The sequence below is a fragment of the Burkholderia sp. IT-111MI5 genome, from assembly GCF_949752865.1.
GTDB lineage: Bacteria > Pseudomonadota > Gammaproteobacteria > Burkholderiales > Burkholderiaceae > Burkholderia > Burkholderia pyrrocinia_C.
Genome location: NZ_CATKIF010000011.1, coordinates 1 through 115343, shown reverse-complemented (window position 1 = coordinate 115343; position 115343 = coordinate 1). Strand labels below are relative to the sequence as shown.

Annotated in this window: 92 protein-coding genes and 1 pseudogene (1 of these 93 running past the window's edge); 51 read left to right on the top strand and 42 right to left on the bottom strand. The window is 67.8% G+C overall.

From position 1 onward, the window contains the following. The 4 genes in view from ACM6JT_RS08710 to ACM6JT_RS08695 are tightly spaced (at most 38 nt apart) and all read right to left on the bottom strand, a layout consistent with a single transcriptional unit that may run on beyond the window. Positions 1-4116: the 5' portion of a molybdopterin-dependent oxidoreductase gene (locus ACM6JT_RS08710; protein ID WP_414856286.1), read on the bottom strand. It extends 72 nt beyond the left edge of the window; 4116 of the gene's 4188 nt are visible here — the first part of the coding sequence; the start codon lies at positions 4114-4116; the stop codon falls past the left edge of the window. Positions 4117-4132: 16 nt separating this feature from the next. After that, positions 4133-4477 carry a nitrite reductase small subunit NirD gene (nirD, locus tag ACM6JT_RS08705; protein WP_034180211.1) on the bottom strand — a complete coding sequence of 115 codons (345 nt, stop codon included), beginning with the start codon at positions 4475-4477 and terminating at the stop codon, positions 4133-4135. A gap of 38 nt (positions 4478-4515) precedes the next feature. Next, the gene (gene nirB, locus ACM6JT_RS08700; protein ID WP_414856285.1) at positions 4516-7107 is read right to left on the bottom strand and encodes a nitrite reductase large subunit NirB; all 2592 of its coding nucleotides are present in this window, start codon (positions 7105-7107) and stop codon (positions 4516-4518) included. 21 nt (positions 7108-7128) lie between these two features. After that, positions 7129-8454 carry an MFS transporter gene (locus ACM6JT_RS08695; RefSeq protein WP_414856284.1) on the bottom strand — a complete coding sequence of 442 codons (1326 nt, stop codon included), beginning with the start codon at positions 8452-8454 and terminating at the stop codon, positions 7129-7131. 643 nt (positions 8455-9097) lie between these two features. On the opposite strand from ACM6JT_RS08695, the gene cobA reads away from it, so the two are divergent. The 6 genes from cobA (at position 9098) to ACM6JT_RS08665 (ending at position 14264) form a co-directional block, all read left to right on the top strand. Then, a complete protein-coding gene (gene cobA / locus ACM6JT_RS08690; protein WP_414856283.1) occupies positions 9098-9859 on the top strand; it encodes a uroporphyrinogen-III C-methyltransferase in 762 nt (253 codons plus the stop codon). Between the two features lie 165 nt (positions 9860-10024). After that, positions 10025-10621, top strand: coding sequence for an ANTAR domain-containing response regulator (locus ACM6JT_RS08685; RefSeq protein ID WP_034180215.1), 597 nt, complete (start codon positions 10025-10027; stop codon positions 10619-10621). A 5-nt stretch (positions 10622-10626) separates the two neighbouring features. Further along, on the top strand, positions 10627-11679 hold the full coding sequence (locus ACM6JT_RS08680; RefSeq protein WP_414856282.1) for a CmpA/NrtA family ABC transporter substrate-binding protein: 1053 nt from the start codon (positions 10627-10629) through the stop codon (positions 11677-11679). A 126-nt stretch (positions 11680-11805) separates the two neighbouring features. Next, entirely contained in the window at positions 11806-12405 is a 600-nt protein-coding gene (locus ACM6JT_RS08675; protein WP_414856281.1) for a uracil-DNA glycosylase family protein, read from the top strand. Between the two features lie 92 nt (positions 12406-12497). Further along, entirely contained in the window at positions 12498-13439 is a 942-nt protein-coding gene (locus ACM6JT_RS08670) for a helix-turn-helix transcriptional regulator (protein WP_034180217.1), read from the top strand. 126 nt (positions 13440-13565) lie between these two features. Beyond that, on the top strand, positions 13566-14264 hold the full coding sequence (locus ACM6JT_RS08665; protein ID WP_034180218.1) for a fumarylacetoacetate hydrolase family protein: 699 nt from the start codon (positions 13566-13568) through the stop codon (positions 14262-14264). A gap of 105 nt (positions 14265-14369) precedes the next feature. Here ACM6JT_RS08665 and ACM6JT_RS08660 read toward each other — a convergent pair whose 3' ends face one another. Continuing rightward, entirely contained in the window at positions 14370-14915 is a 546-nt protein-coding gene (locus ACM6JT_RS08660; RefSeq protein ID WP_034180219.1) for a DUF4303 domain-containing protein, read from the bottom strand. Between the two features lie 124 nt (positions 14916-15039). Beyond that, positions 15040-16251, bottom strand: a complete 1212-nt coding sequence (locus tag ACM6JT_RS08655) for an MFS transporter (protein ID WP_131948898.1) — start codon at positions 16249-16251, stop codon at positions 15040-15042. A 247-nt stretch (positions 16252-16498) separates the two neighbouring features. Here ACM6JT_RS08655 and ACM6JT_RS08650 point away from each other — a divergent pair, with 247 nt between their 5' ends. Beyond that, a complete protein-coding gene (locus ACM6JT_RS08650) occupies positions 16499-16711 on the top strand; it encodes a hypothetical protein (RefSeq protein WP_059855597.1) in 213 nt (70 codons plus the stop codon). A 229-nt stretch (positions 16712-16940) separates the two neighbouring features. Here the strand turns inward: ACM6JT_RS08650 and ACM6JT_RS08645 are convergent, their stop codons facing one another. From ACM6JT_RS08645 to ACM6JT_RS08635, 3 genes are all read right to left on the bottom strand, one after another. Then, on the bottom strand, positions 16941-17423 hold the full coding sequence (locus tag ACM6JT_RS08645) for a hypothetical protein (protein WP_059475359.1): 483 nt from the start codon (positions 17421-17423) through the stop codon (positions 16941-16943). A gap of 344 nt (positions 17424-17767) precedes the next feature. Next, entirely contained in the window at positions 17768-19321 is a 1554-nt protein-coding gene (locus ACM6JT_RS08640) for a trypsin-like peptidase domain-containing protein (protein ID WP_175747779.1), read from the bottom strand. A gap of 215 nt (positions 19322-19536) precedes the next feature. Continuing rightward, on the bottom strand, positions 19537-21009 hold the full coding sequence (locus ACM6JT_RS08635; protein WP_034180225.1) for a PLP-dependent aminotransferase family protein: 1473 nt from the start codon (positions 21007-21009) through the stop codon (positions 19537-19539). Between the two features lie 167 nt (positions 21010-21176). On the opposite strand from ACM6JT_RS08635, the gene ACM6JT_RS08630 reads away from it, so the two are divergent. Then, positions 21177-22379 (top strand): GNAT family N-acetyltransferase, encoded by a 1203-nt coding sequence (locus ACM6JT_RS08630; RefSeq protein ID WP_414856280.1) that lies wholly within the window; start codon positions 21177-21179, stop codon positions 22377-22379. A 24-nt stretch (positions 22380-22403) separates the two neighbouring features. Here the strand turns inward: ACM6JT_RS08630 and ACM6JT_RS08625 are convergent, their stop codons facing one another. Then, on the bottom strand, positions 22404-22889 hold the full coding sequence (locus ACM6JT_RS08625; RefSeq protein ID WP_105392412.1) for a DUF3331 domain-containing protein: 486 nt from the start codon (positions 22887-22889) through the stop codon (positions 22404-22406). A gap of 232 nt (positions 22890-23121) precedes the next feature. Here ACM6JT_RS08625 and ACM6JT_RS08620 point away from each other — a divergent pair, with 232 nt between their 5' ends. From ACM6JT_RS08620 to ACM6JT_RS08600, 5 genes are all read left to right on the top strand, one after another. Continuing rightward, the gene (locus tag ACM6JT_RS08620; protein WP_414856279.1) at positions 23122-23859 is read left to right on the top strand and encodes a GNAT family N-acetyltransferase; all 738 of its coding nucleotides are present in this window, start codon (positions 23122-23124) and stop codon (positions 23857-23859) included. A gap of 345 nt (positions 23860-24204) precedes the next feature. After that, entirely contained in the window at positions 24205-25269 is a 1065-nt protein-coding gene (locus tag ACM6JT_RS08615) for a 2,3-butanediol dehydrogenase (RefSeq protein WP_414856728.1), read from the top strand. A 444-nt stretch (positions 25270-25713) separates the two neighbouring features. Continuing rightward, positions 25714-27651 (top strand): ATP-binding protein, encoded by a 1938-nt coding sequence (locus tag ACM6JT_RS08610; protein WP_414856277.1) that lies wholly within the window; start codon positions 25714-25716, stop codon positions 27649-27651. Positions 27652-27793: 142 nt separating this feature from the next. Then, complete coding sequence (locus ACM6JT_RS08605) at positions 27794-28450, top strand: VC0807 family protein (RefSeq protein WP_414856276.1); 657 nt, start codon at positions 27794-27796, stop codon at positions 28448-28450. A gap of 89 nt (positions 28451-28539) precedes the next feature. Next, on the top strand, positions 28540-29406 hold the full coding sequence (locus tag ACM6JT_RS08600; RefSeq protein ID WP_414856275.1) for a lysostaphin resistance A-like protein: 867 nt from the start codon (positions 28540-28542) through the stop codon (positions 29404-29406). 36 nt (positions 29407-29442) lie between these two features. Here the strand turns inward: ACM6JT_RS08600 and ACM6JT_RS08595 are convergent, their stop codons facing one another. The 5 genes from ACM6JT_RS08595 to ACM6JT_RS08575 form a co-directional block, all read right to left on the bottom strand. Next, entirely contained in the window at positions 29443-30423 is a 981-nt protein-coding gene (locus tag ACM6JT_RS08595; RefSeq protein ID WP_414856274.1) for an aldo/keto reductase, read from the bottom strand. 192 nt (positions 30424-30615) lie between these two features. Continuing rightward, positions 30616-31287, bottom strand: coding sequence for a MarC family protein (locus ACM6JT_RS08590; protein WP_034180232.1), 672 nt, complete (start codon positions 31285-31287; stop codon positions 30616-30618). A 127-nt stretch (positions 31288-31414) separates the two neighbouring features. Continuing rightward, entirely contained in the window at positions 31415-32215 is an 801-nt protein-coding gene (locus ACM6JT_RS08585) for an enoyl-CoA hydratase-related protein (RefSeq protein ID WP_414856273.1), read from the bottom strand. A 38-nt stretch (positions 32216-32253) separates the two neighbouring features. Then, positions 32254-33576, bottom strand: a complete 1323-nt coding sequence (paaK, locus tag ACM6JT_RS08580) for a phenylacetate--CoA ligase PaaK (RefSeq protein ID WP_105392383.1) — start codon at positions 33574-33576, stop codon at positions 32254-32256. A 69-nt stretch (positions 33577-33645) separates the two neighbouring features. Beyond that, positions 33646-35202 (bottom strand): 3-hydroxyacyl-CoA dehydrogenase, encoded by a 1557-nt coding sequence (locus ACM6JT_RS08575; RefSeq protein WP_414856272.1) that lies wholly within the window; start codon positions 35200-35202, stop codon positions 33646-33648. 550 nt (positions 35203-35752) lie between these two features. On the opposite strand from ACM6JT_RS08575, the gene ACM6JT_RS08570 reads away from it, so the two are divergent. Continuing rightward, positions 35753-36841, top strand: a complete 1089-nt coding sequence (locus ACM6JT_RS08570) for a calcium:proton antiporter (protein WP_414856271.1) — start codon at positions 35753-35755, stop codon at positions 36839-36841. Positions 36842-37068: 227 nt separating this feature from the next. Here ACM6JT_RS08570 and ACM6JT_RS08565 read toward each other — a convergent pair whose 3' ends face one another. Both ACM6JT_RS08565 and ACM6JT_RS08560 read right to left on the bottom strand, forming a co-directional pair. After that, positions 37069-37977, bottom strand: a complete 909-nt coding sequence (locus tag ACM6JT_RS08565; RefSeq protein ID WP_034180237.1) for a LysR substrate-binding domain-containing protein — start codon at positions 37975-37977, stop codon at positions 37069-37071. Between the two features lie 101 nt (positions 37978-38078). Continuing rightward, entirely contained in the window at positions 38079-39047 is a 969-nt protein-coding gene (locus tag ACM6JT_RS08560; RefSeq protein WP_034180238.1) for a LysR family transcriptional regulator, read from the bottom strand. 366 nt (positions 39048-39413) lie between these two features. Here ACM6JT_RS08560 and ACM6JT_RS08555 point away from each other — a divergent pair, with 366 nt between their 5' ends. The 4 genes from ACM6JT_RS08555 (at position 39414) to ACM6JT_RS08540 (ending at position 43743) form a co-directional block, all read left to right on the top strand. Beyond that, on the top strand, positions 39414-40586 hold the full coding sequence (locus ACM6JT_RS08555; protein ID WP_414856270.1) for an HPP family protein: 1173 nt from the start codon (positions 39414-39416) through the stop codon (positions 40584-40586). A gap of 97 nt (positions 40587-40683) precedes the next feature. Further along, positions 40684-41097 (top strand): MarR family winged helix-turn-helix transcriptional regulator, encoded by a 414-nt coding sequence (locus ACM6JT_RS08550; protein ID WP_034180240.1) that lies wholly within the window; start codon positions 40684-40686, stop codon positions 41095-41097. A gap of 21 nt (positions 41098-41118) precedes the next feature. Then, positions 41119-42906 carry a chloride channel protein gene (locus ACM6JT_RS08545; RefSeq protein WP_131948874.1) on the top strand — a complete coding sequence of 596 codons (1788 nt, stop codon included), beginning with the start codon at positions 41119-41121 and terminating at the stop codon, positions 42904-42906. A 501-nt stretch (positions 42907-43407) separates the two neighbouring features. Beyond that, positions 43408-43743: a hypothetical protein gene (locus ACM6JT_RS08540; protein WP_174418674.1), complete on the top strand. Its 336-nt coding sequence runs from the start codon at positions 43408-43410 to the stop codon at positions 43741-43743. A gap of 92 nt (positions 43744-43835) precedes the next feature. Here ACM6JT_RS08540 and ACM6JT_RS08535 read toward each other — a convergent pair whose 3' ends face one another. Beyond that, on the bottom strand, positions 43836-44156 hold the full coding sequence (locus tag ACM6JT_RS08535) for a pyrimidine/purine nucleoside phosphorylase (RefSeq protein WP_006478890.1): 321 nt from the start codon (positions 44154-44156) through the stop codon (positions 43836-43838). A 205-nt stretch (positions 44157-44361) separates the two neighbouring features. Beyond that, entirely contained in the window at positions 44362-45264 is a 903-nt protein-coding gene (locus tag ACM6JT_RS08530; protein WP_034180242.1) for a LysR substrate-binding domain-containing protein, read from the bottom strand. Positions 45265-45446: 182 nt separating this feature from the next. On the opposite strand from ACM6JT_RS08530, the gene ACM6JT_RS08525 reads away from it, so the two are divergent. The 3 genes from ACM6JT_RS08525 to ACM6JT_RS08515 all read left to right on the top strand — a co-directional run bounded on the left by ACM6JT_RS08525 (position 45447) and on the right by ACM6JT_RS08515 (position 48769). After that, positions 45447-46631: a M20 aminoacylase family protein gene (locus tag ACM6JT_RS08525; protein WP_128841371.1), complete on the top strand. Its 1185-nt coding sequence runs from the start codon at positions 45447-45449 to the stop codon at positions 46629-46631. A 43-nt stretch (positions 46632-46674) separates the two neighbouring features. Continuing rightward, complete coding sequence (locus tag ACM6JT_RS08520) at positions 46675-47994, top strand: MFS transporter (protein ID WP_414856269.1); 1320 nt, start codon at positions 46675-46677, stop codon at positions 47992-47994. A gap of 232 nt (positions 47995-48226) precedes the next feature. Beyond that, entirely contained in the window at positions 48227-48769 is a 543-nt protein-coding gene (locus tag ACM6JT_RS08515; protein ID WP_217587646.1) for a cysteine hydrolase family protein, read from the top strand. A gap of 77 nt (positions 48770-48846) precedes the next feature. Here the strand turns inward: ACM6JT_RS08515 and ACM6JT_RS08510 are convergent, their stop codons facing one another. The 6 genes from ACM6JT_RS08510 to ACM6JT_RS08485 form a co-directional block, all read right to left on the bottom strand. Next, the gene (locus ACM6JT_RS08510; protein ID WP_034180246.1) at positions 48847-49950 is read right to left on the bottom strand and encodes a porin; all 1104 of its coding nucleotides are present in this window, start codon (positions 49948-49950) and stop codon (positions 48847-48849) included. A 63-nt stretch (positions 49951-50013) separates the two neighbouring features. After that, complete coding sequence (locus tag ACM6JT_RS08505) at positions 50014-50433, bottom strand: DoxX family protein (RefSeq protein ID WP_034180247.1); 420 nt, start codon at positions 50431-50433, stop codon at positions 50014-50016. Positions 50434-50624: 191 nt separating this feature from the next. Beyond that, positions 50625-51902 (bottom strand): c-type cytochrome, encoded by a 1278-nt coding sequence (locus ACM6JT_RS08500; protein WP_414856268.1) that lies wholly within the window; start codon positions 51900-51902, stop codon positions 50625-50627. A 2-nt stretch (positions 51903-51904) separates the two neighbouring features. Beyond that, on the bottom strand, positions 51905-53524 hold the full coding sequence (locus ACM6JT_RS08495; RefSeq protein WP_414856267.1) for a GMC family oxidoreductase: 1620 nt from the start codon (positions 53522-53524) through the stop codon (positions 51905-51907). Then, complete coding sequence (locus tag ACM6JT_RS08490; protein ID WP_175747632.1) at positions 53524-54030, bottom strand: sugar dehydrogenase complex small subunit; 507 nt, start codon at positions 54028-54030, stop codon at positions 53524-53526. Before ACM6JT_RS08490 ends, ACM6JT_RS08495 begins: the two co-directional genes overlap by 1 nt. Before the next feature lie 336 nt (positions 54031-54366). Then, positions 54367-55584, bottom strand: a complete 1218-nt coding sequence (locus tag ACM6JT_RS08485; RefSeq protein ID WP_081938400.1) for an RNA-guided endonuclease InsQ/TnpB family protein — start codon at positions 55582-55584, stop codon at positions 54367-54369. 61 nt (positions 55585-55645) lie between these two features. On the opposite strand from ACM6JT_RS08485, the gene ACM6JT_RS08480 reads away from it, so the two are divergent. The 3 genes from ACM6JT_RS08480 (at position 55646) to ACM6JT_RS08470 (ending at position 64872) form a co-directional block, all read left to right on the top strand. Continuing rightward, on the top strand, positions 55646-61681 hold the full coding sequence (locus ACM6JT_RS08480) for an alpha-2-macroglobulin family protein (RefSeq protein ID WP_414856266.1): 6036 nt from the start codon (positions 55646-55648) through the stop codon (positions 61679-61681). Between the two features lie 7 nt (positions 61682-61688). Then, positions 61689-63920: a penicillin-binding protein 1C gene (pbpC, locus tag ACM6JT_RS08475; RefSeq protein ID WP_414856265.1), complete on the top strand. Its 2232-nt coding sequence runs from the start codon at positions 61689-61691 to the stop codon at positions 63918-63920. Positions 63921-64179: 259 nt separating this feature from the next. Beyond that, on the top strand, positions 64180-64872 hold the full coding sequence (locus ACM6JT_RS08470; protein ID WP_414856264.1) for a hypothetical protein: 693 nt from the start codon (positions 64180-64182) through the stop codon (positions 64870-64872). Positions 64873-64901: 29 nt separating this feature from the next. Here ACM6JT_RS08470 and ACM6JT_RS08465 read toward each other — a convergent pair whose 3' ends face one another. Together ACM6JT_RS08465 and ACM6JT_RS08460 are read right to left on the bottom strand one after the other, a co-directional pair. After that, complete coding sequence (locus ACM6JT_RS08465; protein ID WP_105392392.1) at positions 64902-65423, bottom strand: GNAT family N-acetyltransferase; 522 nt, start codon at positions 65421-65423, stop codon at positions 64902-64904. Between the two features lie 92 nt (positions 65424-65515). Then, positions 65516-66763 carry a multidrug effflux MFS transporter gene (locus ACM6JT_RS08460; RefSeq protein WP_105392393.1) on the bottom strand — a complete coding sequence of 416 codons (1248 nt, stop codon included), beginning with the start codon at positions 66761-66763 and terminating at the stop codon, positions 65516-65518. 375 nt (positions 66764-67138) lie between these two features. Here ACM6JT_RS08460 and ACM6JT_RS08455 point away from each other — a divergent pair, with 375 nt between their 5' ends. Next, the gene (locus tag ACM6JT_RS08455; RefSeq protein WP_407972216.1) at positions 67139-68014 is read left to right on the top strand and encodes an urea carboxylase-associated family protein; all 876 of its coding nucleotides are present in this window, start codon (positions 67139-67141) and stop codon (positions 68012-68014) included. Between the two features lie 61 nt (positions 68015-68075). Then, complete coding sequence (locus ACM6JT_RS08450; RefSeq protein WP_407972215.1) at positions 68076-68750, top strand: GntR family transcriptional regulator; 675 nt, start codon at positions 68076-68078, stop codon at positions 68748-68750. 67 nt (positions 68751-68817) lie between these two features. Here ACM6JT_RS08450 and ACM6JT_RS08445 read toward each other — a convergent pair whose 3' ends face one another. From ACM6JT_RS08445 to ACM6JT_RS08425, 5 genes are all read right to left on the bottom strand, one after another. After that, the gene (locus ACM6JT_RS08445; RefSeq protein ID WP_414856263.1) at positions 68818-69216 is read right to left on the bottom strand and encodes an ectoine synthase; all 399 of its coding nucleotides are present in this window, start codon (positions 69214-69216) and stop codon (positions 68818-68820) included. 61 nt (positions 69217-69277) lie between these two features. After that, positions 69278-70618 carry an amidase family protein gene (locus ACM6JT_RS08440; protein WP_414856262.1) on the bottom strand — a complete coding sequence of 447 codons (1341 nt, stop codon included), beginning with the start codon at positions 70616-70618 and terminating at the stop codon, positions 69278-69280. A gap of 30 nt (positions 70619-70648) precedes the next feature. Then, complete coding sequence (locus ACM6JT_RS08435; protein ID WP_414856261.1) at positions 70649-72151, bottom strand: amino acid ABC transporter permease/ATP-binding protein; 1503 nt, start codon at positions 72149-72151, stop codon at positions 70649-70651. A 102-nt stretch (positions 72152-72253) separates the two neighbouring features. Further along, positions 72254-73096 (bottom strand): ABC transporter substrate-binding protein, encoded by an 843-nt coding sequence (locus ACM6JT_RS08430; protein WP_414856260.1) that lies wholly within the window; start codon positions 73094-73096, stop codon positions 72254-72256. A 428-nt stretch (positions 73097-73524) separates the two neighbouring features. Continuing rightward, positions 73525-74421, bottom strand: a complete 897-nt coding sequence (locus ACM6JT_RS08425; RefSeq protein ID WP_414856259.1) for a glutamate/aspartate ABC transporter substrate-binding protein — start codon at positions 74419-74421, stop codon at positions 73525-73527. Positions 74422-74845: 424 nt separating this feature from the next. Here ACM6JT_RS08425 and ACM6JT_RS08420 point away from each other — a divergent pair, with 424 nt between their 5' ends. The 3 genes from ACM6JT_RS08420 (at position 74846) to ACM6JT_RS08410 (ending at position 80784) form a co-directional block, all read left to right on the top strand. Beyond that, the gene (locus tag ACM6JT_RS08420; protein WP_414856258.1) at positions 74846-76498 is read left to right on the top strand and encodes a S8 family peptidase; all 1653 of its coding nucleotides are present in this window, start codon (positions 74846-74848) and stop codon (positions 76496-76498) included. A gap of 703 nt (positions 76499-77201) precedes the next feature. Further along, complete coding sequence (gene mgtA, locus ACM6JT_RS08415) at positions 77202-79964, top strand: magnesium-translocating P-type ATPase (protein WP_414856257.1); 2763 nt, start codon at positions 77202-77204, stop codon at positions 79962-79964. Between the two features lie 76 nt (positions 79965-80040). Further along, complete coding sequence (locus tag ACM6JT_RS08410) at positions 80041-80784, top strand: transporter (protein ID WP_407972209.1); 744 nt, start codon at positions 80041-80043, stop codon at positions 80782-80784. A 66-nt stretch (positions 80785-80850) separates the two neighbouring features. Here ACM6JT_RS08410 and ACM6JT_RS08405 read toward each other — a convergent pair whose 3' ends face one another. After that, positions 80851-81135, bottom strand: coding sequence for a transcriptional regulator (locus ACM6JT_RS08405; protein WP_175747617.1), 285 nt, complete (start codon positions 81133-81135; stop codon positions 80851-80853). A 77-nt stretch (positions 81136-81212) separates the two neighbouring features. Further along, on the bottom strand, positions 81213-82088 hold the full coding sequence (locus ACM6JT_RS08400; protein WP_414856256.1) for a LysR family transcriptional regulator: 876 nt from the start codon (positions 82086-82088) through the stop codon (positions 81213-81215). A gap of 51 nt (positions 82089-82139) precedes the next feature. Between ACM6JT_RS08400 and ACM6JT_RS08395 the strand changes: the two genes are divergently transcribed. From ACM6JT_RS08395 to ACM6JT_RS08370, 6 genes are all read left to right on the top strand, one after another. Then, positions 82140-82418: a hypothetical protein gene (locus ACM6JT_RS08395; RefSeq protein ID WP_414856255.1), complete on the top strand. Its 279-nt coding sequence runs from the start codon at positions 82140-82142 to the stop codon at positions 82416-82418. A 231-nt stretch (positions 82419-82649) separates the two neighbouring features. Then, complete coding sequence (locus tag ACM6JT_RS08390) at positions 82650-83732, top strand: serine hydrolase (RefSeq protein ID WP_414856254.1); 1083 nt, start codon at positions 82650-82652, stop codon at positions 83730-83732. 46 nt (positions 83733-83778) lie between these two features. Next, complete coding sequence (locus ACM6JT_RS08385; RefSeq protein WP_034180261.1) at positions 83779-84015, top strand: hypothetical protein; 237 nt, start codon at positions 83779-83781, stop codon at positions 84013-84015. A gap of 73 nt (positions 84016-84088) precedes the next feature. Then, positions 84089-84544 (top strand): MarR family winged helix-turn-helix transcriptional regulator, encoded by a 456-nt coding sequence (locus ACM6JT_RS08380; RefSeq protein ID WP_051983655.1) that lies wholly within the window; start codon positions 84089-84091, stop codon positions 84542-84544. A 67-nt stretch (positions 84545-84611) separates the two neighbouring features. Continuing rightward, positions 84612-85175 (top strand): isochorismatase family protein, encoded by a 564-nt coding sequence (locus ACM6JT_RS08375; RefSeq protein WP_034180262.1) that lies wholly within the window; start codon positions 84612-84614, stop codon positions 85173-85175. Beyond that, positions 85172-86626: a DHA2 family efflux MFS transporter permease subunit gene (locus ACM6JT_RS08370; protein ID WP_414856253.1), complete on the top strand. Its 1455-nt coding sequence runs from the start codon at positions 85172-85174 to the stop codon at positions 86624-86626. The genes ACM6JT_RS08375 and ACM6JT_RS08370 overlap by 4 nt, the downstream gene beginning before the upstream one ends. A gap of 140 nt (positions 86627-86766) precedes the next feature. Here the strand turns inward: ACM6JT_RS08370 and ACM6JT_RS08365 are convergent, their stop codons facing one another. Then, positions 86767-88485, bottom strand: a complete 1719-nt coding sequence (locus tag ACM6JT_RS08365; protein WP_414856252.1) for a SulP family inorganic anion transporter — start codon at positions 88483-88485, stop codon at positions 86767-86769. 480 nt (positions 88486-88965) lie between these two features. Between ACM6JT_RS08365 and ACM6JT_RS08360 the strand changes: the two genes are divergently transcribed. After that, positions 88966-90207, top strand: coding sequence for a mechanosensitive ion channel family protein (locus ACM6JT_RS08360; protein WP_034180265.1), 1242 nt, complete (start codon positions 88966-88968; stop codon positions 90205-90207). Between the two features lie 55 nt (positions 90208-90262). On the opposite strand, the gene ACM6JT_RS08355 is transcribed toward ACM6JT_RS08360, so the two are convergent. Beyond that, a complete protein-coding gene (locus ACM6JT_RS08355) occupies positions 90263-91684 on the bottom strand; it encodes a PLP-dependent aminotransferase family protein (protein ID WP_414856251.1) in 1422 nt (473 codons plus the stop codon). Positions 91685-91839: 155 nt separating this feature from the next. Here ACM6JT_RS08355 and ACM6JT_RS08350 point away from each other — a divergent pair, with 155 nt between their 5' ends. Together ACM6JT_RS08350 and ACM6JT_RS08345 are read left to right on the top strand one after the other, a co-directional pair. Continuing rightward, the gene (locus tag ACM6JT_RS08350; RefSeq protein ID WP_243566598.1) at positions 91840-94164 is read left to right on the top strand and encodes an FdhF/YdeP family oxidoreductase; all 2325 of its coding nucleotides are present in this window, start codon (positions 91840-91842) and stop codon (positions 94162-94164) included. Between the two features lie 12 nt (positions 94165-94176). Next, positions 94177-95097 (top strand): bestrophin family protein, encoded by a 921-nt coding sequence (locus tag ACM6JT_RS08345; RefSeq protein WP_034180268.1) that lies wholly within the window; start codon positions 94177-94179, stop codon positions 95095-95097. Between the two features lie 22 nt (positions 95098-95119). On the opposite strand, the gene ACM6JT_RS08340 is transcribed toward ACM6JT_RS08345, so the two are convergent. Then, positions 95120-97168, bottom strand: a complete 2049-nt coding sequence (locus ACM6JT_RS08340; protein ID WP_414856250.1) for an FUSC family protein — start codon at positions 97166-97168, stop codon at positions 95120-95122. Positions 97169-97314: 146 nt separating this feature from the next. Here ACM6JT_RS08340 and ACM6JT_RS08335 point away from each other — a divergent pair, with 146 nt between their 5' ends. From ACM6JT_RS08335 to ACM6JT_RS08315, 5 genes and pseudogenes are all read left to right on the top strand, one after another. Next, complete coding sequence (locus tag ACM6JT_RS08335; RefSeq protein ID WP_034180270.1) at positions 97315-98217, top strand: LysR family transcriptional regulator; 903 nt, start codon at positions 97315-97317, stop codon at positions 98215-98217. Positions 98218-98592: 375 nt separating this feature from the next. Next, positions 98593-100152, top strand: a complete 1560-nt coding sequence (locus ACM6JT_RS08330; protein WP_217587669.1) for a DHA2 family efflux MFS transporter permease subunit — start codon at positions 98593-98595, stop codon at positions 100150-100152. A 161-nt stretch (positions 100153-100313) separates the two neighbouring features. Next, positions 100314-100580 (top strand): annotated as a pseudogene (locus tag ACM6JT_RS08325) (hypothetical protein); the annotation flags it as partial. 248 nt (positions 100581-100828) lie between these two features. Beyond that, entirely contained in the window at positions 100829-101161 is a 333-nt protein-coding gene (locus ACM6JT_RS08320) for a sugar ABC transporter ATPase (RefSeq protein WP_034180272.1), read from the top strand. 131 nt (positions 101162-101292) lie between these two features. Beyond that, positions 101293-102882 carry an ABC transporter substrate-binding protein gene (locus tag ACM6JT_RS08315; protein WP_034180273.1) on the top strand — a complete coding sequence of 530 codons (1590 nt, stop codon included), beginning with the start codon at positions 101293-101295 and terminating at the stop codon, positions 102880-102882. 218 nt (positions 102883-103100) lie between these two features. Here the strand turns inward: ACM6JT_RS08315 and ACM6JT_RS08310 are convergent, their stop codons facing one another. The 5 genes from ACM6JT_RS08310 to ACM6JT_RS08290 form a co-directional block, all read right to left on the bottom strand. Further along, on the bottom strand, positions 103101-104408 hold the full coding sequence (locus ACM6JT_RS08310) for an Nramp family divalent metal transporter (RefSeq protein ID WP_414856249.1): 1308 nt from the start codon (positions 104406-104408) through the stop codon (positions 103101-103103). Positions 104409-104504: 96 nt separating this feature from the next. Further along, positions 104505-105698, bottom strand: a complete 1194-nt coding sequence (locus ACM6JT_RS08305; protein WP_414856727.1) for an oxalate decarboxylase family bicupin — start codon at positions 105696-105698, stop codon at positions 104505-104507. Between the two features lie 202 nt (positions 105699-105900). Next, positions 105901-106155: a hypothetical protein gene (locus ACM6JT_RS08300; protein ID WP_414856248.1), complete on the bottom strand. Its 255-nt coding sequence runs from the start codon at positions 106153-106155 to the stop codon at positions 105901-105903. Positions 106156-106183: 28 nt separating this feature from the next. Further along, entirely contained in the window at positions 106184-107518 is a 1335-nt protein-coding gene (locus tag ACM6JT_RS08295; protein WP_131949502.1) for a type II toxin-antitoxin system HipA family toxin, read from the bottom strand. A gap of 3 nt (positions 107519-107521) precedes the next feature. After that, positions 107522-107770, bottom strand: coding sequence for a helix-turn-helix domain-containing protein (locus ACM6JT_RS08290; protein ID WP_111020062.1), 249 nt, complete (start codon positions 107768-107770; stop codon positions 107522-107524). Positions 107771-108024: 254 nt separating this feature from the next. Between ACM6JT_RS08290 and sapR the strand changes: the two genes are divergently transcribed. The 8 genes from sapR (at position 108025) to ACM6JT_RS08250 (ending at position 115289) form a co-directional block, all read left to right on the top strand. Then, positions 108025-108900 carry a sap1 transcriptional regulator SapR gene (sapR, locus tag ACM6JT_RS08285; protein ID WP_131949501.1) on the top strand — a complete coding sequence of 292 codons (876 nt, stop codon included), beginning with the start codon at positions 108025-108027 and terminating at the stop codon, positions 108898-108900. Positions 108901-108927: 27 nt separating this feature from the next. Further along, positions 108928-109491: a D-alanyl-D-alanine dipeptidase gene (gene ddpX / locus ACM6JT_RS08280; RefSeq protein ID WP_034180278.1), complete on the top strand. Its 564-nt coding sequence runs from the start codon at positions 108928-108930 to the stop codon at positions 109489-109491. A 61-nt stretch (positions 109492-109552) separates the two neighbouring features. After that, complete coding sequence (locus ACM6JT_RS08275; protein WP_414856247.1) at positions 109553-111154, top strand: ABC transporter substrate-binding protein; 1602 nt, start codon at positions 109553-109555, stop codon at positions 111152-111154. A gap of 10 nt (positions 111155-111164) precedes the next feature. Further along, positions 111165-112235, top strand: coding sequence for an ABC transporter permease (locus tag ACM6JT_RS08270; protein ID WP_034180280.1), 1071 nt, complete (start codon positions 111165-111167; stop codon positions 112233-112235). Between the two features lie 66 nt (positions 112236-112301). Then, the gene (gene nikC / locus ACM6JT_RS08265) at positions 112302-113216 is read left to right on the top strand and encodes a nickel transporter permease (RefSeq protein WP_105392515.1); all 915 of its coding nucleotides are present in this window, start codon (positions 112302-112304) and stop codon (positions 113214-113216) included. Position 113217: 1 nt separating this feature from the next. Next, positions 113218-114132 (top strand): ABC transporter ATP-binding protein, encoded by a 915-nt coding sequence (locus ACM6JT_RS08260; RefSeq protein WP_034180282.1) that lies wholly within the window; start codon positions 113218-113220, stop codon positions 114130-114132. Continuing rightward, the gene (locus tag ACM6JT_RS08255) at positions 114129-114905 is read left to right on the top strand and encodes an ABC transporter ATP-binding protein (protein WP_131949497.1); all 777 of its coding nucleotides are present in this window, start codon (positions 114129-114131) and stop codon (positions 114903-114905) included. Before ACM6JT_RS08260 ends, ACM6JT_RS08255 begins: the two co-directional genes overlap by 4 nt. A gap of 129 nt (positions 114906-115034) precedes the next feature. Beyond that, positions 115035-115289, top strand: coding sequence for a GlsB/YeaQ/YmgE family stress response membrane protein (locus ACM6JT_RS08250; protein ID WP_034180284.1), 255 nt, complete (start codon positions 115035-115037; stop codon positions 115287-115289). The last annotated feature ends 54 nt before the right edge of the window (positions 115290-115343 follow it).

Here is a 115343-nt window from a genome sequence, read left to right as displayed (position 1 = left end):
CATCCCGCCGTGCTCGGCGACGACCGCCTTCAGCGCCGTATCGACGTCCTTCGCCATCCGCGACGCGTCGCCGCACACGTAGAAGTGCGCGCCTTCCTCCAGCCATGCGAACAGTTCGGCGCCCTGCTCGCGCATCCGGTCCTGCACGTAGATCTTGTCTGCCTGATCGCGCGAGAACGCGAGATCGAGCCGCGTCAGGAAGCCGCTGTCGTGCATCGCGCCCAGCTCGTCGCCGTAGTAGAAGTCGGTCTGCGCGTGCTGCTCGCCGAAGAACAGCCAGTTGCGTCCGCGCGCGCCGCGCGCCTGCCGCTCGTGCAGGAAGCCGCGGAACGGCGCGACGCCGGTGCCCGGGCCGACCATCACGATCGGCACGTCGCCGTTCACCGGCGGCCGGAAATGCGCGGACTTCTGTACGAACACGGGCACGCGGCCGTCGTCCGCGCGATCGGCGAGGAACGTCGACGCGACGCCTTTGCGCGCGCGCCGGCCGTTGTGATAACGCACGGCCGACACGGTCAGGTGAATCTCGCCCTGGTGCGCGCTCGGGCTCGATGCGATCGAATACAGGCGCGGCTGCAGCCGCTTCAGCATCCCGACCAGCTCGGTGCCCGACAGCTCGACCGGAAACTCGTGCAGCACGTCCGCAAGCTGTTGCCCCCACAACCATTGCTTCAGGTCGCCCTTGCGATCGTCGCCGAGCAGCGACTTCAGCGCGCCGTTCGCGCTGCGCGACGCGATGAACGCGAGCGTGTCCGGATGCGGGCGCGTGATGTCGAAGTGGCGCGCGAGCGCATCGCCGAGCCGCATGTCGCCGACGCCCGCCACCGACACGGGCGCGTCGGCCTTCAGCGCGATGACGGACAGCAACTCGTCGACCAGCTCAGGGCAGTTGGTCGGCCACACGCCGAGCGCGTCGCCGGTTTCGTATTCGAGGTTCGCGCCTTCGGTCGACAGCGACACATAACGCGTGTCCTTCGCGGCGCCCGGACGGTTCAACCGCAGGTTCGCGACGAGCTTCGACGGCGCCGGATGCGCCTTCGACGGCAGCAGCCCCGACGGGCTCATGCCGCCGGACGGCACCGCGTGCAGCGCGGCATCGGCCTCCTTGATCCGCGCGACGACGCGTTCGAGCCACTGGTCCGCATCGTTCTGGAATTCAACGTCGCAATCGACGCGCGCGCACAGGCGCGCCGCGCCGAGTTCCGCGAGCCGCGCATCGAGCCGGCGGCCGTGGCCGCAGAACTGGTCGTAGTTGCGATCGCCGAACGCGAGCACCGCGAAGTGCACGCCGTCGAGGCGCGCGGCGCTGCCGGCCTGCAGCGCGTCCCAGAATTCGCTGCCGTTGTCGGGCGCATCGCCGTCGCCGAACGTGCTCGTCATCAGCAGCACGTATTGCGCGCCCGCGAGCGACGCGACCGGATAGTCGGACATGCACGCGGTGCGGATCTCGAAGCCCGCGTTCATCAGCTGCGTCGCGTAATCCTCGGTCAGCGATTCGATGTTGCCGGTCTGCGATGCCCACAGCAGCACGACCTTCGGGCGCGTGCGCACGATCCGCACGCCGCCGGTTGCAGCGGCATCGGCCGGCAGTGCCGGTGCAGCGGCAACCGGCGAACTCGCGGGCAGCGAACGGCTGAACAGGCCCGCGAGCATCCCGTCGAGCCAGAACCGCACCGGCGGCGTGAGCGGCGCACCGGCCGGCAGCACCGGCACGCCGCCCTCGCGCCGGCCGGCGCTCGCCTTCAACCCGCTGACGAGGCCGGCCACGTACAGACGCTCGGTGTCGGTCAACGGCGGCGGCGCGAGGTCGGTCACGCCGAGCGCGGCCGCGAAAGTGTCGATGTCTGCCATGTCGGATTCCTGTGAAGCAGTGGCCTGCACCATCGTCGAAGCGGGCCGTGCGTCGTCGGCGCACGCGTCGGGTTGTGCCGTCTCGTCGTCGGCGGACGCGAACGCGTCGGTCTCGACGCGCCGCAGCGCGACCGCGCAATATTTCAGTTCGGGTTGCTGCGATTCGGCATCGATTGCGTCGTTCGTCACCGCGTTGATGCACAGGTCGTCGCCGTACACGTCGTTCCAGTGCATCGGTGCGAAGCAGTTGCCGCGCCGCACGCGCTCGGTCACGACGGCCGGCAGCACCGCGCGGCCGCGCGCCGAGCGGATCTCGACGCTGTCCTTCGCGGCGATGCCGAGCGCGCTCGCATCGTCCGGATGAAGCTCGACGAACGGGCGCGGGTTCAGCTTGTTCAGCATCGCGACCTTGCCCGTCTTCGTCATCGTGTGCCATTGATGCTGCAGCCGCCCGGTGTTCAGCACGATCGGGAACGTGTCGTCGGGCAGCTCGGCCGGATCGACGTGCGGCCGCGCGAAAAAGCGCGCCTTGCCCGACGAAGTCGGAAACGCGAGATGCGGCGCATCGCTCCCGTCGGACGTCGCGCGCAGCGCCTGGCTCACGCCGTCGTTCAGATAGCGGATCGGGTGCCGCTCGCGCGCGGTGCCCGGCGCGACCGGCCACTGCACCGGGCCGTCGCGCAGCGCCGCGTGGCTCGCGCCGCGCAGGTCGTAGCCCGTCGCCGGATTCGAGAAACGGACGATCTCGTCGAACACGTCGGCCGCCGACGCATAGTCGAACGCGTCGCCGAAGCCCATCGCGCGCGCGACTTCCGCGACGATGCGCCAGTCGGGCAGCGCGTCGCCGGGCGGCGCGACCGCGGCGCGCATCAGCGTCATGTTGCGTTCGGAGTTGATCATCACGCCGTCGCCCTCGGCCCACAGCGCACCGGGCAGCAGGATGTCCGCGTAGCGGTTGGTCTCGGTGTCGAGGAACGCGTCCTGCGCGATCACGAGCTCCGCGGCCTGCAGCCCGGCGATCACGTTCTGCCGGTTCGGCACGGTCGCGACCGGATTCGTGCAGACGATCCAGCACGCCTTGATGTCGCCGGCCGCCATCCGCGAGAACAAATCGACGGTGCCCTGGCCGGTTTCCTTGCGCAGCGTGCCGGCCGGCACGCGCCACAGGTTCTCGACGAAGCGCCGGTCGTCGTCGGACAGCACCGAGCGCTGGCCCGGCAGCCCCGGCCCCATGTAGCCCATCTCGCGCCCACCCATCGCGTTCGGCTGCCCGGTCAGCGAGAACGGCCCGCTGCCGGGGCGGCAGATGCGGCCGGTCGCGAGATGCAGGTTGCAGATCGCGTTGGTGTTCCACACGCCGTGCGTGCTCTGGTTGAGCCCCATCGTCCAGCAGCTCATCCACTCCTGCGCGTCGCCGATCCATTGCGCGGCCGTGCGCAGGTCGGCTTCCGCGAGCCCGGTGATTTCCGCGACGCGCTCGGGCGTGTAGTCGGCAAGGAATGCGGGCATCGCGTCCCAGCCTTCGGTGTATGCGTCGATGAACGCGGCGTCGGTGCGGCCATTCGCATGCAGCAGATGCAGCAACCCGTTCGTCAGCGCGAGATCGGTGCCCGGCCGGATCTGCAGGAACAGGTCGGCCTTGTCGGCCGTGCCGGTGCGGCGCGGATCGACGACGATCAGCTTCGCGCCGGCCTTCACGCGATCCATCATCCGCAGGAACAGGATCGGATGGCAGTCGGCCATGTTCGCGCCGATCACGAAGAACAGGTTCGCGCGATCGAAATCCTGGTACGACCCGGGCGGGCCGTCCGCGCCGAGCGACTGCTTGTAGCCGGTGCTCGCGCTCGCCATGCAGAGGCGCGAGTTCGACTCGATGTTGTTGGTGCCGACGAAACCCTTCGCGAGCTTGTTGACGAGGTATTGCGCCTCGATCGACATCTGCCCCGACACATAGAACGACAGCGCGTCGGGGCCATGCGCATCGAGCACCGCGCGCAGGCGGCGCGCGGTCTCGGCGATCGCGTCGCGTGCCGGCAGCGGCACGAGATCGTCCTCGCGCGCGCGGCGCACGAACGCGCGGTCGAGCCGCCCGGAGCGGCGCAGCGCGACGTGCGCCGACGAACCCTTCGTGCACAGCCGCCCGAAGTTGGTCGGATGGTCGGAGTCGCCGGACACCTTGACGACCTCGCCATCCTCGACGTGCAGCACCATCCCGCAGCCGACGCCGCAGTACGGGCACACGCTCTTGACAGGGGTGGCGGTCATGCGCGCTCCGGGGCGGTCAGGCCGCGATCCACACGTATCCGTCCTCGACCCGCGACGGATACGCGCTCACCGACTGCTCGGGCGCTTCGAGGCATTCGCCGGTGCGCAGGTCGAAATGCTGCTTGTACAGCGGCGACGCGACGACGACGCGCTCGCCGAGGCTGCCGATCAGCCCGCGCGACATCACGGCCGCCTGCGACACGGGATCGACGTTGTCGATCGCGAACACGCCGCCGTCGGCGTGCGCGACGTGAAACACCGCGACCTGCTCGCCGTTGACGAGTGCGCACACGCCGGTGTTCGGCACGATGTCGTCGAGCGGGCACACGCGGGTCCAGGACAACGGAAGACGATCGTTCATGATGGGCTCCTTGGAAAAGACGCTGGTGTCGGTCAGGGTCAGACGGTTGCGGATTCGGTCACGGCCTGCGTCGCGCCTTCGACAACGACCGGAATCGTCACGGGCTTGCCGCGCACGCGCTCGTCGGGCGTCGCGGGGCGAATCTGGCCGCGGGTCTCGACGAACGCGATGTTCGCGTCCGGCGCATCGCTGTTCACGAAGTGGCGGAAGCGCTTGCGCGTGTCGGGATCGGTCACGGCCTTCTTCCATTCGCATTCGTAGGTGTCGACCACGTGCTGCATGTCGGCTTCGAGTTCGGCCGCAATCCCGAGCTTGTCGTGCACGACCACGTCGGCCAGGTAGTCGAGCCCGCCTTCGAGGTTGTCGCGCCATACGCTCGTGCGTTGCAGGCGGTCGGCCGTGCGCACGTAGAACATCAGGAAGCGGTCGATGTAGCGCATCAGCGTGGCGCGATCGAGGTCGGACGCGAGCAGTTCCGCGTGGCGCGGCTTCATCCCGCCGTTGCCGCACACGTACAGGTTCCAGCCCTTCTCGGTCGCGATGATGCCGACGTCCTTGCCCTGCGCTTCCGCGCACTCGCGCGTGCAGCCCGACACGCCGAACTTGATCTTGTGCGGCGCGCGCAGGCCCTTGTAGCGATTCTCGAGGTCGATCGCGAGGCCGACCGAATCGTCGACGCCGTAGCGGCACCACGTCGAGCCGACGCACGACTTCACGGTGCGCAGCGCCTTGCCGTACGCATGCCCCGATTCGAAGCCGGCCGCGATCAGCTCTTCCCAGATCGACGGCAGCTGCTCGACGCGCGCACCGAACAGGTCGACGCGCTGGCCGCCGGTGATCTTCGTATAGAGCCCGTACTTCTGCGCGACCTGGCCGACCGCGATCAGCCCTTCCGGCGTGACCTCGCCGCCCGGCATGCGCGGCACGACCGAGTACGTGCCGTCGCGCTGGATGTTCGCGAGGTAGTAGTCGTTCGAATCCTGCAGCCCCGCGTGTTCCTTCTTCAGCACGAACTCGTTGAAGCACGACGCGAGGATGCCCGCGACGGCCGGCTTGCACACGTCGCAGCCGAGCCCGCGGCCGTGCTTCGCGAGCAGTTCGTCGAACGTCGTGATGCCTTCGACGCGGACCAGGTGGAACAGCTCCTGGCGCGAATGCGGGAAGTGCTCGCAGATATGGTTGTTGACCGCGAGGCCCTGCTTCTTCATCTCGGCCTTCATGATCTGCGTGACGAGCGGCACGCAGCCGCCGCACGACGTGCCGGCGCCCGTGCACGACTTCAGCGCGCCGAGGCTGGTCGCGCCGTCGGCGACCGCCGTGCAGATCTGCGACTTCGACACGTTGTTGCACGAGCAGATCTGGGCGCCGTCCGGCAGCGCGTCGACGCCGATCGCCGGCTTCGCCGCGCCGTCCGACGACGGCAGGATCAGGAATTCGGGCGATTCGGGCAGCTCGATGCGGTTCAGCATCATCTGCAGCAGCGTGCCGTATTCGGCCGCGTCGCCGACCATCACCGCACCGTGCAGAAACTTGCCGCAGTCGGACACCACGAGCTTCTTGTAGACCTGCCGGCGCTCGTCCGCGTACTGGTAGGTGCGGCTGCCGGCCGTCGTGCCGTGCGCGTCGCCGATGCTCGCGACGTCGACGCCCATCAGCTTCAGCTTCGTGCTCATGTCGGCGCCGGCGAACGCGGGTGCGTCGTTCGCGTCGCTGCCCAGCTGCTTCGCGACCACGCGCGCCATGTCGTAGCCGGGGGCAACGAGGCCGTACACCATGCCGTTCCACGCCGCGCATTCGCCGATCGCGTAGATATCGGCGTCGCTGGTGCGGCATGCGTCGTCGATCGCGACACCGCCGCGCGGGCCGATGTCGAGCCCGCATGCCCGCGCCAGCTCGTCGCGCGCGCGGATGCCGGCCGAAAACACGATCATGTCGGCATCGAGGTGCGTGCCGTCGGCGAACGCCATCCGGTGCGTGCCTTCCTCGCCGTCGACGATCTCGAGCGTGTTCTTGCCCGTATGCACGGTCACGCCGAGCGCCTCGATCTTCGCGCGCAGCATCCGGCCGCCGCCGTCGTCGACCTGCACGGCCATCAGGCGCGGCGCAAATTCGACGACGTGCGTGTCGAGCCCCATGTCGCGCAGCGCCTTCGCGCATTCGAGGCCGAGCAGCCCGCCGCCGACCACGACGCCGCGCTTCGCGTGCGTGCCGCACGCCTGCATCGCTTCGAGATCCTCGATCGTCCGGTACACGAAGCAGCCGGCGCGATCATGCCCCGGCATCGGCGGCACGAACGGGCGCGAGCCCGTCGCGAGCACCAGCTTGTCGTACGCGAGCGTTTCGCCCGATACGAGCGTGACCGTATGCGCAGCGCGGTCGATCGATGCGACGCGTGCGTTCAGGCGCAGGTCGAACTGCGGATGACGCTCGAAGAAACCGGGTTCGACGAGCGACAGGTCGTCCGCCGACTTGCCCGCGAAGAATTCGGACAGGTGCACGCGATCGTAGGCCGGGCGCGGCTCCTCGCCGAGCACGGTGACCTGCAGCGCGCCCGTCGTGCCCGCTTCCGCCGCGACGCATTCGAGCAGCTTGTGGCCGACCATGCCGTGGCCGATGACGATGAGTTTCATGATGACGTTTCCTTCGGTCGATCAGTTCGCGACGCTGCCCGCGGCCAGCGCGCGGTCGCGCAGCTCGGCCTCGCGTGCCTTGTGTTCTTCGCTGAAGCGCACGGCCATCGCGCACAGCGCGGTCGCGGTGACGGCCAGGCCCAGCAGGCTCAGCGTGTGCTGCACGTCGCCGACGCCCTTCAGCAGGAAGCTCGCGGCGACCGCGCCGACGTTGCCGCCCGCGCCGACGATCCCCGCGACGCCGCCGAGCGCCTTGCGGTCGATGAACGGCACCAGCGCGTAGGTCGCGCCGCAGGCCATGTGCGTGAACAGGCCGAAGGTCAGCATCGCGAAGAGCGCGATACCGACGCCTTGCGCATGCGAGAACCAGATCAGCCCGAGCCCTTCGCCGATGATCAGCGCGCACAGCAGCGTCGCGCGCACGTCGAGGCTGCGGCGCGCGGCGATCTTGTCGGACAGCCAGCCGCCGAGCGCGCGGGCGAACAGCGCGAGCAGCCCGAACATGCCGACCGCGAAACCCGCGTCCTTCAGCGACAGGCTGAAGTGATCGACGTAGTACAGCGCGGCGATGTTGTGGATGAACACCTCGACGCCGAAGCACGCGCCGTACGTGACGAACAGCATCCACACGCGATAGTTGCCGCACGCGGCGACGAAGCTCGCCCAGCCGCCCTTCTTGCCGCTGTCGATCGTCACGCCTTCCTTGCGCAGCGCGACGAAATCGCCTTGCGGGCAATCCTGCGTGAAGCGCCAGTACGCCCAGGCCATCACGAGCATCGCGACGCCCGGCACGACCAGCGCGATGCGCCACGACGAGCTTTCGCCGAAACCGAGCATCAGGCCGGCGGCGACCAGCAGCGGCATCAGCGCCTGCGTCGCACCCGCGCCCGCATTGCCCCAGCCGGCCGTCGTCGCGTTCGCGGTGCCGACCACGTTCGGCGCGAACATCACCGACGTGTGGTACTGCGTGATCACGAAGCCCGCGCCGATCGCGCCGATGCCGAGCCGGCAGATCAGGAACGTCAGGTAGTCATGCGCGAACGGCACGGCGAACACGGGAATCGCGCCGAGCAGCAGCAGGCCGGCATAGATGCGGCGCGGGCCGAAGCGGTCGCACAGCGGGCCGACGAGCAGCCGCACGGCGATCGTCGCGGCCACCGCGGCGATGTTGATGTTGGCGACCTGCGCCGCCGTCAGATGAAATTCGCGTGCGATGAGCGGCATCAGCGGCGCGCATGCGAACCACGCGAAGAAGCACACGAAAAACGCCATCCACGTCAGGTGGAACGCGCGCATCGGCGCGGTGCGGAGGCTGAAGAGATCGATACGGGTAGCTTTGTCGGTCATGTCATCCGCCAAACGAAAAACGGCGTCCTGCGCACCCGGTCTCGTCGAGACCCGATGCGTAGGACGCCGTTGCCCATGAAGCCCGTTGCCGGGCGCGTATGTATTCGGTACTGCGGACGAATCGCCATTGACGCGTCCGAACCAGCTTACGCAAACGCCGTGCCATGTCGGCCCGAATCGCGCCGGCATCCCCGCTGCACAAGGCTCGCCGGCCAGCGCGCACCGCGATCCGGCACGCGGCGCACGATGCGCCGCGATGCAGCGAGGCACAGATGTGGTGCGCTGCAGCACTGTCGCCGTGCGACATTGCGGTGCGCGCTGACGGGGCACGATGCACGCCGATGCGGCATCGCGCCTCTCCGCGCGCTGCGCCCGCATTCATGCACGCGGTCGTCGCGCCACGCTCCCGCCGTGCATCGCGCCGGTTGGCCCGGATATTGCTGAACGTCATGCATCACACCGGCAACGGCGCCGGTGGGCAGTTCCCGCAAACCATGCCCGTCATTCACGGCGGGCCCGTCAGGACAACGGCGTCCCTCCCGTGCGCGGCACGGCCGGATGCCGGACTGTTTCTACCGCCCGCCGCCGCCGCGCAGAAAAACGCGCTATCGACGGCCGCAAGCACGCGGCACTGGAACACGACATGACGACTGGCAAAGTCACGCTGCTGGGCGCCGGCCCCGGCGATCCCGATCTCCTCACGCTGAAGGCCGTGAAAGCACTGGCCGCCGCCGACGTGCTGCTGCTCGACGATCTCGTCGCGCCCGGCATCGCCGAACTCGCCCCGCAGGCGCGCGTGATCCGCGTCGGCAAGCGCGGCGGCTGCCGCTCCACGCCGCAGGCGTTCATCGAGCGGCTGATGCGCCGCTACGCGCTGCGCGGCGCGCACGTGGTGCGCGTGAAGGGCGGCGACGCGCTGCTGTTCGGGCGCGCCGGCGAAGAACTCGCGACGCTGCGCGCCGCCGCGATTCCAGTGGAGATCGTCAACGGCATCTCGTCGGGATTCGCGGCCGCCGCGAGCCTCCGCATCTCGCTCACGCACCGCGAGCACTGCCAGGGCGTCACCTTCGTCACCGCGCACCGCCAGGACCACGGCGAACCCGACTGGTCGCGACTCGCGGCGGCCGGCACCACGCTCGCGATCTACATGGGGATGAGCCGCGTCGACAGCATTGCGGCGGGGCTGCTCGCCGCGCTGCCGGCATCGACGCCGGCCGCGGCCGTGCAATGGGCCGGCACGCCCGACGAGCGCCGCTGGACCGGCACGCTCGGCACTCTCGCGCGCGGCATCGACGAAGCGCGGCTCGGCAGTCCGGCCGTGATCCTCGTCGGCGGCGCGATCGGCGAGGCGGCCGTGCGGCATGAGGATGCCGCACGCGACGCGGCGCTGGTCCGGGCCGCGTAGCATGCGCTGCATCACGCGGCGCCGGCCGCCCGCCTCTTCCGAATCCATTGGCCGCGTTCGCGCCGGCCGCCGGTCGCGCACGCACGGTATCGGAACCGCGTCCCGACTCGGCCGTCACATGCCGTTCGCGCGCCGCGCCGACCTTCTGCCGCTGCCGCTCGCCTCATGAGTTCGTCCGCCCTGCCCACCCGCCTGCGCGTGCTGCTCGTCACCGACACCGACAAGCCGATCGGCGAACTCGGCGACGCGCTCGCGCGCCTCGGCTACGAGATGCTGAACGACGTCGCGACGCCCGCGCGCCTGCCGGCGGCCGTCGAGGAACAGCGCCCCGACGTCGTGATCATCGATACCGATTCGCCGTCGCGCGACACGCTCGAGCAGCTCGCGGTGATGAACGCGACCGCGCCGCGCCCCGTGCTGATGTTCAGCCACGACGGCGACCAGGCGCTGATCCGCGCGGCGGTCGGCGCCGGCGTCAGCGCGTATCTCGTCGAAGGATTGTCGGCCGAGCGCCTCGCGCCGATTCTCGAAGTCGCGCTCGCGCGCTTCTCGCATGACGATGCGCTGCGCCGCCGGCTCGCCGACGTCGAGCGCGAACTCGCGGAGCGCAAGCTGATCGACCGCGCGAAACGCGTGCTGATGGACCAGCGCAGGCTGTCCGAGCACGATGCGTATGCAGCGCTGCGCAAGCGCGCGATGGATCAGGGCCTGCGCATCGTCGACGTCGCGCGGCAGTTGCTCGATGCGTCACCCCAGCCATGACCGCCATGAATACTTCGCCTCCCGCCGCGCCGGAACGCGCGCATCTTCGCCTCGGGTTCGTCGCGCTCAGCGACGCGGCCCCGCTGATCGTCGCGCAGCGCCTGAACCTCGGTGCGCCGCACGGCCTGACGCTCGAACTGAACCGCCAGCCGTCGTGGGCCGCCGTGCGCGACAAGCTGCTGAGCGGCGAGCTCGACGCCGCGCACGCGCTGTACGGGCTCGTCTGCGGGCTGCAGCTCGGCATCGGCGGCCCGCAGGCGGACATGGCCGCGCTGATGGTGCTGAACCGCAACGGCCAGGCCATCTCGTTCTCGCGTGGCCTCGCCGACGCGTACCGCGAGAGCGGCAGCGTGCGCGACGCACTCGCAACGCTCGGCCGCAAGCCGCTGCTCGCGCAGACCTTCCCGACCGGCACGCACGCGATGTGGCTGAACCACTGGCTCGCATCGCACGGCGTCGATCCGCTGCACGACGTGCGCAGCGTCGTGATTCCGCCGCCCGAGATGGTCGCCGCGCTCGCGGGCGGCGAGCTCGACGGCTTCTGCGCGGGCGAGCCGTGGCATGCGGTCGCCGAAGCGTGCCAGGCCGGCCGCACCGTCGCCGTCACAAGCGAGATCTGGCCCGAACATCCGGAGAAGGTGCTCGCGGCCCGGCGCGACTTCGTCTCGCTGTATCCGGCCACCGCACGCGCACTGATCCGCACGCTCGTCGATGCCTGCGCGTGGCTCGACAGCGCCGCGCACCGCCGCGAGGCGGCCGACTGGCTCGCGTCGCCCGACGCGATCGGCGTGCCGGCGCGGCTGATCGCGCCGCGCCTGCTCGGCGACTACGGCGCGGGGCCGTTCGCGGAGCCGCCGCTGCCGATCCGTTTCCACGACGGCGGCGCCGTGAACCGGCCCGATCCGCTCGACGGCCGGTGGTTCCTGGCCCAATACCGGCGCTGGGGCATGCTCGACGGTTCGCACGACGACGCGGGGATCGCCGCGGCGATCGCGCAGACCGCGTTGTATGATGCTGCGGTCGCCGAACGCGGCGCAGCGGGCCCGTCGCAAGCGTGATGCGCGCCGCGTGACGCAGTTGGCGCGCGCTCAGGAGCCGCGCCAAGCCGATCCGGGCCACCCGGCGGCTTCCGGCATGCGCCGCACGGACGCACCGCATTGCCACTCCGTCCCCGATCCGAACCGATGCCGAAACGAACACGCGCGCCGCTCGACGTGCTGCTCACCGAAATCCGCGCGTGCCGCGCATGCGAAGCCGAGCTCCCGCTCGGCCCGCGCCCGGTCGTGCGCGCGCATCGCGACGCGCGGATCCTGATCGTCGGGCAGGCGCCGGGGGCGCGCGTCCATGCAAGCGGCATCCCGTGGGACGACGCGAGCGGCAAGCGGCTGCGCGGCTGGCTCGACGTCGATGCCGATACCTTCTACGACGAGACGCGCTTCGCGATCGTGCCGATGGGTTTCTGCTACCCGGGCCGCGGCACGAGCGGCGACAACCCGCCGCGCCCCGAATGCGCGCAACTGTGGATCGACCGGCTGGTTGCCGAGTTGCCGTCGGTCCGGCTGACGCTGCTGATCGGCCAGTACGCGCAGCGGCATTTCCTGCGCGACACGCGCAAGGCGACGCTGACCGACACCGTGCACGCATGGCGCGACTACGGCCCCGGCGTGCTGCCGCTGCCGCATCCGTCGCCACGCAACCAGGCGTGGTTCAAGCACCATCCGTGGTTCGACGCCGACGTCGTGCCCGAGCTGCGCCGCCGGGTCGCGCCGCTGGTTACGGGTTGATCGGCCGGCCCAGTCCATCCCCGCCCATCCCCGCCGCGCCCGGTTCGCTGTACCATCGCGGCTCAACCGCGTCACGAACCGCAGAATCCTTCATGCCATCCACCGCCCCGCCGCGCCTGTACGGGATGCCCGAACGCAGCGACCGGCTCGATTTCTACATCCGCGACCAGGCGTCGCGCCAGGCGATCACCGAGCCGCACCGGCACGCGTATTTCCAGATCCAGTTCAACCTCGGCGGCGACACCGAGCAGCGGATCGGCGGCGTCACGCGGCCGTTTCCGCGCGGCGCGCTCGCGTTCGTGCTGCCGCACCGCGAGCACCTGATCCCGCATCCGGAAGGCGCGCACTTCATCGTGATCAACTTCAGCCAGGCGTTCCTGCGCGCCGATCTCGACGTCGATCCGCTCGATCTCGAGGACGTGCCCGCGCACCGTTTTCCCGAGCTGACGCCGTTCCGCTTCCAGGAGCATCTCGATTTCATCCTGACCGGCGACACGTACGACGAAGCACGCCGCCTCGCGCTGTGCATGCTCGATACCGATCGCGTGCGCACCTTCGGCTCGACCACGCTGCTGCGCGGCTACCTGCTGCAGCTGATCGGGCTCGTCTGCACGCAGTACGCGGGCGCGCTCGACAAGCTCGCGCAGCGCGGCGCCCAGCGCGCGGGCCGGCGCGACGCGCTCGCGCGCGTGCTGCGGCACGTGCGTGCGAACCTGACCCGCGAGGACCTGACGCTCGCCGCGACCGCCGAGGCCGCGTTCCTGTCGCCGAACTACCTCGCGCATCTGGTCCGCAAGGAAACCGGCAGCACGTTCACCGATCTCGTGACCGAGCGCCGGATCGCGCTCGCGCAATCGCTGCTGGCCCACACGAGCCGGCGCATCGCGGACATCGCGCGCTCGGTCGGCTTTCGCGACGAAGGGTATTTCGCGCGGCGCTTCCGCGCGCGGGTCGGCGTGTCGCCGAAGGCGTACCGCGACGCGAACGCCGCGTTGCCGGACGGCGACGACGCACCGGCATCCGCCGACGCGTAGTTTTGTCCCGGTAAAACGCAGTTGCGTCGCATCCGGCCGCACGCGCGTCGGGTATCGTTGCACGCATGCCGGCCCGTGCGCCGCACGGGCGCCGGCATCCGTCTACCCACCGAACGAGGCCATCCGATGTCCGCCTATGTCATCGACGCTTCCGAGCGTCCTTCCGTCGAAGTCGAACAGTCGTCCGCGCGCTTTCCGGTGCGCCGCGTGTTCTGCGTCGGCCGCAACTACGCCGACCACGCCCGCGAAATGGGCGCCGATCCCGACCGCGAGCCGCCGTTCTTCTTCACGAAGCCGGCCGACGCGATCGTCCCGGCAAGCGGCACCGTCCCGTATCCGCCGCTGACGAGCGATCTCCATCACGAAATCGAGCTGGTCGTCGCGATCGGCAAGAGCGGCCGGTCGATCGACCCGGCCGACGCGCTGTCGCACGTGTGGGGCTACGGCGTCGGCGTCGACCTCACGCGCCGCGACCTGCAGGCCGAAGCGAAGAAGCTGAGCCGTCCGTGGGACTGGGCGAAGGGTTTCGACGCGTCGGGCCCCGTGACCGCGCTGCGCGCGGCGACGGCCACCGGCCACCCGGCCGCCGGCCGCATCTGGCTCGCGGTCAACGGCGAAACGCGCCAGCAAGGCGATCTCGCCGACATGATCTGGGCCGTGCCCGACGTCATCGCGTACGTGTCGCGCTCGGTCGAGCTGAAGGCCGGCGACCTGATCTTCACCGGCACGCCGGCCGGCGTCGGCGCACTGCAGCCGGGCGACCGCGTGACGGGCGGCGTCGACGGCGTCGCTGCGTTCGAGTTCGTCGTCGGCGCGAAGCCGTAACGGATCTAAAAGGCACGCACGCGGGCCGATGCAGCGCCCGCCGTGCGTTGTGCGTTGCTCGTTGCTCGTTGCGGCTCTGGCCGGCCGCAACGGCATTCCGGTTGCTCAGTCGTAGCGGCGCAGGAATGTGTCGGCGACGGCCGGCGGATTCAGCGCTTTCGCCGATTCGTTTTCCAGCGCCTCGGCTGCGTCGTCGTCGCTGATCGACACGAACAGCGTGATGGCGTCCCTTGCTTCGCCCGTGCCGAACAGGCCGTCGCGATCGAGCAGCCGCAACGCCTCGATCATGTCGGTGTGGAGTTGCCGGGAGAACTCCGCGAACCTCGACCGGACAAACGTCGGGCTCAGCACTTCGTCGGCCAGCTTGCCGCAGATCACGTTGAACGGCGACGCTTCCGCCGCCGCGTACGCCCATTCGGGACAGCCCCACACGTACCACGGATCCGGATCGTCGTCCGCGACCGCCTGCTGCGCGCGGACCCGGCTCAGCCCTTCGACCGAATTGGCCGCCGGCACCACCGTCATCGCGCCGCTGTCCGTATAAAGCGCGAACGCGTAGAAATGCTCGTCCGGGTGCAACGCCCGCAGCGCCTTGAACGTCGCCCTCGCGGCGTCGGCAATTTCCCGCTGGAAATCAGAAAAGTCGATCATCGCATCCTCGCCCAGTCGCCCTTCGCGCGTCGGGGAATACAGCTCGCGGATGGTTCGTCGTCTCCCGGCGTTCGATGAATTGTCCGCCAATCGCGCGCGGCGCGGTAGCGGGCCGCATCCGTGTTCACTGCCCGGCGTCCCGCGCGTCGAACACGCGCACGCAGACGGCGGCCGCGAGCGCGATCGCCGCCGACAGCAGCATCATCGCGAGCGGCGCATAACCCGCGTTGCCGGCGGTCAGCACGGCGCCCGTCAACGACGACAGCGCGGCGCCGCCGGCGATCGTCATCGCACCGGCCAGCCCCGACGCGCTGCCCGCCAGCTCCGGCCGCACCGACACGGCGCCGGCATGCGCGCCGGGATTGGTCAGCCCGTTGCCGATGCCGACCAGCACGCACGGCCCGAACCACGCGATCGCATGCGTCGCGCCGCCAAATACCAGCGCGAGGCCGATCAGCGGCCCCGCGCACGCGACGACACGACCGCACAGGATCGTCGTCGCCAGCGCGTAGCGGCGCGCGAAACGCGCGGCCAGAAAGCTGCCGCACACGAAACCGGCGGTGATCGTCCCCATGTAGAAACCGATCTCCGCCGGCGCGATGCCGAACAGCGTTTTTGCGGCGAGCGGCGCGCCGGCCAGGAACGCGTAGAACGAGCCCGTCGAAAACGCCATGCAGAGCGCATAGGCCCAGAAACGGCGGGCGCGGAGCAGCGCCGGATACGCGCGAAGCTGCCGCCCGAGACTCGACGACCGGTTCGTGTGCGTTTCGACGAGATCGAACGCGCACCAGCCGAACAGCACGACGCCGGCCGCGCCGAGCAACCAGAAGCTTGCGCGCCAGCCCACCGTCTGATCGAGCACGCCGCCGAGCGTCGGGCCGAGCATCGGCGCGAACGCGGCCGCCATCGCCGCATAGCCGATCCGGCTCGCCGCGCGGCCGCCGCCGCCGGTGTCGCGGATCGTCGCCATCGACACCGGATAGACCGACGTGATCGCCGCCTGCATCAGCCGGCACGCGAGAAACACGCGGATATCGGTCGCCATCGCGCAACCGAGCGAGCCGAGCGCGAACACGCCGACGCTCGCCAGCACGATCGGCCTTCGCCCGAACCGGTCCGACAGCGGCCCCATCACGAACTCGAGCGACGCGGCCACCGCCGCGTACCCGCCGAGCGACAGCGCGACGAGCGCATAGTCGGCGCGCAAGTCGCGCGCGATCGCCGGCAGCGACGGCAGGAACAGGCTCAGCGGCAGCACCGAGAACGCACACAGCAGGATCAGCGTCGCGTGGCGCGGCGAAGCCGCAGCGGAATCGATCGGCAGGTTCGGTTGCAAGCGAATGTCCTCCGCGCACGCGCCGCGTGGGGGGTGCGCAATGGAAAAAAGTTCTTCGCGGATTTCTTGGGGGTGCGAGAAAGAGCGTCTGCGTTCGGCCATGAACGGTCGTTCGACACCGTGACTCAAATCGTCCACAATTGCCCTCGCGAGCATCTCAAAGGCGCATACCAACAAAATGGTTCGCCGTCGCCTGATAACCATCTATCGACGACACACTAGATCAAATAGATCAGCCGGGGGATATATGACTATTCAGAGTGCAATTGTCCGGGCGGCGGCATTGGCTGCCGTGCTTTACGCCATGAATCGCCTTAAAGAACGGCGCAATGCCGGCGATATCGTGGCCAAATCGACGAATGTCACGACCGGGCGCGTTGCAGGGATCGTGACAGGGCTGATCATATTCGCCTTGATTGCATACTCTGAACGGCACCTGATAGCGGCGACTTTCGGTTAGCAGCGAAGCGCTGCGGGCTTTGACGGAGTGGAAGCAGGATGCTCCTCGACGCTTTGCATTTCCTTTCGAACTGGGCGAAGGTCTGGTCATGGCAGCATGTGCTGACCGCGTCGGGCGGTAATCGGCCAGGAGCGGACGGTCGGGTTAAGGGGGGATTGTTATCGACGCTAGCGCTAATCCGGTGATGTAAGCATTTACGGCCCGTCGTATCGCTTAAGATAAGCTCTCGCTATCGATCGATGGCGACGCTGAGTTGGCCGGCCCCGTTTCGGATGACGTACACGTGATAGGGGGCAGGCAACTCAGGTAGTAAAACCGGCTGGTCGTTCCAGTAATCGTCCTTGAAAAAGGTCGGTGACGAGTAATCGAAGCTGTGATTGCGAGAAATATCGAAGCTTGCTTCGCCAAGTTCCGGCGTAACGGCTATACCCCACACGTCCAGGCGTGGCCCTTCCCGTTTAGATTTATCGTGCGTCCTCCAGAAATCGGGGATCTGATTCCTGGAATAGCCCTCAGCAATGGCGATCGCATCTGGTATTGCGGCCCATATATTGGGCAAGATCTCATCGGTCTTGCCAACGCACTCCAAGCAATTCAGGCGATGGTGACATCTCACCCAGACCAACCTGCGCCCGATCTGATATTCGGACCGGAAGTGGCCTCTAACGTCGGAAAAGACGCCTAATGGCTGATTGTCCCTTAACTTCTCCATGCAGATATTTCTCCGTGGGTTCCACGCACCGCATCTTGCGGATGGAGCCAAGTGCCATGATAGCAAGCCGGCGTAGCATGCTCGAATGGCCGTTTGGGAGAATGCAGACCGTCCGCTCCGGGTCGGCAAGCGACATCCACTGAATTCCACGAAGCCCCCCCCAAAAACCCCCGAACAAGTCGGGGGCGCATGGATGCCGGCGCGATATGCCTCTACCAGCCCCTGCGCCTGCATACAACTACGATAAAGAACGCCGCTTTCATGCGGGATGGCTCCTGAACGCCTGGCCGTCTGCCAGCGATACTGGACGATGGCAGGCGCACGATGCCAGCCACGTCACCCCCCTACCGCACCCGCACCGACACAAACTTCCTCGCGTTATTACGCTGGATCAGCAGCGCGATCACGGTGCCGTTCGCTTCGAGCGACTGCACGTCGTCCGGCGTCTCGAGCAGCGTGTCGTTGATCTCGAGCACGACGTCTCCCGGCTGGATGCCCGCCCTCGCTGCCGGGCCGTGCACCGCGTCCACCATCATCCCGACCGCGAGCCCCGTCGAGCGGCGCTCGTCGTCGCTCAGCGCATGCATCGTCAGCCCGAGGCGATCGCCGCCTTCGCCCGCCCCCGGCCGTGCAGCGGCCTTCGGCGCAATCATGCCGACTGTCGTGCCCACGCTGCCGGCCGCGTCGTCGGCGCCCGTGATCGTCAGCATCACCGGCGCGCGCTTGCGAATCACCCGCAGCGACGCCTTCTCGCCGGGTGACAGCGCGGCGGCCAGGTCGTTCAGTTCGGCCGAGCGGCCGATCGCCTTGTCGCCCAGCTTCACGATCACGTCGCCGGGCTTCACGCCGGCCGCGGCGGCCGGCGAGCCGGGCGCGACGCCGTTGACGAGCGCGCCCGCCGGACGCGGCAGCCCGAACGCCGCGGCCAGCCCGATGCCGACATCCTGCACGTCGACGCCGAACGCGTTGACTGACGGCGCGCCCTGCGCCGGCGCCTGAGCCTGCGCCTGTTGCGCCTGCATCTGCGTCTGTAGCTGCGCACGCACCTTTGCCGCGAACGCGATCGGGATCGCGAACGTCATGCTCGCGTAGCGGTCGGCGCCCGTATAGACCTGCACCGCAATGCCGATCACATCGCCCGCGCGATTGAACACGGGGCCGCCCGAGTTGTCGGGATTCGGCGCGATATCGGTTTCGAAAAACGGAAACGCGCTGCCGTCCGGCAGCCGGTGCGACGTCGCGCTGACGATGCCGGCCGTGACCGTATTGCCCGATCCGTCCGGCGCACCGATCGTCATCACCGGCTCACCCGCACGCACCTTCGCCGAATCGCCGATGCGCACGAACGGCAGCTTCGTTGCGTTGACACGCAGCACGGCGACGTCGCTTTGCGGATCGACGGCCAGCACCGTCGCCTTGAATTCGCGGCGGTCGGTGAGCCGCACCGTCACGTCGGTCGCATCGTCGACCACGTGCGCGGACGTCAGGATCAGGCCGTCGGCGCTGACGATGAAGCCTGAGCCGCTGCCCGATACCGCGCGCAGCGCCGTGTCGGGCGGCGGCGCCTGCGATCCCTGCGCGGGCGCGGGCGCGCCGCGCCGGAAGAACGCGGCGAGCGGATCGTCGGGATCGAGAATCGCGAAGGACGGCCCGCCGGCCTGCTGGTCGGGCGCGGCGGTCATGATGGTCACGACCGCCGGGCCGTAGCGGTCGACGATCGCCGGAAAATCGACCGGCATCGCGTAAGGCGCGGCGGCCGGCCTTTCCTTCATGGCAGGTTTGACGGGCGGTGCGAGGGTCCCCGCAATGGCGGCTGGCGGCGGTAGCAAGAAACCGGCAAATACGCCCCCGATCAACGCGGTGCGAAGCACGGCGCGAGCAAGCGTCTGGCGAACCACGGTGCACCTCCCCCGGCAGTCGCGGCGCCGACTTGCGCGAGACGCGCAGGCACCCGACAAGCACCGGTACACGCATCCATTTATAGTCCACGCGGCCCGATGGAACATACGAATCAAAACCCGCATGCCGGGTGATTCAGCGGCCGCGGAGCCGCGACGGCGTTCGTTTCGAACAAAGCGCGCGATTCGTCAATCCGCACAAGTCCGGCGACCGTTCAATCCCCGCCGACCCGCTCCGCGATCGCCGACAACGTCCGCAACATCGGCTCGAACGCATCGGCCGACGTATTGCCGAAGCCGAGCACGAGCCCGTTGGCCGCCGACTCCGCATGAATCGAAAAACCCGACAGCGGAAACGGGCCGATGCCATGCGCGCGCGCCGCGTCGACGATCGCGCGGTCGCGGTAGCGCGCGGGCAGCCGCAGCGCGAGATGCAAACCGCACGGCCCGCCCTCGACCTGGTGCGGCACGCTCAGGCTGCCGCCGAGCGCGGCGAGCAGCAACCGCCGCCGGTCGCGATACAGCCGGCGCATCCGCCCCAGATGCCGGCCGTACTCGCCTGTCTCGATGAAATCGGCCAGCGCGAGTTGCACGTGGCGCGTCCCGCCGCGCAGCATCTCCGGCAACACCGTCCGCACCGCGGCCAGCAGCGCCTCGGGCAGCACCAGAAAGCCGATCCGCAGCGCCGGAAACATCGTCTTGCTGAACGAGCCGAGGTAGACCACCGGCGAATCGGGCGCGAGCCCGTGCATCGCGCCGATCGGCTCGCCGGTGTGGCGGAATTCGCTGTCGTAGTCGTCCTCGATGATCCACGCGCGATGCCGGCGCGCGGCATCGATCAGCGCGAGCCGCCGCGAGATCGACAGCACGGCGCCGGTCGGGAACTGGTTCGACGGCGTCGTATAGACGAGGCGCGGCGTCCGCTCGCGCCAGTCGTCCTCTTCCGCGCGCAGCCCTTCGGCGTCGACCGGCATCGGCACGACATCGAGGTCGGCTGCCTGCATCGCGGTGCGCGCGCCGCGATAGCCGGGCTCCTCGACCCACACCGTCTCGCCCGGGTTCGTCAGCAACTGCGCGCACAGCGCAATCGCGCCCTGCGCGCCTTCGGTGATCACGATCTGCTCGGGATCGCAGCGCACGCCGCGCGTCACGGCCAGGTGCCGCGCGATCGATTCGCGCAGCGCGCGTTCGCCGAGCGGATCTCCATAGGCGAGCAGGTCACGGGCGGCGCGGCGCAGCGCGCGGTCGATCGCGTGCCGCCACGCGTCTACCGGGAAATGCGATAGCGCGGGCACGCCCGGCCGGAAGCCCTCCGATTCGCCGCTGCCGACGAGGCTCGGGCGAATCCGGCCGAGCCGCTGCGCGACGGCCGGCGGCGCGGCACGCCGGCGCGGCGGCGCCGGCCGCGACAGCCCGACCACGCGCGTGCCGCGGCGGTCGGACTGCAGGAAGCCTTCGGCGACGAGCTGCTCGTAGACGGCGGCCGTCGTATTGCGCGACACGCCGAGCGTCTCGGCCAGCGCGCGCGTGCCGGGCAGCCGCGTGCCGGCGGGCATCGCACCGCCGAGAATCGCGTCGCGCACGCGGCGCAGCAACTGGCGCTGCAGCGAAGGCGCGCCCGGCGTGCGCGCCAGCGGCGCGTCGAGCGGCAGTAACGGAGAGTCGCCGGAAGGAAAGGCAGTCGTCATCGGAACATCGCAGCGTGAAAGTGTCGGAGCACGGCGCACGGCTAGTGGCGCCCGTGGCGTGGCACCATAAATTTGCCGATCTGTGGCGCTTTTCATGGTACCTCGTCACGACTACGATCGTCTGCATGCCGGCATGTCGCCGGCCGCCAACCGAAGCGAGATCGACCTTGTCCACGCTCACCAACGCCTTCCAGCAACCCATCGGCCACCCCGTTCCCGACTGGTCCGCGCGCCCGCGCCCCGAGCGCATCGTGCTCGAGGGCCGCTACTGCCGGCTCGAACCGCTCGACGCCGAGCGTCACGCGGCCGACCTGTACGCCGCCTACGCGCAGGCGCCCGACGGCAGCGACTGGACCTATCTCGCGCACGGGCCGTACACGGACGAGTCGGGCTACCGCGACTACGCGCGCGGCGCGCAGGCAAGCGCCGATCCGCTGCACTACACGGTGATCGACGTTGCCACGGGCCGCGCGGTCGGCACGCTCGCGCTGATGCGCATCGATCCGGCCAACGGCGTGATCGAGGTCGGCTCCGTCACGTTCTCGCCGCTGCTCAAGCACACGCCCGTGTCGACCGAAGCGCAGTACCTGCTGATGAAGTATGCGTTCGACACGCTCGGCTACCGGCGCTACGAATGGAAGTGCGACGACCTGAACGCGCCCTCGCGCAAGGCGGCCGCGCGGCTCGGCTTCCGCTACGAAGGCACGTTCCGGCAGGCGATCGTCTACAAGGGCCGCAGTCGCGACACCGCGTGGTATTCGATCGTCGACGGCGAATGGCCGGCTGTACGCGCCGCGTTCGACGCGTGGCTCGCGCCGGAGAACTTCGACGCACAGGGCGAGCAGCGCCGGTCGCTCACCGCGATCCGCCACGCGCAGGCGAACGCGCGCGACGCGGCCGCCCGCGCGAACGACGCGACGCGCGTCACGGTGCGCCCGCTCGTCGCCGCCGACGAAGCTGCGTGGCGCCCGCTGTGGCAGGGTTATCAGAAGTTCTACGACACCGCGCTGAGCGATGCCGTGTTCGCGACGACGTGGGCGCGCCTGATGGATCCCGCCGAGCCGATGTTCGTGCTCGGTGCATTCGACGCATCGGGCGCGCTGGTCGGGATCGTGCATTCGATCTACCACCGCTCGTGCTGGACCGAAGGGCCGTACTGCTACCTGCAGGACCTGTACACGGCGCCCGACGCACGCGGGCAAGGCGCGGGCGGCGCGCTGATCGAGGCCGTGTACGAACGCGCCCGCGAAGCCGGCGCGAGCCGCGTGTACTGGCTCACGCATGAAACCAACACGACCGCGCGCGCGCTGTACGACAGGCTCGCGAACAATGCCGGGTTCATCCAGTACCGGCACGATCTGAAGAAGTAGCGCGGCGCAGCGGCCGGCCGGCGTTCAGTCGAGAACGTCGGCCGGATCCCGCGCAGTGTCGTCCTCGGGCGCAACGTCCGCCCGCGCCGCGCCAGCCGCGCACGGCAGCGACGCCGGGCAGATCATCTCGTCGCCATTCGCGGGCACGGGCCGCCGCACCGGCCGGAACACCGGCTCGCCGGGCTCGATCGACCGCCCCGAGATCGCACAGCGGCCCGGCTGCAACGCGACACGCAGGCGCCAGCGCTGCTCGCCGTAATGGCAACGGCCGCTCTCGACCCAGCGAATCAGCAACCCGTCATCGCCAGCCTCCAGCACCGTGACGAACAGTTGCGGGCGCAACGGCGACATCGCGGCCGCGGCATGCCCCCGAACCGGCGCGCGGCCGATCGTCACGAGCGGATGCCCGACGCCGCCGCCGTGCAGTGGCATCGCATCGTGTTCGCCAGATGCCGGCGCTTCGCACGACACATCTTCTTCGCAGATCGGGCTTTCCATGGTGTTCGGCATGCTTGAAGGATTGACGTGCAGGTTGAACGGCACCGGCGCCAGTCCGATCGCCGCGCCGGCGACGGCGGCCGCGATCGGACTGGCGCACATGATACAAATTGAAGTTAACTTCAAGTAAAGGGAAAGTTGCGCAACGATGCGTTTCGCCGATCGCTGCAATGGGCCGGCGCGACAGCGACGGCATCCTGATCTAAGCTGTCGGCTTCGCCCCGACGCCGCCGCGTACATACGCATGCCGACTGCCTCCCCCGCTGACGCCACGCTTCCGCTCGACTCGGTCTGGTCGACCTTCCTCCACCGCAAGGCCGCCGTGCGCACCTTCATCGCCGGGTACTGCGCCGCGCGCGACCGGCGCGACGCGCCGCTGCACGACAGCCCGGACGGCCACGTCGTACAGTTCGATGGCGGCATGGGCCGGCCTTTCGAGCATTTCATGATCGAGGGCGCGCCCGTGTGCAGCGACGGCCCGTTCGCCGTCGGCGCATGGATCACGCGCTATGGCGCCGCACCGCTGCCGCCCGCGCTGCAAGGCAGGACGCGCCGGCTGTCGGACGAGCATTTCATGGCCGCCGATATCGGCGTGCTGTCCGGCGATGACGCCCTCGCGAAAGCACTCGCCTGTCGCGCGTCGAGCGACATCGACGCGTTCAATGCGAGCGCCCCATTTCCGCCGTTCCAGCCGAATCCGGCCGCGTTCCTGTTCGCGCACCGGCTGGACGAGCAAATCGCGGCCACCGCGCGCTACGGCTTCGCGTCGGCGCGCGATATCGTCGTCGACCGGGTCGGGACGGCGGACGCATACCGGCGCCGTGGCCTCGCAATGCAGTTGCTCGCCGCGATCGTCGCGCACGCGCGCCAACGTGGCGCGCGGCGTGTGTGGCTCGTGTCGACCGAGGCCGGTCAGCCGCTGTACCGCGCCGCCGGATTCACGCCGCTCGCGCCGGTCGCGGTGGACGAAGTCGTCGCCTGAGCGCGCTTCGAATCGCACCAACGCCGTTCGTCTCGCGATTCGTCTCATTTCGCTGAGACGAACGTCCCGGCGTCTCACCCGGCCCGCGACTGCGCAACCGCAGCAAATTCACGCACGGACTCTCGTCATATCGCTTCCTGAGAAGCGTATAGCGCAATAGTGCGTCGCACACTTCCGCCCCTGCCCGACCACCCCGCACCGCACCGATTCACGCTGGCCCCGTTCCTGCATACCGTTCGATCGCGCAATCGCGCGACGGGCGCACCGGCAGCGACGCCTCACGCCCGACGACAACCTGACGGAGACAGCAACGTGAGTACACCGGCACCGACTACCGCCCGCAGCATGAAAGCCGCCGTCTGGCGCGGCCGCCACGACATCCGCGTCGAAGAGGTTCCCGTTCCGGAGCGCCCGCCGGCCGGCTGGGTCACGATTCGCGTGCACTGGTGCGGCATCTGCGGCTCCGATCTGCACGAATACGTCGCGGGCCCCGTGTTCATCCCGGTCGATGCGCCGCATCCGCTGACGGGATTGAAGGGCCAGTGCATCCTCGGCCACGAGTTCAGCGGCGAGATCGCCGAACTCGGCGCGGGCGTGACGGGCTTCGCGGTCGGCGACCGCGTGACGGCCGACGCGTGCCAGCATTGCGGCACCTGCTGGTATTGCAGGCACGGGCTGTACAACATCTGCGAAAACCTCGCGTTCACCGGGCTGATGAACAACGGCGCGTTCGCCGAATACGTGAACGTGCCGGCCGAGCTGCTGTACAAGCTGCCCGACAACTTCCCGACCGAAGCCGGCGCGCTGATCGAACCGCTCGCGGTCGGGCTGCACGCGGTGAAGAAGGCCGGCAACATCGTCGGGCAGACCGTCGTCGTGGTCGGCGCGGGCACGATCGGCCTGTGCACGATCATGTGCGCGAAGGCCGCCGGCGCCGGGCGCGTGATCGCGCTCGAAATGTCGGCCGCGCGCAAGCAGAAGGCGCTGGAAGTCGGCGCGAGCATCGTCATCGATCCGAAGACGTCCGACGCGATCGCGGAAGTCAAGGCGCTGACGGGCGGCTACGGCGCCGACGTGTCGTTCGAGTGCATCGGGCACACGGCCACCGCGAAACTGGCGATCGACGTGATCCGCAAGGCCGGCAAGTCGGTGATGGTCGGCATCTTCGAGGAACCGACGTCGTTCAACTTCTTCGACATCGTGTCGACCGAGAAGGAAGTGATCGGCTCGCTCGCGTACAACGGCGAATTCGCGGACGTGATCCGCTTCATCGCGGACGGCCGCATCGACGTGCAGCCGCTCATCACCGGACGCATCGCGCTCGGCGACATCGTCACGCAAGGCTTCGAAGAACTGGTCAACCACAAGGACCGGAACGTGAAAATCATCGTCCAGCCTGCCGTCGCCTGACGGCGCACGCGGCCGCGGCAACGATTCGTGCCGCGGCACGCGTGCCGTTGTTCCTCCCGCAAGAGTCGCCCCGGACATGGGCGACGCAAACGTTTGCCGAACGATTCCCCTCCAGCGCCCTCTTCCCTGCTGTCGTCATCCGAAGCGATTTCAAGCCGTTCTCCGGCCATACACGGCGATTCAAAACATTCGCAATCCAAACCATTAGCCGCAACACCCCACCCGTCGAACCAGAGATCAGGGTTTCCCCCGAGTCAAGCACGATTCATCCGGTGTCGACAGGAAGGTGGCGCAAGGCGATCCTGTGCAACGCGCGATCCGGCATCCCGGTCAGGATCGTTGCCGCCGCGTGACGGCGAAATACCTGTTGAACCTCACGGCGCAACGGCGCCGACAGGCCGAGAACCCGGGCCTACCCGGGATAGCTTGCAAACATGACGCGTCATGAATATGTCATTTAATCGGGAATATGCAAACAACGGTCGATCGCTGACGATCCAGCAGAAGACGCATATCGGCTTCGCGCTCGTCACCACGCTGCTGGCCTTGCTGTGCGGCACGATCGTCTGGGGAAGTTTCCGGCAATACCGGCAGGAAAACGCCGACCTGCAAGGCTTCGAATTAATCCACGGCGCGATGGTCGCGGCCAACATGATCTCGGCCGAGCGCGGCCCGACGAACGACCTGCTGGTACGCCTGCAGCACGACGAAGCGACGGAAGTGCGCAACCTGCTCGCCGCGCGTGCGCGATCCGACGAGGCGCTCGAACACTTTCGCGCCGGCATCGGGCAGGCGAGCGCACTCGACGATCGCAAGCGCGGCAACCTGCTGCACGCGCTCGACGCGATCCGGGTCACGCTCGCCGACGCACGCGCGGAAGTCGACGCGCTCGACGCACGGCCGCTCGCGTCACGGACCGTTCACGATATCCAGCACGCGCAGGCGCACCTGTTCCGGGCCGTCGACACGGTTTCGTTACTGATCGACGGCGCGATGACCGATACGGCAATGCGCGACCCGCACACGTCGGGCGCGATCCTGCTGGCGCGGCTGCTGAGCGACCTCCGGGAATACGCGGGGCGCACGGGTTCGCTGCTCATTGCCCCGATGTTCGCGCGGCAGCCGCTCGACCGCGCGCAGTTCGCGGACATCATGCGGATGCGCGGACGCATCGAGCAATTGCGCGCATTGGTCGACGGCGCGATCGGCGCGCAGCTCGACGATGTCGACGTGGCGCGCGAGTATGCACAGCTGAACGCGGCGTTCGACACTCATCTTCTCCCGCTCGTCGACACGATCGTCGCGAACGGCCAGACTGGCGCCTACACGATGAGCGCCGCCGATTTTTCCAGGACGATCGTCCCGTACTTCCGGCCGTGCGAACTGCTGCGCGACCGTGTCATCGACGTTGCCCGGCGTCGTGTCATTTCGGACCGGAACACGGCCCGGATCAAGGTTGCGATGTCGGCGTTCGCGACGGCGCTCAGCATCGCGATCCTGTTCTCGCTCGCGCGCGGCACGCAGCGGCTGCTGTCGAAGCCGCTCGATACGCTCGGCCGCCGGATCATCGCGCTCAGCAACGGCGATACGGCTCACGTCGCGATGCCGCGCGGAATCGCGCCCGAGATCACCCGCATTCATCAAGCGCTGGAGACCTTGCGCAACGCTTACGTACGCCGCGACATGCTCGAGCGCCAGCGCAACGACATGCTGACGCTGTTCTCGCACGACATGCGCGCGCCGCTGACGTCGCTGATCATCCTGATCGCCACGCAGGAACAGCATGCGGACGACGCGCAGAAGAAGCGGCAGTTCGCGAGAATCGGCAAACTCGTGCGGCACACGCTGGCGATGGCCGACGGTTTCGCTCAGCTGTCGCGTGCGGAGGCCAGCGAATACGAGCGCGTGCCGGTCAACCTCGCCGACCTGATGAACGAGGCGCGCGACGCGGTCTGGCCGCACGCGCACCAGAAGCTCATTTCGATGGACGACGTGCCGCGCCGCGACGACGCGATCGTGCTCGGCGACCCGGCCCTGCTGTCGCGCGCGCTGATCAACCTGCTGGACAACGCGATCAAGTACAGCGCATCGCTGACGAGCGTCGAATGCCGGGTCGAGCCGAGCGCCGACGGCAAGACCGTGCGCTGCACGATTCGCGACAGCGGATGCGGGATCAGCAGCACGGACCAGACGCGGCTGTTCGAGCGCTACCGGCGCTTTCGCACCGCAGGACAACCGGAAACCGGCGGCGTCGGGCTCGGCATGGCGTTCGTCAAGGCGGTCGTCGAACGGCACGCAGGCGAGATCCACGTGCATAGCGTCGTGCGGCACGGCACCACGGTCACGATCACGCTGCCGGCAGCCCCAATGCGTGATGCGTGACCAACGCGCCGGCGGCGAACGGCCGTTGCAACACCGCAGCCCGGCGCGATTCTTCGATATACTGGACCGAACCCTTTTCAGGGCAGCCGCGGGCAACCACGCCCGTCGCGCGTTCGCCCCAACCTGCGTGGAATTGCGTACCGTGAAACCGCGAGCCGGCCTGATTCTCGAACTCTTCGTCAACCTGCTGCTGCCCTGGGTCGCGTACCGGGTCGCGCATCCGTATTTCGGCGAAACCGGCGCGCTTTACGCGTCGGCGGTTCCGCCGATCATCTGGTCGATTGTCGAATTCGTCCGCTCGCGCCGCGTCGACGCGGTGGCGGCTATCGTGCTGCTCGGCATCGCGCTGTCGATCGCCGGAATGGCGTTCGGCGGCAGCCCGCGCACGCTGCTGATGCGCGAGTCGCTCGCGTCGGGCACGATCGGCATCGTGTTCCTGCTGTCCCTGTTCCGCGAACGTCCGCTGATCTTCTATCTGGCCCGCGCCACCGTGGCGCGGGAAATGGCCGGCGGCGCCGCGCACTTCGAATCGGTCTGGGCAGCACAGCCGGGGCTGCGGCAGATGCTCCGCCGGATGACCTTCGTATGGGGCGCCTTCATGACGCTGGAGATGCTGCTGCGCTGCTGGATGGTCGTGACCTGGCCCGTCGAGCGCGTGCTGGTCGTGTCGCCGATCATGGGCTACACCGTGTTCGGCTGTCTGCTGATGTGGACATTCTGGTACCGGCGGCGGATGCGCGTGCGCAACAGCGTCGACATCCCGACCCGCGACGGCGTCACCGAGGTCGCCGGCCGCTGACGGCCGACCGGCCGGCGCCGGCCCGGCGGCATGTCGCCGCGCCTGCTGTATGATGCGCGGCGTCTTGTCCGACCTATGCGTTTCCTGTCATGTCCCTTTCGCTCCTTCCGTGCGCCACGATCTGGCTCGCCCTGTTCGCGGCCGCCGCACTCGTGTGGTATCGCCCGCAGCACGGCCTGAGCCTCATTCTGGCCGTGCTCGGCTATGCCGGCGCGCTGGCGTTCGGCAAGCTCGAACCGGTCGCGCTGGCGCCGCTAGCGCTGCTGGCCGCGGCCGCGTGGGGCGTGTCACCCGCGCGCCCGCTCGCGGTGCGGATCGCCGCGCACGCGGTATTTGCCGCGCTCGCGATCGCGCTGAGCCTGCACCTGATCCCCGGTTTCCACAATCCGCTCGTGATCGCCCCGACGCGCTTCACGCCGGACGCCGTGCCGTTCACGATGTACCTGAATCTCGACAAGCCGCTGGTCGGCCTGTGGCTGCTGTGGGTGCTGCCGTGGGTCGCACCCGATGTCACGCTGCCGCGCGCGCTGCGCACGGGCGCGGTGGCGGCCGTCGCGACGGCCGCCGCATGCCTGGCCGGCGCGCTCGCGTTCGGGATGGTCGGCTGGGCGCCCAAATGGCCGGCGTCGGGCTGGCTGTGGCTCGTGAACAACCTGCTGCTCGTGACGCTCGCCGAGGAAGCGCTGTTCCGCGGCTACGTGCAAGGCGGGCTGACGCGCGCGCTCCGCGCGTCCGCATGGGGCCCGTGGGCCGCGCTCGCGATCGGCGCAGTACTGTTCGGCGCCGCGCACGCGGCCGGCGGCTGGCAATGGATCGTGCTCGGCACGGCGGCGGGCGTCGGCTACGGCCTCGCGTGGCGGCGCGGCGGACTGCTCGCCTCCGCGCTCGCGCATGTGGGGCTGAACGTCGTCCACTTCGGCCTGTTCACCTACCCGATGCTCGACGCCGCGCGCTGATCCCGGCGCGCGGCGCCGCCCGGCGAGATACCGCGCTCAGTTGAACCCGGCGATCGCATGCGGCACGTACGGGCCTTCGAGCGTGGCGATCTCGTCGTCGGTCAGTTTCAATTCGAGCGCGCCGAGCGCATCGTCCAGCTGCTGCGGCTTCGAGATGCCAACGATCGGCGCGGTGACGCCGCGCTTTTGCGCGACCCATGCGAGCGCGACCTGCGCGCGCGGCACGTTGCGCGCGGCGGCAATCGCGGCGACAGCGTCGACGACCGCCTTGTCCGCATCGGCCGTCGCGTCGTACAGCCGCTGGCCGACGTCGTCCTTCTGCTGCCGTTCCGACGATTCGTCCCAGTTGCGCGTCAGGCGGCCGCGTGCGAGCGGGCTCCACGGAATCACCGCGATGCCCTCGGATTCGCACAGCGGCAGCATTTCCCGCTCTTCCTCGCGATACAGCAGGTTCAGGTGGTTCTGCATGCTGACGAAGCGGGTCCAGCCGTTCTGCTTCGACGTGTACAGCGCCTTCGCGAACTGCCACGCGAACATCGACGACGCACCGATATAGCGCGCCTTGCCGGCCTTCACGACGTCGTGCAGCGCCTCGAGCGTCTCCTCGATCGGCGTGCCGTAATCCCAGCGATGAATCTGGTAGAGGTCGACGTAATCGGTGCCGAGCCGCTTCAGGCTCTGGTCGATGTCGGTCATGATCGCCTTGCGCGACAGGCCCGCGCCGTTCGGCCCCGGCCGCATCCGGTAGAACACCTTGGTCGCGATCACGACGTCGTCGCGCTTCGTGAAATCGCGCAGCGCGCGGCCGACGATCTCCTCCGACGTGCCGTCCGAATACATGTTCGCGGTATCGAAGAAGTTGATGCCGGCTTCGACCGCCCGCTGGATGATCGGGCGGCTTTCCGCTTCCGGCAGCGTCCACGGATGCGTGCCGCGCGACGGCTCGCCGAACGTCATGCAGCCCAGCACCAGTTTCGATACTTCCAGCCCGGTCGATCCGAATTTCACGTATTCCATCGCACGCCTCGTCATTGAAGTTGAGCTTGCGGCCGGATGCGCGCCGTCATTCGGCGCGCAGGGCGCGAACGGTGCGCCGCGCATCCGCCAGACGTCGCATGTTATCCCGCACCGCGCAAACGCGCAGGGCGCGCACGCCGGCACGCCGCGCGCATCGGGCGCACGGTCGCAACGCGGAAAAGGACGGGCGGGTTACTTGACCTGGTCGGCGATCGGCTGCAGGAACGCGGAGAAGCCGGTCAACATGATCTGCACGCCGATGCACAGCAGCAGGAACGCCGACACGCGCATCGCGACCTTGGTGCCTTCGGTGCCGAGGTAGCGCGACAGCAGCGCGGCGCGGCTGTAGGTTTGCCAGATCACCACGGCGACGAGCACGGACACGGCAATCGATACGATGCTCGACAGCATGAACTCCGACAGCTTGTGCGTGCGGTTCGCATTCAGCGCGATCGCGGTCGAGATCGAGCCGGGGCCGACCGTCAGCGGCACGGTCAGCGGGAAGAACGCGCGCGTCATGATCGCGTTCGCGTCGATCGGCTTGACCGGCGTGTCGCCGCCGCCCGGCACGTCGGGCTCGTTCAGCATCTGCCAGCCCGCCACCGCGACCGCCAGGCCGCCGCCGATCCGCAGCGCCTCCATCGAGATCCCGAAGAAATGCAGCACGGGCGTGCCGGCGAAGAACGCGACCATCAGCACGATGAACGCGTTGAACGCCACCTTCCTCGCGAGCAGGTCGCGCTCGTGCTCGGTGAGCGCCTCGGTCCGCTCGAGAAACAGGAACGCGATGCCGATCGGATTGATGATGCCGATCAGGCCGGTGAAGCCGAACAGGATCTCGGAGATAAGGCGGTTGACGATCATCGGGCGAAGAATCGGTCGGGGCTGGGCCGGCAGCGTGCCGGGGGTCACGCATTGTAGAGCAAGCGCCCGCGCCCGAGACGCAAAATGCGGCCGGGCGCGCTTAGCCGTCGATCGTCGTGCTTTGCCCTTACTCGGCGCCCGCTTCCCACGCCGGCGGCCGCTTCGCGAAGAACGCGGCGAAGCCCTCCTTCGCCTCCGGCGTCGCCCGCACGCGGGAGATCGTCTGTGCGGTGAACGCCGCGCGCTCGTCCGACGGCGGATACTCGCCGATCGCGTCGAAGAAGCGCTTGATTTCCATCAGCGCGTTCGGGCCGTTGCGAGCGAGTTCGGCGAGCGTCCGTTCGAGCGCTTCGTCGAGCGCGTCGAGCGGCACGGCCTGGTGGATCAGGCCGATCGCGACGGCTTCGCCGGCGGCGAGCTGCGTCGCGGTCAGCGCGAGCCGGCGCGCCTGGCGCTGGCCGACCGCCTCGACCAGATACGGGCCGATCACGGCCGGCAGGATTCCGAAACGCGCCTCGCTCACCGAAAAGCGCGCATGGTCGCTCGCGATCACGATGTCGCAGGCCGCGCACAGGCCCACGCCGCCGCCGAACGCGTGGCCCTGCACGCGAGCCACCGTCGGCTTCGGGCACTGCCGGATCGCGCGCATCATCGCGGCGAACCGCTGCGCGTCACGCAGGTTCGCGGCCGCATCGTTCGCGCTCGCGCGCTGCATCCACTGCAGGTCGGCGCCCGCACAGAATGCGCGGCCATCCGAGCGCAGCACGATCGCGCGCACGTCGTCACGCCGGCCGAGCGCCGTGAATGCGTCGGTCAGCTCGGCGATCATCGTCTCGTCGAACGCGTTGAGCACGTCGCCGCGCTGCAGCGCAACGGTCGCGATGCCGCGCGCATCGACCGCGACGGCCAGGGTCTTCAATCCATCCATCGAACAGGTTTCCTCGGGTAGAACGGCAAACATCGGAATCAGGCGGCCTGGCGGCGGTCGATCACGCGCCGGGCCTTGCCGGTCGAGGTCGCGGGTATGCCGCCCGCCGCGAGCACCGTCACGCCGGACGACACGCCGACCATCGTCTTGATCCGGTGCTGCAACTCGCGCGCGAGCACGGCGCGATCGCTTTCGGTAACGGACGCCGCAACCTCGGAGCGCAGTTCGACCGCGATGTCGAGCCGGTCCATGTGACCGTCGCGCGACAGCGTGATCTGGAACTGGCCCGACAGCGCCGGCAGTGCGACGACGATCTCCTCGATCTGGCTCGGAAACACGTTCACGCCACGCACGATCAGCATGTCGTCGGAACGGCCGGTGATTTTCGCGAGACGGCGCATCGCGCGCGCGGTCGGCGGCAGCAGCGCTGTGAGGTCGCGCGTGCGGTAGCGGATCACCGGCATCGCTTCCTTCGTCAGCGACGTGAACACGAGCTCGCCCTGACTGCCGTCGGGCAGCACTTCGCCCGTGACGGGATCGATGATCTCCGGGTAGAAATGGTCTTCCCAGATCACCGGGCCGTCCTTCGACTCGACGCATTCGCACGCGACGCCCGGGCCCATCACTTCCGACAGTCCGTAGATGTCGAGCGCGTCGATGCCCACGCGCGTCTCCACTTCCTCGCGCAACGCCTGCGTCCACGGCTCGGCGCCGAAGATGCCGATCTTCAGCGACGACTCGGCCGGGTCCATCCCCTGCCGCACCATCTCGTCGATCAGGTTCAGCATGTACGACGGCGTGACGAGGATGATCTTCGGCTCGAAATCGCGGATCAGCTGCACCTGCTTCTCGGTCTGCCCGCCCGACATCGGCACGACCATGCAGCCGAGCCGCTCCGCGCCGTAATGAATCCCGAGGCCGCCCGTGAAGAGGCCATAGCCGAACGCGTTGTGCAGCGTGTCGCCCGGGCGGCCGCCGGCCGCGCGGATCGAACGCGCGGTCACGTTCGCCCATGTGTCGATGTCGCGCGCGGTGTAGCCGACCACGGTCGGCTTGCCCGTCGTGCCGCTCGACGCATGCACGCGCACGACCTGCTCGCGCGGCACCGCGAAGAGCCCGAACGGATAGTTGTCGCGCAAGTCGTTCTTCGTCGAGAACGGGAATTTCGCGAGATCGGCGAGCGTCTTCAGGTCGTCCGGATGCACGCCCGCCGCATCGAACGTGCGCCGATAGTGCGGGACGTTGTCGTACGCGTGGCGCAGCGACCACTTGAGGCGCTCGAGCTGCAGCGCCTGCAGTTCGTCGCGGCTGGCGGTCTCGATCGGTTCGAGGGCGGCGGCGGGATGCGTCGGGTGGGTCATCGGGGTGCTCCTCCAATGGAGTGATGTCGTTATCGTGTTCGGGGTAATCGGAGTGGCCGGGGCCGGCGGCTACGACCGGAACGTGCGGCCGGCCGCATGCAGCGCGGCGATGCGCGGCGACACGCGATAGCGGTCCTCGCCGTAGCTCGCCGCCAGGTTCGACAGCACGCGAAACACACGCCCGATGCCGATCGCATCGGCCCACGCGAGCGGGCCGCACGGGTAGTTCACGCCCTTCTCCATCGCGAGATCGAGATCGGCGGGCGAGCACACGCCCTGGTTCACCGTGTCGGCCGCCTCGTTCGCGAGCATCGCGACGGTGCGCATCGCGATCATCCCCGGCACGTCGGCCACGCCGACGACGCGAAAGCCCGCCTGCTGGAACAGACCGACCGCGTCCGCATAGGCGGCATCGCTGCACTGGAGCGCACGCGTCAGCGCGACGAGCCCGGCCTGCGCGTAATCGCGCGCGAGGTCGACGAGCACGAGATCGGCCACGCCCGTTTGCGCGGCGCGCGCGGTCGCCGTGCGGCCGTCGGTCAGCGCGATCGATGCGCGGCCGGCCGTCGCGAGCAGGTCGTCCGGATGCGCGCCGGCCGGTCGCGCGAGCGCGACGCGTTCGGCGAAGCGCGCGTGCAGCTCGGCGGCCGGGCCGTCCTGCGCGTACAGCGTGACATCCGCCGGCGCATCGCGCTGCGGCTCGAGATCGGGCGCGGGCGGCGTCGCGCCGGCCGCATACGAATAGAAGCCGCGCCCCGACTTGCGCCCGAGGAAACCCGCGTTCACGAGTTCCTGCTGGATCAGCGACGGCGTGTAGCGCGGGTCGTTGAAGTACGCGCGGAACACCGATTCGGTCACCGCGAAGTTCACGTCATGGCCGATCAGGTCCATCAACTCGAACGGCCCCATCCGGAAGCCGCCGGCCTCGCGCATCACCGCGTCGATCGACGCCGGCGCGCCGCCCTGCTCGTTCAGCACGCGCAGCGCCTCCGCGTAATACGGCCGCGCGACGCGGTTCACGATGAAGCCCGGCGTCGATTTCGCCATCACGGGTTGTTTACCCCACGCGGCCGCGGTCGCATACAGGACCTGTGCAACGTCGGGCGCGGTCGCCAGCCCGCTGACCACCTCGACGAGCGCCATCAGCGGCGCCGGGTTGAAGAAGTGCAGGCCGGCGACGCGCTGCGGCACGCGCAGCCCGGCCGCGATCGACGTGATCGAGATCGACGACGTGTTGGTCGCCAGCAGGCACGCGTCGTCGACATGGCGTTCGAGCGTCGCGAAAATGTCGCGCTTCACGTCGAGCCGTTCGGCCGCCGCCTCGACGATCAGCGCGGCGCCCGCCAGATCGGCCAGCGCGCGCACCGCGCGGATCCGGTTGCCGGCCGCGTCGGCCTGTGCCGGTTCGAGCCGCCCCTTCTCCGCGAGCCGCGCGAACTGCGCGCGGATGCCGGCCAGCGCGTTGTCGCAGGCCGCTTCGTTCAGGTCGTACAGCAGCACCGAATGGCCGGCCGCCGCCGCGACCTGTGCAATGCCCGCGCCCATCGCGCCGGCGCCGATCACGCCGACGATGGCCGACGGCGCCAGCGCGCCCGAGTTCACCGAATGTGCAGAGGAAACAGCCATCGCTTGCGATCCGTCATGAAGTGGAAGTGCGAGCGATTATAAACCGACCGGTCGGTAGATTTATGTCAGGGCGAGCCCGAATTTGTCGTGCAAGAGACCGTTACGGAAACTACAAAGACAAAAAATTGAAGAATTGGGGCACTTTTTGTAAACCGAAAGGTCAATGAAAGCATTCGAATATGAGATTGCGGCCCCCAAACGCCTGATAAAATTCGACAACTCGACGGATTTCAGGGGGAAACCGCGTGTCACGCCGCCACCGATGTCCATCGTCCGATGCCCTTCCGGGGTCGGAACCGAGCGTCCGGCCGGCGCGTCGTCACGATTATTCGCCCCGCCATCGGCGGCCAGCCGCATCGAACCGTTTCATCCAGCGACGGGCTCCGGCCCGCCCGCGCCCGTCGCCGCCTCATCGCGGCGAACTCGAGGCAGCGCCATTTCGCGCGGCCACCCTTCGGTTTCATCGTCCTCGTTCGGCGGATAGTACGGCCGGGCTTCGTCACCCCGTGACGGCGCGTCGCGCGCCGCCACTCGCATAAGGAAACCCTCCATGCCGCTCTCGTCCAACCAGCTCCCGCGCTGGACCCTCTGGGCCCCGCTTGCCGCATGGCTGGTACTCGCGCTGTCGCGCGCCGTGCCGGCCGAAGGCCTCGTCATCGCGGTGTTCGCCGCCGCACTGGCCGGCGCCGTGTTCGCCGCCGTCCACCATGCGGAAGTCGTCGCGCACCGCGTCGGCGAACCGTTCGGCACGCTCGTGCTCGCGGTTGCCGTGACCGTCATCGAAGTCGCGCTGATCGTGTCGGTGATGCTCGGCGCGGGCCCGGAGAAATCGGGCCTCGCGCGCGACACCGTGTTCGCCGCCGTGATGATCATCTGCAACGGCATCGTCGGCATCTGCCTGCTGGTCGGCGCGTGGAAGCACGGCGAACAGGACTTCCAGGGGCGCGGCGCGAGCAAGGCGCTCGCGGTGCTGGCTTCGCTGTCGGTGCTGTCGCTCGTGATGCCGAATTACCTGAACGCCGCACCGGGCCCGTTCTTTTCGAAATCGCAGCTCGCGTTCGCCGGCGTGTCGTCGCTCGTGCTGTACGGTGCATTCGTGTTCGTGCAGACCGTGCGCCACCGCGACTACTTCCTCACCGAGCACGACAGCGCGAACGAATCGGTGCACGCGGCGCCGCCGAGCAACCGAACCGCGGCGATCAGCATGCTGCTGCTGTTCGCGAGCCTCGTCGCGGTCGTGCTGCTCGCGAAGCTGCTGTCGCCGGCCGTCGAGCACGCTGTGCTGAAGCTCGGCGCGCCCGAAGCCGCGGTCGGCATCGTGATCGCCGCGCTCGTGCTGCTGCCGGAAGGCCTCGCGGCCGTCACCGCCGCGCGCGCGAACCGCCTGCAGACCAGCATGAACCTCGCGCTCGGTTCGGCGCTCGCGAGCATCGGGTTGACGATCCCGACCGTCGCGGCCGTGTTCATCTGGATCGGCCAGCCGCTCACGCTCGGCATCGGCGCGATGGAAACCGTGCTGCTGGCGCTCACCTTGCTGGTCAGCACGCTGACGCTCAGCCAGGGGCGCACGACGGTGCTGCACGGCGTCGTGCACCTGTCGCTGTTCGCCGCGTACCTGTTCCTGTCGATCACTCACTGACGCCAATCTGCGCGCGGCCCGGCGGATTGCCTCCGCCGGGCCGCGCGTTTTTTACTTCCCTTCACCGACCTTCGTCCACGTCACGCCACCGCTACCGGACCGGAATCACGAGATGCTGGCCCGCCAGGATCAGGTTCGGATTGGCGAGGTTGTTGCGGCGCTGGATTGCTTGCCATCGCGGCGCCGCAAGCTTCCGGATTGAAAACCTGTGACACGGCCCGAACGTGCTACGCCGCCGCGCCGCCCTGCTCCTGCGCGAGAAACCGCTCGACCATCGCGTTGAACACGGGCAGCGCCGGGTTGTCGTTGTCCGCCCGCCACGCGAGATACAGCTCCGCTGCGGCGTCGACGCCAGCGAGCGGCCGGAACACCACGCCGTCCACATGCAGCTCGCGCGCCGACGCCGGTACGAGCGCCGCGCCGAGCCCCGCACGCACGAGGCCGAGGATCGTATGCGTCTGCCCGACGTAATGCAGGTAGTTCGGCAGCCGCCCGGCGTTCGCGAACAGGCCGGAGATCATGTCGTGGAAATACTTCCCCTCGTTCGGCGAATACGCGATGAACGGCTGCCGGTCGAGATCGTCGGGGCCGATGCGCTCGCACGCGGCGAGCGGCGCGCCTTGCGCGACCGCGACCAGCATCGGTTCGCGCTGCACGAGCCGGTATTCGAGCGGCTGGCGCGCGGCGCGCTGGCGCACGAAACCCGCGTCGAGCATCCGCGACGCGAGCGCGTCGATCTGCACGGTCGACACCATCTCGCGCAATTCGACGTCGACGTCCGGCAGCGCGTGCGCGGCGTGCGCCAGCAGCATCGGGATCATCCGGTACGCGCTGACGGCCGTGAAGCCGAGCGTGATGCGGCCGGCCCCGCCGTGCGCGACGCGCTGCGCGGCCTGCTCGGCCCGCGCGGAGAATTCGAGGATGTGCCGCGCGTCGCGCAGGAAACGCTCGCCGGCCGCGGTCAGGCTCACCTGCCGGCTGCTGCGTTCGAGCAGCGCGATGCCGAGCGCGTGCTCGAGCAACTGGATCTGCCGGCTGAGCGGCGGCTGCGTCATGAAGAGCCGCCTGGCCGCGCGGCCGAAATGAAGCTCCTCGGCCACCGCGACGAAGCAGCGAAGCTGGTGCAGTTCAATCATCCAGATTTTGTATCGATCGATGGTCTTTCGAGGTTAGACCGATATCGATACGATTTCCATGCTCGGTTGCACCTGATGCGCGGCCGCGCCCGCCCACACCGTCAAGCGCGCTTGCGGCCGCCCGGCATCTGCTCGACCGTCAGACGGTCGAGTTCGCGCAGGTCGTTCTCCAGCGCGGGCGTGAGCGTCGTGCGCAGGTGATCGAGGAACGTGCGGATCTTCGCGTCGAGATAACGGCGCGTCGCGTAGACGGCGTACACGCTCACCGTCTGCAGCCGGTACTCGGGCAGCACGCGGATCAGCCGCCCGGCGCGGATGTCGTCGAGCACCGTATACAGTGCGACGCACGCGATCCCGCGCCCGGCGCGCACCGCGACGCACAGCGCGTCCGGCACGTTGACCTGGAACGGTGCCGGCTGCAGTTCGTAGACGGCCACTTCTTCGTCATTGCGCTCGAGCCGCCATTCGCCGGCCGGCGATGCAGGCGTATCGAGGCGCAGGCACACGTGGTTCGGCAAATCGTCGGGCGACTGCGGCGTGCCGTGCCGCGCGAGGTATTCGCGCGACGCGACGAGCACGCTGCAGCTCGTGCCGCAGGTCTGCGCGACGTAACCCGAATCGGGCAACTGCGAAGCCGTCACGATCGACACGTCGTAGCCTTCCTCGACGAGATTCGGCATCCGCTGCGCGAGCGTCAGCTCGACCGACACGTCGGGGTTGTCCTCCTGGTAGCGGACGATCGACGACACGACATGACTCTGCCCGAGCCCCGTCATCGCATGAATGCGCATCTTGCCGCTCGGCCGCAGCAGTGCGTTGCGCGCCTCCGCGTTCGCGTAGTCGATTTCCGCGAGGATCGATTTCGCGCGCTCGAAATAGCGTTCGCCGCTTTCGGTAAGGCCGAGATGGCGCGTCGTGCGATGCAGCAGGCGCGTCTGTACGTGCGCTTCGAGGTTCGATACCGCGCGGGAGACCTGCGCGGTAGTCGCGTCGATTTCCTTCGCGACCGCCGTAAAACTGCCGGCTTCGACAACGCGCACGAACAGGCGCATGTTTTCGAGCATGTCCATTGATTTGGCTTGGGGAGAGTCAGTGGGGAGGCGTCGGTGGCGCTCGCGTCAGGTGGGGAACGGAGCGCGGCCGCGAACCACGCCGAATCGATGATCACCGTGCCGGGGGAAAGGCGGGAGAGCGGGCATCGCGTACGTGGTTCTGGTATGTCGGGGATTCAGTGGGCGGAATTGTACGCCGCCGCAGACAAATTTGCGCTATTGCCAACCACCCAAGCTTTCGTCCAATGAAAGGTTTATGCAAGGCGCGTACGTCGTGCGCGCGCAACGGCTTGATGCAGCGCGACAATTTGTATCACAATGCAATATAATTTCGCCCTTGTCGCCGCGCATACCCGCGCTGTCATTTTTACCGCTTACCCGTCCATGTCGTCAGGCTCCTCTTCGTCGCACCGCACGTTGCGTCAATGGCTGCACAGTTTCATTCCCCATCCGATGTCGCTCGGCTGGCGCGAGCGACTGCGTTCATGCACGGGCGCGCTCGTCGGCATCGCGACGGTCGGCGTCACGATGCGGTGGCTGCCCGGCGTGCCGGGCCTCGTGCCGCTGCTCGTCGCGCCGATGGGGGCATCGGCCGTGCTGTTGTTCGCGGTGCCGGCGAGTCCGCTCGCGCAGCCGTGGTCGATCATCGGCGGCAATCTCGTCGCGGCGACGGTCGGGGTCGCGTGCGCGTTATGGATCGCCGATCCGATTACGGCCGCCGCGGTCGCGATCGCATGCGCGATCGGCGGCATGTTCGCACTGCGCTGCGTGCACCCGCCGTCGGGCGCCGTCGCGCTCACGGCCGTGGTCGGCGGCCCGGCAATCCATTCGCTCGGATTCAGTTTCGTGCTGGAGCCGATCGCACTGCAATCGGCGATCCTGCTGTCAGCCGCGCTCGCGTATCACGCGCTGACCGGGCACCGCTACCCGCATGGCGGCGCGCGCGCCGAAGCGAAACCACAGGCAGGCGCCGCGCCGGCGCGCGGCGGCTTCACGCGCGGCGACCTCGACGCGGTGCTGAAGCGTCGCGGCGAATGGCTCGACGTCGATCCGGATGATCTCGAAACGCTGCTGCGCGAAACCGAGATGCAGGCCTATACGCGCACGTTCGGCCAGCTCAAGTGCGCCGACCTGATGACGAAGAATGCGATCGAGGTCGCGCCGTCGACGTCGGTGACGGCCGCGCTCACGCTGCTCGACCGCCACCGCGTGAAGGCGCTGCCCGTCGTCGACGGCGAAGGCCGCCTGGTCGGCATCGTCACGCGCGCCGACCTCACGCGCCAGCTGCGCCGCCCGACCCCGCTGTGGCAACGCCTGTCCGCACGGCTGCCGCAATCGTTCGGCGGCCAGCCCGCGAGCGTCGCGGCGGTGATGACGCGCGACGTTGCGTTCGTGCAGGAAACGATGCCGATCACCGCGCTCGTGCCGCTGTTCACGCATTCGGGCCATCACCATATTCCGGTCGTCGACGCGTCACGCCAGCTCGTCGGGATCATTACGCAGACGGATCTCGTCACGGGCCTTTACCAGCAGACGCAGATGCCCGAGGCTGCTTGACGCAACGCGGAATGCAGTCATTCCGCATTAATTCGGCCATTTATATCATGTTGTGATATATTTATCGCTTCCGAAACCGACTGCCCGACCGACCTCGATGAACGATACCAGACGCGCGCTGAACAAAAGCGATTTCCAGCAACTGTCCGAGTTCCGCTACCAGATGCGCCGCTTCGAGCGCTTCTCCGAACGCGCCGCGCAAAGCGAAGGCGTGACGCCGCTGCAATACCTGCTGCTGCTGCACATCAAGGGTTATCCGCATCGCGAATGGGCAACCATCGGCGAGCTCGCGGAACGCCTGCAGGCGCAGCATCACGGCGTCGTCGCGCTGGTGACGCGCTGCGAAGCGCTCGGGCTCGTGAAGCGCAAGACGAGCGAAGCCGACCGCCGGCAGGTCGAGGTCCATCTCGAACAAGCCGGCGAGACGCTGCTCACCCGCCTCGCGGCGATGCATCGCGCCGAGCTGAAGTCGCTCAAGGGCACGTTCCAGGTTCCCCAGATCGATTACTGACCCCTTGCTTTTACCACTCCGATGAACGCACCGCACAAACGCGATTTCTCGACCAACGAACGCCTGCCCAGGATCGCGTTGCTTGCCGCCGGGATCGGCCTGCTCAGCACGCTCGCCGCGTTCGTGCTGTTGAGCCTGATCCACCTGTTCACGAACCTGTTCTTCTTCCAGCAGTTCTCGTTCGCCGACCGCTCTCCGGCGAACCATACGCTCGGCGCATGGGTGATCGTCGTGCCGGTGATCGGTGGGTTGATCGTTGGGATGATGGCGCGCTTCGGTTCGGAAAAGATTCGCGGCCACGGCATTCCGGAAGCGATCGAGGCGATCCTGTTCGGCAAGAGCCGCATGTCGCCGAAGGTCGCGATTCTCAAGCCGCTGTCGTCCGGCGTCGTGATCGGCAGCGGCGGCCCGTTCGGCGCCGAAGGCCCGATCATCATGACGGGCGGCGCGCTCGGCTCGCTGATCGCGCAGTGCGTACACGTGACCGCGGCCGAGCGCAAGACGCTGCTCGTCGCCGGTGCGGCCGCAGGGATGACGGCCGTGTTCGGCACGCCGGTCGCCGCGGTGCTGCTCGCGGTCGAACTGCTGCTGTTCGAATGGCGTCCGCGCAGTTTCCTGCCGGTTGCGCTCGCGTGCGCGGTGGCCGGTTTCGCGCGCGCGCTGTTGTTCGGCGTCGATCCGCTGTTTCCGCTCGCCACGGCCGCGCCGACGCCGGTCGCGCTGCTGTCGTGCATCGTCGCGGGCCTGCTGTCGGGCATGCTCGCCTGCGGCCTGTCGGCTGCGCTGTACCGCGTCGAGGACACCTTCGCGAAGCTGCCCGTGCACTGGATGTGGTGGCCCGCGCTCGGCGCGATCGTGATCGGCATCGGCGGCTGGCTCGAACCGCGGGCGCTCGGCGTCGGCTACGACGTGATCGGTGATCTGCTGCACCAGCACATCGCGTTGGAGATCGCGCTCGCGCTGCTGATCGTGAAGGCCGTGATGTGGGTGATCGCACTCGGCTCGGGTACGTCGGGCGGTGTGCTCGCCCCGCTGCTGATGCTCGGCGCAGGCCTCGGCACCGTGCTGTCGCCGGTGCTGCCGGGCGGCGATCCGGCGCTGTGGCCGCTCGTGTGCATGGCCGCGACGCTCGGCGCAACGCTCGGCGCGCCGCTGACCGCGATCGTGTTCGCGTTCGGCCTCACGCACGACGCCAACGCGCTGCTGTCGCTGCTCGCGGCGACGCTCGTCGCGCACGGCTTCGCGACCGTCGTGATGAAGCGCTCGATCATGACGGAAAAGATCGCGCGCCGCGGCTATCATATCTACCGCGAATACGGCGTCGATCCGCTCGAGCGGCATGACATCGGCGAAGTGATGACGTCCGCCGACCGGCTCGTCGCGATCGACGGCGCGTCGACGCTCGACGCCGTCGACATGCAGTACTTCGGCGCGAAGCAGACGCACCGTGCGTACCCGGTCGTGCAGAACGGCCGCCTGCTCGGCCTCGTCGATCGCGCAACACTCGACGCGCAGCGCGCACACGCCACGGCCGACACGCCGATCTCGGCCGCGTTCGCAGACCGCGTGCCCGCCGTCGCGCTTGCGCACGAGACGTGCCGCGTCGTCGCATCGCGTCTCGCGATGCTCGGCCTCGAACGCCTGCCGGTCGTCGACGACGAGCAATCGCTGCGCATCACGGGCATCGTGTCGCGCAGCGACCTGATCAAGCCCGCGCTCCAGCACTTCGATGACGAACAGAAGCGCGAGCGCTTCCGTCCGATCGTCCCGGCCAACCTGCGCGACATCGGCACGCGCAAGGCCCGCTGACACATCCCGCATGCGCGGGCGAGCAACGTGCCCTCGCCTCACCTCGCTGCACGATGCGGCGCGCGCCTCGCGCACCGCATCGCATTCCGCTGCTTCCCGCGTTTAAAGTTGGTTAACAATCCGACCGACGAAAGTTTGTCATCATGGTCCTCATGCGACGGGGCCAACACAATCAAGCCATTCCACTTCGCGATCAGATAAAGAGTCGCGGCACGGCATGCAGACACATGCCGCTCGCCGCGACCGTCATGTCACCACACGACCGGGCAGCGCGCCGACCGGGCAACGCATGACGTCGTTGCCGCATCGCCCGTCCACCAACGGGCCGCACACGATGCATGCCGCGCCGCAGCAGAGTGCACAGCACCGCAGCCGCCGTTTGGCAAGCGCGTTAACAACTTGTTTCGGAATAGCCGGAACCGTGCTTGTCCGCTGCGATCTCACTAGCACGCAGTACTGCTGCGCATCCCACTCAATCAATCACGACTCGAGGGAGATAACGTGAACGTGAAATACTTACCGCTCATCGCATTGACCGTGGCATTTTCTGCTCATGCAGCCGATTCTGCCCTGCAGAACGTGGGACAAAGCCAGAAACCCGCCGACCAGGTGGCGCAGTGCATCGCGAAGACCTGGGCCGACAAGTCGCAGCAACAGGTGACGTCGCAGTATGAACTGGCGAACGGCCTCGCGATGGCAGTTTATGCACCGGGCCAGCAGCCGCCGAATGGCGCCGCTGCCGTGGTGCGCCCGGCCAACGCCGCAAACGCGAAGACCTGGGTCGGTTTCCGCGGCGGCGATGCGTCGTCGGCCGGCGACATCAACGCCTGCCTGTAACGAGACGAGAACAGGCGCTCCGGATGGCCTTGCGCCATCCGCTTGCGACAAGCCCCGCTTCGGCGGGGCTTTTCTTTTTGTGCCGCCCGCGCTTACAGGTAGCTGCAGACGTAGTCGAGCGTCTCGAGCACTTCGATGTCGAAGCGGCTCTTGCCCGGTACCGAGAACGATTCGCCGGCGCCGTAGGTTTGCCATTCGCTGCTGCCGTCGAGCTTCACGCGGCACTTGCCGGCCTGCACTTCCATCAATTCGGGCGCGTCCGTGCCGAAGTTGAGCGCGCACGGCAGGATCACGCCAAGCGTCTTGCGCGTGCCGTCCGGGAAGAGCACGGTATGCGACACGCACTTGCCGTCGAAATAGACGTTCGCGCGCTTGACGACCGATACGTTGTCGAATTGGGTTGCACTGGTCATGTGATGCCTCTGCTTGCTGGATGCCGGATGGCGATGTTGTTGGAGGCCGGCCGGAGCGGCGGGCCGGCCGCTATGATACCGGCTCGCGCGGCGTGCGCCGGAACTGCGCGCCCGGCGGGCAAGCGTCGTGCCGTTCAAACGACAGCGCGGCGCACCATATCGTCAGGATGACTACGCGATGACGGTCGCTTCCCGAGATGCCGGCTCACCGCAGCCCCTTGCGTCGCGCCGAATCGCGCAGGCAATCGAGCAGCATCGCCGCGGCCGGCGTCAGCGGGCTGTCGCGGCGCGTGACGACCTGCACCGACACGGCCGGCAAACGCTCGCGAATCGGCAGCACCGTCAACTGATCGCGTGCCCACTCGCCCTGAAGCAGTTGCTCGGGCATCGACGCGATCAGGTCGCAACCCGTCATCAGGCTGTGCGCGAGCCCGAAGCTCGGGCATTCGACGATGCGCGCCGGCACCGGCAACCCGTGCGCGACGAACGAATTGAACAGCGCCTGCGTCGAGCTTTCCGGTGACGGATTCATCAGCCAGTCGGCCTCGACGAGATCGGCGAGCGACGTGGCCGACGCGAGCGGATGCTCGTTGCGCGCGACGATCAGCGAGCGGCTCGCATAAAGCTCCGCATGATCGAACTCGGCCGCCAGCAATTCGGGCACGACGACAGCCACCGCAAAATCGAGCGAGCCGTCGTGCAGGCGCGGCAGCGCCACGCCCGGAAACCCTTCGATCAGGTTGACGCGCGCCACCGGAAAGCGGCGCCGGAACGCGCGAAACGCATCGGGCAGGATCGTCACCGCGGCGGCCGGCGTGATCGCCGCCGCGACGGAGCCCGTCGTCGCCCCCTGCGCCTGCTCGATGTCGTCGCGGGCGCGCTGCATCTCGGCGACGATCAGCCGCGCGCGCACCTGCAATTGCTGGCCGAATGCGGTGAGCTGCACGCCGCGCGCGGTACGCACGACGAGCGACACGCCGAGCGCGATCTCCAGTTCCTTGACCGCCTTCGTCAACGCAGCCGGCGACACGTTCAGGCGCCGCGCGGCCGCGCGAATGCTCCCCTCTTCCGCGACGGTGACGAACGCTTTCAGCTGATGGTATTTCATGGCGGCGATGCGTGATCCGTGGAAACCCGGTACCCGGCCGTACGCGCCGGTTCAGGGTATTCCCGAGCGGCAACCGGTGGTGAGCACCAAAGCAATTTAGCAGCTTCTGGTGCGCAAAAGAAATTTATATGCTTGCACGTCATATGCGCGTCAAACGCCCCACCGGCCCCACAGGAGAGACCATGTTGCAAGCCGTGAACCCCGTCATCCCCGGCATCGCCGCGATCGCCCCCGAGCTGGTCGAGGTGCGCCGCCGCATCCACGCTCATCCCGAACTCGCGTTCGAAGAGACGCTCACGAGCGATCTCGTCGCCGAGCTGCTCACCGGCTGGGGTTATGAAGTGCATCGCGGCATCGGCAAGACGGGCGTCGTCGGCGTGCTGCGCGAAGGACAAGGCACACGCACGGTCGGCCTGCGCGCCGACATGGACGCGCTGCCGCTCGCGGAAGCCACGGGCTTGCCGTACGCGAGCCGCCATGCGAACAAGATGCACGCATGCGGCCACGACGGTCACACCGCGATGCTGTTGTGCGCGGCGCGCCACCTCGCGGCGACGCGCCAGTTCTCCGGCACGCTGAACCTGATCTTCCAGCCGGCCGAGGAAAACTTCGGCGGCGCGAAGGCGATGATGGACGACGGCCTGTTCGACCGCTTCCCGTGCGATGCGATCTTCGCGATCCACAACATGCCGGGCCGCGCGGCCGGCGACATGGCCTTCCGCACCGGTGCCGCGATGGCGTCGGCCGACCGCGTGACGATCACGCTGCGCGGCGTCGGCGGCCACGGCGCGATGCCGCATTTCGCGCGCGATCCGATGTCGGCCGCGGGCAGCATCATGGTCGCGCTGCAGACGATCGTCGCGCGCGAGGTCGACGCGCAGCATGCGGCCGTGATCACGGTCGGCAGCGTGCAGGCCGGCGAGACGTTCAACATCATTCCCGAAACCGTCGTGATGAAACTGTCGGTGCGCGCGCTGAACGCCGACGTGCGTGCGCTGCTCGCGCGCCGCATCGAAGCGCTCGTGAAAGGCCAGGCGGAAAGCTTCGGCGTCACCGCGGAAGTCGACTACGACTACGGCTACCCGGTGCTCGTCAATCATGCGGAACCGACCGCGTTCGCGGCCGACATCGCGCGCCGGATGCTCGGCGCCGAGCGGGTCGAAACCGAGGCCGCACCGCTGATGGGCAGCGAGGATTTCGCGTTCATGCTGGAAGCGCGCCCCGGCTGCTATGCATTCATCGGCAACGGGATCGGCAGCAAGGGCGGCTGCATGGTGCACAACCCCGGCTACGACTTCAACGACGACATCCTCGCGATCGGCGCGAGCTACTGGGTTCGCGTCGCCGAAGCCTGGCTCGCGGCCTGACGGCCCTTCACCACGCAGTTTCGCGCTTACCCGGGGGAATCCCATGGAAACGTCTGCCTTTTCGTTCGCCGGCACGCCGGCCGATGCCCGCGCCGCCGCGAAGAAACGCCGGCTGATCGCGGCCGCTGCCGTCGGCAACGCGCTCGAGTTCTACGACTTCACGGTCTACAGCTTCTTCGCGATCCTGATCGGCAAGCTGTTCTTCCCGGTGCATTCGTCGTTCGGACAGCTGATGCTCGCGGTCGCGAGCTTCGGCGTCGGCTTCGTCACGCGTCCGCTCGGCGGGCTCGTGATCGGCATGTATGCCGACCGCGCGGGCCGCAAGAAGGCGATGATCCTGACGCTGCTGCTGATGGCGCTCGGCACCGCGATGATCGCGGTCACGCCGACCTTCGCGCAGATCGGCCTCGCGGCGCCGCTGCTGCTCGTGCTCGCGCGCCTGCTGCAGGGGTTCGCGTCGGGCGGCGAAGTCGGCGCGTCGACGACGCTGCTGCTCGAGCAGGCGCCGCAGCATCGGCGCGGCTTCTACGCGTCGTTCCAGTTCTCGAGCCAGGGGCTCGCCGCGCTTGCGGGCGCGCTTACCGGCGTCGCGCTGACGTCCACGCTGAATGCCGCGCAGCTCGAAAGCTGGGGCTGGCGCGTGCCGTTCATCATCGGCACGCTGTTCGTGCCGATCGGCTATTGGTTGCGCCGCACCGTCGAGGAAGTGCCGGCCGCTACGCCTGTCGCCGCGCACGACGAGCCGGTCGCGTCGCTGCCGCTCGCCGACGTGCTGCGCCATCACGGCAAGGCCGTGTTCGCGGGCCTCGGCGTGACGATCGGCGGCACGTCGATCCACTACATCATCGTGTTCTACATGGCGATCTACGGCGTGCAGGTGCTGCACCTGCCGACCTGGCTGTCGATGACGGCCGGCTGCGTCGCCGGCGCGATCCTGATGTTCGTGACGCCGATCGGCGGCCACCTGTCCGACGTGTACGGGCGCAACCGGATCGTCTGGTGGACACGCATCGTGCTGATGGCCGCGATCTACCCGGCGTTCATCGCGCTGAACCGCTGGCCGGGCGCCGCGTCGCTGCTGTCGATCATCGCGGCGCTGTCGATCGTGCATGCGATCAACATCGGCGCAACGGGTGCGATGCTCGGCGAACTGTTCCCGCGTGCGGTGCGCGCGACTGGCGGCGCGCTCGTGTACAGCGTCGGCGTCGCGATCTTCGGCGGCTTCGCGCAGTTCTTCGTCACGTGGCTGATCGCGGCAACCGGCAACCCGAATGCACCCGCTTGGTATGCGATCGGCTGCGGCGTGCTCACGCTGCTCGCGATACGCTGCATGGACGAAAAGGCCGGGAAGTCGCTCGACTGAGCAGCGGCAAATGTGCGGCACGCGATTGACGCGGTGCGTGCGCGTCGGGCATGATCGCTCCATGCGCAACGCCACGACCACTTCTTCGACCACGACGCGCACGACCGCCTTCGGCGGGCTCGTGCGGCAAGTGCGCGCAAGGTCGTAGCGCCACCGATTCCTCACAGGCCCCGCCGGTTCCGGACGGGGTCTTTCCGCTTCTCCGTCCGTACCGGTCACTCAGGAGAATGCGATGTCCGAAGCCCCTTCCCCCAAACGCGCGCTGCTCGTCGTCGACATGCAGGTCGGGCTGTTTCATGGCCTCGATCGTCCGCACGACGGCGACCGTGTGCTCGCGAACATCAACCGGCTGATCGGCCGCGCACACGAAGCCGGTGCGCCCGTGTTCGCCGTGCGTCACACCGGCCCCGCCGGCTCGCCGATTGCGCCCGGCTCGCCGCTCACAGCGCTGCTGCCGGAACTCGCGATTGATCCCGCGCGCGACACCGTGTTCGACAAGACCAGGCCGAGCTGCTTCGCGGGCACACGACTCGCCGAGTGGCTGCGCGCGGCCAACATCGGAGAACTCGTCGTCACCGGGATGAAGACGCAGTACTGCGTCGATACGACCTGCCGCGCGGCCGCCGATCTCGGCTTTCGAGCGGTGCTCGTTGCCGACGCGCACACCTGCATGGATACGCCGGCCCTGTCGGCCGAGCGGATCGTCGCGCATCACAATGCGACGCTCGACGGCCCGTTCGCGATGCTGACGACGACCGAGGCGTGTCTGTTCTGACCGGCACCAGCCTCACGCCGTAAACGCAACAACGCACGGACGATTACCGCCCGTGCGTTGCTTGGTAGCTACCCCGCTCAGAACGTATGCATCATCCCCACATACGCCCCCGTCTGCGACTCGCCCGTCAGCGGGCTCGTGCCCGACGTCGCGTCGCGCGGCGTCGCGAGCAGCGAGAAGTTCGAGTTGCCGCCGTTGCGCACATACGCGACGGTGCCGTACAGGAACGTGCGCTTCGACAGGTTGTACGTGGTGCCGAGCACGTACATCATCGCGTGGCCCGACGGATCGTGCGACGCATCGCCGCCGCCGTCGCCGACCTTCACGTAGTACCCGCCGCCCGTCACCGCCCACTGCGGCGTCGCGGTGTAGGTTGCGCCGAGCCAGTAGTGATCGGCGCGATCGGCGACACCGGCCGGGCTGTCCGGCGCCTGGTAGTGCGTATACGCGCCCTGGATCTTGAACTTCGACACCTTCACGTTCGCGCCGACGAAATACTCGCGCGACGCGGTGAAGATGTTGCTGAACTTGCCGTTGTTGTCGCGCAGTTCGTCGTAGATGCCGCGCACGTCGAGCACCGGCGAGTGGTACGAGATCATGATCCCGTCCGAGCGGCCGAAATCGTCGGCGGCGCCGTAGTTGAAGCCGCGCGACTGGTTGCCGAACGCGTATTGCGCCTGCACGTCGAAGCCGCCGATCACCGGGCTGTGATATTCGATGTTGTTGCTGCTTTGCTGCCAGTTGCGGCCGCGCACGAGCGATGCCGACGAAAACGCCTGCTGCACGAACGGATCGAATTCCCACACGCCGTCGCTGTCGATGAACAGGTTGCGGCCGGCCTGCAGCTGGCCCCACGTGTCGCTCTTCAGGCCGACATACGCGCGCCGCGACCACATGCGGCCGCCGCCGGTCTGGCCGTTCATCACCTGGAACGCGGTTTCGAGGTTGAAGACCGTCGACAGCCCGCCGCCCAGATCCTCGATGCCCTTCAGCCCGAACATGCTGGTGCCCCAGTCGCCGCTTTCCGCGCTCCAGCGCGACTTGCTGCCGTTCGGCGTCGCGATGTGGTTCAGGTATTCGACGCCGCCGTCGACACGGCCGTAAAGCGTCACGCTCGTTTGTGCAAAAGCGGCCGCCGGTGTGGCGGCCGCGATCAGCCATGCGAAATGTTTGAGTCGCAAAATGATGCCCCCTCGGAGTCTCGACCTTCCAGCGCGCGCCCCATGCGCGCGCCACGGGCCCGTTTATCCGCGATCGATCGAAAAACGTCCGGGGCCCGCCGCGCAGAGCGCGAGCAGGCCGCCCGAGATCGCGATGTTCTTGTAGAAATGAATCATGTTGTTGATCTGCTCGCCGCCCGTCATCGTCCAATAGTGGTGGCCGATGATGGCGGTGCCGATCGTATACAGCGCAAGCAGCAGCGCGAGCGGCCGCGTCTGGAAGCCGGCCAGGATCGCGACCCCGGCGAACAGCTCCATCGCGACGGAGATGGCCGCGGACACGATCGGCGCGGGCGCGCCTTCCGAACCCATGAACGCGATGGTACCGGGGAAGTCGACGATCTTCTTCCACCCGAACATCACGAACAGGATCATGAGCAGGATCCGGGCAAGCAGCAGCAGCACATCGCGCTGGGACGCGAGAAACGGTTGATTCGGTGTCATGGTGTCGATCAACGAAAAACGATGCGCGGCTCGCGCACCGGATTGCCAATGAACCGGGACGGGCAGCCGCCTGCACTGCCCGCCCCGCTCTGCAACAACCGGCATCGGGGTCCGCCCGATGTGCTGTGCTCCTCCTCTCGTTCGATGCCGCTCTTCTTCGATGTTGCGCTGCTACGCCGTCGCGCGCCGCGTCAACGCAGCTTCGCGACGTCCTGCTCGGTCACCTTCGCGGCCGGATTGCCGAACTGCCCGGTCAGGTAGTTCGTCAGCGCGGCGATCTGCGCATCCGACAGCTCGTGGCGGAACGCCGGCATCCCGACGTCCTCGCTGCCGGCCTTGCGCTGCACGCCGTTCAGGATCACCTGCACGAGGTTGGTCGGATTCGGTGCGCCGACCGTCGAGTTGTGGAACAGCGGCGGGTAATACCCGTCCGGCGTGCCCTTGCCCTGCATCTGGTGGCAGGTCGCGCAGTTGCCGAGATACAGCCGCGCCGGATCGATGCCCGACGACGCGAGCGCGACGCCGCGCAGCTTCAGGCCATCCTCGGCCGGCTTGCCCCACGACGAGCGCGACTGCTTCGCGTCGCCGCCGGCGACGGCCGGCACCGTGCGGATGTACGTCGAGATCGCGCCGATGTCGGATTCCGTCATCTTCGAGAAGCTGTGCTCGATCGCCTCGGCCATCGGGCCGGCCGCCTGCGCGACGCCCGGCACGCTGCCGGTGCGCAGGTACTGCACGAGCTGCTGCTGCGTCCAGCCGCCGATCCCCGCGTTCGGGTCGGACGTGATGTTGTAGCCGTCCCAGCCCGCGAGCACCGAGCCCGACAGGAAGCTGCCGCCCGACTCGTCGAGCGATTTCTCCTGCATCGCGATGCCGCGCGGCGTGTGGCACGTGCTGCAGTGCGCGAGGCCCTGCACGAGATACGCGCCGCGGTTCCACTCGGCGCTCTGTGCCGGCTTCGGCTGGTACACGCCGTCCTTCAGGAACAGCCAGTTCCAGATCTTCAGCGGCCAGCGCATGCTCAGCAGCGCGGGAATCTCGTTCTTCGGCGGCGCCTGCTTGACCGGTTCGACGCCGTGCATGAAGTACGCATACAGCGCCTGCACGTCGTCGTCGTTGATCTTCGCGTACGACACGTACGGCATCGCCGGGTACAGGTTGTCGCCGTTCTTCGAGACGCCGTGGCGCACCGCGCGCTCGAAGTCGTCGAACGTCCAGTTGCCGATGCCCGTATCGGGATCGGGCGTGATGTTGCTCGTGTAGATCTTGCCGAGCATCGGCACGGGCATCCCGAGGCCGCCCGCGAACGGCTTGCCGCCCTTCGCGGTGTGGCACGCCATGCAGTCGCCCGCGATCGCGAGGTATGCGCCGCGCTTGACCTGCGCCGGATCGGCCGCGTCGGCCGCGCGCGCGAGCCCCGGCAGCGCGAGGCAGCCGGCGAGGAGGAAGGTGAGAGTAGATTTCCGCACGGTCAGACTTCCTTCTTCAGCGTGTCCGACATCCGCAGCGCGAGCGCCGCGATCGTCAGCGTCACGTTTACCGTACCGACGGTCGGCATCGTCGAGCTGCTCGAGATGAACAGATTCGGATGGTCGAACGTGCGGCAGTCCTTGTCGACGACCGAGTCGCGTGCATCCGCGCCCATGATCGTCGCGCCCGTGATGTGGTTGTTCGGCGCGAACTCGTCGTTGAAGACGACTTCGGTGCCGCCCAGCACCTTCGCGGCCGTCGCATAGACCTCGCGCGTGTGCACGGCGCCGCGCTTCACGTAGTCGTCGATCGCATACGTGATCTCGGGGCGCGGGATGCCGATCGCGTCGGTGGCCGTCTTGCTCGGCACGATGCGGTTCTCGGGTTGCGGCAGGATTTCATGGAAGCAGTCGAACTGCACGTAGCGCGCGGAACGTTCGCGGATCTGCGCGTCGAGCTCCTCGGGCTTCATCAGCTTGCCGCCCTTGAAGATCTTCTGCGTCTCCTGGTTGATGCGCGACATGTTCGACAGGTGGATCTTCTTCGCGGCTTCGGTCGCGCGGAACGGGCCGTCGCGGAAACCGATCAGCGACGTCATTTCCTGCGGGCCGCGGCCCGGCCACAGCTTCTCGTTCGCGTAGAACGACACGCCGGTGCCCGGGTGGTCCATCAGGTTGCGGCCGACCATGTCGGAGCTGTTCGCGACGCCGTTCGGGAAATCGCGGTTCGCCGACATCAGCAGGATCTTCGGCGTCTCGATGCCGTTCGCCGCAACCACGAAGTACTTGCCTTCGACGCGATGGTCGGCGCCGGACTTGTCCTTGTAGATCGCCGCGACGATGCGCTTGTTCGGGCCGGTTTCCAGCTTGTAGACGACCGCGTTCTCGATCAGCTTCGCACCGGCCTGCTCGGCCTTCTCGACGTGCACGATCCCGTTGTACATCGCGCCGATCGGGCAGATCGGCATGCAGTTGTTGTTCCCGCAACAGGTTGGCCGGCCGTCGTACGGGCGGCTGTTGCGCGCGACCGGCTCGGTCACCACGTGGAACTTCGGGTCGTAGCCGTTGAGCGCGCTCTTGATCGTCTGCTCGTTGAACGACAACGGCAGCGGCGGCATCGGGTACGGCTGCCTGCGCGGCGAGTACAGGTCTTCCTCGGGGCCCGGGCCCCACACGCCGAGCTCTTCCTCGGCGCGCTGGTAATAATGCTCGAGGTCGTCGTACTGGATCGGCCAGTCGCGGCCGACGCCGTACACGGTCTTCATCTTGAAGTCGTTCGGGATGAAGCGCCACGCGGACGCGGCCCAGTGCCACGTCGTGCCGCCCACCGCGCGGATGTACTGCGAGTTGAACTTGTGCTCGCCCTTCAGGACCAGGTAGTCGTTCGGCGGGCCGTATTCCGGATGCGGGGCCCACGGGCTCGACGGGTACGGCGCCATGAAATCGGTCTTGTCGGTCTGATTCCGAAAGCGCTCGACGATTTCCCAGCGCGGCATGCGCGGGCCGGCTTCCAGCAGGATCACCGACTTGCCCGCCATCGCGAGCTGGTGCGCCACGATCGCGCCTGCGACACCCGATCCGACGACGACGACGTCGGCCTTTTGCGTATCGGTATCGGCCATCAGGCTTGCCTCTCGATCGGTTTTTCGGCCCAGAAGCCGGGTTTGTTGGGGCAATACGAAGGGATCACGAGCGTATCGGATACGACGCTGAACATTAATGCTTCTTCGTAGGTAATCACGACGTTGTCGACGATGCCGAGATACCACGCTTCAAGAATCTTCAGCGCGAGCGCTTCCTGATCGGGATTCAGCGAGCCGGACGCGAGTGCGCCGGCGAGTTGCGGCAGGCTGTCGGCCGTCTTGAACGAGCCCTGCTGCAACGCCTGCAGGAAGCGCTGGCCGAGCACGCGGCTCAGCCCCTTCTTGCCGGTCAATGCTTCGGAGAGCGTCATGAACGTATCGAGCGGCGCGGTGCCGGGTGCATCGGCCAGGGCCCGCAACGCCAGCGAGCCCGTGAGGCCCGCCGCCGTCAGCGCCAGTGCGCCCTGCAGCCATTGACGCCGCGTGATGCCGGTTGCGGCTGCGTCGCCGTCGCGACGCGAGTGGGGGGTGTTGTCGTTGTGCATGTTTCCTTCTCTCGAACGCCGGATTCGGGAAAACCACGCTTGATATTTCTCAAACTTCGGCGCGGACCTGAAATGTACGCGCACAAATCGGATCGAACAATCTTTTTATAGTCCATTAAATGTTCCGCAATCCGAGACAATCGACATTTCGCTGCATTTTTGTGTCGTCGACGCGACAAATCTGCGACGGACGCACCGGTGTCGCATGCCGGCGACACACTGCGGCTGCGCGCGACGATGTGTGCGCATGACCGTCGGTTAGAATCGCGTGCATTGGCATCCTCCCTTCCCTCGGCCAGCCTGTGCTACGTAGCCGGGCATGAGATTCCTACGGTGCTATACGATGAGCCGTACAGCCACTTCGGTGGGTTCCTGCTTCACAGAGCGGCCCAACTGCACCCTCTCTCCACAGGCTGCAACGCGGTGCCCCCGCGCCAGCACATTGAGTGCACCGACCACGTCGGCGTGCTCCTCGAAACGACAATCGACACAAACAAACCGCGCTTGGGTCACTCGGCTGTCCCGCGAAATATAACCACAACGCGGACATGTCCGGCTCGTGTTCCGTGGTTGTACGGCGACAAGCCAACCCCCGCTCCACGTCAGCTTGTACTCCAATTGACGGCGGAACTCGAACCATCCTTGATCAAGAATGGATTTGTTTAGACCAGCCTTGCCCCTGACATTCCTGCCTGGTCTTGTGATACTGCCTGCCGCGGATCCCGACATGTTCTGCACCCGCAAGTCCTCGACACACACCATCGCGTGGTTCTGGCTGATTGTGGTCGTAACCTTGTGCAGAAAGTCGCGGCGAACATTGCCTATGCGGAAATGGAGGCGCTGAATTTTGGCTTTCGCCTTCTTCCAGTTGTTGCTGTACTTCGTTTTGCGGCTCAAAGACTGTTGAGCACGTCGTAATTGAGCCTCATGGCGTCGAAAGCTATTGACAGGGGGAACAAACGTGCCGTCACTGAATGTGGCGAATCGAGTAACGCCAACGTCGACCCCAATGGCACTGGTGGCCTGTGGCACCGGATTCTCAACTCGACACTCGGTTTGAACCGAAACAAACCATCTTCCCGCCCTAAGGGATACCGTGACGTGTCGCAGCTCGCCCAGTACATCTCGACTGTTGCGGTATCGAACCCAGCCCAGCTTCGGCAAAAAGATACGACTGTTGACCTGGTCCAGCTTGATCTGTTTGCGATCCGGGTAGCGGAAGCTGTCCCGACTCCCCTTTTTCTTGAAGCATGGGAACGCCGATCGTTTGGCGAAAAAATTTTTGTACGCTTGCTCTAAGTTTCTAAGCGAATGTTGCAAAGCATGAACTGGAGCATCCTTCAGCCAGCCTGTTTCCAGATCATTGCGCCATTCCGTGAGACGTTTGGCCATCGCCACATAGCCGATAAACTTGCCGCCTGCTTCATAGTTCTCTTTTTGCAGCGCCAGAGCCTTGTTGTAGACGAACCGACATGAACCAGCGTAGCAGCACATATCGCGCCGCTGCTCGTCGGTCGGCATCAGTTCGAACATGAAAGCCTGGAATCGTTGCATCCGGCCATTGTATCCTTACGCCGCAATCAAACAGAAAGCTTCCCTCCGAGGGCATCGAGCGATGAAGCAGCACGACAAACAGAACAAAGCGAAGCGAACCAACCACACCACACGGCTGCTCTGGCGCATCGGCGCCGTCGCGGCGCTCGGCGGTGCCGCGGCCCTGTCGCTGCATGCGCTCGCGGCGCGCACGGTGAGCGTGTCGCCGCAAGGTACCGTCACCGAAGTCCGGCAGACCGTCGTCAAGTTCGACGAACCGATGGTCGCGTTCGGCTCGGCATCCGCGCCGAATCCCGCGCGCGTGACCTGCAACGACTCGACCGCCGCGCGTGGCCAGGGTCACTGGCTCGACGACAAGACCTGGGTTTACGATTTCGAAAACGACCTGCCGCCCGGCGTGCGCTGCTCGGTCGCGCTCAACGACACGCTGCGCTCGGTCGCCGGCAATGCGGCCAGCGGCCCGCGCCGCTTCACGTTCCAGACGGGCGGCCCGTTCCCGGTGAACGTGCGCCCCGGCTCGCGCGAGATCGAGGAACGGCAGGTCTTCGTGATGAAGCTGAACGGCCCGGCCGAACCGCGCTCGGCGCTCGCGAACATCTGGTGCGAAGCGGCCGGCATCGGCAACCGCATTCCCGTCACGGCCGCCGACGACGATACGCGCAACGCACTACTCGACCATTTCGGGCTGAAGAAGGACGCCGCGCGCGTATTGACGCTGTCTTGCTCGCAGGCGCTGCCGGCGAGCGCCAAGATGCAGCTCGTGTACGGCAAGGGCGTCGCGAGCCCGAGCGGCATCGCGAACGAAACCGAACGACGCTTCGATTTCACCGTACGCGCGCCGTTCGCCGCGAGCTTCTCGTGCGAACGCGAGAACGCGAAGGCGCCCTGCACGCCGCTGCGCCCGCTCACGCTGTCGTTCAACGCGCCGATCTCGCGCAAGAACGCCGAGGCGATCAAGCTGCGCGGCTCCGACGGTTCGCTGTCGCCGACCTTCGCGGCCGACGACCGCAGCGAGGAAGTGACGACCGTCACGTTCAACCCGCCCCTGCCCGCGCAGGCCGCACTGACGATCGAACTGCCGTCGGGCCTGCGCGACGTGACCGACCGCTCGCTGTCCAACGCCGACCTGTTCCCGCTGGCGACGCGCACCGCGCCGATGCCGCCGCTCGCGAAATTCTCGTCGGGCACCTTCGGGATCGTCGAGCGCTTCGCCGAACCCGATACGCCGGCGCTCGTGCCCGTCACGCTGCGCAACGTCGAGGCCGACCTGCATATCGCCGGCCTCAACGCGGGCGGCGCGCAGTTCGCGAACCTGAAGGTCGAGAACGACACCGCGATCCGCCAGTGGATGCGCACCGTCGACCGCTTCGACAACTGGTCGATGACGGCCGGCTCGATCGACAGCCAGATTCCGGGCCTGCTCCAACGCAAGGGCCAGCACCCCGTCTACGTGCCGCTCCAGGCCGGCGAAAAGCAGCCCGCGCCGAAGGATCGCCGCATCGACGTGCGCTCGCTGTCGCTGCTCAAGGGCGAGCCCGGCGCGCAGGCGCTGACGCTGCCGCAGGCCGACCCGAAGACGCTGCGCCCGTTCGAGATCGTCGGCGTGCCGATCGACAAGCCCGGCTTCTACGTGCTCGAACTCGCGTCACCCGCGCTCGGCCGCTCGCTGCTCGCGAAGCCGTCGAGCATGTACGTGCGCACCACCGTGCTCGTCACGAACCTCGGCGTGCACCTGAAACAGGGCCGCGAGAACAACCTCGTGTGGGTCACGACGCTCGACAAGGGCAAGCCCGTGCCGAACGCGCAGATCCGCGTGTCGGACTGCAACGGCGATGAAATCGCCGCGGGCAAGACCGATGCGCAGGGCCTGCTGAAGATCGACGGGCAGTTCGAACCGAAGCACGAATGCCGCTCGTCCGAGCGTTTCGACGACTACTTCGTGTCGGCGCGCGTCGACGATCCGAAGACGGGCCCCGACATGGCGTTCGTCAGCTCGGGCTGGAACCGCGGGATCGAATCCTGGCGCTTCAACGTGCCGACCGACACCGACAGCGCGCCGACCGTGCGCGCGCATACAGTGTTCGACCGCACGCTGCTGCGCGCAGGCGAAACCGTGTCGATGAAGCATTTCATCCGTACCGAGACGCTGCAGAGCCTCGCGTTCCCGTCGCAATACCCGACGCGCGTGACGATCCGCCATCTCGGCACGGGCCAGACGTACAAGCTGCCGCTCACGTGGGCCGCCGATCACAGCGCGGACACGCAGTTCACGCTGCCGCCGGCCGCGAAGCTCGGCGAATACAGCGTCGAGCTCGAAGGCGGCCCGGAAGATGCGCCGACCGCCACCTACTACAGCGGCAGCTTCCGCGTCGAGACGTTCCGCCTGCCGGTGCTGAAGGGATCGATCGGCGCACGCGATGCGCAGAAGAGCCCGCTCGTCGCGGTGAAGGAAGCGCCGCTCGCGGTGCAGATCGACTACGTATCGGGCGGCGGCGCATCGAACCTGCCGGTGCAGGTGTCGGCGCTGATGAAGTGGGCGTCGCCGCCGTTCGCGGATCGCTTCGAGGACTTCAGCTTCACGCCGTATCGCGCCGACAAGAGCGACGGCAACGCCGACGACGATACGCAGGACGGCGACAACGCGTCGTCGTCGAACAACGATCCCGACGCGACCAAGCTGATCGCCGACAAGCTGCCGCTGACGCTCGACCGCAACGGCGCGGGCTCGGTCACGCTCAAGGGCCTGCCCGACGTCGACGCACCGAAGCGCATCGCGCTCGAAGCGACGTTCTCCGACCCGAACGGCGAAGTGCAGACGATCCGCGGCGACACGATCCTGTGGCCGGCCGCGGTGGTGGCCGGCATCAAGGCCGGCCGCTGGGTGTCGGTCGGCCAGCGCGTGCCCGTGCAGGCGCTCGCGGTCGACCTGCAGGGCAAGCCGCGCGCCTCGGTGCCGATCGAGATCAAGGGCGTCGCGCACATCACGACGTCGTCGCGCAAGCGGATGGTCGGCGGCTTCTATGCGTACGACAACAAGAGCGACACGCGCGATCTCGGCGTGCTGTGCTCGGGCAAGACCGACGACAAGGGCCGCATGGCCTGCGACGCGACGCTCGAACAGGCCGGCAACGTGCAGCTGATCGCGGTTGCGAAGGACGGCGACGGCCGCACGTCGAACGCATCGACGTCGGTGTGGGTCACGCGCGAGGACGAACTCTGGTTCGGCGGCGACAACACCGACCGGATCGACGTGATCCCGGAAAAGACATCGTACGAACCGGGCGAAACGGCCCGCTTCCAGGTGCGCATGCCGTTCCGCTACGCGACCGCGCTCGTCGCGGTCGAACGCGGCGGCGTGATGGAAACGCACATCGTCGAGCTGAACGGCAAGAACCCGACCGTCGACCTGAAGGTCGGCGAATCGTGGGGGCCGAACGTCTACGTGTCGGTGCTCGCACTGCGCGGCCGGATTCGCGAAGTGCCGTGGTACTCGTTCTTCACGTGGGGCTGGAAAGCGCCGGTCGAATGGGCGCGCGCATTCTGGCGCGAAGGCCGCCACTATGAGGCACCGACCGCGTTCGTCGACCTGTCGAAACCCGCGTTCCGCTACGGCCTCGGCGAGATCAAGGTCGGCACGGGCGTCCACCGTCTCGGCGTGACCGTGACGACCGACGCGACCCGCTACACGGTACGAAGCAAGGCGCAGGCGCACGTGAAGGTCACGCTGCCGAACGGCCAGCCCGCGCCGGCCGGCACGCAGATCGCGGTCGCGGCCGTCGACGAGGCGCTGCTCGAACTGATGCCGAACAACAGCTGGGACCTGCTCGACGCGATGCTGCGGCGGCGGGCATACGGCGTCGAGACGGCCACCGCGCAGATGGAAATCGTCGGCCGCCGCCACTTCGGCCGCAAGGCCGTGCCGGCCGGCGGCGGCGGCGGCAGCGCGCCGACGCGCGAGCTGTTCGACACGCTGCTGCTGTGGAACCCGCGCGTGACGCTCGACGCGAACGGCAGCGCGACCGTCGAGGTGCCGCTGAACGATGCGCTCACGCGCTTCAGGATCGTCGCGATCGCGGCGGTCGGCCCCGACCGTTTCGGCACCGGCAGCACGTCGATCCGCAGCACGCAGGATCTGCAGCTGATCTCCGGCCTGCCGCCGCTCGTGCGCGAAGGCGACGCGTTCCGCGCGCAGGTCACGCTGCGCAACACGACCGACCGCGCGATGCAGGTCGTCGTGACGCCGCGCGTGACGGGCCTCGACGTCGCGCCGCAAACCGTGTCGCTCGCGGCCAATACGGCGACCGAGGTCGCGTGGACGATCACCGTGCCCGAGCAGGCGCTCGACGCGGCCGGCGCGCTGAACTGGCGCATCGAAGCGGCCGAGCAAGGCGGCAAGCGCGCGTCCGACGCGCTGGCGGTCGCGCAGAAGGTCGTCCCTGCACTGCCGGTAACCGTGCAGCAGGCGACGCTCGCGCAGGTCGACGGCACGCTGACGGTGCCCGTGTCGGCCCCGGTCGGCGCCGTCAGCAACGCACAGGGCGCGCCGCGCGGCGGCATCGCCGTGTCGCTGCAGTCGAAGCTTGCCGACGGCCTGCCCGGCGTGCGCCGCTGGTTCGAGCGCTATCCGTACCGCTGCCTCGAACAGCAGGCGTCGCGCGCGATCGGCCTGCGCGACCCCGCGCAATGGCAGGCGCTGGTCGCACGCATGCCCGTCTATCTCGACAGCGACGGGCTCGCGAGCTACTTCCCGCCGTCGTCCGACGATTCGCACCACGGCAGCCCGACGCTGTCGTCGTACCTGCTCGTGCTGTCCGACGAGGCGAGCCGTGCCGACCCGCGCTTCGCGCTGCCGGAAGACCTGCGCACGCAGCTCGAAGCCGGGCTCGCGCGCTTCGTCGACGGCCGCCTCGAGCGCAACGCGTGGGCACCGCGCCAGGATCGCGACCTGCGCAAGCTCGCCGCGATCGAGGCGCTGTCGCGCTATGGTGCCGCGCAAGGCCGCATGCTCGGCTCGATCGAGATCGCGCCGAACCAGTGGCCGACGTCGGCGGTGATCGACTATCACGCGATCCTGACGCGCGTGAAGGACATCCCGCAGCGCGACGAGAAACGCGCGCAGGTCGAACAGATCCTGCGCGCGCGCCTCACGTACCAGGGCACGCAGCTCGTGTTCTCGACCGCGCGCGACGACGACCTGTGGTGGCTGATGACGAGCAACGAGACCAACGCCGCGCGTCTCGCGATGGAATTCGCGGGCGACCCGGCGTGGAAGGACGAGATGCCGCGCATCACGGCCGGCCTGCTCGCGCTGCAGCGCCAGGGCGCGTGGCAGACGACGACGTCGAACGCGCTCGGGCTGCTCGCGGTCGAGCGCTTCTCGCGCACCTACGAGAGCACGCCCGTCTCCGGCGCGACGAAGGTCGCGCTCGGCGGCAACGAGCGCTCGATCTCGTGGTCGCAGGCGCCGGCCCCGGCCGACACGCCTGCATCGGCCACCGCCGCGACCCGCGCCGCCACCGCGCGCAGCGTGCTGATGCCGTGGCCGCGCGCGTCGCAGGCGCCGGCCACGCTGTCCGTCACGCAGGAAGGCACGGGCCGCCCGTGGGCGACGGTCGAGAGCCTCGCGGCCGTGCCGCTGCGCTCGCCGTTCGCGGCCGGCTACCGGATCACGAAGACCGTCACGCCGGTGTCGCCCGCCGTCAAGGGCGTGCTGACGCGCGGCGACGTCGTGCGCGTGCATCTCGACATCGATGCGCAGAGCGACATGACGTGGGTCGTCGTCAACGATCCGATCCCGTCCGGCGCGACGATCCTCGGTTCGGGCCTCGGTCGCGATTCCGAAGCGGCAACGCAGGGCGAGAAGACTCCGGACGGCGCGTGGCCGGCGTTCATCGAGCGCGATTTCGACGGCTACCGCGCGTACTACGACTATTTGCCGAAGGGCAAATTCTCGGTCGAGTACACGGTGCGGCTGAACAACGTCGGCACGTTCGGCTTGCCGCCGACGCGCGTCGAGGCGCTGTACGCGCCGTCCGTGTACGGCCTGTGGCCGAACCCGCCGATGACCGTGAAGCCGGCCGACGCGGCCAAGCAGTGAGCGCGTGATGATCGATCGGGTTTTGCCGCGGCCGGCGCGTTTTGCCGGCCGCATATTCGTCGCCGTCGTGCTGGCCGCGCCGCTCGTCGCGCATGCGCTGCCGAGCTACGACGACGTGCGCCGCAACTGGCGCAGTTCCGACTGGGTGCTGCTCGCGCGCGACGGCACGCCGCTGCAGCGCACGCGCGTCGACCTCGCCGAACGGCGCGGCGACTGGGTGTCGCTCGCGGACGTATCGCCCGCGTTCCGCGAGGCGATCGTCGTCTCCGAGGACAAGCGCTTCTACGAACACAGCGGCGTCGACTGGCGCGGGATCGCCGGCGCCGCGTGGGGCAACCTGTGGAACGAGCGCACGCGCGGCGCGTCGACCGTGACGATGCAGCTCGCCGGGCTGCTCAGCGATTCGCCGCGCCGCTCGGGCCAGCGCTCGCTGCCGCAGAAGGCCACGCAGGCGATGAACGCGCTGCTGCTCGAACGCGGCTGGCGCAAGGACCAGATCCTCGAGGCGTACCTGAATCTCGTGCCGTTCCGCGGCGAGACGGTCGGGCTCGGCGCACTGTCGCAGGTACTGTTCGGCAAGGCGCCGTCGGGCCTCGACGCGCGCGAGGCCGCGATCGCGGCCGCACTCGTGCGCGCACCCAACGCGACGCCCGCGAAGGTCGCCGAGCGCGCATGCCGGATCCTGCGCGACATGCATGCCGAGCAGGCGTGCGCGTCGCTCGACGGCTACGTGCAGCTCGTCACTGCGCGCCCGGCCAACGCCATACGCGATGACGGCGCCGCCCTCGCCCCGCACTTCGCGCGGCGCATCGCGGCCGAGGTCAGGCCGGCAGCCGGCGCGCAGGTCCGCACGACGCTCGATGCACCGCTGCAGCGCTTCGCGCGCGACACGCTGATGCGCGCGCTGACCGAACTCAATGCGCCCGCGCACCGGCGCAACGTACAGGACGGTGCGGTCGTCGTGATCGACAACGCGACCGGCGAGATTCGCGCGTGGGTCGGATCGTCGGGCGCGTTGTCGAGCGCGCGCGACGTCGATGCCGTGCTCGCACCACGCCAGGCCGGCTCGACGCTCAAGCCGTTCCTTTATGCGCAGGCAATCGACGAAAAACGGCTGACCGCCGCGTCGCTGCTCGACGACGCGCCGATCAACCTCGCTGCCGGCGGCGGCCTGTACATTCCGCAGAACTACGACAAGGATTTCAAGGGCTGGGTAAGCGTGCGCAGCGCGCTCGGCGGCTCGCTGAACGTGCCGGCCGTGCGCACGCTCGTGCTCGTCACGCCGCACCGCTTCGTGCGCACGCTGACCGCGCTCGGCCTGCCGCTCGCGCAGGAAGGCGACTACTACGGTTTCAGCCTCGCGCTCGGGAGTGCCGACGTCACGCTGCTGTCGCTGACCAACGCGTATCGCGCACTCGCGAACGGCGGCGTCGCGCGCAAGGTCGTCGACCTGCCTGCGCCGGCGTCCGGCGCGTCGGCGCCCGCGCATGCGGACGGCGGCACGCGCGTGTTCAGCGAGGCGGCCAGCTTCGTCGTTACCGACATCCTCTCCGACAACAATGCGCGCGTACGCACGTTCGGCTTCGACAACCCGCTCGCGACGCGCTTCTTCTCGGCGGTCAAGACCGGTACGAGCAAGGACATGCGCGACAACTGGACGGTAGGCTTCACGTCGCGCTATACGGTCGGCGTGTGGGTCGGCAATGCGGACGGCTCGCCGATGTGGGACGTGTCGGGTGTCACGGGCGCGTCGCCCGTGTGGTCGGCCGTCGTCGGCTACCTGCACCGCGACCTGCCGAGCCGCGCGCCGCGCGCGCCGGCCGGCGTCGAGACGCGCCGCATCACGTTCGAGCGCGACATCGAACCTGCACGCAGCGAGTGGTTCATCGCGGGAACGGCGGTCGACACGATCCGGCTCGCCGCGCCCGTCACGCCGGGCAAGGACGGTGCGCGCGCGCCGCTGACGATCGGCGCGCCGACCGACGGCACGATCTTCGCGATCGACCCGGACATTCCGCCGAAGAATCAGCGGATCTGGTTCGAACGCTCGGCCGGGCGCGCCACGCGGTTCGCGTGGCGGCTCGACGACAAGGTGATCGGGCATGCCGACCGCGTCGCGTGGATGCCGTGGCCGGGCCGGCACCGGCTCGAACTCGTCGATGCGCGCGGCAACGTCGCGGATGCGATCAGCTTCGAGGTGCGCGGCGCGTTTGCGAAGACGGCTGCGCGCAAGCCTTGAGCGCGTGAGCCGGCTGCTCGCAGGCCGGCCGCGTTGCCGCAAGGCTCGCGCCGCTGAACTTCACGCCCGCCCCCTCGGGAGCGGCGCGCTCTCGTCGTTTTCAGTCGTCGCGCGACATAGGCCATTACGAAGGAAACTGAAAGGTTTCCGGCTGAACGGGCAAACGGGCGAGCAGCCGGCGGATCGGGAACCTAGAATATGAGCAGCGCCGTATTCCCGACGCCCACCGGTTGCCCCATTCTCCCGATTGCACGCGACCATGAACATTCGTCATGAACGCTTCACCCGCCCCGCGCTGCGCACACTCTGCGTCGCAACGCTCGCGACGCTCCAGGCCTGCAACGGCGACGCCTGCTTCGGCGTGGATGTCTGCTTCAACAACAACAACACGCAAACCGTCTCGCTGTCCGGCACGGCCGCCACGGGCAACGCGCTCGCGAGCGCGCCGGTGGCGGTCAGTTGCGCGGCAGGCTCCGCGACGACGCTGACGGACGGCGGCGGCAACTACCGTGTGACGGTCAACGCCGCGCTGCCGTGCGTCATCACCGTGACATCGGGCGGCACGAGCCTGCATTCGCTCGCATACGCGGGCGGCACCTTCAACACGACACCCGAGACCGAACTGATACTGGTCTATCTCGCGGCACAGCTCGGCACGAATACGGCCGGGCTGATCGGCAATTTCCAAGGCAATCTGCACTTCCAGCAGGTGATGGGCAGCCCGAACGCCGTGCAGGCCGCGCAATCGGCCGTCGTGACGAACCTGCAGCAGCGGTATGCGGTCACGCTGACGACGCCGGCGTTCCTGACCACGTCGTTCGTGGTCGGGCAACCGGGCGTCGACAGCGATCTCGGTGCGCTGGCCAAAGCGGGCGCGATCGATTCGAATGGATTGCTGGATCCGGTTGCCGTTTCGCTACTGACGCAGGCCGGCGCCGCGCATCCGCTGTAGGCGGCCTGCGGCGCGCAAGGAACCGAACGTCAGGCGCCCGCTTCGTTCTCGTCGTCGGCCAGCAGCGCCCACCGTTCGTGGTCGCGCCATTCGCCGCCGATGCGCAGATAGCGCGGCGAAAAACCCTCTTTCCGGAAACCGAGCCGCCGAACCAGCGCGATCGACGCGTGGTTGCCGGGCTGGATGTTCGCTTCGAGCCGATGCAGCCCGAGTTCACCGAACGCGATGCCGATCGTCGCGCGCAACGCGTCCGTCATCAGCCCCTTGCGGCTGAAATCCACCATCCCGTAGTACCCGAGATAAGCGCTCTGAAACACGCCGCCGACGATCTCGTTGAGGTTCACCACACCGACCACCGTCCCGGACGCCCGCTCCCGCGCGACGAGGCCGATATTCGGCCCCGTCAGACAGCGGGCGAACCACTGGTCGAATCCTGCCTGATCGGTGAACGAGTCGACCCACGGCAGATGGTAGCTCCGGCTCGCGCGGTTGGCAGCGATCAGGTCGGCGGCGTCGGATCGGGCGACACGGTTCAGCAGGATCAGGCTCATGATTCGGTCGGATGCGGTGTGTTGCGCAAGCGGTCCGGCAAGCGAGGCTGTTCTCCCCCGTCGCCATCGCTCGCGATCGATCAACGAAACGCCTACGCCGCCTCCCCACTCCCGCACACGACGGTCGCGGCCTGCTGCTGCGTCAGGTACCGCAGCAGCTTCGTCACCATCCATACGACGATGAACGACAGCGCGACGAAAAACACCGCGAGCGGCGTCAGCACGTGGATCGACACGAACCCGGCCAGCCCCATCATCGCGGACGACACGAGCAGCAGCGCGCACCCGAGGATCGCGCTCGTCAGCCCCGCGATATGCGGAAACAGCGAATTGCCCTTGGCCATCAGCGTCGGATACATCGCGCCCGCGCAGAAACCCATCACCAGCACCGGCGTCGCGAGCGTCCACACGCGCAGGCCGACGGTCAGCGCCAGCACCAGCATCGCGACCGACGCACCCGCCATCACGCGTGCACCGATGCGCAGCCGTTGCTCGGCGCTCGGCAGCCCGCGCCCGTGAATCCGGTTCGACAGCCCGCCGAGGAAATACATCAGGCCGATGCCGAGCGCGAGATAGCCGAAGAAGGTCGGCGGCTTGTGCAGCGTGGTCTGCACCATGAACGGCCCGACGATGTTGAACACGAGCAGGATGCTGTAGCACAGCCCCTGCGCGAGGAAGCAGCTCTGGAACACCGGGCTCGCCAGCACCTTGCCCGCGTTCGCGATCAGCGTGCGCGGCTCGAGATGCACCGGTTTCGGCAAGGTCTCTCGATAGCGCCACAGCAGCGCCCACATCACCAGCGAATAGACGAGCAGGAACACGAGGCAGGCGCGCCAGCCGAACCATTCCTGAAGGTGCGCACCGATCACCGGCGCGACGATCGGCGCGAGCCCCCACGCGATCGACATGTACGTGAACGCATGCATCAGCGCCTGGCCGGAGAACGAATCGGTGATGATCGCCTTCGCGAGCAGGTTGGTGGTCGCGATCCCGAAACCCTGCAGGCAGCGCGCCAGCACGAACGTCTCCAGGTTCTGCGCGCCGAGCGACAGCAGGCAGCCGATCGTGTAGATCACGAGCCCGAACGCGAGCACGCGCTTGCGCCCGTACGCGTCGGCGATCGGGCCGAAGATGAGCTGGCCGAGCGCGTAGGCCGCCATGTAGCCGGACACGCTCGACTGGATCGCCTGCGGCGTCGTCGCGAACGAACGCGCCATGTCGGGCAGCGCGGGCACGTAGATGTCTATCGCAAGCTGGCCCGCGGACGCGAACAGGCAGATCAGGAACAGCAGGAAGCGCGGCGAATTCGACTCGCGCGCGGAAGTGAGCGTGGCGTTCATGACGACTGGGAAGGATTCGGGCGGCGGCGACGCGGCGCGACCCGCGTGTTCGCATTGAGAACACGCGTGCGCAGCGTGCCGGGTTGCATATTGTGCCTGTTGTTACGGCAACCGATGCGATTCCCATGGCGCGGGCGAGGTTGAACGTCCATCGGGGCATGCCCGGATCCGGACACACTCGCCGATCCGCCCGCGCATTCGTCCGCCGCCCCCGTATTTTCCACCGATTGACACACCTCCCCGCCTTCGCCCTATACTCCCCGCAGCGCCACAAATTGTTGAACAATCCAACATGCTCGTTGACGCCTGACCGGCCACCGACAAGGATTCCGGCCGGATATCCACGTCTGCAAATTTCCCCGAGAGCACCGTGCCATGTCGAACTATCCCGCCGCCTATCAGGTCACCAAAGGCTCCGTCCTGAACGTCGACCGGTCCTTTTACTCCGCGATCGCGCAACACAAGGACGCGCGGCAGCGCATCGAATCGCACGTCGTGCCGATTCGCAGCGGCTTCGCGTGGACGGTGCCGGCCGGCCACGTGTTTCGCATCGTCACGCTGGAAGGCCCGCAGGTCGCCGACTTCAACATGTGGAACCTGCACAATCCGCGCGAGCGCATGTGGGCATCGCGCACGCGCCAGCTGCAGGCCGCCCACGTGACGACGTTCGACCGCATCTGGTCGACGCTGCCCTACCTGCGCCCGATGGTCACGATCACCGACGACACGCTCGCCGGTTATGGCGTCGACGGCGACGGCGGCCGCGTGCACGACCTGCTCGGGACGCGCTGCGATCCGTACGTCAACAAGCTGCTGACCGGCGAGGATTTCCATTTCCACTGCCACTCGAACCTCGTGCGCGCGGTCGCGCCGCACGGGCTGACGGAATTCGACGTGCACGACGTGCTGAACGTGTTCCAGTGCACGGGCCTGAACGACGACGACAAATACTTCATGAAGGCCTGCCCCGCGCAGGCGGGCGACTATCTCGAGTTCTTCGCCGAGATCGACCTGCTGTGCGCGATGTCCACGTGTCCGGGCGGCGACCTGTCGGTGCCGATGTGGGGCCCCGACGCGCGCGACCCGATCGACGTGTGCCGGCCGCTCGGCGTCGAGGTATATCGGCTCGATCCGGGCCTGCTGGAAGGCTGGTCGTCGCCGCCCGTCGCGCCGTACAAGGGCCAGCACGGGATGCAGCCGCCGCAGGCAGACTGGCAGCACGAAGACCGCATGACAAAGCCCGTAGAATGACGCAACGCCGCCGGCCGGCCATGCCGGCGGCATACGATCAGGAGAGGAGCAAACGAACAGCATGCCAAGCGAAAAAGCGCGGGGACAATCGGTCGCCGACCGGATCAGCCATCAACTGCGCGAACACATCATCAGCGGCAAGCTGCCGCCCGGCACGGCGCTGATCGAGATGGACCTCGCCGCCGAATACGATACGTCGCGCAACTCGCTTCGCGAAGTCCTGCACCAGCTCGGCCGCGAAGGGCTCGTCACGTTCGTGCGGCACAAGGGTGTCGTCGTACGCACGCTCAATCGCCAGGACGTGCGCGATCTCTATGTCGCGCGCCGCACGCTCGAACTGCATGCGCTGAACACGGCCGAACTCGCGCAGCCGGCGCTGCTCGAGAAAATGCAGACGGCCATCGGCGCCGCCGAGCGCGAACTCGCCAAAGAGAACTGGCAGGCCGTCGGCACGCACAGCCTGCGGTTTCACCAGCATATCGTCGCACTGCAGAAGTCGGCGCTGCTCGACGAGTTCTTCCGCACCATCTCGGCGCAGCTGCGCCTCGTATTCGCGGCCGATCCCGACGAGAAGCGCGTGCAGACGGCCGACTGGATCCAGCGCGAATACCGGATCTACGAACTGCTCACGCAGAACCGTCGCAGCGAAGCCGTCACCACGCTCGCACGCTATCTCGACGATTCCGAGCGGATGCTGCTCGACGCGATCAGGCGCAGCCAGCGCGACGCGGCCTGAGCCGAAGCCCTGCCTCCCGCGTGCGCGCCGCGCAACGCGGCACGCACGAATCCAGCACCGAACGCTGTCACGCTTCCTCGCCCGCCGGCAGCGCGTAGCTGCCGTCGTCACGATGCGTCTCGCGCCCCGTCAGCGGCGGATTGAACACGCACACGAGATGCAGATCGCCGCGCGTCGCCCGCAGGATGTGCACGTCGTTCAGGTTCAGCGCATAGATCGTGCCGGGCGTGATCCGGTGCACCTTGCCGGTCGCCGTTTCGACGACTTCCCCTTCGCCCGCCACGCAGTAGTTGGTTTCGAAGTGATGCTTGTAGTGCAGATGCAACTCCGCGCCTTCCTGCACGCGCGTCTCGTGAACGGAATAGCCGACGCCGTCCTGCTTGACGATCATGCGCTTGCTGTCCCAGCCCGGGCCGTGCGCGTGGCGTTCGGTATGGGCGATATCGGCCGATCTTACGACAATCATGAGCATCTCTGAATAATGACAACAAGAAATGGCAAGGCGATGCTTGCCGCCTGAAATCGGTTCATTCGGAGCCGGCCAATGCACGTTCGACCAGCACCGCCGCATCGAGCAGCCGCGCGTCGTCGCCGCGGCGGCCCGTCAGCAGCAGGCCGATCGGCTGCTTCCGTCGACGGTCGCCCGGCACGCTGATGCTCGGCAGGTCCAGCCGGTTCGCAAATTCGGTCAGACGGAACGCGCGTGCGTTCGCCGCGAGATACGTGGCCTCGTGGGCCAGATCGGCAATGCGCGGCGGCAGCATCGGCACCGTCGGCGTCAGTACCGCATGCGCATCGCCGAGTTCCGCGTGGTACGCATCGGCCAGTACCGCCAGGCGCAACAGCGCAGCCGCGTAGTCGTGCGCGCGCACGTGCTCGCCGGACGCGATGCGCGGGCCGACGAGCGGATCGTAGCGATCCGCGCCCGTTTCCAGCAGCGTGCGATGCAGCATGAACGCTTCCGCCGCGATGATGCCTCCCGCCCGCGCGACGGCGCCGGCCTCGACCGCACAATCGAGCCGCTTGCGCTCGACGCGCGCGCCCTGTGCGGACAGCCGCGATAGCCACGTGTCGAATGCCTGTCCGACGGCCGGGTCGACGTCGTCCGTCGCGAAGCGCTCGGGGACGATGAAATGCAGGTCCTTGATGCCCGCCGGCACGGGCCGGCCGGCGGCGCGGTCATGCAGCACCGCATCGACCCGCCGGCACATGCGAGCCGTTGCCGCGAGGATTCCCGGCACGTCGAACGTCGTCGACAGGAAACGCATGCCCGCATCGGGATAACGACCGCGCGACGGCTTGAAGCCGGCCACGCCGCAGAACGCGGCCGGAATGCGCGCCGAGCCGCTCGTGTCCGAGCCGATCGACAAATCGGCCGCGCCGAGCGCCACCGACACCGCCGCGCCCGAACTCGATCCGCCGGCCACGCGCTCGCGTCGCGCATCGAGCGGCGTCGCGGGCGTGCCGTATGCGCGGTTCACGCCGAGCGCGCCGTACGCGAACTCGGTCATTGCGGTTTGCGCAATTCGCACCACGCCGGCGCGACGCAGCGCCGTCACGAGCGCGGCATCGGTTCGCGCAGGCGGGTCGCCGGCCAGCACGCGTGAGCCGGCGTGCGTGACCCAGCCTTCGCAGGCGAAACACGCCTTGACCGTCAGCACCGCGCCGGCCAGCGGCACGGCGGACACGGCGCGGCGTGCCGCTGCATCCGCTGCACGCGCATCGTCCAGCGCCGCGTCGTCGCGCCGCGCGAGCCATGCCGTCCCGATGTCGTCGGGATGCGCATCGGCACGCGCGAGGCAGGCGCGCAGCCGCTCGACGCACGCATGCCCGTTCGCATCGGGATGCGGGAAATCAGGGGCGTCCATCGTCGTTCCTCACCGATCGTTCATTGCGGTTCACGCGAAATGAACGTGCCGCAGAAAGTCCTTCACGCGCGTATCGGCGCTGGCGCGAATCCGCTCGGGCGGCACGTCGTACAGGATGCGGCCGTTCTCCATGAAGACGATCCGGTCGGACACCTTGAACGCAAAGTGCATCTCGTGCGTCACGATGATCATCGTCATCCCCTCCTTCGCGAGCGTCTCGACCACTTTCAGCACTTCGCCGACGAGCTCCGGATCGAGCGCCGACGTCGGCTCGTCGAACAGCATGATCGACGGCCGCGTGGCGAGCGCCCGCGCGATCGCCACACGCTGCTGCTGGCCGCCCGACAGCTGATGCGGGTACTTGTTCGCGTGGTCGAGCATCCCGACTTTCGACAGCAGCGACAGTGCCTGCAGCCGGATCGCCTCCGTATCCGCCTGCCGGTGATAGCACGGCGCCATCATCACGTTCTGCAACGCCGTGCGATGCGGGAACAGGTTGAAGCTCTGGAACACCATGCCGATGTCGAGGATCCGGTCGTACGGCACGCGCGGCGGATGCGCGCCCGACGCACGAATGAACGGTTCGCCGTACAGATCGATCTCGCCCGCGTTCACCGGCGCGAGTCCGTTGACGGTGCGGATCAGCGACGTCTTGCCCGAACCCGACGGCCCGATGATCGATACGACCTGCCCCGGCGCGACATCGAGGTGGATATCCTTCAGCACTTCGTGGCGACCGTAGCGTTGCTGGATGCCTTTCAGCCGCAACGCAAATTCGGCGCTCGCGCGCGGCCGCGGCGCAACCGCCGGTGTCGCCGGCGGCAGCGCGAGGGTCGCGGGGCCGGCCTGGGCCGGCGTGCGGAGGCTCACGTCGAGGTGCCGTTCGAGATAACCGAGCAGCCGGCTGAACACCGTGACGATCAGCACGTAATAGAACGCGACGGCCAGCATCGTTTCGAACACGAGGAAGTTCTGCGTGTACAGCCGCTGCCCGACGAGCAGGATCTCGGCGAGCGAGATCACCGACACGAGCGACGTCAGTTTCACGATCGTGATGAATTCGTTCGCGAGCGCGGGCAGCGCGACGCGAATCGCCTGCGGCATCACGATCATCCGCTGGATACCCGTGAAGCGGATGCCGAGCGCGCGGCCGGCTTCGAGCTGCCCGCGCGGCACGGACAGGATCCCGCCGCGATGGATCTCCGCGAAATAGGCGGTCTCGCTCAACACCATCGCGATCAGGCCGGCCGTGAATGGATCGGACAGCACCGCGCTGGTGGCGGGAAACACCTGCGGCAGGTTGTAGATGAACACCAGCAGCACGAGCAGCGGCAGACTCCGGAAGAACCAGATGTACACGCTCGCGGCGCGCTTCAGCAGCGCATGGTGCGACTGTCTCGCGAGCGCCACCGGGAAGCCGAGCAACACGCCGAGTAACCAGGCGGATACGCTGAGCTTCACGACGACGACGCAGGCGCGCCAGAAATCCCTGTCCCACAAGAGTTGCAACGCGTAGTGCCAATCGAACTGCATCGAAGACTCCTCAACCGCGAATAGGTGATGCAAGCGCCCGGTGCGGGTCGCGCGTCCGGGCGGGCAAGCGCGCCGGCATGGCGCACGGTTGCCGCTTCGCGACTACTTCGCCGTGCCGAGCGCGTTCGCGACGTCGGCATTGGTCGGCACCTGCAACCCGTACTTCTTCACGAGGCTGTCGTACTCGCCGCTGTGCTTCGCGTCGTCCAGCGCCCCCTCCAGCGCGCGCAGCAGGCCCGCGTCACCCTTCGCCACACCGAGGCCGATGACGATCGGGTACAGCAGCGCCGTCGAGCTGAGCTCGACACGTTCGTTCGTCTGCTTCGGAATGCCCTGCGCGACGGCCGCATCCTCGATCTGCACGTCGACGGCCTTCGACATCAGCGCGGACGTCGCTTCCGGCGAGGTCGGAAACTCGAGCAGCGCAATCTCGCCGCGACCGGCCGCCTTGCAGGTGTCCTGCGAGACCACCCGCAGCGTCGGCGTCCACGACGCGCCCTTAATCGTGCCGACGCGCTTGCCGCACAGGTCCTGCGGCGTTTTCGGCAGGTATGTGCCGCCCTTCGCGACAAGCAGCGACGCGCCCGTCTTCAGATACGGCACGAAATCGACCTGCTTCAGGCGATCGGGCGTCACGTAGAGCGCCGACGCGACGACGTCGAAGCGGCGCGCCTTCATCCCGAGGATCAAGTCGGGGAAGCGCGTGTCGAGGAACACAGGCTCGAGCTTCAGGTGACGCGCGAGCAGCCGCGAAAACTCGGCGTCGAAGCCGGCCGGCTTGCCGCCATCCAGATACGCGTAAGGCGGATACGTCAAGTCGGAGCCGACCAGGAGCGTGCCGGGCCGTACCGTCTGCAGCGATGCCGCCGACGCGAACGAGCACGCGAAAGCCAGCGGCACAAGCGCGCCGCCGAGAAAACGTCGAAACGAGAACTGACCGGGCATTGCGTGGCTCCTGAGGTTTTTCGGCTCCTGCGTATAGACGTCGCAACGCCTCCCGCGCACCGCCACATGCGGCTTTGCGAGATTTTTCACCGAAAATTGTTGAACAATTTCGGCCGATTCTGACCAGTAAAAATTGATAACTGAATCCGGGTTTACGCGAGAAACGACGTCGCCGTGCGCGCATCGTCCGCGCACGCATGCGCCGTCGTCCGGTGCCGGACGCGAGTTTCAGGACGGGGAGAAATGAACGGGAGAAGGCGGCGATCCGCTGGGATCACCGCCGAGGTGCGCGCGCCCATTGCGGGCGCAACGATTTCTGCAACGCAGCCGAGATGAAAGCCGACTCGTCAGCCGGCATACGCGGCGCGCATCGACTGCATGGACCGGCAGAATGACGCACCGGGCCACGCCACATTGCTAGATCACGATCAATACTGCGCCTGGTCAGTCGGATTCCTGAACAACTGCTTCATCTCCGCCGACAGCGGATAGTTGAGGCTCACGCCCTTCGGCGGAATCGGCTGCGTGAACCACTGGTTGTAGAGCTTCTCGGCCGCGCCCGACGTCTGCATCTTCGCGATCACGCCATCGACCACATGCTTGAACGGCGGATCGTCCCTGCGCATCATGCATGCGTAGTTTTCGTGGACGAGCGGCGTGCCCGTCACCGCGTACGCGCCCGGGTTGCGGTCCTTCGCGATCTCGCCGTACAGCAGCGGTTCGTCCATCACGAACGCCACCGCGCGCCCGGTCGTGACGTTCAAGAACGCTTCGGCGTGATCCTTTGCGCTGATGATCGTCATGTTCATCGCCTTCTCTTCGTTGAGCTTGCGCAGCAGGCGCTCGTCCGACGTGCCGGCTGTCGTCGCGACCGTCTTGCCGGCCAGGTCCGAGAAATCCTTCACGCCCGAATCCTTGCGCGTGCTGAAGCGGATGCCGTACAGAAAGATGCTGTTCGAGAACGCAGCCTGTTTCTGCCGCTCGAGCGTGTTCGTCGTCGATCCGCATTCGAAATCGATCGTCCCGTTCTGCAGCAGTGGAATCCGGTTCTGCGACGTGATCGGAATCTCCTTCACCGTGAGGTTCGGCAGGTTCAGTTCCGTCTTCAACTGGTCGATGATGCGCGACGCGATGTCCCGCGAGTAGCCGATGTTCTTCTGCTGGTTGTCCGAATACGAGAACGGCACCGACGATTCGCGAATGCCCAGCGACACGACGCCCGTGTCCTTGATCTTCTTCAGCGTACCGGTGAGAGCCTGCGCATGCGCGGCGCCCGCCAGCGCACAGGACAGCGCGACAGCCAGCCAACGGAAGCGGCGATCCATGCTTTTCTCCTGACGAAACGTTGATCGAATCGCGATCGTACGCCCGACAAAATTCGCACCGTATCAGGGAAAGCGTCAGGCGCCCTCCGCTAGGGCTACGCCGCGGGCTGCCGTTTGCCGTGGCGCGCAAAAACGCCCGCTCCTGCGCGTTTCGCCCGACCGGCCGCTTGCGGGCTCGACCCCACCTTCTGTGCCACCCGTTCCAAACGCGTGTTCGTGCTGCAATGCCGCAACGTAATCGTTTGCGTCTTGCTCTTTTTTCACACAAAACATACTCAAGAAGCCGCCACAGCGGCCGTTACCCAGTGCATGGCGCGTCGCAGCAACCCCGCCGCGACCACCAGACAAAAAACGACAAGGTCCGGTTTTGCCGGACCGGGCACACCGCCGGCACGACGGTTCTATACGAGGATCGACTTTCAACATGAAAGCCAAACGTTTCAATTTCGCGCTGGCCAGTTCCGCTCATGCGCGCATGCTCGCCGGCATGTTGTCTGCCGCCGCCCTCCTGCCCCTCGCCGGCTGCGGCGGCGGAGGCGGCGACGGCAGCAACCCGTCGCCGACCAACGCAGCACCGGCCCCCGCCCCGACGCCCGCCCCCGCGCCCGCCCCGACGACCCCGCCCACCACGTCCGGCAGCAACGCCTGCACGTCCCAGCAGGCCGCCGTGCAGATGGCCGCCCAGACCACGCCCGACGAGCCGCCGGTCGACCACCTGATCGTCAAGCTGAAGACGCTGACGGCCACGCGTGCGATGGCGGCCATCGACGACGGCACGCGGCTCGATGCGGTGATCCAGCGTTCGATGACGCGCTGGACGGCGCCGACGGCGACCGGCGCCGCACGTGCGTATGCGGCCTCGACGACGCAGACGCCGCTGAACGTGCAGGTCGAGCGGACGATCTCGAACGGCGCGGCCGTGCTGTCGCTCGGTCAGCGTGTCGCGGCCGCCGACGCGACGGCGCTCGCGCAGACATTCGCCGCCGACGCCGACGTCGACTACGCGGAACCGGATCACCCGATGAAGGTCCGCGACACGCCGAGCGACCCCAGCTACAGCCAGCAGTGGTATCTGTCCGACCCGACCGCCGGCGTCGACCTGCCGCCCGCATGGAACACGACCAAGGGTTCGCCGACCGTCGTCACGGCCGTGCTCGACACCGGCTATCGGCCGCACCCCGACCTCGTCGGCAACCTGTTGCCCGGCTACAGCTTCATCACCAACGTCAACACCAGCAACAACGGCCTGTCGCGCGGCCCCGACGCGACCGACCCGGGCGACTGGATCACGCAGCAGGAACTCGACAACACGAGCGGCCCGTACTACCACTGCGCGAGCGAACCGAGCGCCAGCAGCTGGCACGGCACGCGCGTGATGGGCGTGATCGGCGCGACCGCCAACAACGGCATCGGCATCGCCGGCGTGTCATGGCTCGGCCGGATCCTGCCGGTCCGCGTGCTCGGCAAGTGCGGCGGCGTGACGAGCGACATCGCCGACGCGATGCGCTGGGCGGCCGGCATTCCCGTCACCGGCGTACCGACGAACCCGACGCCCGCGAAAATCATCAACCTGAGCCTCGGCGGCGTCGGCGCATGCAGCACGACGTTCCAGCAGGCGATCGACGACGTGAACGCGAAGGGCGTGACTGTCGTCGTCGCCGCCGGCAACGACGGCCTTTCGACCGGGCTCGACCAGCCTGCGAACTGCCGCGGCGTGATCAGCGTCGGCGCGACCGACGCGACCGGCCGCCGCGCATCGTTCAGCAACTTCGGCGCCAACATCACACTGAGCGCGCCGGGCGTCAACATCCTGTCGACGGCCAACAGCGGCACGACGACGCCGGGCGGCGACACCTACGGCCCGGCGAGCGGCACCAGCCTCGCGACGCCGCAGGTGACGGGTGTCGCCGCGCTGATGCTCGCGGTGAACGGCAACCTCACGCCCGCGCAGATCCAGCAGAAGCTGCAAGGCGGCACGCGCGTGGCGAAGCTGGCGGCCGGCACGTCGTGCACCGCAATGCCGGCGGGCTCGGGCATTCTCGACGCAGGGACCGCCGTCGCGGCAGCCAACCGGTAAGCGGCATCCTGCTTCGACACAGCCGCGCGCATGCCGACATGGCGTGCGCGCGGTTTGTTTTTTCAGGCGGCCGGCGATCGCTCATCGCCCCGGTTCCGTTTCTCAAAATAACACCTGACAAAAAGGTTGACGCTTCGCACGACGAGCCTTTACCATCGCCCCCGTCTAATTACATGGAGTGTTCTGTGAACACCGATGCGAGTTGTAGTTGGTGCTCGACCAACTTGACTGCTGCCTGAGGAAAACGCGCAGAGCCTCGTCTTCTGCCGCATCCCGGGAAGCAGGATGCGGCGTCCTTCCGGCCTGACAGGCCAGATTCCCCGCCGAATTTTTCGATGTTGTCGAATGCACGCGACGCGCCGTCGCGCGTGTGCGTTCGTGTTGCGCACGGCGCCAGCCGCGTGCGTTTTCCGTTCGCGTGCCGTCCGGCCGCGCGCCTTCGTGCGTGCGCGGCTACCGATCGCCCGTGCCGATTACTCGCAACCGACAGGAGTGCAGATGAACTCAGACGACAGTAGTCGATTACCGCTCGCCGGTGCGACGCTACGCATCGACACTCCGACCGCACTCCGCGCGCCGGCGAGCGTTCCAGCCTTTACCGATCCACAGCCGATCGCGTTTGACGCGACGCGGCGGGGAGCGCTCGTGCGTCGATAACGTCACGGCCGCTCCCCGCCCGCCGCCTCGCGCGCCAGGAGCGACCATGACACAACGAAATCATTCTCAGAAAAAACAGCGCGGCTTCATCAAGACCGGCCCCGGTCAGCAGAACGAACCGCGCATCATGCGCGCCGCGCAGGAAGCGGCCCGCCCGATCGAAGACACGCTGAAGTCGCTGCGCACCAGCACGCGCGGCCTCACCTACGACCAGGCCGCCGACCGCCTGCAGCACCACGGCCCGAACGAAATCGCGCACGACAAGCCGCCGCACTGGTCCCGCCAGTTGCTGATGTCATTCCACAACCCGTTCGTCTACGTGCTGCTGGTGCTGGCCGCCATCAGCTTCTTCACCGACGTCTGGTTCGCGACGCCCGGCGATCGCGACTACGTCGGCATGACGATCCTGCTGACGATGGTCACGATCAGCGCGCTGCTGCGTTTCGTGCAGGAATTCCGTTCGCTGCGCGCGGCCGAGAAGCTCAAGGCGATGGTCCGCACGACGGCCACCGTGCAGCGCGCGATCACCGATATCGCCGAGCCGGCGCGCCGCGAGGTGCCGATGCGCGAGGTCGTGCCGGGCGACATCGTGCACCTGTCGGCCGGCGACATGATCCCCGCCGACGTGCGCCTGCTCGCGTCGCGCGACCTGTTCATCAGCCAGGCCGTGCTCACCGGCGAAGCGCTGCCCGTCGAGAAATACGACACGCTCGGCGCGGTCGCCGGCAAATCGGCGAGCACCGGCACGGCCGGCGCGGCGAACGATGCATCGACGCCGCTGCTCGATCTCGAGAATGTCTGCTTCATGGGCACCAACGTCGTCAGCGGCACGGCGACGGCCGTCGTCGTCGCGACCGGCGAAGACACGTACTTCGGTTCGCTCGCACGCAACGTCGTGAGCCACAAGCGCATCGAGACGAGCTTCGACCGCGGCGTCTCGAGCGTGAGCTGGCTGCTGATCAAGTTCATGTTCGTGATGGTGCCGATCGTGTTCATGATCAACGGCCTGACCAAGGGCGACTGGCTAAGCGCACTCACGTTCGCGCTCGCGGTGGCCGTGGGTCTCACGCCCGAGATGCTGCCGATGATCGTCAGCGCGAACCTCGCGCGCGGCGCGATCGCGATGGCGCGCCGCAAGGTCGTCGTCAAGCGGTTGAACTCGGTGCAGAACTTCGGCGCGATGGACGTGCTGTGCACCGACAAGACCGGCACGCTCACGCAGGACAAGATCATCCTCGAACACCACCTCGACCTGTCCGGTCATAAAAACGAGGAAATCCTGCGACTCGGCTGGCTGAACAGCTTCCACCAGAGCGGCCAGAAGAACCTGATCGACATCGCGGTCGTTGCACGCGCCGACGAGATCGGCGATCGCGCGAAGCCGCAGGGCTACAAGAAGATCGACGAGCTGCCGTTCGACTTCGTGCGGCGCCGCCTGTCAGTGGTCGTCGAGGATACGCGCGGCACGCACCTGCTGGTCTGCAAGGGCGCGGTCGAGGAAATGCTGGCCGTCTCCACGCATGTGCAGGATGAAGACGGCGTCCGCCCGCTCGACTTCGTCGCGCGCAAGCGGCTGCTCGAACAGGCCAACGCATACAACGAGGACGGCTTCCGCGTGCTCGTGCTCGCAACGCGCACGATCCCGCGCGGCGACGAACGCGAGCAGTACCGCACCGCCGACGAACGCGACCTCGTCGTGCGCGGCTTCCTCACCTTCCTCGATCCGCCGAAGGAGTCGGCCGCGCCGGCACTCGCCGCGCTGCGCGAGAACGGCGTCGCGGTGAAGGTGCTGACGGGCGACAACCCGACCGTCACGATGAAGGTGTGCCGCCAGGTCGGCCTCGAACCCGGCAAGCCGATCCTCGGCGCGGAAATCGAGGCGCTCGACGACGCAACGCTCGCGCAGGTGGTCGAACGCACGACCGTGTTCGCGAAGCTTACGCCGCTGCAGAAGGCGCGCATCGTCAAGGCGCTGCAGGCGAACGGGCACACGGTCGGCTTCCTCGGCGACGGCATCAACGATGCGCCCGCGCTGCGCGACGCCGACGTCGGCATCTCGGTCGACAGCGGCGCCGACATCGCGAAGGAAACCGCCGACATCATCCTGCTCGAAAAGAGCCTGATGGTGCTCGAGGAAGGCGTGATCAAGGGCCGCGAGACGTTCGGCAACATCCTGAAGTACCTGAACATGACCGCGAGCTCGAACTTCGGCAACGTGTTCTCGGTGCTCGTCGCCAGCGCGTTCCTGCCGTGGGAGCCGATGCTCGCGACGCAGCTGCTCGTGCTGAACCTGGTCTACGACACGTCGCAGATGCTGCTGCCGTGGGACAAGATGGATCCCGAGTTCCTGAAGAAGCCGCGCAAGTGGGAAGCCGGCAACATCAGCCGCTTCATGCTGTGGGTCGGGCCGACGTCGTCCGTGTTCGACATCACGACCTACGTGCTGATGTGGACCGTGTTCGGCGCGGGCGCGATGTATCACCTGAACGGCGGCACCGGCGGCCAGATCGTGATGAACTCTGGCTGGTTCATCGAGAGCCTCGTATCGCAGACGCTCGTCGTGCACCTGCTGCGCACGCAGAAGATCCCGTTCCTGCAAAGCACGGCCGCGCTGCCGGTGCTGCTGTCGACGTTCACCGCGATCGCGATCGGCTGCTGGCTGCCGTTCTCGCCGTTCGCGGATGCGCTCGGCTTCATGCACCTGCCGGGCACGTTCTGGCTGTGGCTCGCCGCGACGATGGTCGGCTACATCCTGCTCGCGCAGATCGTCAAGACGATCTACGTGCGCCGCTACAAGCAGTGGTTCTGATTCCGTTCGGATAACGACGTGCCGGCCCGCGCAATGCGCGCGGGCCGGCCGCTCACGATGCAATACGGGTGATGCAATGAAAAGAATCCTTCCGCTCGCAGCCGCGAGCGCCCTCCTCGCACCGCTCGACGCCTATCCGGCCCACCCGCTCGTCAGCGACGATACGGGCACGCAGGGCAATGCGAACTGGCAGTTCGAGTTCAACGCCGAGGAAACCTCGAAACAGGAAGACAGCGGCCGCCACCAGCTGTGGAACGCGACGCTCACGCGCGGGTTCGGCGAACACGTCGACCTCTACGTCAACGCGCCTTATACGCATCTGCAAACGCGCACCGACGAAAACGGCGCGGGCATCGGCGATGTCGAGATCGGCATGAAATGGCGCTTCGTCGAACGCGGGCCGCTGTCGCTCGCGCTGAAACCGAAGGTGACGATGCCGACCGGCAACGACGGTCGCGGGCTCGGCACGGGCCGCGTCGGCACCGGCGCGACGCTGCTCGCGCAGGCCGACGTCGCGCGCTTCTCGCTGCTCGCGAATGCGGGCCTCGCGTACCAGCCGAATCGTCAGGGCGACCTGACGTCGATCTGGGCCGTGTCGGGCGCGGCGCTCTACAAGGCGACCGACCGGCTGCAGCTCGCGGTCGACGTCGGCATGTCGCGCAACACCGAAAGCACCGCCGGCGCGAATCCGGCGTTCGTGCTCGCGGGCGCGATCTATTCGCCGACGCGCTGGCTCGATCTCGACGTCGGCTACCGGCGCGGGCTGAACGACCAGACCTACCGTCATTCGGTGATGGGCGGCGTGACGGCGCGGTGGTGATACACAGGCTGGCGCGGTGAATGCGTCGGGCTGCAACACGACGGGCCGCATCAGCGGCCCGTTCCTTTATTCGGCGTCGTTCGCGCCGAACAGTTGCGCGCACACCGCGCGCCCTTCGTCGGTCAGCGTGGCGCTGCCGGTACCGTCCTCGTTCAGCGTCGTCGCGCTCAGGCCCGCGGCATCGAGCTGCGTCAGCACGCGGCGCAACGTGCTCATCGGCAGTTGCGCGCGTTTCGCGATCTTCGGCAGCGACCACGTCTTGCCCGCCGGATCGTTCGCGGCCTCGTTCAGCGTCGCGAGTGTCGCAACGAGTGCGGGATCGAGCGGGGATTCGTCGGATTCTGAAGTCATCGGTTCGGGTTCGTGAGCCGGTGCCGGACCGGCATTCATTCAGGAGGAGGATGCAATCGCGAGCACTATACGCCGCGTCACGCACCCTTGATCGCGGCGCGCATGAACGACACGAAATGCGTCGTGACGGGATCGTCGCGGCCCGACAGCCACGCGAGCCCCACGTGCCACTTCGCGTCCCTGCCGTCGAGCGGCAGCACCGTCGCGTCGCGCAGCAGGTACTGCGCGCGCGACGGGATGAACGCGACGCCAACGCCGGCCGCGACGGAGGTCAGCACCGACTGCACATCTTCGGCCTGCTGCGTCACGTGCGGCACGAAGCGGCGCTCGACGCACCATCGGTCGACCTGCGCGGCGAGCCCCGGGCCACGCGCACGCTGCAGCGCGATGAAACCGATCTCGTTGAGCACGTCGAGGTCGGCCGGCACGCGCTTGAAGCCGAGATGCGGCGGCACCGCGAGCGCGAGCCCTTCGTCGATCACCTTGAACGACGACAGCCCGTCGTCGGACGGCAGGCGCAGGAACCCGGCATCGAGCTTGCCCGCACGCAGCCGGCGCGTCTGCTCGGACGACGACAGGTCGCTCAGCGTGACGGCGATGCCCGGATTGCGGCGACGAAATTCCGCGACCAGCTTCGGCACGAGCGTCAGCACGGACAGGCAGATGCCGAGCCGCAGATGCCCGCGCTGCCCGCTGGTCGCCTCCCGCGCACGCGCAAGAATCTCGTCGGCATCGCGCACGAGCGCCTGCGCATCGGGCAGGAAGCGTTCGCCGAACGGTGTCAGCTCCGCGCCGTGCCGCCCGCGCTCGAACAGCTTGCCGCCGAGGCTCGCCTCGAGCGCGCCGATCTGCTTGCTCAGTGCCGGCTGGCTCATGTGCAGCGCATCGGCCGCGCGGCTGAAATGGCACAGCTCGGTGACCGTCAGGAACGTTCGCAGCAGTTTCAGTTCCATTCTTTAAGGGAATCGTAACGATCGAAATATTCATTTTACTGATCGAATGCGATGACGTTCAATACGGGCATGCCCTTCCCGGAATTTACTGTCATGTCACTAGATCCCGTGTCCGAATGCGTGGCGATCCCATCCTGCGATGGCGCGGCTGCAAACGAACGCACCGCCGCCGTCGATACGCGCGCACCGAAGCGTCGTGCCGAACGCAGCGACGGACGCAGCCGCCGTTTTCGCTTCGGCGATGCGATCGAAGACGCGCCGCCACGCGCGGTGACGGGTTCGATCGCGATCAGTTTTGCGGTCGTGTCGCGGCGGAACTGGCCGCGCTGAACTGCGCCGCATCCTGCGGTGTGCCGGCCCGGAACGGCACGCCTTTACGATTTTTCACGGCATGCGTGCCGTTGATCGACAGCAAAAGAACGCCCCGAATCTGCCTGCATCACACGCCATTGCGCGCGATCCAATCGTCATCGCCACGCGATCGACCGTATAATTTCCCGCACCCGCTGACCGCCCATGCATTCCGCGCAGCCGCATCGCGCGTGAAAAGGAGACTTTCGCTTGACCGGCCTCATCGCGCGCCTGCGTCGCGCCCGGACCACCCTGATCCTCGCCCTCTCGTTCCTGCTGCTCGCGTTCGCCGCGAACGCGTCCGCGCAGCGCGCGCAGCCGCATCGCACCGCACATGTCCATGCGCATGCGAAAGCCGTCAAGAAGAAGCCCGCCCACCGCAAGATCAAGGCCGTCAAGCATCGCCGCCCGCATGCGAGGCATCGTGCGGTCAAGCGTCATGCGGCGCCGGCTCCGCAGCATCGCCGTGCGAAGCGCACGACCGCCGTACGCCCGCGCCCGGCCGCCGCCAAACCGCGCCTGATGGCAAGCTGCGGCTATAGCCCGCGCGCGGTCAGGTCGTTGCATTCACGCGCGGCCTATGTACTCGACGTCGACTCCGGCACGCCGCTGCTGGCCCGCAACGCGCGCACCGTGCGGCCGATAGCGTCGATCTCGAAGCTGATGACGGCCGTCGTCGCACGCGACGCGGATCGTCCGCTGAACGGCGTGCTGCGCGTCACCGCGCACGATCGCGACACGATCAAGTTCACCGGTTCCCGATTGCAGGTCGGCTCGGAGCTGTCGCGCCGCGACATGTTCCATATCGCGCTGATGTCGTCGGAAAACCGCGCGGCCGCCGCGCTGAGCCGCGACTATCCGGGCGGGCGCGCCGCGTTCGTCAAGGCGATGAACCGACAAGCGCGCCGGCTCGGCATGCGCCACACGCACTTCAGGGAGCCGACCGGCCTGTCGCCGCACAACGTGTCGACGGCCGAGGATCTCGCGAAGCTCGTCGGCGCGGCGGCGCAGGATCCGCTGATCCGCTATTTCTCGACGGATACGTCGACCACCGTGCGCCCCGGCGACGGCGAGCTGCTGTACGTGAATTCCGACCCGCTCGTCCGCTATCGCCGCCTGCCGATCCGGCTGCAGAAGACGGGCTTCATCAACGAATCGGGGCACGGCGTCGTGATGGGCATGCGCGTGAAGGGCCGCCGCGAAACGGTCGTGCTGCTCGGCGCGCCGACGCGCGCCGGCGTATCGAGCGACGCACTCAAAATCCATCGCTGGCTGACCTGCTCGATCCAGTAAGCGCGCACAGGCGGCCGGCGCGTTCACCCCCTACGGGAGCGATGCCATGCAGGACGAATACCGCTTCAGCGCATTCGGACGGCTGCTCGCCGTCGTGCGTACGAACGGCCACTGGGCCGTGTTCGATCTCGGCGCCGAAGGCAAGCGGCGCCCGGCCAACCTGCAGATTCCATCCGCGCTCGCCGCGGACGAACTCGCGCAATATCTCGGCGACCTGCTGCACGAGGACGCCACACCTAAATACAGCGAAGTCGTGCCGGTCGCCCTGCCGCGCCGCACGTAACCGCCCGCCTGGCGGTGACGCGGTCTGCCGGTCAATTCGACAGTTAAACTTGCAAGTTCAACTGTCGTGTTCTATGATCCGCCGCATGAACCCGCCACGCAAACCCGGCGTTTCCGCCGACCTCGTCGCCGCCGACCTGACCCTCGCGGTCGGCCAGTTGATCCGCCGGCTCCGCTCCGAGATCGAATCCGAAGGGCTCGGCATGTCCCAGACGAGTGCGCTCGCGCGGCTCGAACGGCACGGGCCGATGACGACCGCCGATCTCGCGCGCGCCGAAGCGATGAAACCGCAGTCGATGAAGGCGATCCTCGCGAGCCTCGAGGAAGACGGTCTCGTCGAACGCGAACCGCATCCGACCGACGGCCGCCAGATCCTGTTCATGCTGACCGCCGCCGGCCTCGCCGCACGCCGCAAGCGCAATGCCGCGAAGCACAAGTGGCTTGGCGCGGCGATCGAAAGGCTCGATCCAGAAGACATCGACACGCTCGCCGCCGCGATCCCGCTGATCCGTCGCATCGGCGAGCAATGACCCCGGCCTGCGCGCCACGCGGCATTCGCGCGCCCGCCTTCCTTCGTCCATTCCACGGAGCCCCATCATGAGCGCAACCCGTCTCGACACGAACACGGCACTCGTCGTCATCGACCTGCAGAAAGGCATCGTCGCCCTCCCCACCGCACACCCGGTCGCGCCGGTGGTCGCGCATGCCCGCGAACTGCTCGACGCATTCCGCAGCCGCGGCCTGCCGGTCGTGCTCGTCAACGTCGCCGGCGTCGCACCGGGCCGCACGCAGCAGCAGGTGCGCCTGGACGCGCTGCCCGCCGACTGGACCGAACTCGTGCCCGAACTGAACCGGCAGCCGGGCGACCACGTCGTGACGAAAAAAACCTGGGGCGCGTTTACCGGCACCGATCTCGACGCGCACCTGAAGGCGGCCGGCGTCACGCAGATCGTGCTGACCGGCGTCGCGACGAGCATCGGCGTCGAATCGACCGCGCGGCAGGCCCACGAACTCGGCTACAACGTGACGCTCGCCGTCGACGCGATGACCGACCTCAACGCGGACGCGCACGCGAACAGTATCGAACGTCTGTTCCCGCGCCTCGGCGAAACGGGCTCGACGCAGGACATCGTCGCGCTGCTCGACCGGCGCGGCGCGTGAGCGACCGACGCGCACAGCCGGCGCCGGGCCGCGCGGCCGGCCGGCTCGCTCCGTCGATCTGGAAGGTCAGCGCGGTCGCGACGCTCGGCTCGCTGCTGTCGCAGCTCGACGCGACGATCGTCAACGTATCGCTGTCGAGCCTCGCGACCGACCTGCATGCGGGCCTGTCGACGATCCAGTGGGTGACGAGCGGCTACCTGCTCGCGCTGACGCTGGTGCTGCCGCTGAACGGCTGGCTCGTCGACCGCATCGGCGCGAAGGCGCTGTACCTGTGGTGCTTCTCCGCGTTCACGCTCACGTCGGCGCTGTGCGGGCTCGCGTGGTCCGCGCCGTCATTGATCGCGTTCCGCGTGCTGCAAGGCGTCAGCGGCGGGCTGCTCGCGCCGATGGCGCAGATGATGATCGCGCGCGTCGCCGGCCAGCAGATGGCCCGCGTAATCGGCTACGCGGCGGTGCCCGTGCTGCTCGCGCCGATCCTCGGCCCCGTGGTCGCCGGCGCGATCCTGCAGTACGCGTCGTGGCGCTGGCTGTTTCTCGTGAACCTGCCCGTCGGCGTGCTGGCGCTCGCGCTGGCCGCGCGGTTCCTGCCGGGCGACCGGGACGACGCGCAACCGCGCAAACTCGACTGGATCGGCCTCGCCTTGCTGTCGCCCGGCCTCGTGCTGTTCCTGTATGGCGCCGAGCGGATCGGCACGGCGCTCGGCATCGCCGCGATCGCATGCTCTGCGCTGCTGCTCGTCGCGTTCGTGCGCTTCGAGCAACGCAAGGGCGAAAACGCACTGATCGATCTCGCGCTGTTTCGCTCCCGCGTATTCGGCGCGGCGGCCGGCACGCAGTTCCTGTCGAACGGCGCGATGTACGCGGGCCAGATGCTGATTCCCGTGTTCCTGATCCAGGCGTGCGGGCGCTCGCCGGGCGAGATGGGCTGGCTGCTCGCGCCGCTCGGGCTCGGCATGCTCGTCACTTATCCGTCGATGGGCGCGTTGACGAGCCGGTTCGGCGTACGCCGGCTGGCCGCCGCCGGTGCGTTGCTCGCCTTCGTCGCGACGCTGCCGTTCGTGTCCCTCGCGCTGACCGGCTACGATCCGTACGTGCTCGTGCCGGCACTGTTTCTGCGCGGCATGGGCCAGAGCGCGATCGGTGCGCCGTCGATCTCCGCCGCGTATGCGTCGGTCGAGCGCCGCAACCTGCCGATGGCGACGACGTCGCTCAATATCGTGCAGCGCCTCGGCGGCCCGACGTTCACGACGATATGCACGCTGTTCCTCGCATGGCGGCTACAGGCCGAATCGTCGGCGGACGGCGGTACGCAAGCCGCCGCATACGCGTGGGCGTTCGGCCTGCTTTGCGTGCTGCATGCGGCGAGCTTCGTCACGACGCTGCGGCTGCCGTTGTGGTCGGCCGGTACGGGCGGGCGATCGGCCGGCGCCGCGCGCTTCGGTTCGCGCTGAGCGCGGGGGGAGCGCTGCCGAACTTCGCGATCAACCTTCATCTGCCGCGCGGCCAGCGCACGCCGGCCGCGACGGAACTGGCCCGCCACCTGCGCAACGGCTTCGCGCGCTTCCGCACGGCCGCCTAGCGCCGGTTCACGCTACACGGTGCCCGGCTCCTGCGGCGACGGTGTCGTGCCCGCCGCCTCCAGCGCCTGATGCAGCGTCGCGAAGATGCACGACGCGCCGACGACCTCGGTGATCCGGTGACGATCCATGTCCGCGCGCAGATAGCGGCTGACGCGCCCGAACAGCACGCCGATCCCGCGCGCGTGCAGCATCTTGACGAGATCGGTCACGGTCCGCGCGGCCGAATAGTCGAGATCGGTGATCGCGCCCGCATCGACGACGAACCAGCGCGGCGGCAGCGGCGCCGCATCGACGAGTTCGGTCACTTCGGCAGCGAACAGATGGTCGTTCGCGAAGAACAGGCCGGAGCCGAACCGGTAGACGATCAGCCCCGGCGCCGTCATCGCGCCGGGCCGCGTCGGCACCGGCTGCCACCGTCCGTTGCCTTCGACCGGTTCGAGCACCATCGTGTGCGGCTGGTAGCTGTGGCGCACGTGCCGCATCAGCGACAACGCGACGGCCAGCAGGATGCCCTGCTCGACGCCGACCGTCACGACGGCCACGGCCGTCACCAGCGCGAGCGTGAATTCGCCGGGGCTTTCGTTGCGGATCGCCGCGAGGCTGCGCACGTTGATCAGCCCGAGCGCGATCGTAAACACGATGCCGGCCAGCACCGCATGCGGCAGATACTGCAGGGTCGTGCTGAAGAACAGCAGCACGACGGCCACGACGGCGGCGAACGCGAGATGTCCGATCTGGCTGCGCACGCCCGCGCCATCGGCCATCGCCGTCTGTGTCGGGCTGCCGTTGACGACGAACGCGCCGCCGACCGCGGCGGCCGCATTCGCGGCCGCGAGCCCGAGGATGTCGGCGTTGGTGTCGACGTCCTCGCCGTACTGCTGCGCGAACACGCGCGCGGCGGCCGCGCTCTGCGCGATGATCATCACGAAGCACGACGCGGCGACCGGCACGAGATCGAGGAACTGCTGCCACGTGACGGACGGCCAGCGCAGCGGCGGCAGCCCGCCCGCGACGGGCCCGAGCACCGCGATGCCGTGCGCGGCGAAGCCGAACGCATGGCTCGCGGCGATGCTGCCCGCGACCGCGATCATCGGCACCGGCACGCGCGGCAGGAACCGCTTGCACACGAGAATCGCGACGACCACGAGTACCGCGAGCGCGAAGGTCGGCCGGTTCGCGTCGACGAGATGCGTGACGACATAGGCGAATTGCGCGAGGCTGCGCGATGCCGGGTACGGCACGGCCAGGCCGAGCATGTCGCCGAGCATCGCGATCGACACCTGCACGCCGACGCCGGCGAGAAAGCCGACCAGCACCGTGCGCGACAGGAAATCGGCGAGAAAGCCGAGCTTGAAGATGCGCGCGAGCAGCAGCATCGCGGCGGTCAGCAGCGCGACCATGCCGGCCAGCGCCGCATAGTCGGCGCTGCCGGCCGGCGCCATCTTCGCAAGCCGGCTCGCGAAGATCGTCGCGGTCGCGGAATCGGCTGCGACCACGAGATGGCGCGACGCACCGAAGCACGCGAACGCGATGAGCGGCAGGAACACCGTGTAAAGGCCCGTGACGGCAGGCATGCCGGCGATGCGCGCGTAACCGAGCACCTGCGGGATGTCCATCGACGCGAGCGAAATGCCCGCGAATACATCGCGGATGGCCCCCGCGCGGCGGATCGGCAGGATGCCTTTCAGCAACCGCACGCGTGACGGAGGGTTTTCGCTGGAATCTTGCATGCGTGAAATGCGTGATGACGAAGTAACGGGGTGACGCGGTTCGCGAAGTCGTTCGCGCATCGTGCCTCGGGCAGGCATCGCATGGCAAGTGCGCGAAGCTGCCGCGTATCGCTCACCGTCGGCGAGCGACGCAACGGCAGCGCATGCAATGCCCGCATGAATGCATGGATCGCCGGTCCGGCGCTGTCACCCGCGAGGGCCCGCCGCAAAGGCTTCGAGTCGACTGCGGGCATACGCGCGACGCATCCGGTAACCGGTGCGCACACCGGCTTGCGGTGATGCGGATTCGCCTTTCACCCTCACCCGATTACAGAGGATACCTGCGCAATGGTGAGAAGGTTCGGGAGCCGCGCGACGCGCGTCAGACTCATGCGCCCGGAACCCGATGGCACAATCACGGTCCCTTTCATGTGCCCTTCACCGGGCGCGCGCCGCGTCGCGGCGCCGATTCAACGCACAAGAAGGCCCCTGTCTGCCCCTATGACCCTGAACGAATCCTGGTTTGCGCCGCTCGTCGGCCTCCTCGTCCTGCTCGCCGCCGCCGGCGCAATCACCGCGGCCGTCCATTTCCTGCTGTTTCGCGTGGTCGCGCGGCTCGCGCGGCTGTCGGCCACGCGCGTCGACGACGCGCTGTTCGAGTTCGGCGCGTTCAGGTGGCTGAACCGTATCGTCCCGTTCGTCGTGATCAAGCTAGGCCTCGGCGCGGTGCCCGGCATTCCCGACACGGCCGTGCAGGTCGCCGACAAGGTGCTGTTCGCGCTGATCGTGTTCCTCGTGACGATGACCATCAGTGCGACGCTGTCCGCGCTCGAACACACGCACCGCACGCACCATCGCGACCAGCCGCGCCTGTCGCTGAAAGGCGCGATGCAGCTCGTCAAGCTCGTGATGTTCATAACGGCCGCGCTGGTCGTGATCGGCGATGCGACCGGCAAGCAGATCGGCCTGCTGCTGTCCGGCATCGGCGCGATGTCCGCGGTGCTGATGCTGATCTTCAAGGACACGCTGCTCGGCCTCGTCGCGGGCGTGCAGCTGTCGTCGAACGACATGCTGCGGATCGGCGACTGGATCACGATGCCGTCGGCCGGCGCGGACGGCACGGTCATCGACATCACGCTGAACACCGTGAAGGTCGCGAACTTCGATCACACGATCATCACGGTGCCGACGTGGAAACTGATCACCGAGAGCTACCAGAACTGGCGCGGGATGACCGAAGCGGGCGGGCGGCGCATCAAGCGCGCGCTGTTCGTCGACGCGACGAGCGTGCGCTTTCTCTCCAGCGACGAGATCGAACGGCTCGAACGCCTGACGCTGCTGAAGGACTATCTCGAGGACAAGGTCGACGCGATCGAGCAATGGAACGGCACGCTCGGCGCGGCGGGCGATTGCCCGGCAAACCGCCGCCAGCTGACGAATCTCGGTACGTTCCGCGCGTATGTCGCGAACTACCTGAAGGGCCATCCGCGGATCCGCCGCGACATGACGTGCATGGCGCGGCAGTTGCCGCTCACGGCCGAAGGCATTCCGCTCGAACTGTACTGCTTCACCGATACGACGTCGTGGGTCGACTACGAGACCATCCAGTCCGACCTGTTCGATCACCTGATCGCGGTGCTGCCGGAGTTCGGGCTGCGCGTGTACCAGCACCCGTCGGGCTTCGACATGCGGCAGATGGCCGGTGCCGTGCAAGCCGGGCTGCAAGCGCCGCACGCGGGTTGATGCATGCCACGGCGGCCGGCCACCGGCCGCCGCCTGCCACCCGGCATTGCGCCGTTCACCTCGCCGCGCACTCCGATGCGAGCCGCCCCAGCACCTTCAGCGCTTCCTCGATCTGCCGCGACCACGGATAGCTGTAGTTGAGCCGGATGAAATGCCGGTAATCGGTGCCCGCAGAAAACATGTGCCCGGGCCCAACGGTGATCCGCTGCGCGAGCGCGAGCGTGTAGAGCTTCATCGCATCGACCTGCGGCGGCAGCTCGACCCACAGCACATACCCGCCCTGCGGCTGCGACAGCCGCGTGCCTTCCGGAAAGAACCGCCGCACCATCGCGCTCATCAGGCTTGCCTGCTGCGCGTACTGCTTGCGCATGCGCCGCAGGTGGAAATCGTAGCCGTCATGTTTCAGGTACTCGGCGATCGCCAGTTGCTCGATCGCGGGCGTCGCGAGTGTGTTCAGGAATTTCAGCTTCTCGACCTGGTCGCGGTAGCGGCCCGGCATCGCCCAGCCGATCCGGTAGCGCGGCGACAGGCTTTTCGTGAACGACGCGCAATGCAGCACGAGCCCGTCGCGGTCGAACGATTTCAGCGCGCTCGGCGTCGTGTCGCCGAAGTGCAGCTCGTGATAGACGTCGTTCTCGATCGCCGGCACGCCGTGCTTCGCCAGCAGCTCGACGAGCGCGCGCTTGCGCGCGTCGGGCATCTGGAAGCCGAGCGGATTCTGGAAATTCGGCATCACCATGCACGCGGCGATGCGCTCGCGCTCGAGGATCCGTTCGAGCGCGTCGAGATCGATGCCGTCGACCGGATGCGTCGCGACTTCGAGCGCGCGCATGCCCATCCGCTCGATCGCGTGCAGCATTGCGTAGAACGTCGGCGACTCGACGGCGATCGTGTCGCCCGGCTTCGCGACGGCCTGCAGGCACAGGTTGATCGCCTCGGTCGCGCCGATCGTCATCACGATCTCGCCCGGCTCGACCGCGATTCCGCGCTCCGCGTAGCGCCGCGCGATCTGGCGGATCAGTTCCTGGTTGCCGGGCGGCAGGTCGTCGATCACGCCCCAGCGCGTGCGGCGGCGCCCGATCGCCTGCGCATAGCGCGCGAGGCGCTGCACCGGGAACTGCGATGCATCGGGATACGGCGAACCGAGCGGCACCGCATCGTCGCGCGCGATCGAGCGCAGCGTCGACAGCACGAGCCGGCTCACGTCCACCGCCGACGGCTCGGCGGCCGGCGCCGACATGTGCAGCTCGGCCTCGGCCGGCGCTGCCGCGCGCGCCCGCACGAAATAGCCCGACTGCGGCCGGCTTTCGATCAGGCCGCGGCTTTCCAGCACGAGGTACGCGCGCAGCACGGTCGTGACGCTGAGCTGCTGCTGCCGGCTCGCCTGCCGCACCGACGGAATCCGCTCGCCGGGCCGGTACACGCCGCGTTCGATCTGAGCCTGGAGATCGTCGGCCAGTTGTTCGTAACGCTTCACGCGCCTCCCTTTCAACTTCCCTTCAACAACACAGTTGCGATCCGCACTGCCTGAATGGCCGAAACTGTACTCTTTTTTGAAGTGAACAGGTGTACACACAGCCGCACGGGTGCCGCGCGTACTCTGCACCCATCGACCCCGACACCTGCTGCACCATGAAAAAGAAATCCGCCACCGCGCGCATCGAACCGTACACCCACCCGGCCGCCGGCTGGGGCGCGCTGAAAGCCGTCACGATCAACCTGATCAAGGAAAAGGTCGCCGGCGGCAACTACCGCACGCTGCTGCGCCAGAACCAGCCGGACGGCTTCGACTGCCCCGGCTGCGCGTGGCCCGACCGCCAGCACGCATCGACGTTCGAATTCTGCGAGAACGGCGTGAAGGCGGTGGCCGCCGAAGCGACGAGCAAGCGCGTGACGCCCGAATTCTTCGCCGCGCATACCGTCACCGAGCTGCTCGAACAGTCGGATTTCGAACTCGAACAGCACGGCCGGCTCACCGACCCGATGGCGTACGACGCGCAGACCGACCGCTACGTGCCGATCGCGTGGGACGACGCGTTCGCACTGATCGCGCGCCACCTGCGCGCACTGCCCGACCCGAACCAGGCCGCGTTCTACACGTCCGGCCGCGCGAGCAACGAAGCGGCGTTCCTGTACCAGCTGCTCGTGCGGCGGTACGGCACGAACAACTTCCCCGACTGCTCGAACATGTGCCACGAGGCGACGAGCCGCGGGCTGCCCGCGTCGGTCGGCGTCGGCAAGGGCACCGTCACGCTCGACGATTTCGAGCACGCGGACACGCTGCTGATCTTCGGCCAGAACCCTGCGACCAACCATCCGCGGATGATGGGCGAACTGCGCGAGTGCGCGAAGCGCGGCGCGACGATCGTGTCGATCAATCCGTTGAAGGAACGCGGCCTCGAACGTTTCGCCGATCCGCAAAGCCCGCTCGAGATGCTGACGATGTCGGGCACAAAGATCGCATCGACGTTCGTCCAGCCGACGATCGGCGGCGATTTCGCGCTGATCAAGGGGATGGCGAAACGCGTGCTCGAACTCGACGACGCCGCGCGCGCCACCGGTGTGCCGCGCGTGCTCGACACCGCGTTCATCGGCGAGCACACGGCCGGCTTCGACGCGTTCGCCGACGATCTGCGCAACGAAAGCTGGTCCGCGCTGACGGCTGAAAGCGGCGTGCCGTACGAGCAGATCGACGGCCTTGCACAGCTCTATGCGCGCAGCGAGCGCGTGATCGCGACGTGGGGCATGGGCATCACGCAGCACAAGCATTCGGTCGCGACCGTGCAGATGCTGACGAACCTGATGCTGATGCGCGGCAACATCGGCCGCCCCGGCGCCGGCCTGTGCCCGGTGCGCGGCCACTCGAACGTGCAGGGCAACCGCACGGTCGGCATCGAGGAAAAGCCGTCACAGGCGTTCCTCGACCGGCTCGGCCACGTGTTCGATTTCGAACCGCCGCGCCACCACGGCTACGACGTCGTCGAGACGATCGAGGGGATGCTCGAAGGCCGCGTGAAGGTGCTGATCGGCCTCGGCGGCAACTTCGCGATGGCGACGCCCGACACGCCGCGCACGTGGGAAGGCATGCGCCGCTGCGACCTGTCGGTGCACATCACGACGAAACTGAACCGCAGCCACCTGATCCACGGCCGCGACGCGCTGATCCTGCCGACGCTCGGCCGCACCGAGATCGACCTGCAGGACAACGTCGCGCAAGGCGTGACGGTCGAGGATTCGATGAGCATGGTCCACGTGTCGTACGGGATGAACAAGCCGGCGTCGCCGAACCTGATGTCGGAGCCCGCGATCGTCGCGCATATGGGCCACGCGCTGTTCGGCAGCGGCAAGATCGACTGGCTCGCGTACAAGGACGATTACGCGAAGATCCGCGACGCGATCGAGGCAACGCTCGACGACTTCTACGACTACAACACGCGCATCGCGCGGCCGGGCGGCTTCCACCTGCGCGTCGCATCGCGCGACCGCGAATGGCTCACGCCGACGGCCAAGGCGAACTTCATCGCGCACGCGCTGCCGACCGACACGCCGATCCAGCGCGCCCGCGCGCTGCACGGCGAACGCCTGATGACGCTGATGACGACGCGCTCGCACGACCAGTACAACACGACCGTCTACGGGCTCGACGACCGCTATCGCGGCGTGTTCGGCCAGCGCCGCGTGGTGTTCGCCAACCGCGACGATCTCGCGATGCTCGGCCTGAAGGCCGGCGAATGGGTCGACATGGAAACCGTGTGGCACGACGGCATCGAGCGGCGCGCGGACGGCTTCCTGCTCGTCGAGTACGACATCCCGCGCGGCTGCATCGGCGCGTACTACCCGGAAACCAACCCGCTCGTGCCGCTCGACAGCGTCGGCGACGTGTGCAACACGCCGACGTCGAAGTCGGTGCCCGTGCTGCTGCATCGCGCGGCCGCGCCGGCATCGACCGCCGCCTGACGGAGCCCGACGATGATCGTTCGTCCGCGCGAGCACTGGCTGCGGATGCTGCTCGTCTGGAACGGCTCGGTGCTGCCGACCATCCTGCCGCAGCTCGTGCTGACGCTCGCGATCAGCCTCGTCGCGGTGTGGGGCGGCGGCCGCGTGCTCGGCGAGAAAGTGCCGCTGAACCCGACGCCGTTCACGCTGATCGGCCTGACGCTGGCCATCTTCGCGGGCTTTCGCAACAACGCAAGCTACGACCGCTACCGCGAGGCGCGGCAACTGTGGGGCGGCGTGCTGACCGCCACGCGCACGCTGGTGTCGCAGGCGCTCTGCTACGGCGCGGTCGATAAGGATGACGATGCGCGGCGCGCGTTCGTGCGGACGGTCGTCGCGTTCGTCTATGCGCTCAAGCATCAACTGCGCGGCACCGATCCGGCCGCGGACCTGCGCGCGCTGCTCGACAGCGGCACCTATGCGCACGTCGCCGCCGCGCGGTTCCGCCCGATCGCGATCGTGCACGGGCTGCGCGAAGCGTTCGCCGCGCGCGCCGATGCGGGCCGCCTCGCCGACACGCGCCTGTGGATGCTCGACGCGCGCCTCGACGAGCTCGTCGCGATGGTGAGCGGCTGCGAGCGCATCGCGTCGACGCCGATCCCGTTTTCGTACGACGTGCTGCTGCACCGGACCATCTATGCGTACTGCGTGCTGCTGCCGTTCGGCCTGGTCGACTCGATCGGCGCGGCGACGCCGTTCGTCACCGTGTTCGTCGCGTATACGCTGATCGCGCTCGATGCGATCGCGCATGCGATCGCCGAGCCGTTCGGCGACGGGCCGAACCATCTCGCACTCGATGCGATCACGCGGCAGATCGAACGTACGCTGCTCGAGCTGAACCGCGAGCCGCTGCCGGCGGAAGTGACGCCCGGCCGGTCCTATCGGCTCACCTGACCCACCGCCCGCGCCGCGCCGCTCAGGCGTGGCGCGCGCGCAGGAAGCCGCCGTGCGCGGCAGCTGCATCGGCAATGCGCCGCAGCAACACGATGCCGCGCAGCAACGCGTACGTATCGTCACCGCCGCGAGCGGCCACGCGCCGCCGCAGCACACGGGCCGCCGCGTCGCAGGTCCGGTCGAGCTGCGCGAATTCCCAGCGCGCGACCCGTCCACGCACCACGGTCGCCGCACGGCGCACGGCCGGCTCGCGCGCCGCCAGTTCGGCGAGCGACAGCAGGCTGTCGCCGATTCCCCAGATCGCCAGCAGGTCGCGCATGTCGCGCTCGATCAGCGTCTGCGGCAGGCTGCCCGCGAACCCGAGTTCGCGCGCGAGACGGTCGGCCGTGCGGCTCAACCACGTGCTCGCGGACCACGCACTCGGGTCGCGCGCAATGGCGGCCAGATCGCGGCGCACCGCGCGATGCAGGCGCCGCCGGCTGGTGCCGGGATCGCCCGGAAACACGAGCGCGAACACCAGCGCGCCGAACGCGATCCCGAGCAGCGTCGAGACGGCGTCATTCAGGAACGCGGCGTCGCCGATGCGCGCCGTATTGTCCGGCGACGTGAAATTCCAGAAGAAGATCGAAAACGCGCTGCCCATCGCGGCCGTGCGCGGATGACGCATCGCGATGCCGGTGCCGATCAGGAACACGCCGAGGATGTAGGCCAGCATCTCGAAGCCCGACACCGCGGGCAGCAGGATGAAATTGCAGACGACGCCCGCGACGGCCGCGCACGCCGAGCCCTTCAGGAAGCCGACGACTGCACGCACCGAGTTCGGGCGGGTCGAGAACAATGCGCCGACCACCGCCGTGATCGCGACGAAACCGGCGCCCGACGGCCACGCGGTGACGATCCAGAGCGCCGACGCGGCCAGCACCGCGACGAACGCGCGGATGCCGTTGTGCCAGGCGAGCACCGCATCGTGATGGAACGCATAGCGCACGCGCGTCGGCGGCGGCTCCGACCGATCGAGCCGCGCCTGGCTCGCGAACGCGTGGTCGAAGCCCGCGAGCAGCGCCGCCAGCCGGTCGAGCATCAGCAAGCGCGACGTGTCGGGGCCGGCCGACCCGGCGGCCTCCGAGCGCAGCGCGTCGTTCACGCGCGAGCGCAACGCCGCCATCTCGCGCCCCAGGTCGCCTGACGCGCCCGGCTCGCGCGATGCGGCGACGCCGTCGAGCAAGCGTGCCGCATCGTCCACCAGCGGGTCCGGCGCATCGCCGCCGCGCGCGCCATGTTCGCGAATCGCCTGCCCCGCCGCCTGCGCGGTCAGCACACCCAGCGCCGCGGCACGCAGATGGCCGATCGCGTTGCGCACCGGCGGTGCGCCGGCGGCCGCGTATTCGGCCGCCGTATCGAGTTCGAGCGCGTCCGCGAACAGCCGGTGTACCGCTGCGCCGTTCGGCTCGCGGCGCAGCGCGCCCGCGCCGACGGCAACCGCGCGATCGAGATAGCGCGCGAGCCGCGTGCGCACGTCCGTCAGCGGCGCGCCCGGCGCGAAGATCGTTTCGAACGCCGCGCCGCACAGGATGCCGATCACCACGTACAGGAAACGCGCGATCGCGATGTCGAACGCATGCAGCGGCGCGGACGCCGCGTCCATCGCGATGATCGCGGCCGTGTAACCCGCGAGCACCGCCGCATACGCACGGAAATTCCTTTGGAACGTCGCGACGCCCGCGCACAGGCCGATCCACGCGGCGAGCGCCGTCAGGAACAACTCGGGCGTCTGCGCAAATGCGCCGGTCAGCGCGAGCGCGACGGCCGCGCCGATCGCGGTGCCGAGAATCCGGTACTGGCTCTTCGACAGCCCCATCCCGCGGCTGCCCTGCGCGACGATCCACACGGTCGACGCGGCCCATTTCGGGTCGTCGAGGTTCATCCGGAATGCAATGTAGAGCGCGAGCAACGACGCGGCCGTATTGCGCAGCGCGAACGCGACGGCACCGGGCGGCAGCGTCGGACGCGCGTCGCGCAGCGCGGCCCGGACGGCCGCGAGCGGCGGCAGGCTGGGGAAAGCGAATTTCATTCGGCGAGCATACGGTCGCGCGCAGCCCGCCACTACGGGGCGCCGACAGGATGCGTTATTGCGCCGCGCAGGATAATCGGCGCGACACGAAGCGATCCGGCGCGCGACGGTAAGATGCCCACTGACCGAACACTGAAACGAGCCGTATGGACTTCGAGAGCATCCGGATATTCTTGCGCGTGGTGGAACGCGGCAACTTCACCGCCGCCGCTACGCAACTCGACATGCCGCTCAGCCGCGTGAGCCGCAAGGTCAGGCAGCTCGAGGACGATCTCGGCGTCCAGCTGCTGTACCGCACCACGCGCCGCGTGTCCGTCACCGAAGCCGGGCGCGACTACTACGAGCGTTGCCTGCGCGCCGAGGACATCCTGCTCGATGCGGACCGCCAGGCCCGCGCGCTGCGCACGGAGCCCGAAGGGACGCTGCGCGTGCTGGTGCCCTACTCGATCGGCCTGTTCGAGCTGGAGCCGGCGCTCGCCGAGTTTCACCGGCGTTACCCGCTGGTCCAGCTCGTGCTGATCTACGACAACAGCGCGCTCGACCTCGTCGAACACGGCTTCGACGTCGCGCTGCGCGCGGGCGTGCTGAACGATTCCGGCTATATCGCGCGCTCGCTCGGCTGGTCACATGCGAAGCTCGCCGCAAGCCCCGCCTATCTCGATCGCGCCGGCCGACCGCAAACGCCGCAGGATCTCGTCGAACACGACATCCTGTTCGTCGGCCGCGACACGCCTGGCCTGACGCTGCGGCTCACCAACGCGGCCGGCGACGTGGCCGACGTGCCGGTGCGGCCCGTGCTGATCTCGAACGAATCGGTCACGGTGCTGCGCCAGGCCGCGAGCGGCGGCGGCATCGCGCTGATCTCCACGCATTACACCGCGCGGCGGCTCGCGAAGAACGAACTCGAAATCGTGCTGCCCGACTGGCACCGCACCGACGACATCGAGCTTCACGTGCTCTACCCGCGGCGCGCGACGCTCGACAGCAAGGTGCGCGCATTCGTCGAGTTCCTGACGGAAGTCTTCACCGCGTGGCGGACTGTGCCTTGACCGGCAATCGATGCGTCACATTCGGATTATTGCGGCACACGAAAGGATTTAATGAGCGCGCGAGCGTTGATCGTCGTTCGACGCATCGTTAGCCTGTGCCGATGAAAAACGACCACAGCCGCTACGGCAGCCACGTGCCAACTGCCCGCCGACGCGTCACGCGCGTCGCGCCTTCCTGACCGGCTATATCCCGCCTCCCGGAGCCCGCCACGGCTTCGTCGATCCGTTTGAACGCTTGAACCGCGCGCGGTGCGTATCGGTTCCGTTCGTCCCGTTCGTCCATTTCGCGGCTCGCCCCGCGCAGGCGCCGCACGCGCGTGCGCAACGGTCGGCGTGCGCGCCGCGCCAGGCGCCCCTCCATCACGCAGGAACACCATGTCATCTCCGTCCTCCCCGGGCCCGTTGTCGGGCGGCCGGCTCGCGATCGGCACGATCGCGGTATCGCTCGCCATGTTCATGAACGTGCTCGACTCGTCGATCGCGAACGTCGCGATTCCGACGATTTCCGGCGATCTCGGCGTGTCGGTCGACGAAGGCACGTGGGTGATCACGATCTTCGCGGCCGCGAACGCGGTGTCGATTCCGCTGACGGGCTGGCTCACGCAGCGCTTCGGCCAGGTGCGCCTGTTCGTCACGTCGATCCTGCTGTTCGTGTTCGCATCGTGGCTGTGCGGGATCGCACCGAACCTGCCGACGCTGCTCGCCGCGCGGATTTTGCAGGGCGCGGTCGCGGGGCCGCTCGCGCCGCTGTCGCAGGCGCTGCTGCTCGGCGCGTGGCCGCGGCAGAAATCGTCGAGCGCGCTCGCACTGTGGTCGATGACGGCGCTCGTCGGCCCGATCGCGGGGCCGTCGCTCGGCGGCTGGATCACGTACGACTACAACTGGTCGTGGATCTTCTACATCAACATCCCGGTCGGCTTCTTCGCGGCGGCCGTCACGTGGATCGTGTTCCGCGATCGGGAATCGGCCACGCGCCGCATGCCGATCGACACGGTCGGCCTGCTGCTGCTCGTGCTGTGGGTCGCGTCGCTGCAGATCATGCTCGACAAGGGCAAGGACCTCGACTGGTTCAACTCGCCCGTCGTCGTCGCACTGGGCATCGTCGCGCTGATCGGCTTCGCGTTCTTCCTCGTGTGGGAGCTGACCGAGAAGAATCCGATCGTCGACCTGCGGCTCTTCACGCAGCGCAATTTCGCGGGCGGCACGATCGCGATCTCGGTGGCCTACGGGATGTTCTTCGGCACGCTGGTGCTGCTGCCGCAGTGGATGCAGGGCTATCTCGGCTACCGCGCGGTCGATTCGGGGCTCGCCACCGCGCCGCTCGGGATCTTCGCGATCCTGCTCACGCCGGTCATGGGGCGCCTGCTGCCGCGCACCGATCCGCGCTACATCGCGACGCTCGCGTTCATCGGCTTCGCGGTCGTCTTCATGATGCGCACCACGTTCTACACCGATGTCTCCCACTGGGACCTCGTGCTGCCGACGCTGCTGCAAGGCATTCCGATGGCGATGTTCTTCGTGCCGCTGACGTCGATCATCCTGTCCGGGCTGCCGCCGGAAAAGATCCCGGCCGCGGCCGGCCTGTCGAATTTCGGCCGCACGTTCTGCGGCGCGGTGGGCACGTCGCTGATCGGCAATGCGTGGAACGACCGCACGATCCTGCATCATGTGCGGCTCACCGAACAGGCGAGCGTCACCAACCCGATCTTCGCGCAGCAGGTCGGCGCGACGCGCTCGCTGCTGCACCTGAGCCCCGATTCCGCACTCGCGTTCTTCAACGCATCGGTCGATTCGCAGGCAGCCGTGATGGGGTTGAACGACATCTTCTACGTGTCGGCGATCATCTTCATCGCGATCATTCCGCTCATCTGGATCACGAAACCGTCGCGCTCGGGCGGCGGCGATGCCGATGCGGCGGCGGCCGGCGCGCATTGATTCGCGGCGGCCGGGCCCCGCGCCGCAAACCGCAGACGTAATAAAGACTTGCAATCGATACAGGCCGACACGTCAACAACCGGTGCCCGCTCCGCGTTTTCTCATCAAGCGCCCACGATCCGGACGCGCAACGACAGGAGAAAACACCGTGCGAGCCCTTCGCGATCGCCGCCACGCCGTGGCAGCACGCGCATCCGCGCCGCGAAGAGGTCAACCGGCGTCTCGCAAACCAGAATCGCCGCATCCATCACGAAGTGAAGGAAGGCGAGATGTCGCACGCACAGGCCGCGCGCCTGCACCGTGACGACCGCAAGATCCGCCGGGAAGAGCGGGACATGGCCGCGCAGGATCGCGGCCACATTACGAAGAGCGAACAGCGCGTGCTGAACCGGCAGGAAAATGCGGTCAGCAACAAGATCGGCCAGTAAGCGACCACAACAAGCGCCCAAGCGCCATCGCCTGAAACACCCGCTGCCGCCGTGCGGCAGCGGGTGCTTGTTGTATCGAATCGTTTCAACGTGCCATCCGCGTCAAATGCCGCGGGTATACTCCGTCGTCAGCCGCTCGCCGTATCGACCGTCAAAAACGGCCCGATTCCGGGCGGTTTCGTCGCGAAGCTTCGCGTTTCGCCTCCCCCGCGCCCCAGCCTCGACACGAGACACTCGACGATCCGACCATGAAACGATTCCTGCTGCTCCTTCCCGCCGCCCTGCTCGCCGCCTGCGGTTCCGCCCCCTCGTCCAACTCGGCCGCATCCGGCGCAGCGCCGATGATCTACGTGTCGTCGCAACGCCCGGCCCACGCGATCGCCAACTGCCTCGACAGCCGCCTGTCGGGCACCGAGCAGTCGCAGCACAACGGCGTGACCGACATTGCCGTCGGCTCGAATGCGTACTTCGTCACGCTGACGCCGTCGGGCAACGGCTCGGTCGTCAAGGTCGTGCGCGGCTCCGGCAGCGAGCCGCCCGAGGAAGCGATGCGCTTCGCGATCGCGCGCTGCGTGATCTGATCCGACACCTGCCGGCGCCGGGCGCCCGCCCGGCCCGCTCCCGCGCGCCACCGCGCGCGCATCGAATATTTTCATCCGGGCAGCCGTCGATGAGAGAATCGCACCCACGATTCCCTTTCAACGGAGCCCGCATGAAGCACCTGCTGTCCCGGCTGTTCGTCAGCGCCGCGCTCGTCGCGCTTGTTCCGGCGCTGCCGGTGCAGGCCGCCACGCCGCCCGGCATCTTCGTCGTCGCCACGCAGCTCGGCGAATTCACGACCCTCGACCCGAGCGGGATCTACGAACTGGTGCCGTCCGAGTACGTCGCGAACACCTACGAACGCCTGGTGCGCGTCGACCTGAAGGACCCGACGCGCTTCGACGGGCAGATCGCGCAATCGTGGACGGTCGGCGCCGACGGCGTGACCTACACGTTCAAGCTGCGCCCCGGCCTCGCGTTCCACTCCGGCAACCCGGTGACCGCCGACGACGTCGCGTGGTCGCTGCAGCGCACCATCCTGCTCGACAAGGGGCCGGCCGGCGTGCTCGCCGATCTCGGCCTCACGAAGGCGAACGTGACGCAGAAGGTACGCGCGATCGACCCGCAGACCGTCGTGCTCGAAACCGACCGCAAGTACGCGCCGAGCTTCGTGCTCAACGTGCTGAGCGCATGCCCGGCATCGGTGTTCGACAAGAAGCTGCTGCTGTCGCACCAGCAGGGCAACGATTTCGGCAGCGGCTGGCTCAGGACCAACGACGCGGGCTCGGGCCCATACCAGCTCGTCAAGTGGACGCCGAACGAAAGCATCGTGCTGCAGCGTTTCGACAAATACCGCACGCCGTACCCGATGAAGCGCGTCGTGCTGCGCCACGTGCCCGAAGCGTCCGCGCAGCGGCTGCTGCTGGAGAACGGCGACGCCGACGCCGCGCGCAACCTGAGCCCCGACAGCCTCGCTGCGCTGACGAAGGCCGGCAAGATCAAGGTCGCGTCGTGGCCGGTGTCCGCGCTGCTGTACCTGAGCCTGAACACGAAGAACCCGAACCTCGCGAAACCCGACGTGCAGCAGGCGATGAAATGGCTCGTCGACTACGACGGCATCCAGCGCAACATCGTCAGCACCACCTACAAGGTGCATGAAACCTTCCTGCCCGAGGGCTTCCTCGGCACGCTGAACGCGCGGCCGTACAAGCAGGACGTCGCGAAGGCGAAGGCGCTGCTCGCGAAGGCCGGCTTGCCGAACGGCTTCGACGTGACGATGGACATGCCGAACGACTATCCGTACCTCGAGATCGCGCAGGCGCTGCAGGCAAACTTCGCGCAGGGCGGCATCCGCGTGAAGCTGATCCCCGGCGATGCGAAGCAGGCGATCGGCAAGTACCGCGCGCGCCAGCACGACATCTTCATCGGCGAATGGTCGCCCGACTACATGGACCCGAACAGCAACGCGCGCGGCTTCGCGTGGAACCCGGACAACTCGGACCAGTCGCCGACCAAGATGCTCGCGTGGCGCAATAGCTGGGACATTCCGCAACTGACGAAGGATACCGAGGCCGCGCTCGTCGAGCCGTCGCCCGCGAAGCGCGCGCAGCGTTACGAAGCGCTGCAGAAGGCCGTGCTCGCGAACTCGCCGTTCATCATCATGTTCGAGAAGGTCGTGCAGGTCGCGACGCGACCCGGCGCGACCGGGCCGGAAATCGGGCCGATCAACGACCTCGTGTCATACCGGACGCTCGCGAAGTAATCGCCGCCGCGGTGTGACGTGCTGGCCGACGGGCACGCGCAGCGCAACGGCACCGGACCGATGGCGCATTTCCGGTATCGGGTCGCGGCCGGCTCGGTCATCACGCTGCGCTCGACGAGCCTCGGCGGCCAGCAGTACAACGCGATCTGGCGGCTGCGCGAGGCGCAGGACATGCAGCAGCAGGCGGCGGCCCGGCGGTCGCCGCGCACCGCTGCCGTTCAATTGAACGCCGCCCACACCAGATACCCATTCAGCCCGACGATCACGATCGTCGCCGCGCCGGCGACGATCCGCAACGGCATCCGCATCGCGTAAGCACCCATCACGTCCTTGCGCGCCGACAGCATCAGCAGCGCGATCATCGGCATCGGCAGCACGAAACTCAGCACGACCTGGCTCGCCACCATTGCGCGCGTGACGTCGCAGCCGAATGCGACCACCGCGAACGCGGGTGCGATCGTCACCGCGCGCCGCACCCATACCGACATGCGGCGGCGGATGAAACCCTGCATCACGACCTGCCCGGCCATCGTGCCGACCACCGAGCTCGACACGCCCGACGTCAGCAACGCGACGAGAAACAGCGCGCCGGCCGCCGGCCCGAGCACCGGAATCAGCGTGTGATACGCGTCGCCGATATCGGCCATGCCCGGCGCGCTCAGGTGGAACGCCGACGACGCCATCATCACCATCGCGAGATTCACGAACCCGGCCAGCCCGAGCGCGACGACGACCTCGCGGTTCGAGAAACGCACGAGCCGCCGCCGTTCCGTGTCGTCGCGCGGCACGGCGCGATCCTGCGTCAGGCCCGAGTGCAGATACAGCGTGTGCGGCATGATCGTCGCGCCGATGATCCCGACCGCGATCGTCAGCGCCGCATGATCCGGAATCTGCGGGACGACCAGGTGGAACGCGGCTGCGTGCCAGTCCTGCGGCGCGATCAGCAGTTCGCCGAGATAACACGCGCCGATCACGCCGACCAGCGCCGCGATCGCGGCTTCCAGCGGCCGGAAGCCGCGCTTTTCGAGCGCGAGGATCGCGCAGGTCGCGCACGCCGTCGCGATCATTCCCGCGAACAGCGACAGGTGGCACAACAGCCCGAATGCGAGCGCGCCGCCGAGGAATTCGGCGAGATCGGTCGCCATCGCCGCGATCTCGGATGCGGCCCACATGCCCCACACGACCGGCGCGGGGAAACGGTCGCGGCACAGCTCCGCGAGATTGCGGCCGGTCACGATGCCGAGCTTCGCCGACATCGCCTGGAACAGCATCGCGATCGCGTTCGCGGCCAGCACGACCCACAGCAGCCGGTAGCCGTACGCGGCGCCGGCCTGGATGTTGGTCGCGAAGTTGCCGGGATCCATATAGCCGATCGACGCGATCACGGCCGGGCCGACGAACGGCAGCAGCGCGGCGACACCGGTGCGGCGCCCTTCCAGCGCGGCGCGCGCCGCGTCGTCGGCGCGCGCGGGAGACAGAGCCGGCAGTGCGAAGCCGCCGGCGGATTTGCTCGTGACGGGAACCATGGTGTGTTGTATTCCGTTCGGATAAGGAAGGCTGGCCCTGAAGCGGGCACCGCGGCCGGCCTGCCGCCTGCCGGCCACGGCAGAACGACGGCGGCGTTACAGCGGCACGACGTCCGGGCGGTTGCGCGGAAACTGCGCGATCACGTCCGGCGCGAGGTTCAGGTGCGCCTCGACGAGCTTCGGCGGCGTGTGCGCGAGCCAGTCGGACAGCGACACCTCGGCGTAGCGGTCGGTCTTGAAGATCTCGAGGAACACCAGGTCGGTCTTGCCGGTGTTCTGCACGTAGTGGCCGAGGCTCTTCTTCACGTAGCCGACGTCGCCCGCGCGGAAGTCGGCCGTCTGCGCCTTCGGCCCCGTGTCGAACACGGTCATCCGGGCCTCGCCCTGCAGGTAGTACTGCCATTCGTCCGCGTTCGGGTGCCAGTGCAGCTCGCGCATGCCGCCCGGATGCACGGTGACGAGCGCCGCCGCGACGGTCGTCGACACGTTGAAGTTGGTGCTGTCCGCGATCCGCACTTCGCCGCCGCGCGTCTTCCTGACCGGCTTCATGTCGCCGAGCGAGAAGATGAACGGATGCGGCGGCGCACCGGCCGACGAAGCCGACGCGCGCTGGGCTTGCGCGAGCGGGCCGGGCTCGTCGCCCTGGAAGATCCACAGGTTGTCGAGCGGAACGTTCCTGAACGCATCGGCCGGCACGCCGAAGTTCAGTGCGAGCACGTCGGGCGGCGTATGCGCGATCCAGTCGGTCAGCAGCAGCGTATTGAATTCCGACGCACGGCCGTTATCGAACGCGAGCAGGAATTCGGCGCCGTCGGTACCGAGGCCCTGCAGTGAATGCGGCAGGCCCGGCGGGAAATACCAGAGATCGCCGGTTTTCACGTCCTGCACCGACGGCCGCCCCAGTTCGTCGAGCACCGTGATCCGGCAGCGGCCGTCGAGCATGATCGCCCACTCGGCCTGCTGGTGCCAGTGCATCTCGCGAATGCCGCCGCGCGTCAGGCGCATGTTGACGCCGGAAATGGTTTCCGAAATCGCAAAATCGTCCTGCGTGACTTCGCGCGCCCATCCGCCATTTTGAATTCGTTTATGGGCATTATTGAAAGACGCCCAGAATAATGGCATCCCGTTGATATCGGTGGCCGGCGGATCCTGAAAAGACGGAAACTGGTTGGCGATTGCCGGATTTTTCGGACCAGGATCGGTCAGGCTCTGGCGGTTGCGCGCATTCACAGCGCCTTCCGGCGGGCTGTCCGGATTGCCGAACGAGGCGGCCTTGGCCGATACCGCGATGCCCGCGGCGGCAATGGCGCCGGCCGTACCCGCCAGCATCTTGCGTCGAGAAAGATTCGTCATGATTTCCTCTTCATTCTTGCGATTGAGCGAATTTCCATTACGGAATACTTGCCGTTTTTCTGATTATCGAAAATCGAACATCCCGTGACGCAAGTTAAATCCAAATCGCCGCAAAACTTAAATGAATTATTAATCTGAATTAATGATTTAATCTGATCGACTTTAATTTTGTAATTATTGCGGTGCGGAGGGATGCCGGGCGGCGACGGATGTCGGCGAATCGGTCAGGTCCGGTGAATACGGAAATACGACCGTGGTAGGTCGTGATGTCACGAATGGCGACGAGAAACGATTGATGCGCGCAACGCGCGATCACCGATGCGATACGATGCAGTCGATTCGGATCACTGATCGTGAAAAACGGAAAACAGGCGAACGCCGATACGTCGAACATCGGCTAACCGGGCCGCGTCGGCCACGGTTTACTCCCGCGGCATGTCGGCGAGCCGTTGCGCGGCGAACCGCAATCCGCCCAGAATGCGCTCCGCGACCCTCGCCGGAAACCCGGGAGGCAGTGCAGCGCCGACCGACTCGATCACGTGCGGCGTCATCGCAATGAGCCGTTCGACGATCGGCGTCGCGATATCGCCGAGCAGGCAATATTCGGCCATTGCGGTGAAGTGCCGTCGCGTGATGTCGCGCATCGCATAGTGCTTGCGCTTGCCGTGCACGGCCATCGCGAGCTTCGCCTTGTGCCACGACCACTGGTTCGCGCCATCGCCTTCGACCGGCCAGATCGACATCACGTCGTAAAGCGGCGTGAGGCGGAAACGGCCGCCCGGCAGCAGGCGCAGGCTGAAGTTCTTCGCATGCCCGTCCGGTGCAGCGAGCATCCAGAACACGATCAGGGCCGCGAACAGTGTGTCGAGATCCTCGCGCGCCGTTTCCGAACGGCGCAGAAGGCCGGCCAGGTCGGGCACGCCGGGGCCGCCCTGCGACTCGTACTTCAGGTGAGGCGGCACGCCGAGCGCCTGGCAGAAATCCTCCTGCGGCAAGCGCAACAGCCACCCGCCGTCACGATGCAACACACGATCGAACCGTTCGACCGACAGTACCTTGTGCGCGCCGAAACGCACGATTTCCGCACCCGCCGCGGGCAGGCCGAACGCTCGCAGGATCGCGAGACACAGCCACTCGTTCTCGACGGAGGCCGTGAGATCGGCCCGCTTGTTGCCGACCAGCCCGAGCGGCAACTTGAGAATATGCGTCGTCGGCGTGGCGCCATGCGGGCGCATCCAGCGCCCGTCGTGAAACAGCAGTGCGGTCTTTTCCTGCGCACCGGCCAGCGACAGCCGGAAATCGTCGTCGTCTTCGGCCCCCGTCGCCACACCGCTCGCCTGATCGAGCACGCGTGCGACGTCCTCGTCCGACAGCGGCGTACCGTCGATGCGATCCAGGCCGGCTGGCGCATCGTCTTCGCCGAGCAATTGCACCGCCCCGACGCAGTCACGGCCGAGCGCAGCAAGCAGATCGAACGGCTCGGTCGTCGCCGTGCCGAACCGGGCGGCCAATCGGCGCCGAATGGCGTCGCTGTCCGGAAGCAGGTTGTCGAAGTAATGATTGACGCGTTCGCCGCGCAACGGGGCATCGCCGACACCAAACGGCAGCGACAGCGACAACGGGCGGCCGACGGCCGACTGCTTCCAGCCGGCGTCGTACAGCAGCTCCATGTCGCCGCGAGCGGGAATCCGCCATGTGCCGACCCTCTGGCCATTCGTCCAGATCGACAGCGCGCGCGTGTGCGATTTGCGTCCCATCGCTTACCACTCGGCGGCGGCTGAGTCGCGCCCGTCCTTCGTGCGGATGCTGAGTTCGAGACCGTACAGCGCGGTCAGCTCGAGCAGCTGGCTGAGCGACAGGCTTTCGGTACGCGTGGTTTCGAGCAGCGACAGTCGCGACTGGCCCACGCCGATTCGCACTGCCGCTTCAGCTTGCGTCAGACCCTTGGCTTGACGCGCGGAAGACAGGATTTCGCCCAGTTGCGCGGGCGTATTGACGATGAAATTCACGGCGCGTATTCCTGTAGGCAATAAACGCAGTATATTCCTGACAGACATAAACGCAAATTATTCCTCACATGCATAAACGCGAAATATGCCTGTCAGACATAAAACTCCCCTTGCACACCACCACCCCGCCGCCGAACGCGCTTTCGACCCTATCACCCATCCTCACACCATAGTTTTTATCCGCTGGCGCGAATGATTTTGGCTTTGTTAGATGGATGACATTCGATCAACATACGACAACGATCTAACATCCGATGACCTGCGCGTTCGCCCGTACCGTCGAATCCCGCTATGCCGAGCTGACGCCGACCGCCAAGCGCATCGCGAGCTACATGCTCGCGAACCTCGACCGGCTCGGGCTCGAGACGGCCGACCAGATCGCGCAGCAGGCCGGCACGAGCGGCATCTCGGTCGGGCGTTTCCTGCGCAGCGTCGGCTACCGCAATCTCGACGACCTGAAGCGCGAACTGCGCGGCGGCGGCGATCGCCCGTGGATGATCACCGACCGGCTCGACGAATACCGCCGCGTCGCCGGCACGCAACCGGCCGAAGACAGCGGCAGCGACGGCACGCTCGCGTCGTCGCTCGAACGCGAGCTCGATGCGATCCGCCACGTGTACCGGCTCGCCGAAGGCCCCGTGTTCGCGCAGGTCGCCGATCGCATCGCGCATGCCGACGCCGTATTCATCCTCGGCATCCAGTCGACGCGCGGCATCAGCAACGCGTTCAGCAGCTACCTCGAATACCTGCGCCCGCGCGTGTTCTATTCCGACGGCCAGTCGGGTTCGTATGTCGATTCGCTGAACTCCGAATTCGAGCGGCCGTACTGCATCGTCACCGACACGCGCGCGTATTCGCGCAGCGCGCGCCGCTATTGCCAGGCGGCCGCCGAGCGCGGACAGCCGTTCGCGCTGGTCACCGATCTCTCGTGCCCGTGGGCGCGCGATTGGCCGGCCGACCTGCTGCAGGTGAAGACCGACGTCGGCCAGTTCTGGGATTCGCTCGCGCCGCTCACCTGCCTGTTCAACCTGCTGATCACCGCCGTCGTCGACCGCCTCGGCCCCGCGATCGACCGGCGTGTCGCGCGCAATCGCGAACTGCAGCACACGTTCGACCAATTCGAATCCTGAGCGAGCCTGAACCAACCCGAACCGCCGATGAACGACCACCGCCTCGTCGAAATCACGCCCGCCACGCATCGCGTCGACATCGATCTCGTCTACGCGACCGACCGCAACCTGACCGGCAAGCCGATCTACCGTCGCGCGCACTGCCTGCTGCTGGAACCGGCCGAAGCCGCATTGCGCCGCGCGGTGGACGTCGCCGCGCAGGCCGGCTTCACGCTGCGCATCTACGACGCGTACCGGCCGCCGCAGGCGCAGCAGGTGCTGTGGGATTTCCTGCCCGATCCGAACTTCATCGCCGATCTCGGCCGCGGCTCGAATCACAGCCGCGGCACCGCGCTCGACCTGACGCTGGTCGGCGCGAACGGCGAGCCGCTCGACATGGGCACGGGCTTCGACGAGATGGTCGCCGCGTCCGGCCATTTCCACGCAGGGCTGCCCGAAGCCGTGCAACGCAACCGCCTGCTGCTGCTCGGCGTGATGCACGCGGCCGGCTTCGCGCACATCGACAGCGAATGGTGGCACTACGAACTGCCCGGCTCGCACGCGTTGCCGCAGATCGACAACGCGGCGAGCGGCCCGTGGCGCCTGATGTGATGCACGTCCCGTTATCGTTTTACGTTCACCCATTGCACGTTCACCTCACGATGGAGCGCACATGAAACCCCTGACATCCCGGCTCGTCGCGGCGCTGGCCGCAGCGTCCGTTCTCGCCGCCGTTCCGCTTTCCGCTGCGTACGCGGAAACGCCGAAGGACCTGTTCGTGATGGCTACGCTGCTCGACGAATTCACGACGCTCGACCCGGGCGAGATCTACGAGCTGGTGCCGGAGGAATACGTCGCGAACACGTACGACCGGCTCGTGCGTGTCGACCTGCGCGATCCGTCGAAATTCAACGGCGATGTCGCGCAGTCGTGGACGGTGAGCACCGACGGGCTGACCTATACATTCAAGCTGCGCCCCGGCCTCAAGTTCCATTCGGGCAACCCGCTGACGGCCGACGACGTCGCGTGGTCGATCCAGCGCGCGGTGCTGCTCGACAAGGGCCCGGCCGCCGTGCTGACCGGCATCGGCCTCACGAAGGCGAACGTCGCGGCGAACGTGAAGAAGCTCGACGACCTGACTGTGTCGGTCACGACCGACCGCAAATACGCGCCGACCTTCGTGCTGAACGTGCTCGGCTCGTGGCCCGCGTCGGTGCTGGACAAGAAGCTGCTGCTGTCGCACCAGCAAGGCACCGACTTCGGCAACGCATGGCTGAAGACCAACGAGGCCGGCTCCGGCGCGTACAGGCTGGTCAAGTGGACGGCCGGCGACAGCATCGTGCTGCAACGCTTCGACGGCTACCGGCTGCCGCTCGCGATGAAGCGCATCGTGCTGCGCCACGTGCCCGAAGCCGCGAGCCAGCGCCTGCTGCTGGAAAACGGCGACGTCGATGCCGCACGCGACCTGAGCCCCGACGATCTCGCTTCGGTCGTGAAATCCGGCAAGGCGAAGGTTTCGGCGTCGCCGCAGGCGACGCTGCTATATCTCGGCCTGAACACGAAGAACCCGACGCTCGCGAAGCCCGACGTGCAGGAAGCGCTGAAGTGGCTCGTCGACTATGCCGGCATCCAGGGCAATGTCGTGAAGACGACTTACAAGGTGCACCAGACCTTCCTGCCCGAAGGCTTCCTCGGCACGCTGAACGCGAACCCGTACAAGCTCGACGTCGCGAAGGCGAAGGCGCTGCTCGCGAAGGCCGGCGTGCCCGGCGGCTTCACGGTGACGATGGACGTGCGCAACGACTATCCGTACACGGAGATCGCGCAGGCCGTGCAGGCGAATTTCGCGCAGGCGGACATCAAGGTGCAGCTGATCCCCGGCGACAACAAGCAGACGCTCGCGAAATACCGCGCGCGCCAGCACGACATCTACATCGGCGAATGGTCGGCCGACTACATCGATCCGCACAGCAACGCGCAGGGCTTCGCGTGGAATCCGGACAATTCCGACAAGTCGAGCTATAAAATGCTGGCCTGGCGCAACAGCTGGGACATCCCGCAGCTCACGAAGCAAACCGACACCGCGCTCGCCGAACCGACCGCCGCGAAACGCGCGCAGCTCTACCAGGCGATGCAGAAGGACGTGCTCGCGCGCTCGCCGTTCGTGATCATGTTCGAGAAAGTCGCGCAGGTGGCGACGCGGCCCGGCGTGAGCGGGCTCGAAGTCGGGCCGATCAACGATCTCGTGTCGTACCGCAACCTGAAGAAGCAATAAGATTCGCCGCATGTCGACTCCCGCCTCCTCCCTCGAAGCACTGCGCACGCTGCCCGCGCGGCGCCCGGCCGTACGCTGGGCACTGCGCGTGCTGCGCTGGGCGCTCACGCTCGCCGTCACGTTCGCCGGGCTGCTCGCGCTGACGTTCGTGATCGGCCGCAAGGTGCCGATCGATCCCGTGCTCGCGATCCTCGGCGATCGCGCGTCGGCCGATGCGTACGCGGCCGAACGCATCGCACTCGGGCTCGACAAGCCGCTCGTCACGCAATTCCTGATCTACGCGCGCGACGTGCTGCACGGCAATCTCGGCGTGTCGCTGCTGACCGCGAACCCCGTGCTCGACGACATCAGGCGCGTGTTCCCGGCCACGCTCGAACTGGCGACGATCGCGACGCTGATCGGCATCGCGATCGGCGTGCCGCTCGGCGTCGCGGCCGCCGTGAAGCACAACCGGCCGATCGATCACATCGCGCGCTTCGTCGGGCTGATCGGCAATTCCGTGCCGGTGTTCTGGCTCGGGCTGATGGGGCTGCTGCTGTTCTATGCGCGGCTGCACTGGGTCGGCGGGCCCGGCCGGCTCGATCCCGTGTACGACGGGATGGTCGATCCGCGCACGGGCAGCCTGCTGATCGACGCGGTGCTCGCCGGCGAGTGGGACGTGTTCCGCAACGCGGTGTCGCACATCGCGCTGCCGGCCGCGATCCTCGGCTACTACTCGGTCGCGTATCTCAGCCGCATGACGCGCTCGTTCATGCTCGACCAGTTGAGCCAGGAATACATCGTCACCGCGCGCGCGAAGGGCTTGTCCGAGCGCCGCGTGATCTGGCGGCATGCGTTCGGCAACATCGCGGTGCCGCTGCTCACCGTGATCGCGCTCACGTACAGCAACCTGCTCGAAGGCTCGGTGCTGACCGAGATCGTGTTCGCGTGGCCGGGGCTCGGCTCGTACCTGACCGGCGCGCTGCTGAACGCCGACATGAGCGCGGTGCTCGGCGCGACGCTCGTGATCGGCGCGATGTTCATCACCGTCAACCTGCTGACCGACGCGCTGTACCGCGTGTTCGATCCGCGAGCGCGCTGAGGGCCGTTTCGACATGACCGCTTCCACCCTGCTTCTTTCATCGCCCATGCCGAAGGTCGTCCAATCATGAACGCCGAGCGCCTCACGCTGCGCGCGTGGCTGCTTTCCGATGCGCCCGCGTCGCGCTCGCAGGCCGCGCTCGGCCTCGCGTACCGACGCTGGCGCCGTTTCGCCACGAATCCGCTCAACCTGTTCGGGCTCGCGATCCTCGTCGCGCTGATCGTCGTCGCGATCGTCGGTCCGCTGATCATGCCGCACGATCCGCTGCGCCAGGTGCTGTCCGACCGCCTGCTGCCGCCCGGCTCGCCGTCGCACTGGTTCGGCACCGACCAGCTCGGCCGCGACATCCTCTCGCGGCTGATCGCCGGCTCGCGCCTCACGCTCGGCATCGCGCTGCTCGTCGTCGTGATCGTCGTGCCGATCGGCCTGCTGATCGGCACGACGGCCGGCTATTGCGGCGGCTTCGTCGACAGCGTGCTGATGCGCATCACCGACATCGCGCTCGCGTTCCCGAAGATCGTGCTTGCGCTCGCGTTCGCGGCCGCACTCGGACCCGGCGTGATCAATGCGGTCGTCGCGATCTCGATCACCGCATGGCCCGCGTATGCGCGGCTCGCGCGCGCCGAGACGATCCGCATCGCGCAGGCCGACTACATCCACGCCGCGCGGCTGCAGGGCGCGTCGGGCCCGCGGATCCTGCTGCGCTACATCGTGCCGCTGTGCATGTCGTCGGTGATCGTGCGTGCGACGCTCGACATGGCCGGCATCATCCTGACCGTCGCGGGCCTCGGCTTCCTCGGCCTCGGCGCGCAGCCGCCGAGCCCCGAGTGGGGCTTCATGGTCGCGTCGGGCCGCAACGTGCTGCTCGACGCATGGTGGGTCGCGACGCTGCCCGGCATCGCGATCCTGCTCGTGAGCCTCGCGTTCAACCTGCTCGGCGACGGGCTGCGCGACGTCTTCGATCCCCGCCATGGAGCGTGACATGCCGATGAATACCGCCACCGCGCCCGCGCCGCTCTGCGAGATCGACGGGCTGAAGATCGGCTTTCGCGGGCACGACGGCGTCGTGTCCGATGCCGTGCGCGACCTGTCGCTGACGCTCGCGCCCGGCGAACGGCTCGGCATCGTCGGCGAATCGGGTTCCGGCAAATCGCTGACGGGCCGCGCGCTGCTCGGCCTGCTGCCCGACGCCGCGCGCTGGTCGGCGCGCACGATGCGCTTCGGCGGCCACGACCTGCTCGCGATGAACCCGCGCGAACGCCGGCGGCTGTGCGGCAGCCAGATGGGCATGATCCTGCAGGACCCGAAATATTCGCTGAACCCGGTGATGACGGTCGCGAAGCAGATGGGCGAAGCGTTCCGCCTGCACGAGCCCGGGCTGCGCGGCCGCGCGTTGCGCGAACGGATCGTCGACGCGCTCGCGGCCGTGCAGATCCGCGACCCGGCGCGCGTCGCCGATGCGTATCCGCACGAGTTGTCGGGCGGCATGGGCCAGCGCGTGATGATCGCGATGATGGTGTCGACCGGCCCGCGCCTGCTGATCGCCGACGAACCGACGTCCGCGCTCGACGTCGCGGTCTCGATGCAGGTGCTCGCGGTGCTCGACGCGATGATCGCGCGGCATGGTACGGGCCTGATGTTCATCAGCCACGACCTGCCGCTCGTGATGTCGTTCTGCGATCGCGTCGCGGTGATGTACGCGGGCCGCGTGGTCGAAACCTGCGCCGCGCGCGACCTGCGCGACGCGTCTCATCCCTATACGCGCGGGCTGCTCGCGGCGAACCCGCCGCTCGCGAACCCGCCGGACGAACTGCCCGTGCTGCGGCGCGATCCGGCCTGGCTCGATCCCGCGCCGCCGTCCATCCCGCCCGCCGATCGACAGGAGGCTGCACGATGATCGACGTCGATCACGCATCGATCCGTTTCCCGACCCGCACGGGTCACGTCGACGCCGTGCGCGACGCGAGCTTCGCGGTGCGCGACGGCGAGGTGTTCGGGCTCGTCGGCGAATCGGGCTCCGGCAAGTCGACGCTGCTGCGCGCGCTGACCGGCCTCGTGCCGCTCGCGGCCGGCAGCCTGTCGATCGACGGCCGGCCGGTCGGCGGCACGCCCGACCGCGCATTCCGCCGTCACGTGCAGATGGTGTTCCAGGATCCGTACGCGTCGCTGCATCCGCGCTTCACGGTCGACCAGACGCTGCGCGAACCGCTGTCGATCCACGAGATCGGCGACGCCGACACACGGATCGCCCGCGCGCTGGCCGAGGTCGGCCTCGGTCCCGCGTTCCGCTTCCGCTATCCGCACCAGTTGTCGGGCGGCCAGCGGCAGCGCGTCGCGATCGCACGCGCGCTGATCGTCGAGCCGCGCGTGCTGCTGCTCGACGAACCGACGTCCGCGCTCGACGTGTCGGTGCAAGCCGAGATCCTGAACCTGCTGCGCCGCCTGCACCGCGAACGCAACCTGACGATGATCCTCGTCAGCCACAACCTCGCGGTGATCGGCTTCCTGTGCCAGCGCGTCGCCGTGATGCAGCACGGCGAGATCGTCGAGCAGCTTCGGGTCGAGGACGTGCGCGCCGGGCAGGTCGCGCGCGACTACACGCGCACGCTGCTGCAAGCGACCGAAGGCTACCGCCGTCTCGCCCCGGTGACTGGCGCACCGCACGCCTGACATCTGCGCGACGCGCCGGCATGCGATACTCCGCACACCACGCGCCGGCTTGCCGCCGCGTGGAACGCTTGTGCGCCGCACGGGTCAATTTCCTTTCGTCAACAGCTCAACAGCAATAGGGAGGCGTTCATGCTGCAATTCATCGAAACCCTGGTCGTCGGGCTCATCGTCGGCCTCCTCGCCCGCGCGCTCAAGCCCGGCGACGACAAGATGGGCATCCTGATGACGGCCGTACTCGGCGTCGTCGGCGCGCTGGTCGCCGGCTACGTCGGCCGCGCCGCCGGCTGGTATGCGCCGGGCCAGGGTGCGGGCTGGATCGCATCGATCATCGGCGCGATCGTGCTGCTCGTGATCGTCGGCGCGGTGCGCAAGCGCATGGCCTGATCGCGCCGCCGCACCGCCCCACGCAAAACGGCCGCTCGTCATCACGAGCGGCCG

What these genes read in the sequence shown, in the direction of transcription:
- ACM6JT_RS08515 (WP_217587646.1), top strand. Translation starts at nt 48,227, where the DNA reads ATGTCCGAAGCCCCTTCCCCCAAACGCGCGCTGCTCGTCGTCGACATG.
- ACM6JT_RS08650 (WP_059855597.1), top strand. Translation starts at nt 16,499, where the DNA reads ATGACTATTCAGAGTGCAATTGTCCGGGCGGCGGCATTGGCTGCCGTG.
- ACM6JT_RS08645 (WP_059475359.1), bottom strand. Translation starts at nt 17,423, where the DNA reads ATGGAGAAGTTAAGGGACAATCAGCCATTAGGCGTCTTTTCCGACGTT.
- ACM6JT_RS08660 (WP_034180219.1), bottom strand. Translation starts at nt 14,915, where the DNA reads ATGATCGACTTTTCTGATTTCCAGCGGGAAATTGCCGACGCCGCGAGG.
- ACM6JT_RS08315 (WP_034180273.1), top strand. Translation starts at nt 101,293, where the DNA reads ATGAAGCACCTGCTGTCCCGGCTGTTCGTCAGCGCCGCGCTCGTCGCG.
- ACM6JT_RS08260 (WP_034180282.1), top strand. Translation starts at nt 113,218, where the DNA reads ATGCCGATGAATACCGCCACCGCGCCCGCGCCGCTCTGCGAGATCGAC.
- ACM6JT_RS08275 (WP_414856247.1), top strand. Translation starts at nt 109,553, where the DNA reads ATGAAACCCCTGACATCCCGGCTCGTCGCGGCGCTGGCCGCAGCGTCC.
- ACM6JT_RS08505 (WP_034180247.1), bottom strand. Translation starts at nt 50,433, where the DNA reads ATGACACCGAATCAACCGTTTCTCGCGTCCCAGCGCGATGTGCTGCTG.
- ACM6JT_RS08555 (WP_414856270.1), top strand. Translation starts at nt 39,414, where the DNA reads ATGTCGTCAGGCTCCTCTTCGTCGCACCGCACGTTGCGTCAATGGCTG.
- ACM6JT_RS08530 (WP_034180242.1), bottom strand. Translation starts at nt 45,264, where the DNA reads ATGAAATACCATCAGCTGAAAGCGTTCGTCACCGTCGCGGAAGAGGGG.
- ACM6JT_RS08525 (WP_128841371.1), top strand. Translation starts at nt 45,447, where the DNA reads ATGTTGCAAGCCGTGAACCCCGTCATCCCCGGCATCGCCGCGATCGCC.
- ACM6JT_RS08480 (WP_414856266.1), top strand. Translation starts at nt 55,646, where the DNA reads ATGAAGCAGCACGACAAACAGAACAAAGCGAAGCGAACCAACCACACC.
- sapR (WP_131949501.1), top strand. Translation starts at nt 108,025, where the DNA reads ATGACCTGCGCGTTCGCCCGTACCGTCGAATCCCGCTATGCCGAGCTG.
- ACM6JT_RS08395 (WP_414856255.1), top strand. Translation starts at nt 82,140, where the DNA reads ATGACGTTCAATACGGGCATGCCCTTCCCGGAATTTACTGTCATGTCA.
- ACM6JT_RS08250 (WP_034180284.1), top strand. Translation starts at nt 115,035, where the DNA reads ATGCTGCAATTCATCGAAACCCTGGTCGTCGGGCTCATCGTCGGCCTC.
- ACM6JT_RS08365 (WP_414856252.1), bottom strand. Translation starts at nt 88,485, where the DNA reads ATGCAAGATTCCAGCGAAAACCCTCCGTCACGCGTGCGGTTGCTGAAA.
- ACM6JT_RS08380 (WP_051983655.1), top strand. Translation starts at nt 84,089, where the DNA reads ATGATCCGCCGCATGAACCCGCCACGCAAACCCGGCGTTTCCGCCGAC.
- ACM6JT_RS08560 (WP_034180238.1), bottom strand. Translation starts at nt 39,047, where the DNA reads ATGGACATGCTCGAAAACATGCGCCTGTTCGTGCGCGTTGTCGAAGCC.
- ACM6JT_RS08375 (WP_034180262.1), top strand. Translation starts at nt 84,612, where the DNA reads ATGAGCGCAACCCGTCTCGACACGAACACGGCACTCGTCGTCATCGAC.
- ACM6JT_RS08460 (WP_105392393.1), bottom strand. Translation starts at nt 66,763, where the DNA reads ATGAACGCCACGCTCACTTCCGCGCGCGAGTCGAATTCGCCGCGCTTC.
- ACM6JT_RS08440 (WP_414856262.1), bottom strand. Translation starts at nt 70,618, where the DNA reads ATGGACGCCCCTGATTTCCCGCATCCCGATGCGAACGGGCATGCGTGC.
- ACM6JT_RS08615 (WP_414856728.1), top strand. Translation starts at nt 24,205, where the DNA reads ATGAAAGCCGCCGTCTGGCGCGGCCGCCACGACATCCGCGTCGAAGAG.
- ACM6JT_RS08585 (WP_414856273.1), bottom strand. Translation starts at nt 32,215, where the DNA reads ATGGATGGATTGAAGACCCTGGCCGTCGCGGTCGATGCGCGCGGCATC.
- ACM6JT_RS08550 (WP_034180240.1), top strand. Translation starts at nt 40,684, where the DNA reads ATGAACGATACCAGACGCGCGCTGAACAAAAGCGATTTCCAGCAACTG.
- ACM6JT_RS08345 (WP_034180268.1), top strand. Translation starts at nt 94,177, where the DNA reads ATGATCGTTCGTCCGCGCGAGCACTGGCTGCGGATGCTGCTCGTCTGG.
- ACM6JT_RS08455 (WP_407972216.1), top strand. Translation starts at nt 67,139, where the DNA reads ATGTCGAACTATCCCGCCGCCTATCAGGTCACCAAAGGCTCCGTCCTG.
- pbpC (WP_414856265.1), top strand. Translation starts at nt 61,689, where the DNA reads ATGATCGATCGGGTTTTGCCGCGGCCGGCGCGTTTTGCCGGCCGCATA.
- nikC (WP_105392515.1), top strand. Translation starts at nt 112,302, where the DNA reads ATGAACGCCGAGCGCCTCACGCTGCGCGCGTGGCTGCTTTCCGATGCG.
- nirB (WP_414856285.1), bottom strand. Translation starts at nt 7,107, where the DNA reads ATGAAACTCATCGTCATCGGCCACGGCATGGTCGGCCACAAGCTGCTC.
- ACM6JT_RS08350 (WP_243566598.1), top strand. Translation starts at nt 91,840, where the DNA reads ATGAAAAAGAAATCCGCCACCGCGCGCATCGAACCGTACACCCACCCG.
- ACM6JT_RS08320 (WP_034180272.1), top strand. Translation starts at nt 100,829, where the DNA reads ATGAAACGATTCCTGCTGCTCCTTCCCGCCGCCCTGCTCGCCGCCTGC.
- ACM6JT_RS08300 (WP_414856248.1), bottom strand. Translation starts at nt 106,155, where the DNA reads ATGTTCGACGTATCGGCGTTCGCCTGTTTTCCGTTTTTCACGATCAGT.
- ACM6JT_RS08665 (WP_034180218.1), top strand. Translation starts at nt 13,566, where the DNA reads ATGTCCGCCTATGTCATCGACGCTTCCGAGCGTCCTTCCGTCGAAGTC.
- ACM6JT_RS08600 (WP_414856275.1), top strand. Translation starts at nt 28,540, where the DNA reads ATGTCCCTTTCGCTCCTTCCGTGCGCCACGATCTGGCTCGCCCTGTTC.
- mgtA (WP_414856257.1), top strand. Translation starts at nt 77,202, where the DNA reads ATGACACAACGAAATCATTCTCAGAAAAAACAGCGCGGCTTCATCAAG.
- ACM6JT_RS08610 (WP_414856277.1), top strand. Translation starts at nt 25,714, where the DNA reads ATGAATATGTCATTTAATCGGGAATATGCAAACAACGGTCGATCGCTG.
- ACM6JT_RS08680 (WP_414856282.1), top strand. Translation starts at nt 10,627, where the DNA reads ATGAATACTTCGCCTCCCGCCGCGCCGGAACGCGCGCATCTTCGCCTC.
- ACM6JT_RS08445 (WP_414856263.1), bottom strand. Translation starts at nt 69,216, where the DNA reads ATGATTGTCGTAAGATCGGCCGATATCGCCCATACCGAACGCCACGCG.
- ACM6JT_RS08330 (WP_217587669.1), top strand. Translation starts at nt 98,593, where the DNA reads ATGTCATCTCCGTCCTCCCCGGGCCCGTTGTCGGGCGGCCGGCTCGCG.
- ACM6JT_RS08385 (WP_034180261.1), top strand. Translation starts at nt 83,779, where the DNA reads ATGCAGGACGAATACCGCTTCAGCGCATTCGGACGGCTGCTCGCCGTC.
- ACM6JT_RS08535 (WP_006478890.1), bottom strand. Translation starts at nt 44,156, where the DNA reads ATGACCAGTGCAACCCAATTCGACAACGTATCGGTCGTCAAGCGCGCG.
- ACM6JT_RS08635 (WP_034180225.1), bottom strand. Translation starts at nt 21,009, where the DNA reads ATGACGACTGCCTTTCCTTCCGGCGACTCTCCGTTACTGCCGCTCGAC.
- ACM6JT_RS08335 (WP_034180270.1), top strand. Translation starts at nt 97,315, where the DNA reads ATGGACTTCGAGAGCATCCGGATATTCTTGCGCGTGGTGGAACGCGGC.
- ACM6JT_RS08470 (WP_414856264.1), top strand. Translation starts at nt 64,180, where the DNA reads ATGAACATTCGTCATGAACGCTTCACCCGCCCCGCGCTGCGCACACTC.
- ACM6JT_RS08400 (WP_414856256.1), bottom strand. Translation starts at nt 82,088, where the DNA reads ATGGAACTGAAACTGCTGCGAACGTTCCTGACGGTCACCGAGCTGTGC.
- ACM6JT_RS08575 (WP_414856272.1), bottom strand. Translation starts at nt 35,202, where the DNA reads ATGGCTGTTTCCTCTGCACATTCGGTGAACTCGGGCGCGCTGGCGCCG.
- ACM6JT_RS08270 (WP_034180280.1), top strand. Translation starts at nt 111,165, where the DNA reads ATGTCGACTCCCGCCTCCTCCCTCGAAGCACTGCGCACGCTGCCCGCG.
- ACM6JT_RS08495 (WP_414856267.1), bottom strand. Translation starts at nt 53,524, where the DNA reads ATGGCCGATACCGATACGCAAAAGGCCGACGTCGTCGTCGTCGGATCG.
- ACM6JT_RS08620 (WP_414856279.1), top strand. Translation starts at nt 23,122, where the DNA reads ATGCCGACTGCCTCCCCCGCTGACGCCACGCTTCCGCTCGACTCGGTC.
- ACM6JT_RS08425 (WP_414856259.1), bottom strand. Translation starts at nt 74,421, where the DNA reads ATGGATCGCCGCTTCCGTTGGCTGGCTGTCGCGCTGTCCTGTGCGCTG.
- ACM6JT_RS08570 (WP_414856271.1), top strand. Translation starts at nt 35,753, where the DNA reads ATGCCGCTCTCGTCCAACCAGCTCCCGCGCTGGACCCTCTGGGCCCCG.
- ACM6JT_RS08435 (WP_414856261.1), bottom strand. Translation starts at nt 72,151, where the DNA reads ATGCAGTTCGATTGGCACTACGCGTTGCAACTCTTGTGGGACAGGGAT.
- cobA (WP_414856283.1), top strand. Translation starts at nt 9,098, where the DNA reads ATGACGACTGGCAAAGTCACGCTGCTGGGCGCCGGCCCCGGCGATCCC.
- ACM6JT_RS08360 (WP_034180265.1), top strand. Translation starts at nt 88,966, where the DNA reads ATGACCCTGAACGAATCCTGGTTTGCGCCGCTCGTCGGCCTCCTCGTC.
- nirD (WP_034180211.1), bottom strand. Translation starts at nt 4,477, where the DNA reads ATGAACGATCGTCTTCCGTTGTCCTGGACCCGCGTGTGCCCGCTCGAC.
- ACM6JT_RS08405 (WP_175747617.1), bottom strand. Translation starts at nt 81,135, where the DNA reads ATGACTTCAGAATCCGACGAATCCCCGCTCGATCCCGCACTCGTTGCG.
- ACM6JT_RS08485 (WP_081938400.1), bottom strand. Translation starts at nt 55,584, where the DNA reads ATGCAACGATTCCAGGCTTTCATGTTCGAACTGATGCCGACCGACGAG.
- ACM6JT_RS08595 (WP_414856274.1), bottom strand. Translation starts at nt 30,423, where the DNA reads ATGGAATACGTGAAATTCGGATCGACCGGGCTGGAAGTATCGAAACTG.
- ACM6JT_RS08465 (WP_105392392.1), bottom strand. Translation starts at nt 65,423, where the DNA reads ATGAGCCTGATCCTGCTGAACCGTGTCGCCCGATCCGACGCCGCCGAC.
- ACM6JT_RS08450 (WP_407972215.1), top strand. Translation starts at nt 68,076, where the DNA reads ATGCCAAGCGAAAAAGCGCGGGGACAATCGGTCGCCGACCGGATCAGC.
- ACM6JT_RS08520 (WP_414856269.1), top strand. Translation starts at nt 46,675, where the DNA reads ATGGAAACGTCTGCCTTTTCGTTCGCCGGCACGCCGGCCGATGCCCGC.
- ACM6JT_RS08310 (WP_414856249.1), bottom strand. Translation starts at nt 104,408, where the DNA reads ATGGTTCCCGTCACGAGCAAATCCGCCGGCGGCTTCGCACTGCCGGCT.
- ACM6JT_RS08340 (WP_414856250.1), bottom strand. Translation starts at nt 97,168, where the DNA reads ATGAAATTCGCTTTCCCCAGCCTGCCGCCGCTCGCGGCCGTCCGGGCC.
- ACM6JT_RS08420 (WP_414856258.1), top strand. Translation starts at nt 74,846, where the DNA reads ATGAAAGCCAAACGTTTCAATTTCGCGCTGGCCAGTTCCGCTCATGCG.
- ddpX (WP_034180278.1), top strand. Translation starts at nt 108,928, where the DNA reads ATGAACGACCACCGCCTCGTCGAAATCACGCCCGCCACGCATCGCGTC.
- ACM6JT_RS08545 (WP_131948874.1), top strand. Translation starts at nt 41,119, where the DNA reads ATGAACGCACCGCACAAACGCGATTTCTCGACCAACGAACGCCTGCCC.
- ACM6JT_RS08695 (WP_414856284.1), bottom strand. Translation starts at nt 8,454, where the DNA reads ATGACCGACAAAGCTACCCGTATCGATCTCTTCAGCCTCCGCACCGCG.
- ACM6JT_RS08675 (WP_414856281.1), top strand. Translation starts at nt 11,806, where the DNA reads ATGCCGAAACGAACACGCGCGCCGCTCGACGTGCTGCTCACCGAAATC.
- ACM6JT_RS08625 (WP_105392412.1), bottom strand. Translation starts at nt 22,889, where the DNA reads ATGCCGAACACCATGGAAAGCCCGATCTGCGAAGAAGATGTGTCGTGC.
- ACM6JT_RS08255 (WP_131949497.1), top strand. Translation starts at nt 114,129, where the DNA reads ATGATCGACGTCGATCACGCATCGATCCGTTTCCCGACCCGCACGGGT.
- ACM6JT_RS08685 (WP_034180215.1), top strand. Translation starts at nt 10,025, where the DNA reads ATGAGTTCGTCCGCCCTGCCCACCCGCCTGCGCGTGCTGCTCGTCACC.
- ACM6JT_RS08565 (WP_034180237.1), bottom strand. Translation starts at nt 37,977, where the DNA reads ATGATTGAACTGCACCAGCTTCGCTGCTTCGTCGCGGTGGCCGAGGAG.
- paaK (WP_105392383.1), bottom strand. Translation starts at nt 33,576, where the DNA reads ATGACCCACCCGACGCATCCCGCCGCCGCCCTCGAACCGATCGAGACC.
- ACM6JT_RS08490 (WP_175747632.1), bottom strand. Translation starts at nt 54,030, where the DNA reads ATGCACAACGACAACACCCCCCACTCGCGTCGCGACGGCGACGCAGCC.
- ACM6JT_RS08430 (WP_414856260.1), bottom strand. Translation starts at nt 73,096, where the DNA reads ATGCCCGGTCAGTTCTCGTTTCGACGTTTTCTCGGCGGCGCGCTTGTG.
- ACM6JT_RS08410 (WP_407972209.1), top strand. Translation starts at nt 80,041, where the DNA reads ATGAAAAGAATCCTTCCGCTCGCAGCCGCGAGCGCCCTCCTCGCACCG.
- ACM6JT_RS08590 (WP_034180232.1), bottom strand. Translation starts at nt 31,287, where the DNA reads ATGATCGTCAACCGCCTTATCTCCGAGATCCTGTTCGGCTTCACCGGC.
- ACM6JT_RS08295 (WP_131949502.1), bottom strand. Translation starts at nt 107,518, where the DNA reads ATGGGACGCAAATCGCACACGCGCGCGCTGTCGATCTGGACGAATGGC.
- ACM6JT_RS08670 (WP_034180217.1), top strand. Translation starts at nt 12,498, where the DNA reads ATGCCATCCACCGCCCCGCCGCGCCTGTACGGGATGCCCGAACGCAGC.